Source organism: Variovorax sp. VNK109 (assembly GCF_049445855.1).
In the GTDB taxonomy this organism is placed as follows: Bacteria; Pseudomonadota; Gammaproteobacteria; order Burkholderiales; family Burkholderiaceae_C; genus JAGOCV01.
Window position 1 is genome coordinate 617,305 of the sequence record NZ_JBMSDV010000002.1, and the last position, 111,371, is coordinate 728,675.

Below are 111,371 nucleotides of genomic sequence, written 5' to 3' on the forward strand. Positions count from 1 at the left end.
TGTTCCGGCTGCGCGAAGACCGCTTTCGTGTCGCCGGTCTCGACCACCTGGCCCGATCGCATGACGACGATGCGATCGCACACGGCGCGCACGACCGAGAGGTCATGGCTGATCAGCACGACGCCCATGCCGGTGCGCGCGCGAAGTTCGTTGAGCAATTCGAGAATCTGTGCCTGCACCGATACATCGAGGCCTGACACGATTTCGTCCGCGATCACAAGCGACGGGCGCAGCGCAATGGCGCGCGCGAGGCCGATACGCTGGCGCTGGCCGCCCGAGAGCTGATGGGCATAGCGCTTGAGGAAATCTTTCGGCAGGCCGACTTCTGTGATCAGGTCGGCGGCGTTATCGGCGGCTTCCTTCGCCGTGCGCGCGTGACCGAACACCAGGAAGGGCTCAGCCAGGATGTCTCCCAGCGTGCGGCGCGGGTTGAGCGCGGACTGCGAATCCTGGAACACCATCTGCATCTGCTGCCGGTACGGCTGCAGCGCGGACTCGCCGAGATTCGTGATGTCATCGCCCTGGAAGGTCAGCGTGCCGCCCGTCGGCTGGTAGAGGCGGATCAGCGCCCGGGCCAGCGTGCTCTTGCCGGAGCCCGATTCGCCGACGACGCCGACGCATTCGCCCTGGCTCACCTGCAGGTCGATGCCCTTGATGATCTCGACCAGCGGAGGTTTGCCGAACACGGGCTTGCGACTGCGGTCGGGCAGCGCCACGCGGAGGTTCTTCGCTTCAAGCACGGGTAGCCTGCCTTTCCTTATCGTACGCGCGGGCTTCGGCGAGCAGTTGCGCGCGCAGGCTTTCGGGGACGGCCTGCAGCGGCGCATCGGGCTGGTCGTAGCGTGGCGCGGCGGCGAAGAGGGCTCGTGTGTACGGATGCCTGGGAGCGCTGAACACCTCTTGCACCGTACCTGACTCGAGGATGCGGCCTGCGTTGATGACGCTCACCCGGTCGCACACCTTGGCCACGACACCGAGGTCGTGCGTGACGAACAACACCGACGTGCCCACGCGCTGCTGCAGCGACTTGATCAGCTTGAGGATCTGATGCTGCACCGTCACATCGAGCGCGGTGGTCGGCTCGTCCGCAATGATGAGCTTCGGCTCGCAACTGAAAGCGATGGAGATCACCACGCGCTGGCACATGCCGCCCGAGAGCTCGTGCGGATACAGATCGAACACGCGTTGCGGCTCGCGGATCTGCACCGCTTCGAGCATGGCCAGCGCGCGGGCCTTCGCCTCCTGGCTGCTCACGCCGAGGTGGTAACGGATGATGTCGGTGATTTGCCGGCCGATGCGGAACACCGGGTTGAGCGCCGTCATCGGGTTCTGCAGGATCATGGCGATGTCCTTGCCGAGCATGCGGCGGTGCATGCCCGGCGACAGCGAGAGCAGGTTGTGGCCGGCGAATTCGATGGCACCGTCGTCGATGCGCGCCATGGCGGGCAGGATGCCGAGCACGGCCTTGCCCACCATGGTTTTTCCGCCGCCGGATTCACCGACGAGGCCGAGCGTTTCGCCCGGCATCACCGAGAGGTTGACGTTGCGCAGGATCGGTGTGGCCGGGCCGTGGCGCTGTGCGATGGACAGGTGCAGCGACGACACCTGGAGCAGGGGAAGCGTGGGAGATACAGGCGTATTCATCGTTGCATCACCGGGTCGATGGATTGGCGCAGGCCGTCGCCGAAGGCGTTCAGGCCGAGCACGGTCACGATGATCGCCACGATGGGCAGGAACACCGCGAACCAGCCCTGGTTGATGTAGTTGCGGCCGTCCGCGATGATGCTGCCCCAGGTGGCGATGTCGGTGGAGCTGAAGCCGATGAAGCTCAGCAGCGCTTCGACCACGACCGCGCGGCCCATCTCCAGCGAGAAGAGCACTACCAGCATGGGCAGCAGGTTCGGCAGGATTTCCTTGCCGATGATGCGCAAGTTGCGCATGCCCAGCGTGCGGGCAGACGCAACGAATTCCAGTTCGCGCATGGCCATGACTTCGGCGCGGATCACCCGGCAGAAGCGCGTCCAGCCGATCAGGATGATCGCGAGCACCACGGTCGACAGGCCGGGCCCGATGACGGCGGCGAGCACGATGGCCAGCAGCATCGGCGGGAACGACATGAAGATCTCGATGATGCGCGAGATGATCGTGTCGAACCAGCCGCCGTAGTAACCGGCGATGAGTCCCAGCACCACGCCGACCAGGCCGGAGAGCGTGGCGCCGATGAGCATCACCACCAGCGCGGGTCGGGCGCCGTGGATCAGGCGGGACAGGAGGTCGCGCCCGAGATTGTCGGTGCCGAGCCAGTGGTTGGGATCGTTCTGGGCCGACCAGAACGGGGGGAGCAACTGGTCGAGCAGGCTTTGCGCCATCGGGTCGTGCGGCGCGATCCACGGGCCGAAGATGGCGAGGACGAGCAGCACGAGCAGGACGCCGGAGCCGAAAAGCAGTCGGATGTTGGGCAGCTTCATGGGAATCTCACTGCTCCGAAAGGCGCGGATTGAGCAGCGCATAGGTCAGGTCGACGAGCGTGTTGAGGACGACGAACAGCACCGCGAAGGTGATCGTCACGCCCTGGATCAGCGGTAGGTCGCGGTTGATGGCGGCGGTGTAGAGCAGATTGCCGATGCCGGGGAAAGCGAAGATGAGTTCCACCATCACGGTGCCGCCCACCAGCAGCACGAAGTGCACTCCGGTGACGGTGACCGTCGGCAGCAGCGCATTGGGCAAGGCGTGGCGCGAGAGCACCCGCGCTTCGGAGAAGCCCTTCACGCGCGCCAGTTGTGTGTAGTCCTGCGACATCGCATCGGCCAGTGAGCTCTTGAGCACGCGGGCGATGACGGCCATGAACGGCAGGGCCAGTGCGACTGCGGGCAGGACGAGATAGCTCAGCAGGTGGCCCGCCGTCCTGAACTGGCCGGTCAACACGGCTTCGAAGAAATAGAACGGTGTCCTGAACTGCAACTGCTGCACCGGATCGAGACGGCCCGAGATCGGCAGCCACGGTAGCAGCACCGCGAACGCCAGGATGAGCAGGATCGCCCAGAGGAACTCGGGAATGGCGAGGCAGAAGGAGTTGAATGCATCGACGGCGCCGTCGATCCAGCTGCCGCGCCAGTACACCGCCACCAGCGCCAGCAGCAGCGCACAGGGCGCTGCAATGAACAGGGCGGTCAGGGCGAGCTCCAGCGTGGCCGGGAGGCGGCCGAAGACCAGTTCCATCACGTCCTGCTTCATCGTGATGGAACGGCCGAAGTCACCCTTGAGCACGTCGCCCAGGTAGCTGGCGAACTGGACCGGCAGCGGCCGGTCCAGCCCGAGCGACTTGCGCGCCTCGACCAGATCCTGCGCGGTCGATTCGCTGGACAGCATCAGCGCAGCAGGATCGCCCGGCACGACCCGCATGAGCACGAAGACGACCACCAGCACGCCGAACAGCGTGGGCAGCGTCAGGAGCAGCTTCTTGAGAAGGGCGGGCGATCGCATGTGCCGGCGTTCCTCAGCTCTTGCGGGTGATGGTGGCGGGCAGCACGAAGCCGGCCATGTGGTGCTTGTGGTTCAGCTCCGCCTTGAACACCACCGGCAGGTGGTACTGGAACAGCGGCAGGATGTACGCCTGCTCCGCGATGTACCGGTTCAGCGCTTTGTAGCCTTCCAGCCGCTTGGCGTCGTCGCGTTCGCTGAAGAGCGGGATCATGCGCTCGTCCACGTCCTTGCTCTTCCAGGACGAGAACACCGACGTGCTCTGCATGGCGGAGCCGAGCGAGCTTTCCGGGTCGGCCGTGGCATTGCCCCAGTTGTAGAACGCGGCCGGCGCCAGCTTGTGCTGCGAGCGCAGCTCGAACTGCTTGGCGATGTCATACACCTCCAGGTTGGCCTTGATGCCGACGCGGCGCCACATCTCCACGATGGCCTGCATGGTCTCGTAGTCCTTGGGCTTGTAGCCGCGCGTGGTCTGGATGGTGAACTCCACCGGCTTGGACGTGGAATAGCCGGACTTGGCCAGCAGTTCCGCCGCGAGCTTGGGGTCGTAGGGCGTGCGGATCGACGCGTCGAAGCCCAGGTACTGCGGGGCGAGCAGCGTGTCCACGGACGTGCCATAACCGCGATGCAGGCGGTCCACGATGGCCTTCTTGTCGATGGCATGCACCGCCGCCTTGCGCACGTTGATGTCTTCCATCACGCCGTTGCTGTTGAAGAACAGGATGGACACGTCGGTGATCGGGCCGATCGTGCCGGCCAGACCCGGGCGCTTGATCAGGCGGTCGTATTCCTCGTAGGGAATGTCCATCGTGAGGTCGGACGTGCCGCGCTCGATTTCCGCCACGCGGCTGGTCGGGTCGGTGACGAACTTGAACACCACGTTCTCGAATGCAGGCTTGGGGCCCCAGTAATGCGGGTTGGCCTTGAAGCGTGCGTAGGCACCGCGCTCGAACTGTTCGAGCATGTACGGGCCGCTGCCCATCGGCTGCTTCTCGAACCCTTCCTTGCCCACCTTCTCGTAGTGGTGGCGGGGAATCAGGTAACAGCACAGGAACGTGAGGCGCTGCAGCATGTTGGCGCGGTAGGGCTCGACGTCGAAGCTGATGTTCTGGCCCGCGACACGGATGTTCTTGATGCTCGACCAGATCGGGGCGAGCACGTTCGCACCCTTCTCGCCGAAGCGCTTGAGGTTCCATTCGATGTCGGCTGGCGTCAGCGGCGTGCCGTCCTGCCACTTCACACCGGTGCGCAGGCGCAGCGTCATGCGGGTCTTCTCGGCGTTCCAGCTGAACTGGTCGATGACACCCGGCGCCAGGCTCAGGTCTTCGTTCTGCGTGATCAGCGGGTCGTACAACGTGCGCAGGATGGTCTGAAGCGTCGGGTTGACGGCGTGCACGCCGAGGTTCGGATCCCACGACGGCGGCATCGCGTTGTAGGCGACTGTCAGCGTGTCGCCGATGGCGGCGCGTGCGGGGGCGGACCAGAGCAGCGTGCCGAGCGCGGGGGTGCCTGCGGCAAGCATGCCGCCGGAGCGCTGGAGAAGATCGCGGCGATTGAGGGACATGGGGTGAACTCCTGAAGGAAGGGTTAGGGCTGGGGATCGAGGGAGAGGGATGCGAGCACGTGCCGCGGCAGCCTGGCATGCACGCCGTTGTTGCCGTTGACGATCTGTGTGATGACGAGGTCGACCTGCAGCGAGCACAGCACGTAGGCGTCCTGCTTCGTCATGCCGTGCTCGTTCACGAGCAGGTCGATCATGTCGCGCGTGGCCTGGCGGGCGGCCTCGTGCAGGTTCTCGTGGAAGCCCATCGTGACCACGTGCGTCGCGGTGAGGATGCGTGGGCGCGGCAAGGTCATCTGCGGCAGCAGCGTGATGCGCAGGCGCACAAGCTCGAAGGCCGATTCGAGCGCGGTCTGGTTGAGCTCGCCATGGCCCTGCGCGGCATGCGCATCGCCGGCGTAGAACAGGGCACCGTCCACCCACACGGGCAGCAGCAGGCTCGTGCCTTCGACAAGTTCGCTGCAATCCATATTGCCGCCGAACTCGCCCGGCACCGACGAGATGTGCGGTGTGGCCACAGCCGGTGCCACGCCCATGATGCCCAGGAACGGCCGCAACTGCACCGTGGCCTTGTCGCCCAGTTGCGTGGTCATGGTGTCGCGGTCGAGCTTGAAGTGGCGGATCTCGCCGCCGTCGATCTCGTCCTTGAGAAGACCGCGGCCCACGCCTTTGGGCAGCAGCACGTTGAAGCCGTAGTCGCGCAGGCGCAGCTCCAGCACGTCCACGCGCAAGGCCATGCCGGGTTGCGCACCGTTGATCCGGATGGGCCCGGTGATGCTGTGCGGGCCCTTGCCCTTGAACGCCTGCCTCAGCGAGAGGACATGGTGGAAGTCGCTGTCGGGCGTGACCGCGTCGCCCCAGAGCTGCCAGGTGTCGAAGACGACCTCGTCGCCCGAATCGATGGCGAGCACCGGCTCGAACGCGGCGTCGATGACGCCGACGCGCACCGTTTCCTTCGAGGCCTCGAGATGATGGACTGTCATGACGGCGATCTCAGGCTAGCGCCACGGGGCGGAACGGGGCACCGGTCGCGCCCACCAGTCGGACCGGCAGTCCGACGAACATGAAGCGGTGGATGCCGCGCTGCGAGATGGGCTCGAGGTTCAGGTTCTCGATGATGTGGATGTCGCGCTCCACCAGACACATCACATGCACGCAATCGGCCGGGAAGGGCACCGCCTCGAAAGCCGGCGTGTCGGAGCCGACCATGAAGACGCCCTGGTCGATGAGCCATTGCGCGCCGTCCGAGCAGGGGCCGGGCAGGCCGCCCTTGCCGTTGAAGGTCGGCGCGTCACTCCAGTGGTGCGCCCAGCCGGTGCGCACCAGCACGATGTCGCCACGCTGCACGGGCGTGCCCTGGCGTTCGGCCACGGCCTTGAGCTCCTCGCCGAGGATGCGCTCGCCACCGTTCATCTTTTCCACGCCGCGGAATTTCGCGACGTCCAGCAGCACGGCGGGCCGCAGGATCGGCCCGATCTCGGACACGTCGAGCTTCGACAGGCCCTGATGCGTCTCGATCGATGCGGCAGGGATGCCCCCGTGCACGCAGCCATAGCGGCCGAAGTGCCCCAGCGCGTCGATGTGCGTGGAGCAGTGCCCCGGCATCACGATCACTTCGTTGATGTAGGTGGAGCCGTCGGGCCGCTCGGGCACATTCGGGTCCGAATGGCGACGGTTCAGCGTGAGCGTGAAGGGCACGTGCTTCGGATACACCGGCATTCCGGGCGCCATCTCGTGCGAGAGGTCGATGATCTCGCCGCGCGAGACGAGCGAGCCGAAGAGATCGCGGATGTCCGGCTGCGCAATCTGGCGGCCGCTGGACGCGTTTGTGTTGTCGATGGTGTTGCTCATTGCTTGACCACTCCCTGGTCCTTGCCGAATTCCTCTGCCTGCTTGCCGCGCAGCGACGCGACCAGCTTCTGCACGGCGATGGTGGCGCCCTTGCCGGCCGTGTTGCCGAAGATGAAGCGCGCCAGCTGTCCGCCCAGATACGGGTGAAAGCCCATGTCGTAGAGCGTGCGGAAGTCGCGTTGCTCGATGGCGGCGCGCTCCTGCGGGCGCAGCGCATAGCGGTCGAGCACGGCGGCTTCATTCGTCGCGAATTCCTCGCGCAGCGGCGGATTCCACTTCAGGTCCTGCACCAGGTCGTGGCCGGCGAGCGTGGGGTCGAAGTCGGCCAGGCGGGCGGGCGGCGGGTCGCCGAGTGGCAGTGCCACGGGCGGCGGAGGCGCGGGCGGCGCGTGGGTTGCATCGAACTTCGCACCATGCAGGTCCCACACCACACCGCCGATGCCGCACTTGAAGTCGGCATGCACAGCGTAGCCCGATTGCCGGCCTTTGCACGGACCGATCGCGCCCAGCACGACCAGCCATGCCAGCAGTTCCGACGTGCCGCCCGCGCCCGCGTTTTCCATGCGGTCGATGGTCAGCTCGCGCAGCATGCGCTCGTGGTCACCCGAGGCCATGAGCTCCAGGAACCAGAGGTCGAAGTCGCGGTCGATGAAGAAGTAGCGCGCGCCGCCCGGCTCGTGGCTCAGCCCGCCCGAACCGAGCAGCGCCACGCGCAGGCCGGCGGGCAGGTCGTTGCGGATCACGTCGGCCAGCACCTTGCCGAACTCGTAGCTCTGCTTCTGGTCGGGGAAGGGCGGTACCGTGCAGTTCTGCAGGATGGGCACGAGTGCGATGCCGGTCGTGTCCAGTTTCAGCATCACGGAAGGCACGGAGATGTTGTCGTCAAAACGCAGGTTCTCGCGCTCGGCGAAGAGCCGGTGCCCGCGCTGGTTCATGCCGCGGAAGATCGCTTCGGACACATCGGGACGACCCTGCACCACGTAGTCGCGGCATCCGATCCATTCCTTGAACCATTCATACGGGCCGCGATGCTCCGGCGCCATGCCGAGGAGGAAGTCCGGATAGGTGCGGACGCGGCTGTTGGCCAGGTGATCGTTGGCAACCACGATGAGCACGTCCGGTCGTGTTTCGAGCATTTGCGCACGAATCTGTGCATACATGTCCTGCACGACGTCTTTCACGTCGGCCGGTGCCGCACCCAGCAGGCCCACCAGGCCGGGGGCATGCGGCGCACCTGCGGCAAATACGATCTCAGCCATCTGATGCTCCAATTCTGGATAATCAAAAAATTATCCAAAATTTAATAGATTAATCAAAATAAATCTTTAAAACGATCCTTTCTTCTTCATTGCATAAGTCGTGCCAAAAACGATCTGCAAGGTCTGCCGTGTCTTGGAAGAAGGCGTCCGACTGACAGGGGCGACGCTGGCCGACATCCGGCATCGCCGGAACGGTCGAATCTGAACCTTTCTTTCGAAAGGAGACCGGTATGCCAAGAGGTGACAAATCAGCCTATACGGACAAGCAAAAGCGCAAGGCCGAGCACATCGAGGAGGGCTACGAGAAGCGTGGCCTCGCAAAGGGTGAAGCCGAGCGCCGCGCCTGGGCCACGGTGAACAAGGAATCGGGCGGCGGCAACAAGTCCGGCTCGGGTCGCGGCACGCCGGACAACAAGACGGCCTCGCGCAAGGGCGGCCGCAAGGCAAGTAAGTAGGCCTCACCGCCTGTTGCCGCTTCTACGTGACGTTGCAGTAGCGATTGGCCCGGCGGGTCGTCCGACAGCAGGCACGGCCCGTACGTTCTACAACTGGTTCATGGACCCGCTCTCGCTGTGAATGCGGGCCATTCATCACAGAGGAGTACATCCATGAACCAGCATGACTACGGTAACCGTCGCGGCCAGTACGGTGGCAATCAACAGGGCGGGGGCCGTCAGGACGATTTCCGGCAGGACGATTCTGCCAGCGGCTACGGCGGCTACGACAACCAGCAATCGGCGTTTTCCCAAGGCTCCCGTCAGCAGGGCGGAGGTTATGAAAGCGGCTACCAGCAAGGCCAGAATCGCGGCTTTGATCGCAACGACCGCGATTTCGAACGCGGATTCCAGCCCGGCAATTCCGCTTATGAACAGAACGCCAATCGGGGCGGCCAGTACCGTCAGGACTTCAGCCGTGGCGACCGCGGCGATCGCGGCGGGTACGGACAGGGTGGCCAAGGCCAACGCGGCTGGTATGACGAGGAGCGCCGCTATGGCAACCGCTCCGGCCAGGGCGGCTACGACGGTCAGGACGACGGTCAAACCGGCGGCTACTGGGGTAGCGGCAGTTCGGGCGGCGGGTATGCCGGCGGCTATTCCGGCCGCTCCGGTGCCTCCGGCCGCAACGCGGGCGGCAACAACAGCGGCTACGCGGGCGGGTATGCCGGCGCACGTGTCGACTTCAGTGAGAGCTACGGCTCCGGCAACTACGGTGGCGGGCAGGACGACGCCGGCAACTGGGGCCGCCGCCGCCAGCAGCACCACGACCCGGACTATCACAACTGGCGCAGCGACCGCGCGAGCCAGCAGGGCAAAGCCGGCTCCTCGTCCTCGGGGTCTTCTGCATCGGGCTCTTCCGCGTCCGGTTCGTCAGCCGCTTCCGGCAACGACAGCTGCAACCAGGGCAAGCAGCACAAGTAAGCCCGGGGCCGATGGCCCTGGCGCCTGTTGATCGCAGCAACCCCGGCCGGTGGCCGGGTTTTCACATCCGGAACGAAAGGAGAATCCCATGACGACTGTTTCCGAAATCATGACGCGGGGCGTGCGCACCATGTCGCCGTCCGAAACGGTGGCGCATGCCGCGCAGGCCATGCACGAGTTGAACGTCGGTTCACTGCCGGTGTGCAGCAACAACCGGCTGGTCGGCATCCTCACCGACCGCGACATCGTCGTGCGCGGCGTGGCGCAGGGCCTCGGCGCGGACACGCCGGTGAAGGACCTGATGTCGCCCAAGCTCGACTACTGCTATGAAGACCAGCCCGTTCAGGAGGTCATGGACCGCATGCGCGAAAGCAAGGTGCGCAGACTGCCTGTGCTCGACAAGGAAGACCAGCTCGTCGGCATCGTGTCGCTCGGCGACGTGGCCACGAATCTGGAGGTCGGAGAATCCGGCGGCACGCTGGCGGAAATCTCGGAACCGTCTCGCCCGGACCGCTCGAACAATTCCGCAGCCAGTGGTGATCAGGGCGGCGGCGAGACGCAGACGTTCCTGAGCTGACCTATATCCCCGACTGTTCCCAGACGCCCTGGAACGCGTCGACGAACGCGCGTTCCACCACCGACATGGGCCGGTAGCGGTTGCGCAGGATGTGCACCTCCAGCACCTCGTCCGACTGGAACGGCCGCACTTCGAGGCCGGCCAGCAGTTCCCCCGCGATGGACACACGATCCACCACCGCCACACCGATGCCGGCCTGCGCGAACCAGCAGGCCGTCGTCGAACTCGCGCATTCGAAGTCGATGTGCATCCTGCTCGCGGCCGCGCCGAATGCGCGGCGCAGGGTCTGCCCGAACGGCGTGGATTCCGGTGACGCGATGATGCGCTCGCCGATGAGGTCCGAGGGCCGGACCAGCTTGCGTTTGGCCAGCGGATGCTCGGCGCGCACCACGCAGGCGAGGCCGCACTGGTAGCTGCGGATGGTCTCCAGGTTCGGATGCTCGTGCGGGCCGAGCGCCGCGCCCAGCGTGAAGGTGCGTTCGAGCAGCAGCTGGTTCACCATGTCGATCGACGTCACCTGCACGTGGCTCTTGAGGTGCGGATAACTGTCATACAGCCGCGCCATCGTGCGTGAAACCAGGAAGGGTGCCACCGTCGAGGTACACACCAGCTTGAGCGCTGCCTGTTCGGGCTGCGCGAGCTGGATCGTCACGTCCCGCACTTTCTCCACGCTGTTCCAGAGCGCGTTGATTTCGGCGTAGAGCTGCTGTGCTTCGGGCGTGGGCAACAGCCGGCCGCGCACGCGCTCGAACAGCACCAGGCCGCAAGCGCGTGCCGCCTGCGCCAGCACCTTGCTCACCGCCGGCGGCGACACGTGCAGCAACTGCGCCGCGCTGTTCACACCGCCGGACAGCATCACCGCCCGGAACACTTCCATCTGTCTGAGGTTCATCCTTGTCTCCTTGTATTTCCGGTACCAACAGGTGTTAACCCGTCTTTAACAGTGACGGCTTTATTTTCAATTGCCGCTGCTGTACCCCAAGCGAATAATCGCATGGCGAGCTGTTAACCACAAAGGGCCAAAGGCCCACAGGAGACAAAGACATGACCGATATCCGCAGAAGGCGGCTGGTCGCCGGCCTGGGCGCGTTGCCCGTGCTGGCTGCCGCACCCGCAATCGTCCGCGCGCAGGCGCGCACCCTGACCATCTTCCTGACCGTGCCCCCCGGAACCTCCTCCGACATCCTGGCGCGCCTCGTGGGCGAGCACCTGCGGGTGAAGCTCAACCGCCCGGTGGTGGTCGAGTCGAAGTCCGGCGGCGGCGGTGTGGTGGCCGTCCAGCACATCAAGCAACTGGAGGCCGACGGCAATTCGCTGCTGCTGGCGCCGACCTCGGCCATTTCCCTGTTGCCGCTCTTTTCCACCAAGGCGCCGTTCGACTACGAGAAGGATCTGGTGGCCGTGTGCGAAGGCGCTTCCGCGCCGCACGGCATCACCGTGAATGCGTCCACCGGCATCAACACCTTCGCGGAATACGTGGAGTGGATCCGCAAGAACCCGGACAAGGGCTCCGTCGGTACGCCCAGCCCGGCTGGCCTGGCGTCGCTGCTCGTCCACCAGATCCGCAAGACCTCCAACATCGACCTGCAGGTCGTGCCGTACCGTGGCGGCCAGCCGCTGCTGACCGACCTGCTCGGCGGCCAGGTGCCGGCCAGCGCGTCCATCGTGCCCGACTACCTGAACGACCATCGCGCGGGCAAGCTGCGGATCCTCGCGCATGCGAGCGACAAGCGTTCGCGCCTCGCGCCAGACCTGCCGACGTTCGCCGAGCTCGGCTACCCGTCGTTCCAGGCCGTCACCTCGTTCGGCTTCTTCGGGAAGGCCGGTATTCCGCAACCGATGGTCAACGAATACGCTGCGGCCATCACCGACGCGCTGGCCCAGCCCGCCATCGTCGAGCGCCTGAACAGGCTCGGCCTCGAACCGGTGGGCGGCACGTCGCCCGACCTCGCCCGCAAGGTGATGGCCGACCGCACGCGCTGGACGCCGCTGATCCGCGAGACCGGCATGCGCATCGACTGAACAACGAAGACAAGACGAAGACAAAAGGAAGTACGCAGATGACCACCACCACCGCCGAACCGCAAGCCGTCGATGCCTCGCGCATCACGGCCATCGGGCTCACGCACGCGCAGAAGAACGGCATGCAGTACCGCCGTGTGGGCCGATCGGGCCTGTCGGTCTCGGCCATCGGCATCGGCTGCTATCCCTTCGGGGATTTCGTCGATGCCGCCAAGGCCGCGTCGGTGGTGGACAGCGCCTTGAGCGTCGGCGTGAACTATTTCGACACGGCCAACAGCTACGGCATCGGCAAGTCGGAAGAGTGCCTGGGCGCTGCGCTGCAGGGAAAGCGCAGCCAGGCAGTCATCGCCACCAAGTTCGGCAACCGCGTGGGCGACGGCCCGAACGACATCGGCACGTCGCGCATGGCCGTCATCAACGCCTGCGAGGCCAGCCTGCGCCGCCTGCGCACCGACTACATCGACCTCTACCAGATCCACTGGCCCGACCGCGCCACGCCGATCGAGGAGACGCTGCGCGCGCTGGACGACCTGGTCCGCGCCGGCAAGGTGCGCTACCTCGGCGTGTCCAACTTCTTCGAGTGGGAAATCTGCGAGGCGATCTGGACGGCGGAAAAGCACAGCCTGCATTCCATCGTGTCGGCGCAGGACTTCTACAACCTGCTGTACCGCGACCTCGAAAAGCGTATGGAGCCGTTCTGCGTGAAGTACGGCGTGGGCATGAACTCGTACTTCCCGCTGGCTGGCGGGCTGCTCACCGGCGCCGTGAATCGCGAGAACCCGCTGCCCAAGGGCACGCGGGCCGAAGTCAGCCCGTCCACCCTGAGCTGGCAGAGCGAACGCAACTGGCGTGTGCAGGAGCAACTGGCGAAGTTCGCGCAGGAGCGCGGCTGGTCGCTGCCGCAGATGTCGCTGGCCTGGCTGCTGTCGCGCCCGGCCATGGCCACCACGATCTGCGGCGCCGACAAGCCCGAGCACGTGATGGCGAACATCAAGGCGCTGGACATCCACTTCAGCGCCGAAGACCTGCGCGAGATCGACCGCATCACGCTGGCCGACGAAGACCGCACCGTGGCGCCCGTGTACCGCACGCTGCGGCCCGAGAAGGTGCACGAATTCGAAGCCATGGAGCGCGTGCGCGCCCGGGCCCGATGAACCCATGATCGCAGGAGAAGAGATGGGCTGGATCGGGTTGAAGGCGCAGGACGGGCAGGCCCTCAGGGCCTGGGAGGCCAAGGCTGAAGGAAAGCCGCAGGGCGCCCTCGTCGTGTTGCAGGAAATCTTCGGGGTCAACGCGCACATCCGCGCGCTGTGCGACCGCTATGCCGCGCATGGCTGGCATGCGCTTGCGCCGTCGCTGTTCGACCGCGCGGGCGGGCCTTCTGCGGGCCTGGGCTATCAAGCGGGCGACATGGCGCAGGGCCGTGCGCTCAAGGGCCGGTTGACGGACGAGCAGGCGTTGCTCGACGTCAACGCCGCCGTCGACCACGCAAGCGCGACCGACCTGCCGGTCGCCGTCATCGGCTTCTGCTGGGGCGGCACGCTGGCGTGGCTGTCGGCCTGCCGCAACCCGAAGCTCACTGCTGCCGTGGCCTACTACGGCACCAACATCGCGGGCTACCGCACCGAGACGCCGCGCGTGCCTGTGCTGCTGCATTTCGGCGAGCACGATACGCACATCCCGCAAGCCGATGTGCAGGCCATCGCCGACGCGCAACCGCAGGTGCGCATCCACCGCTACGACGCAGGGCACGGCTTCAACTGCGACGAGCGCCCCGCATTCCACGCATCCAGCGCCGCGCTGGCTGCCGACCGGACCTTTGCATTCCTGAAGGAACATCTTTCATGCTGACCACCGTCAAGACCCCCACGCTGCTGACCGTGCACAACCCCGTGGGCTACCCGCCCATGATCAAGCGCAAGCAGCCCGCGCCGCGCCTGTCCAGCCTGGACGGCAAGACCATCTACCTGATCGACAGCAAGTTCGACGACTCCGTGGAACTGCTCAAGCAGGTGCAGGCCTGGTTCGCCGCGAAGATGCCCGGCGTGAACGTCGTGCTGCGCCAGATGTCCAGCTACTACGGCAAGGACGACCCGGTGCTGTGGAGCGAGATCCGCGACAAGGGCCACGCCGCCATCATCGGCGTGGGCCATTGCAGCACCTGCTCGCCCGCCGTGGCCACGCACGCGATCACGCTCGAAGCGCAGTACGGCGTGCCGACCGTGGCCATCTACACCGACATGTTCGTGAAGATTGCGGAGTCGGTGTCGCGCATGGGCGGGCTGCCGCAGTCACCCAAGGTGTTCGTGCCGCAGCCTGTCATGGGCAAGAGCGAGGCTGAGCTGAAGGCGTATGTGGAGGGCAACGACCCGCATACCGGCCGCCCGGTCATGCAGGAAATCATCGAAGGCCTCACGCAAGGCCTGGCCGCCGGTCTGGCAGGTGACGAGCCGTACGCGCGCACCACGCCGCGCCTGCTCGACCCGGACACCGAAGACAACCTGCGCGCCGAGTTCGAGAAGAACGGCTGGACCGACTTCATGCCCATCGTGCTGCCGACCGAAGAGCGTGTGGCCGCGATGCTGGCCGGCACCAGCCGCAAGCCGGACGAGATCGTCGGCCGCATGCAGCCCACGGCCAACCGTGGCCTGTGGGAATACACGGTGGAGAAGGTCGCGGTGAACGCGGTAATGGCGGGTGCGAAGCCGGAGTACTTCCCCGTCATCCTGGCGCTCGCGTCCACCGGCGTGTCGGCACGCGGCAGCACGTCGAGCTCTGCCTCGGTGATGAGCGTGGTGAACGGCCCCATCCGCAAGGAAATCGGCATGAACTGCGGTATCGGCGCCATGGGCCCGTACAACCAGGCCAACGCCACCATCGGCCGCGCCTACGGGCTGCTCTCGCAGAACCTGCAGGGCGGCTCGGTGCCGGGCGAGACCTTCATGGGCTCGCTGGGCAACAACTACACCTACAACGGCATCACGTTCGCCGAGAACGAAGAGCGCAGCCCATGGGAGCCGCTGCACGTGCAGAAGGGCTTTGCCAAAGACAAGAGCACGGTCACCGTGTTCCACGGCTGCCGCTCCACCACCTTCAGCCTGGGCCTGCGCAAGGAGTACTGGCGCGAGCACGTGAAGGACATGCTGCTGGGCACCGACAGCATCACCGGCCCGGTGCTGCTGCTGGACCCGATCACCGCGCAGCAGTTCATCGACCGGGGCGGCTTCGACACGAAAGAGAAGCTCATCCAGTGGGTGCACGAAACGGCCGAGATGCCGGCGGGCCGCTACTGGGACCTGCAGCTCGTGCAGAACTATGTTTATTCGAAGGCGACGTTCGGCGAGTCCGAATCGCCGAAGGCGCGCTACGTGGGCGTGCCGGACGATTCGCCGGTGCGCGTGTTCGAGCTCAAGGACATCCACGTGGTGGTGGTGGGCGGCGAGGCGAACGGGTACTGGCAGATCATGGGTGCGCTGCACCGCGCCACGGTGTCGGTGGACGACTGGCGCTGATGGCGGGCATAGGCAGAACAGGACGGGAGTCGGTGCATGCGTGAAGTGGATGTGGCAGTCATCGGCGCGGGCGTCGCAGGCCTCACGGCAGCGGCGGCGGCCGCGCGTGCGGGCCTGCAGGTGCTGGTGATCGAGCGCATGGGTGCGGGCGGGCAGGTGATGACGGTGGAGAAGATCGGCAACCACCCGGCCTACCCGGGCGGGATCTCCGGTTTCGAACTCGGCCCTGCGCTGCAGGAGGCGGCGGAGGACGCGGGCGTCGAGTTCATGCTCGACACGGTCGAGCGGCTGGAGGTGTCACTGGACGGGCGGCACGTGGTGCACGGGGAGGGCGATGCGGTCGCCGCGCGTGCCGTGCTCGTGGCTGCGGGTTCGAAGCGCCGCGCGCTCGACGTGCCGGGCGAGGCCGCGCTCGAAGGGCGGGGCGTGTCGCACTGCGCGAGTTGTGACGGCCCGCTGTTCCGTGACGAGGTGGTCTGTGTGGCGGGCGGCGGAGATTCCGCCGTGAGCGAAGCGGCACTGCTCGCGCGCCATGTGCGTGAAGTCGTACTGGCTTTCCCCGCCGAAACGCCGCACGCACAGCCTTACCTCATGAACGAGCTGGCCGCTCTGCCCAACGTGAAGCTGTTGCCCAAGGCGACGATCACGGCCGTCGAAGGCGACAACATGGTCAAGGCCGTGCGCCTGCGCACAGACGCAGGCGAGCAATCCGTCGAAGCGGCGGGTGTCTTCGTCTACGCGGGCCTCTCGCCGGCGACCGACTTCCTGCAGGGCGCATTGGCGCTCGATGCCGAGGGCCGCATCCGCACCGACGCATCGCGCGCCACCAGCGTGCCGGGCATCTTTGCCGCAGGCGACATCCGCTCGGGCATGGATTACACACTGGCCGTCGTCGCGGCCGATGGCGAAGCGGCGGCGCTGGCCATCCACAAATACATCGGAGACAAGGAGACGAAACATGCAGAACTGGAGCCAGGGACGTAGGTCATTCCTCGCGTCATCCATCGGGGCGCTGGCCTCGTTCACCGCGTTGCCGCTGCTGCCAGCGGCGGCGCGTGCCGCGACATTCCCCGTGCCCAACAAGCCGGTGAAGCTCATCGTCGGCTACCCGGCTGGCGGTGGCACGGATGTGCAGGCGCGCATCCTCGCGCAGTTCCTCGCGCCGCTGCTCGGCACCACGGTCATCGTGGAGAACAGGCCCGGTGCGGGCACCATGATCGCCGGCACCGAAGTGGCGAAGGCCGAGCCCGACGGCCACACGCTGATGTACACGCCGGCCTCCACGCTGGCGCAACTGCCGCACACCATGCTGGCACTCAAGTTCGACCCGTTCAAGGACTTCACGCCCGTTGCGCAATGCGCGCTCGGCCCGACGGTGCTGGTGCTGCACAAGTCCATTCCCGCCACCAACGTGAAGGAGCTGGCGGCCTATGCCAAGGCGCATCCCGGTGAACTGAACTACGTGTCGCAGGGCATCGGAACCTCGGCGCATGTGTTCGGCCAGATGCTGGCGAAGCAGGCGGGCATCGAGATGGTCCACGTGCCTTACAAGGGCGCGAACGATGTCGCGAAAGACTTCGTCGCAGGCCGTGTGCATCTGCAGTTCGCATCGTCGTCCGGCGCTGCCGCGCTCATGAAGTCGGGCCAGGTGCGCCTGCTCGGCGTCGTTGCGCCCAGGCGCAGTGAGTTGTTCCCTGACCTGCCCACCATGTCGGAACTGGGCGTCGAAGGCATGGACCTGGACACGTCGCTCGGAATCATCGGCCCCGCCGGCATGCCGGCTGCGACGGTGGCGCGCATCGGCGAAGCGACGCGCACCGTGATGGCCATGCCCAAGGTGAAGGAAGATTTCCGCAACGGCGGCGTTGAAGTGCAATGGGCCGATTCACAGGACTTTGCGAAGACCATCCGCGAGGCCCATCAGGGCTGGGGCCGCATGCTTGCCGCCGTCGGGTTCCAGAAGCAGTGACGTGAACCTGGGTGTGTCGCGTCTTCAGGGCGCGGCGCGTTGCACGATCTCCACGGTGCCGGCGTCCGCATCGACACGCACCCAGTCACCCGTCTTGATGCATTCGAGCGGGTCGGCGTCGAAGTCCGTCATGGCGGGCGCGTGCGTGACCACCGCACCCAGCGCCATCTTGGCGTTGATCTCGTTGAACAGCATGGCAGCCGGTGCCTTGCCCATCAGCCGCACGGTGTGGAAGATGCTCGACCAGCCTGAAGAGCCCTTCGCCCCCGGGAACACGAGCACCTTGCCCGCGAAGCTCTGGCCGCGCAACTCGTGCCGCACCTCGACGATGGTGCCGGTGCGCGGGTCCACGCCGCCCCAGCCTGAAATCCAGTCGCGTGTGACGAGCGCTTCGCCTTCGGCGCAACCGCCGACCACGCGCCGTCCCTTGAGGATCATTGCAATCCTCCCGTCCATCGGCCGGTGCAGGCGGCTTCGATGCATTGCGCTGTCGTGCCGAACCAGGCCTCCACGCCCAGCATGGCGGGCAGGTAGTGCGCCTGCTTGGCCGAGTCGACCGCGGCCGCACGCGTGCCCGGCGGCACCGATTTGCTGACGGACGAACACGTGTCCGTCATCAGCACGCCGCCAGCGGCTTCGATGATTTTCGTGTAGCCATTCATGTCGGCCAGCGCCTTGATGGCATGCGGCGTGAAGATCCACAGCCTGCAGTTCTCATGCACCTTGCGGCCTTCGAGCAGCACGCTCGCTTCCCACAACTGCTCCAGCGAATAGTGCGGGCAGCCCAGCATGACGAACTGGATGTCGCGTTCCTTGCCGAAGGCGTTGATCTTCTCGTAGGTGGCCAGGCGTTCGGCCTCGCCATAGCGGATCACCTCGACCGGCTTCTTCTGACCGAGCGCCTGTTCCACCGTCATCGCGTCGGGCGTGACACCGGCGATGTGATACAGCTCCACGCCGCCCGACGACGAAGCCGCCGCGCCGAAATGCTTGAGGCGCGGCAGGTTGGGCACGCGCGACAGGCCGCGCTTCGACGAGATGACGGGCACGCGGTCCTGCACAGTCTCGCCGACGAAGTAGCCGAGCAGGCCCCAGTCTTCCGTCGTTGCCACGTCCACGTCGAGTTCGACGAGGTGCGTGGCGAAGCGGTTCTCCGGCAGGTGGTAGCCCCAGTAGGGAATGCGTGCGGTGATGGCCGCAGCGAACGTGCTCTCGCGCCCCTCGGTGTTGGTGCGCGCGCCGAGCACCGAGTTGCAATAGATGACGGCCGACGACTCCATCCACGCGCAATGCTCGCCGCGCGTGGGCACGTTGCCCACCTGGTAGGGCGTGCAGGTGTTCATGAGTTGCGCGCCCAGCTTCGCCGCATGCACTTCGCTCTTGCGATAGAACTGCATGCTTTGCTCATCGGCGCCGGTGAGCTCGGGGTGGTTCGTGTCGAAGCCCAGTTGCAGGTGATGCGTGGCCGCGCGGAAGCGCGGAATCTCCACCGCCTCGCTGCTGTCCAGGCCGAACTCCGACAGCGCTGCGTCCATGCCGCCCTTGCGCTCCGCAAAGCTGCGCTGCACCGGCATGGACATGGTGATCATGCCGCACACATTGCGCGTCTCGACGAGGCGCTCGGCGTCCAGCGCCTCGCCGTAACGGATGAGCAGGTCCATGGCCTTCTGCACGCCCGGGCCGTCGCGCCCGTCGGCCATGGCCTTTTCTTCGTCGGTGAGCTTCATGCGTGCAGCGGCGGATCAGTTGATCTTGAGCCCGGACTCCAGGATCAGCGGGCCCCACTGCGTGGCGTCTTTCGCCACGACGTTGGCGTAGCCCTGCGGCGTGCTTCCGGCGATCGGTGTGAGGCCGATGGCCTGGATCTTCTCCACGACGTCCGGCGAATTCACGGCCGTGCTCAGCAGCTTCGCGTATTCGGCCAGCAGCGCGTCGGGCGTGCCCTTGGTGGCGTAGTAGCCGAATGTCGTGCGCGCTTCGTAGAACGGATAGCCCAGTTCCTTGAACGTCGGGATGTCCGGCGCGAGCGGCGAGCGCTCGTTGCTCGCGTGCACGAGGATGCGCAGGCGGCCCGAACGATGCTCGGGCAGGTAGTCCGCAATCACCGAAGCGGCGGCCGGCACCTGGTTGCCCAGCAGGTCGGCCAGCAGCGGCTGCCCACCCTTGTACGGCACGTGCTGGAAGTCGATGCCCAGCGTCTTGCGCATCTGGTAGATCATCAGCGTGGCCAGCCCGGCGAGGCTGGGCGTTCCGATGGACGTCAGCTGCGGGTTCTTGCGCATGTGCTCCACATACTCCTTGAAGTTGTTCACGCCCATTGCGCGGTTCACGGTGATGGTGTGCGGCGCGGCGGCCACTTCGCACACCGGCGTGATGTCCTTCGGGTCGAACGCGGGCGTGCTGGAGAACAGCGTGTGCATCGAGATCGCCGAGGTCGGCGCGAGCATCAGCACCGAGCCTTCGGTCGATTGCTGCTTGAGGTACTGCACCGCCACCGCGCCGCCGGCACCGGGGCGCGACTCCACCACGACGGTGCGGCCGAGGCTCGCACGCATCTTCTCGCCCAGCGTGCGGGCGAGCGCATCGATGGACGTGCCGGCCGGCACGGTGAGGATGACGGTGAGGGGTTTCTTGTCCTGCGCGCGCACCCAACCTGCGGCACCAATGGACGAAGCGGCCAGCAGCGTGCTGAGCCGCCTTCTGCGGATGTTGATCATGTCTTGTCTCCTTGCTTGTCGTCGCCGGAGACAAAACCGACTGGATGGGAACCTACAGGTTAATGGTTTACCCGCACAGGTCCATGCTCATCGTCACGCTTCATCGCCGGGGATATTCGTGTATCCGGCGGCGATGGTCGCGCGAACGACAGGTCAGTGCAATTGAAAAGAATTCCGCTGCCGTTAAACAGAGGTTAACGGCAGCCTGCGGGCGTCACGCAGGTTGCGCGGGCCGCGACTTGTAGAACTTGACCGGGGCTTCGGGCGCCGTGTTCATCACCGAGCGCTTGATCTTGCCGACCACGTGCATCTCGCAGGGCTTGCAGTCGAAGCGCAGGGTGAGCTTCTCCTTGCCGTTGATGAGCTGCAGCGGCTCGGCGCGCACCGTACCCTGCACGCCGGTCACGCCCTTGGCCTGCTTGGGGCACAGGCTGAGCGAGAAGCGCACGCAGTGCTTGGTGATCATCAGGCTGACTTCGCCTTCTTCCTCGTGGCTCTCGTAGGCGGCGGCGATCACCTTCACGCCGTGCTTCGCATAGAAATCGCGCGCCTTGTGGTTGAACACATTGGCCAGGTAGCTGAGCGTGTCTTCCGGGTAGGGTGCGGGCGGCTCCACCGGCACGGCGCGCGGCAGGCGGTGCAGCGACTGCACGCGCACGGCCTGCAGCGCGGCCACGGCGTCGCGTCGCAGCGTGTTGAGTTGCGACGCCGGCACGAACCAGGCGCGGGGCAGGGCAATGGTCGCGTCGATCAGCTGGAACTCCGTCTCGCCCAGGCGCGCGATGCCTTCGCGCAGCTTCGCATCGGCCTGCGACGCGTCCTTCGGCGCCTGCCATGCGCAGGCGAGCGTGGCGCCCGCCGCGTGGCCGTCTTCGTCGGTGAGTTGCAACTCGAGCCCACCCGTTGCTTCGACGAGCTTCGCCCACACGCCGATGCGGCGCTCGGAGGATTTTTTCTCCAGCGTGCGCACCCAGTCCATGTCGCGGTTGCGGTTCACCTCGGTGCCCTTGCGCAGGTCCTTGAAACCGGCCATCGGGTCTTTGGGGAACACCTTCCACTTGCCGATGGCACCTTGCACCGGCTCGCAGCGGTTGGTCTGCAGGCCCACCAGTTCCTTCTGCAAATCCAGATAGCAGAGGCCGTCGCCGTTGTGCAGCACGGTCTCGGGCGATGAGGTCTCGATCTCCACATGGTCCGCGGCCACGCGCGTTACCCAGCCGATGCTGCGGCCCGGGTTCTTGGGCGTGTCGAACGCGCCGATGTCTTCCTTGCGCCCGTTGACGAAGTAGTCGGTGAACTCGCGGTTGAAGTTCTGGTCCGGGTCGGGCATGAAGCTGAAGGTGCACTCGCCGCTCGATGCACGTGCGAGGTCCGGGCGCTCTTCCAGGATCTCGTCGAACAGCCGGCGGTAATGCGCGGTGATGTTCTTCACGTAGGCCATGTCCTTGTAGCGGCCCTCGACCTTGAAGCTGCGCACGCCCGCGTCGATGAGCACGCGCAGGTTGTCGCTCTGGTTGTTGTCCTTCATCGAGAGCACGTGCTTGTCGTGCGCGACGAAGCGGCCCTGGCTGTCCACCACCTGATAGGGCAGGCGGCAGGCCTGCGAACAGTCGCCCCGGTTCGCGCTGCGGCCCGTGTGCGCATGGCTGATGTAGCACTGCCCGCTGTAGGCAACGCACAGCGCGCCGTGGATGAAGAACTCCACGATGGTGCGGTTCGGGTCGGTGGCGGCGCGCACGGCGGCGATCTGCTCCACCGTGAGTTCGCGCGCCAGCACGATCTGCGAAAGCCCCGCGTCCTGCAGGAAGCGCGCCTTCTCCGGTGTGCGGATGTCGCACTGCGTGCTGGCGTGCAACTGGATCGGCGGCAGGTCGAGCTCGAGCAAGCCCATGTCCTGGATGATCAGCGCATCCACACCCGCTTCGTATAGCTGGATCATCTGGCGGCGCGCAGGCTCCAGCTCGTCGTCGCGCAGGATGGTGTTGACCGTGCAGAAAATGCGGCTGTGGAACCGGTGCGCATGCTTCACCAGCCGCTCGATGTCCTCGATGGAGTTGTCCGCGCTGGTGCGCGCACCGAACGACGGGCCGCCGATGTAGACGGCATCGGCACCGTGATTCACGGCCTCGATGCCGATGTCGGCCGAGCGGGCAGGGGACAGCAGTTCCAGCTGGTGGGGCAGCATTTGTCTTGTCTTCGTGGGGAAAGGCGGAATTTTCCCCGAAAAGCCCCGGCGGGGCCAGCCGCACGCCGATGCGTTACTTGTTGCCCGACCAGTTGCGGGCACTCGCGTCGTAGACCGTCCGGCGCACCCGGTTGAGATTGCCCAAGGGCCGGGACGCCGACGGCGCGTTCCACGGGTTGAACGGCGTCGCGTCTACCGCCTCGCGCATGGCGATGGCTTGCGCGCTCGCCAGATCGCGCCGCGAAATCGTGAGCGTCGCCAGCTTCACGAACGGCACAGCGCCTTCTGCCCAGCCTGTGCAACCATCTTCTATGGGCGTGGTGGCCTCATCCACGAAACGCTGCGCCGAGAGCTGGTACACCACGTCGTGTGCGGCAAGCTGGGTGGCGAAGTCGGCCGCGAGGTCTGAAGGCGCAGGCCCGTCCGGGTTCGAACGCGCCGCCGGATGCAGCTTCAGCCGCACCGGCCCCGCATCGCCCCACAGCAGCGCACCACGGCTCCAGAAACTCTCGTCGGCCAGACGACGCGTCACGCCCGTGGCCGTGGACAGATTGCGCAGGACGCGCAGCGTCTCCGCCGGCCCCAGCGTGAACAACAGACGCGGCAACACCAGCGCCTTCGGGCCGGACATGATGCAAGCAAAGTCGACGAACTGCTCCGCGTCGCGCGCGTGAGAAATGGGGAAGTTCGTCAGCAGCAGTTCATGCACACCGCCACCCGGCAAGTGCAGCCGAAGCGCAGCGCCCCGCATGTCACGCTTGCTGCCGCCGTGCGGTACGCCGCTCGCGTTGGAGAGGCGCACCGTGCAACGGATTTGGGCGCCGGGCTGGAAGTGATGTTGTGCCAGATCGGAGGGAATGTCGGGCGACACGGCAAGCACTGCGTTGTCCACGCCTGCCAGGATTTCCGCGTGCAGCGTGCGCAGGTTGCGCCCGCCGGAGGTTTGCGCCAAGTTTCGGTGCTGCACGTCATGCATGCGCCCGACCAGTTCATCGAACAGCTTGTTCTCAGCCGCTTCGGACCCGCCCAACCAGGCTTCGCGCCAGCGCGGTGCGGTGTTTGTGGTGTTGTTCATTTTGTTTTCCCCTTGGCTCTATGGCCGGTGACGCATTATCGGGAAAGCACCGGGAGCAGCTAGCGCTGAGAGATGTCTATCGAGGAAATTGCTTGTGTTTGACCGTCAAAAGCGCTCGCTTAGCTCGAAGCGTTGCTTCTGCAATTTCTTGATACTGCGGATCAGCTTCATTGAGCGGGGCGATATGCTCATCTTCAAAATGCCTAGCTGAGATCGCTCTTCTTAAGGCACTCAGCTCGCTGCGACAGGGGGTCAGTATCTTCTGGTCTGATTCAATGTCAGAAAGAGCGATGACCCTCATCGAGATGTCCTGCAAAGTCATTTTTATCTTGAGTTCGCTTGTCACGTTTCTGGCCGAAAGGTGATAGTTTCGAGCTTCGGTCAAAAGATCTGTAAGAGCGTTGGAAAGTCCTTCGGCAGAAGTCGCGACCATTTCTCGTCGAGCTTTATCTCGATCTCGCCCGCTCGACAAATTATGTACAACATACCAGCCCAGTGCCACTACGCCCGCTTGGCCAAGCCATGTGAGAAATGGATACTCGGGACTCATAGATTTAGAAGCTTGGCGGCATCCCTAATGTATTCCTGTACTTCTTCGCAGATTGAAGGATCTGAGGATTTCAGCTTTAAATGCTCATCGAAGAAGGACCCGGGCTTTTTCAGCGAGCGGACTAACCCGCCGAAGGCCTCCTCCAAAAAGGAAGAGCCATACCCTACGGTCCCATCAAAATCGACGGTAACTATCTCCCCAGCAGAAAGTGGGGACTCGAGAAATCGCTCTCTAAATCCCTCGCCACTAGTGGATCCATTTTGCTTGTATCGCCCAGAGGGATATCGCGTAAAGTCCTTTGCGATGCTAACTTCAATCATTCTTGATCTCCAACGGGAAGCTTCCACCAAATGATGGTGCCGCGTATGTCAATACCTAGATCACCAAAGATTTTTTTCTGCTCACGTCCATTCGCGTACGTGTACTGAATCCAGCCAGTATTGCTGAGGATCATAAGATCCCCATTGCCATGTTTACGTAGGACGGAGAGCGCATCGCGCGACCCTTTGCCCCGCTCGCTCTGATGCGTGCCGCTTCGCCCGTACTCCATGGCTGTATGGATAGCTATTGAATCGCGGTTGGTTCCGACTAGCAAGTTGGCGAGCTCCGAAATGAATTTCTCTGGAATAGTCTGTGCGATTGTTGCCTTGTACCCGCAACCCAGATCACAAACGGCGGCTGTAAATATTCCGTCACGCAACTGGGTAAACATCCACCACCGTGTCTCCGGCAACCCGTTAAACCCATCAGCACGAGGTACTTTGTACGCGTGATCAACGGAATTTGCGACGGCTTCACTAACACCGCGCCATATTCCGCTCAGCTCCATGTGCCGAGCGTGTGCTTTGTTCACCTTTTCTGCAACTACCTCCAGAATCGCGAGCTTTTCGCCTGACTGATCCTTGCCTTTGGACGCCTTCCAATACACCACGTCCTCTCGTTCAGGAATGATGTCGCAACTGTCGCCGGTAATCTCGTGTAAGCCAATCTGCTTAAGAACCTCACGTGCCCTTCTTCGATGGGGGTCAATAATTGTGATTGGCTTGGGCAGATGCGAGAGAGAGACGATTCGATCCAACTCCGCGTAGAGATAAATCGTGCTTACGGGGTAGAACGACTCCGTGTGCCTGAAATCTAGAACAGTAGGCTGTTGGTCGCGTAATATAGTTTGAGCAACTGCGCGTAGAAACTTCACCGTTTCTCGCCCAGAGGCGCGAATCGCATCGAATTTTCTCGGGGCAACAATTAGCTCACCAGGACGAACATAGCGATTCTCAACAGGAATCACATGCCTTTGGGTCTTGTTAGCTCGTTTGTCGAGGCTGTACCGAGCCAGCCTAGCTTGTCGCTCGAACAACTCTCTGGATGGCTTCTTCATTCCAACCGCCTCCCATCAATATTGTTCGATGGATTGTGGGGTAGAAATGCAAACGGGCCCATGAACGGGCCCGTACTGTGTAGCGATCTGGCGGAGAGGGCGGGATTCGAACCCGCGGAGGGCTATTAACCCTCACACGCTTTCCAGGCGTGCGACTTAAACCGCTCATCCACCTCTCCGGGAACCGCGCATTGTATCTCAATGCGCGGGCCGATTTTCCTGCTGTTGCGATCAGCCGCGTGCCTGGGTGCCTTGCACCATCTTCATGGCCGAGCCGATGAGGGCTGCCACTTCGGTCATGTTGCTGGGGACGATGAGGGTGGTGTTGGCGTCCGATGCCACCTTGCCGTAGGCTTCGACGGCTTTCTCGGCCACTTTCAGTTGTACGGCCTGTTCGCCGCCGGGTTGGCGGATGGCTTCGGCCACGCGTTCGATGGCCTGCGCGGTGGCTTCGGCCACAGCGGTGATGGACGCGGCCTCACCCTGTGCGTTGTTGATCTGCGCCTGCTTTTCACCTTCGGAGCGGGCGATGAAGGCTTCGCGTTCGCCGGTGGCGATGTTGATCTGTTCCTGGCGGCGGCCTTCGGACGCGGCGATCAGCGCGCGCTTTTCGCGTTCGGCGGTGATCTGCGCCTGCATGGAGCGCAGGATTTCTGCGGGCGGCGTCAGGTCCTTGATTTCATAGCGCAGCACCTTCACGCCCCAGTTGAGCGCGGCTTCGTCGATGGCCTGCACCACTTGCGCGTTGATGATGTCGCGCTCTTCGAAGGTCTTGTCCAGCTCCAGCTTGCCGATCACGCTGCGCAGCGAGGTCTGGGCGAGTTGCGTCACGGCCATGATGTAGTTGGACGAGCCGTAGCTCGCGCGCATCGGGTCGGTCACCTGGAAGTACAGGATGCCGTCCACCTGCAGCTGGGTGTTGTCGCGGGTAATGCAGACCTGGCTGGGCACGTCCAGCGGGATTTCCTTCAGGCTGTGCTTGTAGGCCACGCGGTCGATGAAGGGCACGAGGAAGTTCAGGCCCGGGGTGAGGGTGCCGGCGTATTTGCCCAGGCGTTCTTTCACCCAGGCGTTCTGCTGTGGCACGACCTTGACGGAGCGGACGACGAAGATGGCCGCGATGACGAACAGGATGATGGCGATTTCCATGGTGTTTCTCTCCTCGGATGTTCAGGAATTCAGAGCTTGTCGACCAGCAGGCGGTTGCCGATGACTTCGGCCACGCGATGCTGGCCGGGGACGGGATTGTTGCCCGGGCGGCTGACCACGGTCCACTGCGCGCCACGGTATTTCACATTCGCGGTGCCGTCGGTGTTCCAGGCCTCGACGTTGACGGTTTCGCCCACGTCCATGTTCACGTCCGGGTTGCTCGACGCCTGCGGGCCGAGCGGGTATTTGGCCTTGCGCACGTAGTACCAGGCGACCACGGCACCGGCGCCGATGACGGCCGCCGTGACGATCTGCCCCACGGGCGCGAGCCCCGCGTGCGCGGCCAGCGCGCCGGCTGCGAGGCCGATGGCGAGCATCAGCAGGTAGAAGGTGCCCGTGACCAGTTCCAGCGCCACCGCGCCGCCTGCCAGGATCCACCACATTGTCGATTGAGCCATGCGTACCCTCCGTCTGTATTGACCGCACCACATTCTGGGGCAAAAGCATGGCACCAAAATAGGCCTGCCTCATTATTTCCGTACACTTCGCGCCTGTTTATCCCGCGCCGCCCCCCGGAGGTCTCCCCCCATGAAATTCCGCTTCCCGATCGTCATCATCGACGAGGACTTCCGTTCCGAGAACACGTCGGGCCTGGGCATCCGCGCACTGGCACAGGCGATCGAGACCGAGGGCTTCGAGGTGCTGGGGGTGACGAGCTATGGCGACCTGTCGCAGTTCGCGCAGCAGCAAAGCCGCGCGAGCGCGTTCATCCTGTCCATCGACGACGAGGAATTCAGCCCCGGCCCGGACCTCGACCCCGCCGTGCTCAGCCTGCGTACCTTCATCCACGAGGTCCGTCGCAAGAACACCGACGTGCCGCTCTACATCTACGGCGAGACCAAGACCAGCCGCCACCTGCCCAACGACATCCTGCGCGAGCTGCACGGCTTCATCCACATGTTCGAGGACACGCCGGAGTTCGTGGCGCGCCACATCATCCGCGAGGCCAAGAGCTACCTGGAGGGCGTGCAGCCGCCGTTCTTCAAGGCGCTGCTCGACTACGCGGAAGACGGTTCGTATTCATGGCACTGCCCGGGCCACTCGGGCGGCGTGGCGTTCCTGAAGAGCCCCGTGGGCCAGATGTTCCACCAGTTCTTCGGCGAGAACATGCTGCGCGCCGACGTGTGCAATGCGGTGGAAGAGCTCGGCCAGCTGCTCGACCACACCGGCCCCGTGGCCGAGAGCGAGCGCAATGCCGCGCGCATCTTCAACGCGGACCATTGCTTCTTCGTGACGAACGGCACATCCACGTCGAACAAGATGGTGTGGCACCACACGGTGGCACCGGGCGACGTGGTGGTGGTGGACCGCAACTGCCACAAGTCGAACCTGCACGCGATCATCATGACGGGCGCGATTCCGGTGTTCCTCAAGCCCACGCGCAACCACTTCGGCATCATCGGCCCGATTCCGCGCAGCGAGTTCGATGTGGAGACCATCAAGGCCAAGATCCGCGCCAACCCGCTGCTGCAGGACGTGGACGCCGACAAGGTGAAGCCGCGTATCCTCACGCTCACGCAGTCCACCTACGACGGCGTGGTCTACAACACCGAAACCATCAAGCAGGCGCTCGACGGTTACGTCGACACACTGCACTTCGACGAGGCCTGGCTGCCGCACGCGGCCTTCCACCCGTTCTACGGCCCGTACCACGCGATGGGCAAGAAGCGCGCGCGCCCGAAAGAGTCGCTGGTGTTTTCCACGCAGTCCACGCACAAGCTGCTGGCCGGCATCAGCCAGGCCAGCCACGTGCTGGTGCAGGACTCGCAGGACCGCAAGCTCGACCGCCACCTGTTCAACGAGGCGTTCCTGATGCACACGTCCACGAGCCCGCAGTACGCCATCATCGCGAGCTGCGACGTGGCCGCCGCGATGATGGAGCCGCCCGGCGGCACCGCGCTGGTGGAAGAGAGCATTCTGGAGGCGCTGGACTTCCGCCGTGCCATGCGCCAGGTCGAGGCCGAGTTCGGCGCGAACGACTGGTGGTTCAAGGTCTGGGGCCCCGAGAAGCTGGCCGACGAAGGCATCGGCACTGCCGACGACTGGATCATCAAGGGCGAAGACCGCGACGCGAAATGGCACGGCTTCGGCAAGCTGGCCGACGGCTTCAACATGCTCGACCCGATCAAGGCGACCATCGTCACGCCGGGGCTGGACATGGACGGCAGCTTCGCCGAAACGGGCATTCCGGCGAGCATCGTGACCAAGTTCCTCGCCGAGCACGGCGTGATCGTGGAGAAGACGGGCCTGTACAGCTTCTTCATCATGTTCACCATCGGCATCACCAAGGGCCGCTGGAACACGCTGCTGACGGCGCTGCAGCAGTTCAAGGACGATTACGAGAAGAACCAGCCGATGTGGCGCATCCTTCCGGAGTTCTGCCAGCAGCACAAGCGCTACGAGCGCATGGGCCTGCGCGACCTGTGCCAGCACGTGCACAAGATGTACGCCGAGTACGACATCGCCCGCCTCACGACCGAGATGTACCTCTCGGACCTCGAGCCGGCCATGAAGCCCAGTGACGCCTACGCGCACATCGCGCACCGTAAGACCGAGCGTGTGGAGATCGACCACCTCGAAGGCCGCATCACCACCAGCCTGATCACGCCGTACCCGCCGGGCATTCCGCTGCTGATTCCCGGTGAGGTGTTCAACAGGAAGATCGTCGACTACCTCAAGTTCTCGCGCGAGTTCAACGCCAAGTGCCCGGGTTTCGAGACCGACATTCACGGCCTGGTGGAGCTGGAAGACGCGAGCGGCAACGTGCGCTACTACGCGGACTGCGTGGCAGAAGGCAAGGTCGCGAGCCCGCAGCCGCTGGCCACCGAGGCCAACGAAGTACATGTGGCTTCGGACAGCCCGTACAGCCGGACGATCTGAAAAGAAAAGGGCCTCACGAGAGGCCCTTTTTTTTATTGGCGCGATGGCTTATGAAGCCTCGGCCGGCTCCGCGATGCCGCCCACGGTCTGGCTGAAGCCGCCGTCCACATAGGTGATCTCGGCCGACACGCCGGAGGCCAGATCGCTCATCAGGAACGCGGCAACGTTGCCCACGTCCTCGATGGTCACGTTGCGGCGGATGGGCGAGGTCTCTGCCACCACCGACAGGATCTTGCCGAAACCCTTGATGCCGCTGGCCGCCAGCGTCTTGATCGGGCCGGCGGAGATGCCGTTCACGCGCATGCCCTTGGGGCCGAGCGACTCGGCCAGATAACGCACCGACGCTTCGAGCGAGGCCTTGGCGAGGCCCATGGTGTTGTAGTTCGGCACCGTGCGGATGGCGCCCAGATAGGTGAGCGTCAGCAGCGCGGACTTGTCGTTGAGGTAGGGCAGAGCTGACTTGGCCATCGCCGGGAAGCTGTATGCACTGATGTCGTGCGCGATCTTGAACGCCTCGCGCGAGAGGCCGTCGAGGAAGTCGCCGGCGATGGCTTCGCGCGGCGCGTAGCCGATGCTATGAACGAAGCCGTCGAACTTAGACCAATGCGCCGAAAGATCCTTGAACAGCTTCTCGATCTGGGCATCGTCACCCACGTCGCAGTCGAACACGAGCGAGGAGCCGAAGTCGGCCGCGAACTCGGTGATGCGGTCCTTGAAGCGCTCGCCGACGTAACTGAAAGCGAGTTCTGCACCTTGCTGGTGACAGGCCCGTGCGATGCCGTAGGCGATGGAGCGGTTGGACAGAACGCCGGTGATGAGGAATTTCTTGCCTGTGAGGAAGCCCATATGTCTCTCGGGTTGAAAACTTGGGCAGAATTGTCGCATGCGTGGTTTGCTGTTCTGCGTGCTCTGGTTGTTGTCGCTGCCCGGCTGGGCCGCGCATGCATACGCCCAGTTCGGCGACATCAAGTACGCGCCGGGCTTCACGCACTTCAGCTACGTCAACCCCAACGCGCCCAAGGGCGGCGAGATCCGGCTGGTTCCCCCGACGCGGCCCACCAACTTCGACAAGTTCAACCCGTTCACGCTGAAGGGCACCGCGCCTTACGGCCTGGGCATGCTCATGTTCGAAAGCCTGCTCACCGGCAACAGCGAAGAGCCGACCACCGCCTACGGCCTGCTGGCCGAAGACGTCGAAGTGGCGGCCGACGGCCTCTCGGCCACGTTCCGCATCAACCCCAAGGCGAAGTTCAACGACGGCTCGCCGGTGCTGGCGGCCGATGTCGTGCATTCGTACAAGACGCTCATCAGCAAGGAAGCCGCGCCGCAGTTCCGCACGATCTATGCGGAAGTGAAGCAGGCGGTGGTGGTGTCCGACCGCGTGGTGCGCTTCGACTTCGCGAGCCCCAACCCTGAATTGCCGCTGGTCGTGGGCGGCATGGCGGTGTTCAGCCGCGCCTGGGGCAAGGGCAAGCCGTTCGATCAGGTGCTGACCGAACTGCCGATTTCCTCCGGCCCCTACAAGCTGCCGAGCGGCCGGCTGGGCCGCGACATCACCTATGTGCGCGACACGAACTACTGGGGTGCGGACCTGCCGGTGCGGCGTGGGCACTACAACTTCGACCGCGTCACTTTCAAGATCTACCTCGACGACACGGCACGCTTCGAAGGGCTGAAGGCGGGTGAATACGACTTCATGCGCGAGTTCACCTCGCGCAACTGGGCGCGCCAGTACTACGGACGCGTGTTCGAAAACGGCACGCTGAAGAAGCGGGCGTTCAAGACCGGCAACCCGGGCGACTACCAGGGCTTCGTCTTCAACCTGCGCAAGGACAAGTTCAAGGACGTGCGCGTGCGCCAGGCCATCGGCCTCGCGTACGACTTCCAGTGGCTCAACCGCCAGATGTTCTACGGTCTGTACCAGCGTGTGGAAGGCTGGTTTCCCAACAGCGAGTTCCATGCGGAAGGCTTGCCCAAGGCCGATGAACTCGCGTTGATGGAGCCGCTGCGCGACAAGATGCGGCCCGAGGTCTTCGGCCCGGCCTTCGAGTCGCCGACCACGGTCGCGCCGCACAGCCTGCGCGAGAACCTGCGCAAGGCGCAAGCGCTGCTGGCCGAGGCGGGCTGGACCTACCGCGACGGCGCGCTGCGCAATGCCAAGGGAGAAGCCTTCACCATCGAACTCCTGAACGACCAGCCGTCGATCATCCGCGTGATCGCGCCGCTGCAGGCGAACCTGCGCAAGCTCGGCATCCAGATGAATTTCCGCACGGTCGACTTCTCGCTGTCGCAGCAGCGCATGGACAACTTCGATTTCGAGATGACGACGATCCGCATTCCCGGCACCACCGCGCCGGGCGGCGAATTGTTCGAGCGCTTCGGCTCGAAGGCGGCCGCGACGACGGGTTCGTCCAACATCTGGGGAATCGCCGATCCGGCGGTGGACGCGATCGTCGGCAAAGTCGTCGCGGCCAAGACGCGGCCCGAACTCGCCACCGCGATGCGCGTGCTCGACCGGTTGCTCTCGCACAACCATTACGGCATTCCGCAGTATTACGGCAGCGACTTCCTCATCGGCTACCGCCCGGCGCCGTTCGTGCTGCCGGAGGTGATCCCGCCTTATTACGATGCGCACAACTGGGCCGTGTCGACCTGGTGGTCTTCGCAAGGGTCACAAGTTCCGAAAGCCAGCCAGTAAACATGCCCGCCTATATCCTCAAGCGCCTGCTGCTGATGATCCCGACGCTCTTCGGCATCCTGCTGGTGACGTTCTCCATCATCCAGTTCGTGCCGGGCGGGCCGGTGGAGCAGATGGTGGCGCAATTGCAAGGGCGCGACTCGGGCGGCGAGGGCGCGGCCGCCAGTGGCGCCGGCTATCGCGGACGGCAGGGCGTGGACCCGAAACGCATCGAAGAAATCAAGCAGCTCTACGGTTTCGACAAGCCGGCGCACGAGCGCTTCGTGCAGATGATCGGACAGTTCCTGCGCTTCGACCTGGGCAAGAGCTTCTACCAGCACAAGGACGTGTGGGAACTGATCAAGGAGAAGCTGCCGGTGTCCATCAGCCTCGGGTTGTGGACCTTCTTCATCAGCTACCTGATCGCGGTGCCGCTGGGCGTGTCGAAAGCCGTGCGGGCGGGCTCGCGCTTCGACTTCCTCACCACGCTCATCGTGCTGGTGGGCTATGCGATTCCGGGCTTCGTGCTGGGCGTGGCGCTGCTGGTGGTGTTCGGCGGGCAGTTGCAGTGGTTCCCGTTGCGCGGGCTGACTTCGTCCGGCTGGGAGCAACTCAGCTGGGGCGGCAAGGTGGTGGACTATCTGTGGCACATCACGCTGCCGGTCATCGCGATGGTGCTGGGCAGCTTCGCGGTGACGGCCATGCTCACCAAGAATTCGTTTCTCGAAGAGATCCGCAAGCAGTACGTGCTGACGGCGCGCGCCAAGGGTCTGGCCGAACGGCAGGTGCTGTGGAAGCACGTGTTCCGCAATGCGTTGATCCCGATCATCACGGGCTTCCCGGCGGCGTTCATCGGGGCGTTCTTCACCGGCTCGCTGCTGATCGAGACGCTGTTCTCGCTCGACGGGCTGGGCTTGCTGAGCTACGAGAGCGTGATCCGCCGCGACTACCCGGTCGTGTTGGGGACGCTTTATTTCTTCACGCTGATCGGGTTGGTGACCAAGCTGATCAGCGACCTCACTTATGTCTGGGTGGACCCGCGTGTCAAGTTTGACTGACCCCCCCGAAGCGGCCGATGGCCGCCTCCCCCCCGGGGGGGCGCCACCAGTGGCCGGGCAGAGCCCGATCCGCGGTGGCTCTGGGCCCGTCTCTGTCTCGCCGGGTAAGCGTGCCTGGCGGCGGTTCCGGAAGAACAAGCTCGGCTTCTACAGTCTGGTTCTGTTCTGCACGCTGGTGGTGTTGAGCCTGTTCGCGGAAGTGCTCTCCAACGACAAGCCGCTGTTGGTGCGCTACGAGGGGCGGCTCTACTTTCCGCTGGTGAAGGACTATTCCGAGAAGACGTTCGGCGGTGATTTCGAAGCGCCGACGGACTATCTCGACCCGTTCATCAAGGATCAGTTCGCCAAGCCAGGCAACTGGGCGGTGTATCCGCTCAACCCGTACGGGCCGCGCACGCTGAACTATTTTGCGAGCAAGCCGAACCCGGCCGCCCCTTCGTCGGAGAACTATTTCGGCACGGACGATCGCGGGCGCGACCTGTTGGCGCAGTTGATCTATGGTTTCCGGGTGAGCGCGTTGTTCGCGCTGGCGCTGACGGCCGTGGGCGTGGTGGTCGGCGTGCTGATGGGGGCGATACAGGGGTACGCGGGCGGCAAGACCGACCTGGCGTTCCAGCGCGTGATCGAGATCTGGTCTTCGATGCCCGAGCTGTACCTGCTGATCATCTTCAGCGCGATCTTCGCGCCCAGCGTGGCGCTGCTGCTGATCCTGTTGAGCCTCTTCGGCTGGATGGGCCTCGCCGACTACGTGCGCGCCGAGTTCCTTCGCAACCGGCAGATGGATTACGTGCGGTCGGCACGTGCACTCGGCGTGGGCAATCTGCGCATCATGTGGCGGCACATCCTGCCCAACAGCATGACGCCGGTGGTGACCTTCCTGCCGTTCCGCATGAGTGCGGCCATCCTGGCGCTGACTTCGCTCGACTTCCTGGGCCTCGGTGTTCCGCCCGGCACGCCGTCGCTGGGCGAACTGCTCAACCAGGGCAAGGCCAACATCGATGCGTGGTGGATTTCCATGTCCACCTTCGCGGTGCTGGTCATCACGCTGCTGCTGCTCACCTTCATGGGCGACGCGCTGCGCGACGCACTGGATCCGAGAAAGGCCGACCGATGAGCACCGGTTCCGACAAGCCCTTGCTGGACGTGCGCGGCCTGACCGTGGATTTCGGCGGTGAGCCGGTCGTGCGCGGCATCGACTTCCACATCCAGCCCGGCGAAAAGCTCGCGCTGGTGGGGGAATCCGGTTCGGGCAAGACCGTGAGCGCGCTGAGCTTGCTGAAGCTCGTGCAGAACGCCAACGTCACTGGTCAGGCACTCTTCAGCGGTCCGTCCGGATCAGGCCCCGGCGAAGCGGAGGCGACCACAGATCTGCTGGCGCTGTCCGAGCGTGAGTTGCGCGGCGTGCGCGGCCGCGACATCGCGATGATTTTCCAGGAGCCCATGACGGCCCTGAACCCGCTCTACACCGTGGGCGACCAGATTGCCGAGGTGCTGCAGCTCAAGCAAGGCCTCACGCGCGCTGACGCATGGAAGGCTGCCGTGGCGCGCCTGGCAGAAACCGGCATTCCCGAACCCGAGCGACGGGCGGGCAGTTTCCCGCACCAGTTGTCCGGCGGTCAGCGCCAGCGCGCGATGATCGCCATGGCACTGGCCTGTGAGCCCAAGCTGCTGCTGGCGGATGAACCCACCACCGCGCTGGACGTCACACTGCGTGCGCAGATACTCGAATTGCTGGCGACGCTCCAGGCGAAAAACGGCATGGCCGTGTTGCTCATCACGCACGACCTGAACCTCGTGCGCCGCTTCGCGGACCGGGTGGCGGTCATGGAAAAGGGCGTGATCGTCGAGCAGGGCGCGGTGAACGACATCCTGTCCCATCCGCAGCACGCTTACACGCAGCGTCTCGTGGACAGCAAGCCCGGGCGCGACGTGCCACGGGCCGACGGCTCGGAGCCGATCCTGATGCAGGGTTACGACGTTCGGGTGGCCTATGGCGTGGCCAAACCGGGCATCAGCGGCTGGTTCTCGCGCGGTGAGTTTGTGGCCGTGAAGGGCGCAAGCTTTGCGCTGCGGGGCGGCACCACACTGGGCGTGATGGGCGAGTCCGGCTCTGGCAAGTCCACGCTGGCGCTGGCCGCGCTCGGACTGCTGCCGCACCGCGGCTCGCTGCAGGTCAAAGGTCAGGGCTGGAAAGAGGCGGGCCGGGCGGGGCGGCAAGCCTTGCGGCGCACCATCCAGGTGGTCTTCCAGGACCCGTTCTCGTCGCTGTCGCCCCGCATGACCGTGGAAGAACTGGTCGGCGAAGGCCTGCTGGTGCACGAGCCCGGGCTCGACGAGGCGCAACGCCGGCAGCGCGTGCTCCAGGCGCTCGATGACGTGGGGTTGACGGAAGACCGCTTTCCCGGCCTGCTGGGTCGATACCCGCACGAATTTTCCGGTGGCCAGCGTCAGCGCCTGGCGATCGCCCGGGCGCTGATCGTGCAGCCGCAGGTCCTGGTGCTGGACGAGCCCACCAGCGCGCTGGACGTGACCATCCAGAAGCAGGTGCTGGCGCTGCTGCAGCGGCTGCAGCGGGACAAGGGACTGGCCTACCTGCTGATCACCCACGACGTGGATGTGGTCAGGGCGATGGCGCACGACGTCATGGTCATGAAGGACGGCGAGGTGCTGGAGGCCGGACCACTGGCGGAGGTGCTGGACTCGCCGCGCCACGACTACACGCGCCAGTTGGTGGCTGCTGCCGGCTAGGCGGGCGGTCCGGCACTGCTTAAACCCTTGCAAATCAAGGGTTTGCGGGCTATAATCATGGGCAAACGACCAAACGGGCGGCACCAACCGCCCGTTTTTTATGGGCGTTCGGTTTTGATGGCTTAGACATCGGGGGTCTTGCAATTTCGTGTCGCTGCAGCAGATAGTTGAAACAACAACCCAGGGTCTGGGTTACGACCTGGTGGAGATCGAGCGCTCCGCCGGAGGCTTGCTGCGCATCACGATCGACCTGCCCTGGACGCCCGAGTCGCCGGACGGCCTCATCACGGTGGAAGACTGTGAAAAGGTCACGCGGCAACTGCAGTTCGCGCTGGAAGTCGAAGGTACCGAATACAAGCGCCTCGAGGTTTCTTCGCCGGGCATCGACCGGCCCTTGCGCAGCGAGCGCGACTTCGAGCGTTTTGCCGGCGAGGTGATCGACATCACGCTCAAGAACCCGATGGGTGAAGCAGCGGCGGGCCAGGTCAGCCCGAACCGCAAGAAATTCCGCGGCACGCTCGAGCGTGTCGAAGCCGGCTGGCAGATCGTCTGGAGCGACGAACCCGAGCCCAAGCCCGGTCAGAGAGTGAGCAAGAAAAAGGTGCCGGCACCGCTACAGGTGCTGGGTTTCGTGCTGGATGAGCTGAAGGAAGCGCGTCTGGCACCCATTGTTGATTTCAAGGGACGCAGCCGCGCCTGAGTCTGGCAGCGTCGGCCCGTTTAGCAGGAGAGATATGACATGAATCGCGAACTGTTGATGCTTGTGGAAGCAATTTCGCGCGAGAAGAACGTGGAGCGCGACGTGGTGTTCGGCGCCGTCGAGTCCGCGCTGGCGCAGGCCACCAAGAAACTCTACACGGGCGAAGTGGACATCCGCGTGGCGATCGATCGCGACAGCGGCAACTACGAGACCTTCCGCCGCTGGCTGGTCGTGCCTGACGACGCCGGCCTGCAGAACCCCGACGCCGAAGAACTGCTGATGGACGCGAAGGAACGCGTGGCCGACGTGGAAGAGGGCGAGTACATCGAGGAAGGCGTCGAGTCCGTGCCGATCGGCCGTATCGGCGCCATGGCTGCCAAGCAGGTCATCCTGCAGAAGATCCGTGACGCCGAACGCGAGATGCTGCTCAACGACTTCATGTCGCGCGGCGACAAGATCTTCGTGGGCACCGTCAAGCGCATGGACAAGGGGGACATCATCGTCGAGTCCGGCCGCGTCGAAGGCCGTCTGCGCCGTGGCGAGATGATCCCGAAGGAAAACCTTCGCAACGGCGACCGCGTCCGCGCCATGATCATGGAAGTGGACCTGACGCTGCGCGGCGCACCGATCATCCTGTCGCGCTCGGCCCCCGAGTTCATGATCGAGCTGTTCCGCCAGGAAGTTCCCGAGATCGAACAGGGTCTGCTCGAAATCAAGAGCTGCGCGCGAGACGCCGGCAGCCGCGCCAAGATCGCAGTTCTGTCGCACGACAAGCGCGTCGACCCCATCGGCACCTGTGTGGGCGTGCGTGGCACGCGCGTGAACGCCGTCACCAACGAGCTGGCCGGTGAGCGCGTGGACATCGTGCTGTGGAGCGAAGACCCGGCGCAGTTCGTGATCGGTGCGCTGGCGCCGGCCAACGTGTCCTCCATCGTGGTCGATGAAGAGAAGCACGCCATGGACGTGGTGGTCGACGAGGAAAACCTCGCCATCGCCATCGGCCGCGGCGGCCAGAACGTTCGCCTCGCGTCCGACCTGACCGGCTGGAAGATCAACATCATGGATGCTGCCGAGTCCGCCCAGAAGCAGGCCGACGAAAGCGAGACCATCCGCAAGGTGTTCATGGAGAAGCTGGACGTCGACCAGGAAGTGGCCGACATCCTCATCGAGGAAGGTTTCACCAGCCTGGAAGAAGTGGCCTACGTGCCGCTGCAGGAAATGCTGGAGATCGAAAGCTTCGACGAGGAAACCGTGAACGAATTGCGCGCCCGTGCCAAGGACGCGCTGCTCACCATGGAAATCGCCCGCGAAGAAAGCGTGGAGGAGGTCTCGCAGAACCTGCGTGACCTGGAAGGCCTCACGCCCGAGCTCATCGCCAGGCTGGCGGAGCAGGGTGTCAACACGCGCGACGATCTGGCCGACCTGGCCGTCGACGAACTTACCGAAATCACCGGCCAGTCTGCGGACGAGGCCAAAGCCCTGATCATGAAGGCACGCGAACACTGGTTCGCGGGTCAAGAGTAACGGTCATGGAGGGAAATACAGCACATGTCCAGTACGACCGTCTCCGAGTTTGCAACCGAACTCAAGAAATCCACCGATACGCTGCTTGAGCAGCTGAAGTCGGCCGGCGTGGCGAAGTCCGCCGCGTCCGATGCGCTGACCGATGCCGACAAGCAGAAGCTCCTGAGCTATCTGCAGGCCAGCCATGGCACGGCCTCGGGCGAGCGCAAGAAGATCACGCTCGTCAAGAAGTCCACCAGCGAAATCAAGCAGGCGGATGCCACGGGCAAGGCGCGCACCATCCAGGTGGAAGTGCGCAAGAAGCGCACGTTCATCAAGCGCGATGACAACGCCGAAGGCGCTCCCGAAGCTGCGCCCGAGCAGGAAGCCGAAGTCGCTTCCGCACCGGTGATCGACGACGCCGAACTGGCCCGTCGCGAGGAGGAGGCACGCCGCCAGGCCGAGCTGATCCGCCGCCAGGAAGAAGAGCTGGCCGAGAAGCGGCGCCTGCGCGAGGAGCAGGAGCAGCGTGAACAGGCGGAAGCCGCTGCCGCCGCAGCCGCTGCAGTGGAGGCTGCGCGTGCCGCCTCGGTTGCCGATGCCGCAGAAGCCAAGGCGCCTGACACCCGGCCTGCGGAAGCGCCCAAGGTTGACGAGACCCAGGCCCGCGAAGATGCGCGAGCCAAGGCTGTTGCCGAATCCAAGGCCCGTGCCGACGAGGAAGCCGCACGCGCCAAGGACCTGGAAGACCGTCGCAAGAAGGCCTTGGCTGAAGCCGAGGCCATCCGCGCCATGATGAATGCGCCCAAGCGCGTGCTGGTGGCCAAGAAGCCCGAGGAACCGGCCAAGCCGGCGGCTCGCGCCGATGCCGCCAAGCCCGCCATGAAGGGCACGCTGCACAAACCGGCCGGAGCGCCCGGGGCAGGCGCGCGTCCTGCCGGTGCGCCAGGCAGCACCGCACCCGGTGCGGGCAAGGAAGTCAAGGCCGCGAAGCTCTCGTCCAGCTGGGCTGACGACCAGGCCAAGAAGAAGGAAATCAAGACGCGCGGCGACGCCTCGGGCGGCGTGGGGCGCAACAACTGGCGTGGTGGCCCGCGTGGCCGCCGCGACTCGCGCGACCGCGACGAGCAGCACTCGCAGGCAGCACCGGCGGAAGCCCGCATCATCGAAGTGCACGTGCCGGAAACCATCACGGTGGCCGAGCTCGCGCACAAGATGTCGGTCAAGGCGTCCGAGGTCATCAAGCACCTGATGAAGCTGGGCCAGATGGTCACCATCAACCAGCCGCTAGACCAGGACACGGCCATGATCGTGGTCGAGGAAATGGGCCACAAGGCCATCGTCGCCGCGCTGGACGATCCGGAAGCGTTCACCGAAGAGGAATCTTCGGCGCACCAGGCCGAGTCGATCGCGCGTGCGCCTGTCGTCACTGTCATGGGCCACGTCGACCACGGCAAGACCTCGCTGCTGGACTACATCCGCCGCGCCAAGGTCGCTGCGGGCGAAGCTGGCGGCATCACGCAACACATCGGTGCGTACCACGTCGAAACGCCGCGCGGCATGGTGTCCTTCCTGGACACCCCGGGCCACGAGGCGTTCACCGCCATGCGTGCCCGTGGCGCGCAGGCCACCGACATCGTCATCCTGGTGGTGGCAGCCGACGACGGCGTCATGCCGCAGACGAAGGAAGCCATCAAGCACGCGAAGGCGGCTGGTGTTCCCATCGTCGTGGCCATCAACAAGATCGACAAACCCGACGCCAACCCGGACCGCGTGAAGCAGGAACTGGTGGTCGAAGAAGTCGTGCCTGAAGAATTCGGTGGCGAGTCGCCGTTCGTTCCCGTGTCCGCGAAGACCGGCCAGGGCATCGACGACCTGCTCGAACAGGTGTTGCTGCAGGCCGAAGTGCTGGAACTCAAGGCCCCGGTGGATGCGTCCGCCAAGGGCCTGGTGATCGAAGCGCAGCTCGACAAGGGCCGCGGCCCGGTCGCCACGGTGCTGGTGCAATCCGGCACGCTGAAGGTGGGCGACGTGGTGCTGGCCGGCCAGACCTACGGCCGCGTGCGCGCGATGCTGGACGAAAACGGCAAGCCGATCAAGTCGGCGGGTCCGTCGATCCCGGTGGAAATCCAGGGCCTGACGGAGGTGCCGCAGGCTGGCGACGAATTCATGGTGATGACCGACGAGCGCCGTGCGCGCGAAATCGCCACTTACCGCGCCGGCAAGTTCCGCAACACCAAGCTGGCCAAGCAGCAGGCCGCCAAGCTGGAGAACATGTTCGCCGACATGACGGCTGGCGAGGTCAAGACCTTGCCGATCATCGTCAAGGCCGACGTGCAGGGTTCGCAGGAGGCGCTGGGCGCTTCGCTGATGAAGCTGTCCACCGACGAGGTGAAGGTGCAGATGGTCTACTCGGCCGTCGGCGGCATCAGCGAGTCGGACATCAACCTGGCCATCGCTTCCAAGGCGCTGATCATCGGCTTCAACACGCGTGCCGATGCAGGTGCGCGCAAGCTGGCCGAAAGCAACGGTGTCGAGATCCGCTACTACAACATCATCTACGACGCCGTGGACGAGTTGAAGGCAGCGATGTCCGGCATGCTGGCGCCGGAAAAGCGCGAGGAAATCATCGGCATGGCGGAAATCCGCACCGTGTTCGTGGCGTCCAAGATCGGTACCGTCGCGGGCTGTATGGTCACTTCGGGTCACGTCACGCGCTCGTCGCACTTCCGCCTGCTGCGCGACAACGTGGTCATCTACACCGGCGAGCTCGATTCGCTCAAGCGCATGAAGGACGATGTGCGCGAGGTGAAGGAAGGCTTCGAGTGCGGTATCAAGCTCAAGAACTACAACGACATCAAGGAAGGTGATCAGCTGGAGTTCTTCGAGATCAAGGAAATCGCGCGTACGCTGTAAAAGGCGGATGCAGGAACGAACATGCCCGCGAAGAAGTCCGCTGCGCCCAACCGCAATTTCAAGGTTGCCGACCAGATCCAGCGCGATCTGACGGAACTGATTGCGCGCGAGCTCAAGGACCCGCGCGTGGGCATGGTCACGCTGCAGGCCGTCGAGGTCACGCCAGACTACGCGCACGCGAAGGTCTACTTCAGCGTGCTCGTCGGCGACCCGGCCGAGTGCGAGGAAGCGCTGAATCAGGCCGCAGGCTTCCTGCGCAACGGCCTGTTCAAGCGCCTGCACATCCACACCGTGCCCACACTGCACTTCCTGTTCGATCGCACGACCGAGCGCGCGTCCGACATGAACGCGCTGATCGCACGCGCGGTCGCCTCCCGTTCAAAAGACACGGACTGAACCATGAGCGCACCACGAGTACGGGTCGTGAGGCGCCCCGTGCATGGGGTGCTGTTGCTGGACAAGCCGAAGGGGCTGTCCAGCAACAATGCATTGCAGAAGTGCAAATGGCTGCTGCGTGCCGAGAAGGCCGGCCACACCGGCACGCTCGACCCGCTGGCCACCGGCGTGCTGCCGCTGTGCTTTGGCGCGGCCACCAAGTTCAGCCAGATCCAGCTGGACGCCGACAAGTCCTACGAAGCCATTGCACAACTCGGCGTCACGACGGTCACGGGTGATGCCGAGGGTGAGGTATTTGAGCGCCGCGCCGTGCAATTGGCACCCGGGGCGCTTGCCGCAGCACAGGCGCGGTTTACCGGCGCCATCCGCCAGGTACCGCCGATGTACAGCGCGCTCAAGAAGGATGGCAAGGCGCTCTACGAATACGCCCGAGCCGGCGAAGAAGTGGAGCGCGAAGCGCGTGACGTCACCATCCATTCGTTGTCGCTGCACCTCGAAACACCGGACACGCTGCGCATCTCGGTGCGTTGCAGCAAGGGAACGTACATCCGAACGCTGGGCGAAGATATCGGCCATGCGCTCGGATGCGGTGCCCACCTGACGATGCTGCGGCGCACGGGCACGGGTGGCTACACCGAGTCGCAATGCGTGACGATCGAATCGCTCGAAGCGATGGATGAGGCTGAGCGCATGGCATTGCTGCTGCCGCCCGAGTCGCTGCTGTCCGATCACGTGCCTGTCACGCTGGACGCCGACAATTCCGCCCGATTCCTCTCCGGCCTGCGCCGCCGTGGCAGCTGGCCCGACGCCGAGCGCGTGGCCGTGTTCGGCACTGATCCGCGCGCCCTGCTGGGCGCTGCCCATGTCAAGGCCGGCGAACTGATTCCTTCACGTCTTCTGAGTCCTCCCGAAATCCAACAGATCCTCGAAAGCAGTCTTTCATCATGAGTAAACAGATCCGAAACATCGCCATCATTGCCCACGTCGACCATGGCAAGACCACCATGGTGGACCAGTTGCTGCGCCAGTCCGGCACCTTCGCCGACCACGAGAAGGTGGTCGACACGGTGATGGACAACAACGCCATCGAAAAGGAACGTGGCATCACGATCCTGGCCAAGAACTGCGCGGTGAGCTGGAAGGGCACGCACATCAACATCGTCGACACCCCGGGCCACGCGGACTTTGGCGGTGAAGTGGAACGCGCGCTCTCCATGGTCGACAGCGTTCTGCTGTTGATCGATGCGCAAGAGGGCCCGATGCCGCAGACGCGCTTCGTGACCAAGAAGGCGCTGGCCCTCGGCCTGCGTCCCATCCTGGTGGTGAACAAGGTCGACAAACCGGGTGCGAACCCCGACAAGGTGGTGAACGCCGCGTTCGACCTGTTCGACAAGCTCGGTGCGACCGATGAACAACTCGACTTCCCCGTCGTCTATGCCTCGGGCATCAACGGCTGGTCTTCACTCGAGGAAGGCGCGCCGGGCGAGCAGTGGGGCCCCGACATGTCGGCGCTGTTCGACACGATCCTCAAGCACGTTCCAGCGAACTCGGGTAACCCGGATGCGCCGCTGCAATTGCAGATCTCCGCATTGGACTTTTCGACCTTCGTCGGTCGCATCGGCGTGGGCCGCATCAGCCAGGGCACCATCAAGCCCATGATGGATGTGCTCGTCATGGAAGGACCGGATGGCAAGAGCGTCAAGGGTCGCGTCAACCAGGTGCTGACGTTCCAGGGCCTGGACCGCATGCAGACGCCATTGGCCGGTCCCGGCGACATCGTGCTGATCAACGGCCTGGAAGACATCGGCATCGGCGTGACCGTGACCGACCCTGCCAACCCCGCGCCGCTCCCGATGCTCAAGGTGGACGAGCCCACGCTGACCATGAACTTCTGCGTGAATACCTCGCCGCTGGCCGGCCGTGAAGGCAAGTTCGTGACCAGCCGCCAGATCTGGGACCGCCTGCAGAAGGAACTGCAACACAACGTGGCGCTGCGCGTGAACGAGACCGACGAAGAAGGTGTGTTCGAAGTGATGGGCCGTGGTGAACTGCACCTGACCATCCTGCTGGAGAACATGCGCCGTGAAGGTTACGAAATGGCTGTGTCGAAGCCGCGCGTGGTGTTCCGCACCATCGACGGCGAGAAGCACGAGCCGATCGAGCTCGTCACCGCCGACATCGAGGAGCAGCATCAGGGTGGCGTCATGCAGGCGCTGGGCGAGCGCAAGGGCGAACTCGTCAACATGGAGCCGGACGGCCGTGGCCGCGTGCGCCTTGAATACCGCATTCCGGCACGTGGTCTGATCGGCTTCACCAACGAATTCCTGAACCTGACGCGCGGTTCCGGCCTGATCAGCAACATCTTCGACAGCTACGAGCCGCACAAGGGCGACATCGGTGGCCGCAAGAACGGCGTGCTCATCTCCATGGACGACGGTGAAATCTTCACCTACGCACTGGGCAAGCTGGACGATCGCGGCCGCATGTTCGTGAAGGCCAACGACCCCGTGTACGAAGGCATGATCGTCGGCATCCACAGCCGCGACAACGACCTCGTGGTCAACGCGACGCGCACCAAGCAGCTGACCAACTTCCGTGTCTCGGGCAAGGAAGACGCGATCAAGATCACGCCCCCGATCGACCTCACGCTCGAATACGGCGTCGAATTCATCGAGGACGACGAGCTGGTCGAGATCACGCCCAAGAGCGTGCGTCTTCGCAAGCGCTTCCTGAAGGAGCACGAGCGCAAGCGCGCGAGCCGCGAGGCCTGATCCCGGGCGCATGAGACTCACGCACACCCGCGCGGTCTTCCTGATGATCGCGGTCACCCTGATGTGGTCGATCGCGGGTGTGATCACGCGCCACCTCGAACACGCGCGCAGCTTCGAGGTGACCTTCTGGCGCGCGTTCTTCACGGCACTGTCGCTGCTCGTGATCCTGCCGGTGGCGCAGGGGCGCGAGGTGTTTACCAAGATCCGCCGCGGGGGCCCGGCCCTCTGGATCTCCGGCGTTTGCTGGTGTGTGATGTTCACGGCCTTCATGGTGGCGCTCACGCTCACAAGTGTGGCCAACGTGTTGGTCACCATGTCGGTGGGCCCGCTGTTCACGGCCCTGGTGGCGCGCATCTTCATCGGGCATAAGCTCGCGCTGCGGACCTGGGTCGCAATCTTCGTGGCGGGCGCTGGCATCGCCTGGATGTACGGCGCGCAGGTCAGTGGCGGGCAGCTCGCAGGTACGCTGGTTGCCCTGTGCGTGCCGGTTGCAGCTGCAGTGAACTGGACCGTCGTGCAGCGCAGCCACGCGCAGGGACACGATGTCGACCTGGTGCCTGCCGTTCTGGTGGGGGCCGTATTGTGTGCGCTGGCCACGCTGCCGCTGGCCGTGCCTTTCAGCGCGACGCCGCATGACCTCGGGCTGCTGGCCATCCTCGGCCTGGTGCAGCTTGCGATTCCCTGCGTGCTCGCCGTGCGGTGCGCACGGATACTCAAGGCGCCGGAGGTGTCGCTGCTTGCCTTGCTCGAAGTGATCTTCGGCATCCTGTTCGCCTGGCTCGGTGCGGGCGAAGCCCCGGGAAGCGAGGTTCTCATTGGCGGCACGCTGGTCATCGGCGCGCTTGTTGCGAACGAGTTGCTGGGCTTGAAGGAGAGAAGCTGATGACATACGTCGTTCCGGAAGTCGTCTGCGAGGTCCAGGGCCGTGTCGGCCTGATCACGCTCAACCGTCCGAAGGCGCTCAATGCGCTGTCGCTGGACATGGTGCGCGCGCTGACGGCCGCCCTGCTGCAGTGGCAGGACGACCCGCAGGTGCTGGCCGTCGCCGTGCGCGGGCAGGGCAGGGAAGGACCGTTCGGCGCGTTCTGTGCAGGCGGTGACATCCGATTCTTCCATCAGGCAGCGCTCGCGGGCGATCCGCGCCTCGAAGACTTCTTCACCGAGGAATACACGCTCAACCACCTGATCCACAACTATGCGAAGCCCTATATCGCATTCATGGACGGCATCGTCATGGGGGGTGGCATGGGCATCAGCCAGGGCGCAGCGCTGCGCATCGTGACCTCTCGCACGAAGATGGCGATGCCCGAGACCAACATCGGCTTGTTTCCGGACGTCGGCGGTGGCTACTTCCTGGGCCGGTGCCCGGGTCGCGCGGGCGAGTACCTCGCACTGACGGGCGAAGTGATCGGCGCTGACGACGCGCTGGCTTTCGGGCTGGCCGATGTGGCCATGAACGCGGAACAGTTGCCGCAAGTCTGGGCGCAGCTCGGCTCGACAGGTTTTGCCTCGAACGAAGAAGTCCTGACCTGGCTGCGTCAGCAGGCCTTGCCGGAGCAGCCGAAGACAGTTGCAGCGGCTTCTTCGATCGACCGCTACTTCGCCCTCGACTCCGTGCAGGCGATCGTCGATGCGCTCGACGCCGCGCAGGGCGACGAATGGGCTGCCCACACGGCCGCCACGCTGCGCAAACGGTCGCCGCTCATGCTGCATGTCGTGCTGGAGCAGGTGCGGCGCGCGCGGGGCATGTCGCTCGCGGATGATCTGCGCATGGAGCGCGATCTGGTGCGCAACTGCTTCCACTTGCGCCCGGGCGCGGCGAGCGAAACCGTCGAAGGTATCCGCGCGCTCGCGGTGGACAAGGACCATGCGCCCCGATGGAATCCTCCACGCATCGAAGACGTGACACCGCAGCAGGCAATGGAATTTTTCAGGAGTCCCTGGCCCGCCCATGCGCACCCACTGCGCGGCCTGCGCTGACTTTCGCCGGAACAGCGCAGATCAGCGCGGCTTCGGTTCAACGCGGGTTCAGTTGCCCGTATATGTTGTGCGCCAACTCCAGCATGTCGGCGCGTGGCAATGGTCCTGACAGGGCGTAGCCCATGCCGCGGTCGATCCAGTAGAAGCTGGAGACGTTGCCTTCCTGCGCGAACCGGAAGGTGGTCTCGGCCAGGTTTCCGACGGCACCGATGTAGAGCGTCAATCGTTCACCGCGCGCGTCCTGGAACATGAACTGCGCGCGCGCGCCGTCGGAGCCAGGCAGGAGGCGGCCGCCCACGAGATCGAACCCCTGCGAATGAAGCGCCGGCACCTTCAGCGGCTTCCCCAGGCGCCTGGATAGCCATTGCACGAGATGCTCCTGCTGCGCGGCCGGCACTTCCACCGGATGCCGCACTTCCGGCGCATACACCGCGTGCGCCACCGCGGCTTGCCGTGCGAACTGCATGACGGGCGCGGCTTCGCTACCGCGCCATACGCCATGCCCCAGCCAGCCGGCAGTGAACGCGACCAATACCGATGCCGCCATCGCCATGTGTTGCCAGCGACGGCGCCACTGCCTCTGCGCGCCGTTGAACTGGTGCGCAGCCTGGTCGAGGAACGGCGGAACATCTTCATTCAGCAGCTCGCCATGAAGTCCGAGGAGTGCGACGCGCTGGGTCGTCCACGCGTCCACGGTGGCACGCAACTCCGGGCTCTGTTCGAGCACCCGCTCAACAGCCTGGCGCTGCGCAGCATCCAGCCGGCCGTCGACGTAGGCATGAAGCTGTTCTTCAGGAATGCGGGGGTCGTGGGCTTTCATCGTCGTCTACTTCATGCGCCGCAGTGGCCCTGCGGTGGCAGATGCCGAGGGAGATGCTGCGGGAACGGTCTGGACGGGGGCGCCTTCCATGAGTTCACGCAGCCGGCTTCGCGCGCGCGACAGGCGCGACATGACAGTACCCACCGGCACGCCGAGTACTTCCGCCACCTCTTCATAGCCCATGTCTTCCAGCGTCACCAGCAGCAGGACCGCACGTTGCCCGTCGGGCAATTGCATGAGGCAGCGCTCCAGATCGATGACCGCATCCACTGAACGCTGAGGCGCCGCGGGCTCGATCTCCAGGTCATCGAGTGATACCGCCGCCAGGTGTGGACGCGCGCTGCGCCTTCCGTTGAGATACAGGTTATGCATCACGGTGAACAGCCATGCGCGCAGATCGGTCCCCGCGTTCCACAAGCGCCACTTGGTGAAGGCGCGCTCCAGTGTGTCTTGCACGAGATCGTCGGCAGCCCACGCATCGCCGGTGAGCGCACGCGCGTAGCGGCGCAGGCCCGGCAGATGGCTGGCGATGTCGGAGGCTTTCACGCCGGCATTGTGCGCGCCGCGGTGACTGGTGCCGGATCAGGGGCGGGCGACTTTCCAGACGCCGTTCACGCCATCACCGGTCTTGTCGCCTGCCTTCGTGTCCCTCAGCCAGAAGTACAGCGGCTTGCCCTTGTAAGCCCACTGCTTCGTTCCGTCGTCGCGCGTGATGATGGTGTAGTCGCCGCTGTTGGCATCGGTCGAGGTGGCGACCAGCGGGGGCCAGTTGTTGGCACACGGCCCATTGCAGACGGACTTGCCACTGCCCGCCGCATCGCGGTCGAAGGTGTAGAGCGTCATGCCATTGGCACCCGTGAGCATGCCATCGGTGGTCTTGACGGCAGACGGCGCAGACATGGACGCGCAACCTGCCGTGAGCACGACAATGGCCATCGCGGCAAAAGAGGAAAAGACATTTTTCATGGAATCTCCGGTGTTCGGGTTGGACTACACCGCAATGAACACCTGCCGGAGCCGGTTTATTCCATGCCGAAACAAAATCTTTCAGCGGTTTCGGCTTTTCATGGCGCGTTCCACCTCGCGCTTGCCTTCGCGGTCCTTGATGGTGTCGCGCTTGTCGTGCTCGGCCTTGCCTTTGGCAAGGGCAATGTCGCACTTCACCCGACCGGACTTCCAGTGCAGGTTGAGCGGCACCAGGGTGTAGCCCTTCTGCTCGACCTTGCCGATCAGCCGGCGGATCTCGTCCTTGTGCAGCAGCAGCTTGCGTGTGCGCATGGCTTCGGGCCGGACATGGGACGACGCCGTGTGCAGCGCATTGATCTGGCAGCCGATGACGAAGAGTTCGCCGTTGCGGATGACCACATAGCCATCGGTCAGCTGGACCTTGCCTTCGCGCAGGGCTTTCACTTCCCAGCCTTCCAGCACCATGCCTGCCTCGAACCGCTCTTCAAAGAAATAGTTGAAAGCGGCTTTCTTGTTGTCGGCAATGCGGCTGGATGTGTCGGGTTTGGTGGCCATGAGGTCAGATGGGGTTACCCGGCCTTCATACAATCGGGCGGGCCGTGAATTTTACGCATTGATGAAAACCGTTCAGAAGTCAGTCCTCATCTGGTACAGCGCACAGGAGATGTTCGCGCTCGTTGCCGCGGTGGACCAGTACCCTGAGTTCCTCCCGTGGTGCGACCGCGCCGCCATTCTCGAACAGGACGAGCAGGGCATGACGGCCGAAGTCGGCATTTCGATCAGCGGCATCCGCCAGAGCTTCACCACCCGCAACACGCACACGCCGGGCGAGCGCATCGACATGAAGTTGGTGAAGGGGCCGTTCTCGCAATTGAACGGGCAATGGCGCTTCGTGCCCGTTGCCGGCGATCCGGGCCAGCGCGCCTGCAAGGTGGAGTTCCAGCTCGACTATGGCTTCGACAACCGCGCGCTCGCTGCGCTGGTGGGACCCGTGTTCGACAAGATCGCCGGCACGCTGGTGGACGCTTTTGTCAAGCGCGCCGAACAGGTATATGGCTGAGGACGTGAAAGTCCGCGTGACGGTCATGTATTCGCCGTCCGCGCGCGAGGTGTTCGAGGAGGCGATCGAGGTAGGGCCGGAAACGACGGTCCTGGAGGCGCTGATGGCCAGCAGCCTTGTGGATCGCTTTCCCGAACTCGAACTGCCCGGCTGTGGGATCGGCATATGGGGACGGCTGGTCGGCCCGGCACAGCCTGTGGCCGACGGAGACCGGCTCGAAATCTACAGGGGTCTGAAGGTCGACCCGAAGGTCGCAAGGCGCGAGCGATTCAGCAAGCAGGGTGCGAGGGGAACCGGTCTGTTTGCCAAGCGGCGCCCAGGCGCGAAACCAGGCTACTGAGCACGTTCAGCCCTTGCAGTTCTCCGCAATGGCGGACTGCACTCGGCGAGATTCGGCAGCACGCGCGGCATCGTCCATGACTTCGCGTTCGCCCTTGGCATTGACCTGTGCGAGACGCATGCCACTGTCCAGCGATGCCTGCGCCGCGCGTGCACGGCGACAGTTTTCCGCCAGCGCGGCCTTCTGTTTGGCTTCGGCTTCCTTTTGCTTGGCCAGCTCGGCGTCCTTCTCCTGCTTGGCTTTTTCCAGCAATTCCTTGTCCTGACCGGACACTTTGGGAGCGCCGGTCCCGGTGCCGGCGGCTACCGGTGCTGCAGGGGTGGGGGCAGCTGCCGCTGGCGTGGCGGGCACGGCAGCGGGCAATGTCGATGCCTTGCCCGCCGGCCGGCGCAGGATGTTCTTCTCCGGGATGTCCGGCGGCGGCGACTGGTCACTGAAGACCTTGCGGCCGTCCTTGTCGACCCATTGCCATTGGGCGGCGGCAGCCAGGGGCAGCGCGCAGACGGCGCCGGCGAGGAGAAGGGTGGCCAGTTTCATGCGCGAAGTGTAGCGCCGAGGTGTCCGCGCTTCCAGATGGTCGACGGGTGCATGTGAGCTTGTGCGCAAGGATCGGGCCGGCCGGTGGCGGCAACGCGACAGACGGCACGCGGGTACAATCCGGTTTTTGGAGCTTTGACATGCGCCTTCTCGGAAAAGCGCTCACCTTCGACGACGTGTTGCTGGTGCCGGCGTACTCCCAGGTCCTCCCCAAGGACACCTCCCTCTCCACCCGCTTCTCCCGAAACATCACCCTGAACCTGCCACTGGTGTCCGCTGCCATGGACACGGTGACGGAAGCCCGTCTGGCGATCGCCATCGCACAGGAAGGCGGCATGGGCATCGTCCACAAGAACCTCACCGCTGCCGAGCAGGCGGCCCAGGTTGCCAAGGTCAAGCGCTATGAATCCGGCGTGCTGCGCGACCCGGTGGTCATCACGCCGCAGCACACGGTGCTGCAGGTGCTGCAGCTGTCTGAAGAACTCGGCATCTCCGGCTTCCCTGTGCTGGACGGCGGCAAGGTCGTCGGCATCGTCACTGGCCGCGACCTGCGGTTCGAGACGCGCTACGATGTGCCGGTCCATCAGATCATGACGCCGCGCGAGAAGCTCATCACGGTGCAGGAAGGGGCCACGGCCGCCGAAGCCAAGGCGCTGCTGAACAAGCACAAGCTCGAGCGCCTGCTTGTCATCAACGACGCGTTCGAGCTCAAAGGCCTGATCACGGTGAAGGACATCACCAAGCAGACGAGTTTTCCCAATGCCGCGCGTGACCCGTCGGGTCGCCTGCGTGTCGGCGCTGCGGTCGGCGTGGGCGAGGGCACGGAAGAACGCGTCGAGGCGCTGGTCAAGGCTGGCGTCGATGCGATCGTGGTGGACACGGCGCACGGCCACAGCCGCGGCGTGATCGAGCGCGTGCGCTGGGTCAAGCAGAACTATCCGCAGATCGACGTGGTCGGCGGCAACATCGCCACCGGCGCGGCTGCGCTGGCGCTGGTCGAGGCCGGCGCTGACGCGGTGAAGGTCGGCATCGGTCCCGGCTCCATCTGCACCACGCGCATCGTCGCGGGTGTGGGTGTGCCGCAGATCATGGCGGTGGACAGCGTGGCCACCGCGCTGAAGGGCACGGGCGTGCCACTCATCTCCGACGGCGGCATCCGCTACTCGGGCGATATCGCCAAGGCCATCGCCGCAGGCGCGGGCACGGTGATGATGGGCAGCATGTTCGCGGGTACCGAAGAGGCGCCGGGTGAGGTCATCCTGTACCAAGGCCGCAGTTACAAGAGCTACCGCGGCATGGGCAGCATCGGCGCGATGCAGCAGGGCAGTGCCGACCGCTACTTCCAGGAGTCGACCTCCGGCAACCCCAACACTGACAAGCTCGTGCCCGAAGGCATTGAAGGCCGCGTGCCCTACAAGGGCTCGGTCGTCGCGATCATCTTCCAGATGGCCGGTGGCGTGCGGGCCAGCATGGGCTACTGCGGTTGCGCGACCATCGCCGACATGCAGGACAAGGCCGAGTTCGTCGAGATCACTTCCGCAGGCATCCGTGAGAGCCATGTCCACGACGTGCAGATCACGAAGGAAGCGCCCAACTACCGGGCGGAGTGACACAGCCACCTTAAAAAGGCCAGAAATTTCTGGCCTTTTTATTTGCCTGGATTAGAATATGGCCTGATTCTCAAATTAAAGGCCAGAATCATGCATTCGATCCCGATCCATCAGGCAAAGAACCAGTTGTCCGAACTGATCCGGCTCGTCGAACAGGGGGAAGAGGTCGTTCTGACGCGCCACAGCAAGCGCGTGATCCGGCTGATCAAGGAACCCGAGACCGTGCAGCCGAGCATCGAAGCCCGCCGTCAGGCGATCGAGGCCGAAATCCGTGGCTTGCGCGCCAAAGTGGCGGCAACCGGTGCCGACCGACCTGATTTCAACGAACTGTGGACCGACATCAAGCGCGAGCGCGATGGCCGCCCTGACAGCTGGGTCGGCGATGCTGGTCGTTGATGCGTCCGCTTTTGCCAGTTGGGCTTTCCCCGACGAGGGGAGCGACCGCGTGACGCAGGCGTTGATCCGCATCATGACCGAGGAGGAGAGCGCCACCAGCGCAGCGATCTTCCCGCTCGAAGCGCTGCACGCAGCCGGGCGCGCATTGATGCGTGGACGTTTCACGCCTGCCGTACACCAGCATGTCCTGCGGCTGCTCAGCCGCTTTCCGGTCGCGCTGGCACCCATGCGGCTTTCGCCGCTCGAATTCTGGACATGGGCGGAGTCGCTGCAACTGTCTGCGTACGACGCCTCCTATCTCAAGCTCGCGGTCGACCTGAAGGCACCGCTCGTCACCATGGACCGCGCGCTTCATCGCGCCTGCCTGCAACTGGACCACCCCGTCATCACCGACCTCGCCTGACTCAACCACACCATGCAACACGACAAGATCCTCATCCTCGATTTCGGCTCCCAAGTCACGCAGCTCATCGCGCGCCGTGTGCGCGAAGCGCATGTGCTGTCCGAAGTGCACCCGTGCGACGTCACCGACGAATGGGTGCGCGAGTATGCGAAAGACGGCTCGCTCAAGGGTGTGATCCTCTCCGGCAGCCACGCCAGCGTGTACGAAGACACGACCGACAAGGCTCCGCAGGCGGTGTTCGACCTTGGCGTTCCGGTGCTGGGCATCTGCTACGGCATGCAGACCATGGCGCACCAGCTCGGCGGCAAGGTCGAAGGCGGCCACAAGCGTGAATTCGGTTTCGCATCGGTACGCGCACGCGGGCACACGAAGCTCTTCGACGGCATCCAGGACTTCGCGACGCCCGAAGGCCACGGCATGCTCGACGTGTGGATGAGCCACGGCGACAAGGTCACCGAGTTGCCGCCCGGCTTCAAGCTCATGGCCAGCACCGACAGTTGCCCCATCGCCGGCATGGCCGATGAAGACCGCCGGTTCTACGCGGTGCAGTTCCACCCCGAAGTCACGCACACGAAGCAGGGCGCGGCCATCCTCGAGCGCTTCGTGCTCGGCATCTGCGGCGCGAAGACCGACTGGATCATGGGCGACTACATCAGCGAAGCGGTCGAGAAGATCCGCGCGCAGGTAGGTGATGAGGAAGTCATCCTCGGCCTCTCGGGCGGCGTCGATTCTTCGGTGGCTGCTGCATTGATCCACCGCGCCATCGGCGACCAGCTCACCTGCGTGTTCGTCGACCACGGCCTGCTGCGCCTGAACGAAGGCGACATGGTGATGGACATGTTCGAAGGCAAGCTGCACGCGAAGGTGATTCGCGTCGACGCGAGCGAATTGTTCCTCGGCAAGCTGGCAGGCGTATCGGAGCCCGAAGCGAAGCGCAAGATCATCGGCGGTTTGTTCGTCGATGTGTTCAAGTCGGAAGCCGCGAAGCTGAAGGCCGGTGGGGCCGGGCACAAGGGGGCGACCTTCCTCGCCCAAGGCACCATCTACCCCGACGTCATCGAGTCCGGCGGCGCGAAGAGCAAGAAAGCCGTCACCATCAAGAGCCACCACAACGTGGGCGGCCTGCCCGAGCAGCTGGGCCTCAAGCTGCTGGAGCCGCTTCGCGACCTGTTCAAGGACGAAGTGCGCGAGCTCGGCGTCGCGCTCGGCCTGCCGCCCGGGATGGTCTACCGCCACCCGTTCCCCGGCCCGGGTCTGGGCGTGCGCATCCTCGGCGAAGTGAAGAAGGAATACGCCGACCTGCTGCGCCGCGCCGACGCGATCTTCATCGAGGAACTGCGCAACTTCACCGACGCAGACACCGGCAAGACCTGGTACGACCTCACCAGCCAGGCCTTCACCGTCTTCCTGCCAGTGAAGAGTGTGGGCGTGATGGGCGACGGCCGCACCTACGACTACGTCGTTGCGCTGCGCGCCGTGCAGACCAGCGACTTCATGACGGCCGACTGGGCCGAACTGCCGTACGCGCTGCTCAAGAAAGTGTCCAGCCGCATCATCAACGAAGTGCGTGGCATCAACCGCGTGACCTACGACGTGAGCAGCAAGCCGCCGGCGACGATCGAGTGGGAGTGATCGACTAACGCCCCGCCACCCGCTCCATCCCCGCCAGTTGCGGCATCCGCTCGCGCATCAGTTGCGTGAACGCCTTGAGCCGCGCAGGGTAGAAGCGGGCATGGGGATAGATCAGGTAAACCGGCAGCGGCGAAGCGCGCCACTGCGGCGCCAGTTGCACGAGTCGCCCTTCGGCCAGGTCGCGCGCCACCACCCATGACGACACGATGCCCACGCCCACGCCCGCCAGTACGGCGTTGCGCACGACGTGCAGGCTGTCGGTGGACAGGCGGGGGCGGATGGTGAAGCGGTGTTCGCGTCCGTCGTCCGAGTGGCTGAGCGCGATCTCGTTTCGGTAGAAGAGGGTGAGCGCGACCCAGGGCAGGCTGTCGAGCGCACCAACGTCTCCGGGCGGCGGCCCCCCGGCCCACAAGCCAGGCGCCGCGACGACGATGCGCGGCACTTCGGCAATGCGCACGGCAACAAGATTCGGGTCTTCCACCTTGCCGACGCGCAGCGCACAGTCGACGCCGTCGGCAATGAAGTCGGGCACGCGGTCGTGCAGCGACCATTCGACCGACACCTCGGGAAACTCGCGCAGGAACTCGGCCAGCGGGCCGATGAGCTGGTCCTGCCCGAATGCATGCGGCGCGACGACACGCAGCGTGCCGCGCGGCTCGTCCTTCACGCCGCGCAGATCGGCTTCGATGGACTGCCAGCTCTCGAGCAGGTCTTTCGCGTGCGCGTAGCAGCGCTCGCCGTCTTCGGTGAGCTTCATCGCGTGTGTGGAGCGTTGCAGCAGGCGCAGACCGAGCGAGCGCTCGAGTTGCTGCAACCGGCGGCTGACCGTGGGTTGCGTCGTTCCCATACGGGAAGCCGCAGCGGACAAGCTCCCTGCATCCACGATGCGGACGAAGGTCTGGAGCAGTTCGAGCCGGTCGGCACCGGCATTCATGGTGTTGGTCATGCGTAGTGCGAATATCCAATCTGCATTTCAGCCTTCTACAACAAATTCGCATACATAACCAGAATAACGTCATTCATCCAGACAACAAGGTGCTCCAATGTCTTCCGCTTCCCGAACCCATCTGCCCACGGCCCATGCCGCGACCGGCATGCCCGCTTCGCTCGTTTTCCTGCTGGCGAGCGGCGCAGGCCTTGCGGTTGCGTCGATCTATTACGCGCAACCCGTTCTCGGTGTGCTCGGTCCGGACCTGCACGCCGACCCGCGTGCGACCGGTCTTGTACCGACGCTCACGCAACTCGGTTATGCGCTGGGCATTTTGTTCCTGGCGCCCATGGGGGACCGGTACGACCGCCGCAGCATCATCCTCATCAAGGCAGTGGTGCTGGCAGTCGCGCTGCTGTTGAGCGGCTTTGCGCCAGGCATCGGCGTGCTGCTCGCCACCAGCCTCGTCATCGGCCTCGCGGCCACCATGGCACAGGACATCGTGCCGGCTGCCGCCACGCTTGCGCCCGAGGCGCATCGCGGCAAGGTGGTGGGCACCGTGATGACGGGATTGCTGCTGGGCATCCTCCTTTCGCGCGTGGTGAGCGGCTTCATGGCCGAACACTGGGGCTGGCGCACGGTGTACTACATGGCTGCGGCTTCGATCGCGCTGATCGGTTTCGCCGCATGGCGCGGACTGCCGCGCTTCAAGCCGACGACGCACATGCGTTATGGCGCGCTCATGGGTTCGATGCTCGATCTCTGGAAGCGCCACGCCGGATTGCGCCGCGCCGCCTGGGCGCAAGGGCTGCTGTCGCTGGGGTTCAGCGCGTTCTGGTCCACGCTGGCGGTGATGCTGCACGACAGCTTCCATCTGGGTAGCGCGGCGGCGGGTGCGTTCGGTCTTGCAGGCGTTGCAGGCGCGTTGGCGGCGCCGCTGGCCGGCCGGCTGGCCGATCGTCGTGGGCCCGAACTGGTCACCCGCCTCGGCGCGGGCTTGTCGATGGCGTCTTTCGCGCTCATGGGCCTGGGCCTCCTGCTGCCCGGCGAGGCGCAACTGGGGCTGATCGTGGCCGCAGCCATCGGTTTCGACTTCGGCATCCAGGCCACGCTGATCGCGCACCAGACGCTGGTGTTCGGCCTCGAGCCGCCGGCCCGTAGCCGCCTCAATGCGCTTCTGTTCACGGGCGTGTTCATCGGCATGGCGTCGGGTGCGGCTCTGGGCAGCCTGGCGCTGGCCGCGTGGGGCTGGCTCGGCGTGGTGACCGTGGCGACGCTGGCCGCCGGCGCGGCATTAATGGTGCGTTTGCACAAGCCGGGCATCGCTGGCACCCGCAAGGCCTGAGCCCGCCGGGTGCCCCTTGCGTCACAATCCGGCGCAGACCCCACGAAGCGCCAAGCCATGTACCTGCCGCCCCAGTTCAATTCGAAGAATGCCGAGGACGCGTGCCTGCTAATGCGCGCGCATCCTTTCGCAAGCCTCATCTCCAACGACGACGAAGGCATGCCCTTCGTCACACACCTGCCGCTGCATCTGGAAGAGCGGGGCGCATCGGGTGAGCAGGAGCTGGTACTGCTCGGTCACTGCGCGAAGCCCAATCCGCACTGGCGTTACCTGCAGGCGCGGCCGCAGGCGGTGGTGACGTTCCTTGGCCCGCACGCCTATCTGTCGCCCAAGGTCTATCCGGACCTCGCTCGCGTGCCGACCTGGAATTACGTCGCCGTGCATTGCAAGGTGCAGGCCACGCTGATCGAGGATGCGCCGGGCAAGGACGCCTTGCTCAAGAAACTCATCGGTGACCATGAGCCGCCGTACGCGCAGCAGTGGCGCGATCTGGGTGAAGACTTCGCCACCAGGCTGCTCGCCGGCATCGTGGCGTTCGAGCTGTCGGTGACGCAGCTCGAATGCAAGATCAAGATCAACCAGCACCGGCCCGAGTCGCACGTTGCCATGCGCAAGATCTATGCGGAGGGCAGCCCCGACGAGCAGGCATTGGGCGAATGGATGGACCGGCTGGGCTATCCGAAGCAACCCGCATGACGACGGCAGGCCAGCCGCTGGACCACCCGGCAGCCATCGACGCGGCGGATGATGCCGCATTCATGCGGCTCGCACTCGAAGAAGCACGGGCCGCGGCGCTGGCGGGCGAAGTGCCCGTGGGTGCGGTCATCGTGCGTGACGGGAAGGTCATCGCCACCGGTCGCAATGCGCCGATCACCGGACATGACCCGACCGCGCATGCGGAGATCGCCGCGTTGCGCAGCGCGGCGCAGCAGTTGGGCAACTACCGGCTCGATGGCTGCACGCTTTACGTGACGCTCGAACCGTGCGCGATGTGCGCCGGCGCGATGCTGCACGCCCGGCTCGCGCGCGTGGCGTACGGTGCTGCGGATTCCAAAACCGGCGCGGCCGGCTCGGTGCTCGACCTGTTCGCCCAGCGCCAGATCAATCACCAGACGCAAGTCCAGGGTGGTGTGCTGGCGGGCGAATGTGCGGATGTCCTCCAGGCTTTCTTCAAGAGCCGGCGCAGCGAGGCGCGTACGGCGAACCAGCCGCTTCGTGAAGATGCACTGCGCACACCGGACAAGCGCTTCGACAATCTGCCGGGCTATCCCTGGTCACCCAACTACGTGAGCGACCTGCCCAGCCTCGCCGGTTTGCGCATGCATTACCTCGACGAGGGACCGCGAGAAGCACCGGTCACCTGGTTGTGCCTGCATGGCAACCCGGCCTGGAGCTACCTCTACCGCAAGATGATCCCGGTATTCACGGCGGCGGGTCATCGTGTCGTCGCACCCGATCTCATCGGCTTCGGTCGCAGCGACAAACCGAAGAAAGACACCGCGCATGCATTCGCGTGGCATCGCCAGGTGCTGCTGGAACTCATCGAGGCGCTCGACCTGGGCCGCGTGAATCTTGTCGTGCAGGACTGGGGTGGCCTGCTCGGCCTGACCCTGCCGATGGCCGCACCCGGCCGTTACCAGGGCCTGCTGGTCATGAACACGATGCTTGCGACCGGCGACGAACCGCTGTCGCCGGGCTTCGTGGCATGGCGCGAAATGTGCGCGGCCAAACCCGAATTCGACATCGCGCGCCTGTTTGCGCGCGGCAACCCGCAGATGACAGATGCCGAGTGCGCTGCCTACATGGCGCCGTTTCCCGATCGCGGCTATCGCGCGGCGACGCGGGCGTTTCCGCCGATGGTGCCCGAAGCTGCGAGCGACGACGGCGCGGCCATTTCACGGGAGGCGCGCCAGTTCTGGCAGACCGCGTGGCGTGGACGCAGTTTGATGGCCATCGGCGCACAGGACCCGGTGCTGGGCACTTCCGTGATGGAGGCGCTACGCGCACAGATCGCGGGCTGCCCCGCGCCGCTGGTGCTGCCCGACGCCGGGCATTTTGTGCAGGAACACGGCGAGGCGATCGCGCACGAGGCGCTGGTGCGCCTCGGCGATACTCCTGCCCCATGAGCCACATCTACGTTTTCTCTCCCTCCAGTGCCGTGCGTGACAAGGCGGCTTTCCGCCGTGGCGTGGCGCGGCTGAAGGCGCTGGGTCATGAGGTCGAGATCGACGAAGCCGCGCTCGCCAGCCACATGCGCTTCGCGGGAGACGACGAAACCCGCATCGCGGCCATCCACCGCGCTGCCGCCAGCGGTGCGGACGTGGCGCTGATTTCGCGCGGCGGCTACGGGCTCACACGCATCCTGCCCGGCATCCGCTACAAAGCCGTCGCGAAAGCCATCGGGAAGGGCACGCAGTTCGTGGGTTTGAGCGATTTCACCGCCTTCCAGAATGCAGTGCTGTCGAAGACCGGGGCCGTCACCTGGTCCGGCCCGGCGCTCGGCGAGGACTTCGGCGCGGAAGGCGAAGCCGACGACATCATGCTGGCCTGCTTCGACGACCTGCTGCTCGGCCAGGGCGAAGGAACCGGCTGGCGAGTTCCCCAGCGTGATGTGGACGCCACACCCGCGCGCCGGCTGCAGGGCATCGAGCATGCGACGCTCTGGGGCGGCAACCTCGCGGTTCTGGTGTCGTTGCTTGGCACGCCGTATCTCGCCCCGCCCGACGGGGGCGTGCTGTTCGTGGAGGATGTGAACGAACATCCGTTCCGCATCGAGCGCATGCTGACCCAACTGCTTCATGCCGGAGTGCTGGCGAAACAGAAGGCCATCGTGTTCGGGCAGTTCACCAACTACCGGACGGTGCCGCACGACAAGGGATTCAAGCTGCAGACCGTGGTGGACTGGCTGCGCACGCAGGTGAAAACGCCCGTGCTGACCGGCCTGCCGTTCGGCCATGTACCGACCAAGGTGCTGCTGCCGGTCGGCGCCCGTGTGGATCTGGCCCTGTCAGGCCGCGACGCGTTCCTGGTGTGGGGACACGCCCATGGTCACGACCACGACCACGATCCCCACGCGCACAGCCACGGGCACTGACGGCTGCGCCGCGAGGGACCGACAGCAGATCGTTCGGCGATCAGTTGGAGAGCGAGTTGCCGCCGAGCGAGCGCGTCTGGCGAGGCGTGTAGAGATTCGAGGGAATCTGCCCTTCGAACAGGGCATTGAGCGCGTGGATCTTCTGGCGCGCGAGGCTTTCGCCGTAGAGAACGGCCAGCGCCGACATCAGCCCGTCGCGCACGAACCAGAGTTCCTGCACGTTCTCGGCCATGCGCAACCGACGTACCAGTTGGGCAGTGCTGCGGTCTTCAACGCGATCGCCGAGCAGGTGGAGCATGGCCTGCCGAACCTCTTCCGTGCAATCCGTCGGCTGCGAACGCACCGTGGGACTGGTCTGGGAAAAAAAGCTGTGAATGCTGCTTGCGAAGCCGTGCTTGATCCAGCGCATGTTCGTGGGGGCCTTCAAACATTGGCCCCAAGTACAACAGGGCTCCCACATTAAGCGCCGGACATGTCGCAGGCAAGTATTTGAATGCGCCCGAGTGTTGAAAAAACAACATTCAAATCAAAGGCTTGCCACAAAAACATGAAGTTTTTCATGCATTGCAATCGGTGAACGGCAAGAAAGATCGAAGGGGCGGGCGCCTGGCAAGGTCTCGAATGCGAGCCCATATCTGTGTGATGGCCGGATGCTGCTGCATGCTCTAAACTCTGTCGCAACTAAATGTTGCGGATAGTTCGGGCATGGGGGCCAACACCACCGTCGTATTTGCGGATCTCACAGGGAGCACGGGCGTTTTCGAGAGCCTTGGCAACGCCAAGGCGACCGAAGCCGTCACGCGGCTGACTCAGTGGATCGGCAAGGTCTGCGAAGCGCACGGCGGCCGCGTCGTGAAGACGCTTGGCGACGGCGTGCTCATCGTGTTTCCTGAAGCCATCGAAGCCGTCGAAGCCGTGGTGGAGCTGCAGAACAGCCTGCCCAAGCGCACGCAGGCCTGGCCCGATTCCCAACGCATGAAACTCAAGGTCGGGGTGGCCTCCGGCGACATCGTCGAGGTGGACGGTGATTGCTACGGCGACGCGGTGAACGTCGCGTCGCGCCTGAGCGACATGTGCGACGCCGACGAGATCTGGACCACCGATGCCGTGATCGACCAGGTCTCGCACATGGCGACGCGCTACCGCAGCCTGGGCCTGCTCAACATCCGCGGCAAGGCCGAACCGATGTCGGTCTACAGCATCGACTGGGAAGAGGAAACGTCGGAATTCCTCACGGTGCAGGCTTCGCTCAACATGCTCAAGCCGCCGGTCGACAGCTCGGCGACGACCATCGAGCTTTCCTGGCTGGTCAACAAGGCGAGCTATCCCTCCGAGCGCATGCCGATCCAGCTGGGTCGTGTCATCGAGACCGATTTCGTGGTGAACGACCCGCGCGTGTCGCGCACGCATGCGCGCATCGAGTGGCGGCACGGCAGTTTCGTGCTGGTCGATGTCAGCAGCTACGGGACGTGGATCCGGTTCGCCGGTGACACCGGCAACACCGAGATGGTGTTGCGCCGCGAGGAATGCGTGTTGCACGGTTCCGGCGAAATCGGCCTTGGCGCACCGTTCAGCGACTTCAGCGCGCCGATCGTGGCTTTCAATCTCGTGCTGGGGCCGAAAAAACCCGGCTCACTGCCCAAGCCAGACGCGAAGTCTGTGTCGGCACCCTGATCGCGCCACCCTGACTGCCCCGGCCCCGTGTTGGCCGGACAGCTCAGGCCTTCATCTTTGCCAGTACAGCCGCTGCGACGGCTTGCACCGACAGCGGAGCCGAGCCCTCTGCCTTGTTGTTGATGGTGACGTAGGCCGCCTGGCCCGCACCGACGGTGCCGGCAATCACGCGCGCCAGCGTGTCGCGCGTTTCGGGGTCCGGGTCCACGATCCTGTCGAAGGGTTCGTAGAGCGACCTGGCTTCTTCGTAACCGTAGGCACCGTGTTTGCGGTGCAGGTTCCAGCGGCAGACGAGCGGGCCTGGCCATAGCGCGCGCAGCACGGGTAGCTGCTCTTCGATGGGCGGCATCTTGGCGTGCAGGCCGAGGCAGTACGTCGCGCCATGGCGCTTGAGCACATCGACCAGCGCAGGCGTCAACAGGCCCGCATTGCGGACCTCCACCGCGACCACCGCACCTTCGACACGTTCGGCGACGCGGGGCAGGGCGGCGAGCATGCGGTCCAGCATCTCCAGCACCTGCTCAGGCCGTTGGGCCACCGTGGCGGGCAGGGGGCTCAGCTGGAACACGAGGGCTCCGGTGCGGTCCGCCAGACCTTGCAGGGCGGGTTCGACGAATTCGTTGAGCGCAAGGAGCGGGTCGAGAAACGCCGGGTTGGGCTGGATGCCGCGACCGCCCTCGCCGCGTACCGTCGCATCGGCCACCAGGGCAGGGGCCTTGACGACGAAGCGGAATCCATCCGGCACTTGCGCAGCGACGCTCGCGTACTGGCTGGCCGACATGGGCCGGTAGAACGCCCGGTCGAGACTCACGGTCCGCATCAGCGGATGGGCGGCGTAGGCCGGCAGGCCTTTCTTCGAAAGCACAGCGTCGCTGTGATCGCCCTGCCAGACCAGGCCCTTCCAGCCCGGGAAATACCACGATGAGGTGCCGAGCCGCAGCTGTGGCGGAAGCCGGCGACCCAGCTCCAGGACCGATTCTTCCTGGGATGCAGGTTGCACACTTGCGGATCGGGCCATGCCGTCAGAGTTCGCTGGCGTCCCTGGTGACCCGCTGACGCCAGACCATGCGCACCGTGGCCTGGTCCGGTGCGCCCGAACGGCTGACGATGACGTCCATGTCGCCGGCGACCCATGAAGCGCTTTCCTGGACGAAGCCTGGCGTGGACTGCCGCGCGGCCAGCTCGGCGCCGTACTGCTGCCGCAAACCTGTGACCAGGCCTGAAAAGCTGGAGCCGCTGTCCCTGCCATCGTGCGGCACGACCAGCCATTCGATCTGCCTGAGGCCCTCGGCATCCAGATAGAACGTCTGGTCCACCAGCCAGCTGTCGATGGCGACATGGGATTGGCGCCACAGACCCATCGCACCGTTGGGCGCGCGCGCAGGACGGCGGACGCGCTCGAGCCCCGGGACTGCGGATCTCAATTCGGCTTCGGTCATGCCCATGGCCAGACCCCCTGGAATGGCTTGCGCGGATGCGATGCGAGGAGCGGACAACAAGGAAGCCAGCAGGAGCGCGACAACGGCAGAACCGACAGGAGCCACGGCAGACAACACCCATGAACAGGCCAAATTCTTCCTGTCTTTTTGATTTGACATAATATACATCGTATCAAAAAAGACTACTATTGGAGCGTGTTGTTCTATCGAGCCCCGAAACGCAACATCGTTCGCGTACTATGTAGTAAACGTGTTGCTTTAGATGCTAATAAAACAGACTCCTCTTGGACCAGCGCTGGTTGACGATGCTTCAATGCCCAGGTTCTGGGCAAGCGTGTGGTCAATGTTTAGGGAAGCAGACTTGGCTCCTTCAACATTGGGTCAGAAGCTGGCGCATATCAATGCGTTGTACGTGCACGTCGAAGAGCATGGTCAGAATCTTGACGATGCACTGAGCGCCATGGACTTGGTCACGCTCGGCAGCTTGCTGGAGTCCTTCTTTGTCAAGCTTCGAAACGTTCCGCACCCTAACGGCTCGACTCTGAACCGTTGGAACACTGCCTTTCACTTCGTGAGAGACACCTTGATGCGGCTCGAAAAAAACCCCGCCAAGGCCAAACCGCTCGAGGCCGTCATGGGCCGCGTCAATCATTTAGACAACCTCTATTTGGGTTTGCGCCCCTACCGACCAAAGAAAACCTTCAGGCCTAAAGCGCTACCGCGAAGCGTGGTATCTGAGCTTTTGGACGCTCTTCAACCTGGGTCCCCGACTAATCCTTATCGGTCGGAAGCGACCCAGTGGCGGATGCTTGCGGTCGTGTCGCTCATGCTTTTTCAAGGACTGCGACGAGGTGAGGCGCTGTTACTGCCTGCTGATTTCTTGAAAGTAGAGAGGCATCCGCGCACGCGAGACTTGAGCTTCAGGCTTTCGGTCAGAAATGTTGAAACTGAAGAGGACCCACGTGCAAACGCCCCCGGCATCAAGACACAGGCTTCCATTCGCACGATTCCGGTCGCACGCCAGACCGCAGAAGTGTTCCAGACGTATTCTGAAAACTACAGGGGTCGGGTCGACCACGGATTCTTTCTGAGCAGTGTCCGGGGTTTACCGCTTTCGCTCGCCGGCGTGAACAAGGGATTTGACCCGCTTACTGAGGCGCTGTCAGCCCGAGCACGCGCTGAGCTCTTGGACTTCACCGGGTCTGACAGACTGCGACCTCACTCTTTACGACACACCTGCGCGGTGGTTCGCATGCGCCAAATGCAAGCGGCTGACGTTCCCACCGACAAAGCGATGATGAATCTTCGGAGCTTTTTTGGCTGGTCCAAGGGATCAACCATGCCCCTCCACTACGCCAAAGCAGCACTGGATGAACAGTTGAACGAGAGTTGGAACGACAAACTCGACGACCGACTTGCCCTACTCCGGAGCTTGCCCCAATGAGTAATTTGCCACACACGCTCTCTCAGTGGAGCTCGGATGAGTACTTCTCTGCAGAAGTGGCTCGGCTTCCATTGCCCCCACGTGTGATCGTTTATGAGGATGATTACTCCGAAAAAATGTGTTCTGTGAACACCGACGAGGCCCATTCACGCGTGGAGCTGGCCGATGCGGGGGGGCACGTTAGGCTGAATTTCACGGCCTTCGGAGAGCGCGTACGGCCGCTGATTCGCCTTTTCCTGCTGACCTCGCTTGTGGACTATGCGCCCGCTACGGTTGCCGCTTACTACAAGGGCTTACGTGTTATTCCTGAGAGCTCCCTTGTAGTCGCAGCGGTCTCAGAACCCGTCGCGTTGCGCGCAAAGTGGCCGGCATTGACTACAGATTTGCCTTACGAATCAATAAAAGTTTTCAAACGATTCATCTCTTTTTTTTGCTTGGTAGGTTTCGGGTCTTGGGCTCACCGGTATCAAGCACTTGTGACAACGCTGCCGTCTCCTCATAAAGACGTCTACGCTGCGGTGCGGTCCGGAGATTGCTTCCTAGAAATAGAGGAGGAGGTAGCGCTGGTTCGCTGGATCGACCAGGCAGCGGCCTCAGTCACGACCCTGGTTGGGTCAGACCTTCGGATTGCGGCCCTAGTAGTCTGCTCGTATCAGTTCGGTATGCGTCCAAAGCAGCTGGGAACTTTGCGCAAGCGTGACTGCGAAATTCGGGTCAGCAAGGAAAGCGGCTTGCCTTCGGTTTACCTCACTTTTCGAACGCTTAAACAACAGGACGTCCAGGCTTCGCGTCTTCCACTGCTGCGTAAGGTCAAACGGGAGTGGGCGCCTTTGTTAGTTGCAACCTACGGGCTTCTGTCCGATGCACCCAGTTCGGCCTACTTCTTCGGGTTTCAGAATCGAATGGCACTCAGTGCCTCGCTCATCTCAAGGCTAGACGTCATATTGCCCGGCAGGGGAAGAGTTGCATACGATCTACGTCACTCGATGGTCCAGCGCATGGTGGACGCGGGTGCCAGCCAAGAAGAAGTTGCGGCAGCGCTTGGACATACCAGGCTCACGACCGGTCTTGTGTACTTCCGAGCCTCAGCAAACCAAGCTGAATTGGTCAACAAGGCGCTGGGTCTATCCGAAACTTTCCAAACCCTAGCCAAAATTGCTGACCATCGATTCATTTCTGATGAAGAGCTTGCGCACCTCAAGGGGGAGCAGCAAATTGCAGGCGTGCCTCATGGCATTCCAATAGCAGGTATCGGTGGTTGCAAGACCGGCCAGCCCTCATGTCCTTACAACCCTGTAACTGCCTGCTATGGCTGCACGAAGTTTATGCCGGTGCGAGACCTTGCACTTCACGAACAAGTCCTAAAGGACTTCCGGAGTGTTGTGAACAAATTCCGAACCGCAGGTGAAGGCGATGAGAAATCCCCAGCGTACCTGCAGCTTCGTCAAGCTATCGAGGAAGTAAAAGGCGTTATCCATCAATTGGAGGGCAATGATGGGAAGTAAGGCTTATTCACTTGAGCATCGTGCGCTTCCCGACTTAGAACGAAACAACAACTTTGACTCCTTCGTTGGGGCGATGAAAGAGCTGGCAGCACAGAACGGAATTACGTGGGTAATACCTTTAGATGACAGAGGTATTGCCCTGCCTGGCACGGCTTGGGATCTACGTGAAATTACCAAGGACGGGCGCCCGAGGACTGCCGCTCTACGTACCTTCAGCCTGTACCCCGCTGGACTTTCCGACATTGCTGCCCGCATTCCTGATACGCCGCGGCGTCCGGACGGTCCTATTTCTTCCGAGTGGCAGGACTTCCTGAAAGCTGTGGTGCTTGAATACCTGCTTGTCCGAAAAAAGAGTATTCCGTTCGTCACGGCTGCTTCCTTGGCGATTCGTTTTTTAGCTGCTATTGCTGACAAAGAGCCTTGGCAAGTGACCGTTGAAGATTTGCAGCTGACTTGCGAGTTGGCAGACGCGCGCCAGCCGGCCAAAGGGACGTCCATCGTTCTTCAAGCAATTATGAGCACGGTGGTGGACCGACTGCACTTAGCCGATGCCTGCCCTTTGATGGGCTTAGTCAAGCGCACAAGACAACAGAAAGAGAAGCACTCGAAGTTCTATCTGACGCACGACAGATTGGCCAGGACTCTTTCAGAGCGCAAAGCTGAGCAAAAGCTGCCAGAGCAGAGGGCGTTTTGGGAGTTGGTTCGCATAGTGTTCACGGAGAAGCCAAAGACCTTGAACGACGCGATCCGCTTTGCCATGGTCAAAGTGCTGTTGTTCACCGGCATGCGTGTCGGTGAGGTCGCGCTACTGCCCCTTGATTGGAGGCGCGCAAGGACTTACCTGGACACGCAGGGACGCCCCGCGGGCGAAAGTGGGGGTATCAGCGAGGCCTTGATGGTCCGGCACTTCGCAGAAAAGCAAGGTACTCAGTCGCTCTACGAAACCACGCAATTTGTCCCTGATCTATTTCGCGATGATTTTGAACGCACTCTCGCACAAGTCGCGACTTGGACAAGCCCCTTGCGAGCCACGCTGAAAGCACAGTATGAGACAGGGCGCCTTTTTCCTATGTACCGACCTGATCAACTGGTTAACGCAGTCGAAATGTACGTCCGACTTACCGGAAACCCTATGTGGGCCGGTAAGCCTTCGTACGCTGTCCGGGAGTGCGTTGAGCGTTATCGACAGTCGTGGGACTTGTCGGATCTACAAGAGCTTGCGTCTTCGATACGGAAGGAGACCGTACTGTCGGCTGCTGTGAGCCGGTACTTTTCGCAGGAGAACAGAGCCTCAGGTCTTGTTCTGAGAGATGGCATCGGCTATCCCGCTACGGGGCGTGGAGTGCAGAATAAGTTTCTACGGATATCTGATGTCGAGTCGTTCATCTACAACTCAGTGCCTACCAAAGTCTCAGATCTCTCCCCTTTTACGTTGGACAACGGCACGAAGCTCGCTCCATGGGAAATGCTATTCCTTTTGCCAAAGCGCGCAGTGGGTGCAGGGCGCGGCGATACCATCCTTCATCCAGCGATGACTTTCTCTGTCGGGGTGGCTGATGAAGCGCTTCTCCAGGCTGCCCTGGGCGATGAAAGCCGCACCGACCGCTTTTCGCTCTTCCAGGTCTACGGTCGAAGCGAGGAAGATCGCCAACTCAAGCTCAAGACGCATTCATTTCGACACCTACAGAACTCAGAACTCTTCAGGCTCGGCATCGCCGACACCATCATCACCAAGAGGTTCAACCGCCGCAGCGTTGCCCAAAGCTACGAATACGATCACCGCAGCCTAGCCGAGGAAATGGATCAGCTTGAACTGCCTGGCGCCTGGGAGGAATTTTTGGGAGACTCCAAAGCTGCGACAGTCGCCAAGATGATCCAGGCAGGTCGTGCCCAAGGGCCTATCGTCCGAGAGTTCAAACGCATACTGCAGGAGGAAGGCGATGAGCCCGCCCTCCTCTTTCTTGCGGCGGAAGCCGATGGCTTCCATTCGACACCGTATGGGCACTGCCTGAACTCGTTTACGGTTGACCCTTGCCCCAAACATCTTGAGTGTTTCTCCGGCTGCCTTCACCTTTCGGCGACCGACCTTCCTGCAAACCGACGAAACCTTCTTGCCTTACACGGCAAACTCAAGATTGCAATGGAGGCCGCACAGGCCCGTCCCGCCAGTACCGTAGGACGTGACAATCAGATTGCTCATGCAAAGGTTCGGTTAGAGGGAGTGGAGAGGCTTCTCTCCACTACACCAGGCAGTCAGGTTTTTCCCGACGGTGTTGACCTGTCAAAGTCCCCATCAGGAAGGAGCGTTCTTAGTGGCACGTAGGACTCTCGACCCGTCTCACACCGAGCTGATCAGTGTTTTGGAGGGCTTGCTATCCCGCAATGAAGATGTGACGGCCAGAGCCGTCACCCGTCTTCACACCTCAATCCGAGATGCCTCTGGCATCACCCGCCATCCGGAACGAAGACAGTTGCTGGAGCAGTACCAAGGCCGGCAAAAACAGCTGCGCAAGGTACTTGGTCAGGTACAAAAATCTGGGACCGCAGTCGCAGCTGACAAGCTCGGGCAAGCGCTGGAGCGCGTACGCGAACTCGAGTCGAATGAAGCTGCTCGTATAGCCAGCCACCTTGCCATGATTCACGCTGTGGCAGAGATCGGTGGGACAGCCAAGCTTCAGCGCTTCTATAAGCAATATGCGGATATTCGAGACCGGCTTGCCCGTGAAGGCTCGCTCTCGCCAACCTTCGTGGGCAACGATCAGTAGGACAGGATCCCGCCCTCTTCTACAGTTGCCGTCAGGGCGTCAACCCACGCGGGGTAGATCACTAAGGTCGGCTTCATGCGTATCCCCGTGGCGCCATGTGACCAATTCTCGATTGGTGAAGATAGTTTCAAGTGTCGCTGCTTCGTAGCGTATGTCAGTACATCTGTGCATCAGCTCTAGAGCAAGCTCTAACTCATAGTCGGCAAGTATTTTTGCTTGGACGTCTTCGCTGGATTGAAGGAACTGGTCCATATACCCCTTTGCCTCGAGGATGCTAAGAACAGCAGCGAGCGCGAGATCACCCTCAGAATCGGCTGCATTACCCTCCAACATCGATCCCGTCGATTGAGCCAACTCACTGAGCCAACGGGTACTCAGTGCATGAGGGAGGCATGCTTCCGCGCCATTGTCGGTCACCTCGGCCTTGAACATTTCGAGCCGGCTTATGCCGGTGGGTGCGCGCATTTTTATTGTCCCGAAGTCTCAAAATGAACCCTATAGATTGTAGTCCTATAGGTTTCATGGCGAATTAATCGGAGTGGATGAAACACATCCATCCCAACAGGAATAACTTCGCGGCGGGACTGCGGAACGCTCGAAACTCACGCGGCCTTTCTCAAGAAGACTTTGGCCTTGTATCGAGCCGTACCTATGTAAGCAGTTTGGAACGTGGCCTCAAGAGCCCGACCTTGAACAAAGTGGACGATCTCGCCGGCGTGCTCGAATTGCATCCGCTGACCCTCCTTATCCTGAGCTACGCCAACGGTGGCAGCTCCGACTTGTCCCCAAGGTTCATGGAAGCGATCATGGCTGAAGTCAATTCGGTGTTGAATTTCAATAAGTGAGGGTCGCTCGTCCCTACGCTGCCGTTGGAAGAAATTCGATGTGGCCCGCTCGGCATCCCCCTGCGAGGAGAACCTCGCTCAATGAAATAAACGGGGAGTTCAAGAAGTGCTGAGCGTCGCCGTTTGGTGGACTCGCTCAAACTTGCTCTGAGCCATCTAGAACCGGTTTGTTGTGCGTCTTTGGCTGGGTGCCCAACGATCCTATTTCCGCATCAGGTCGCTCGAGATGGCTTGCGTAGCCTTCGACCTTTAGTCCCGCAGCACGGGTTTGCGCAACGGCTTCGGCAACGCCCCGACGTGCATCCGTCAGGAGATCATCGCCAAAGAAGTAGCTGTCGAATTGAGGAGTGGTAGTCATGCAGCGCCTTTCCCCGATGGTATGGCAAGCGGAAAGGCGGTTCAACGGCAGGCGCAATGGCCAAACTGCAACGGAAGCAGGATGCTGATGTGGTACATCTTTAGCAACAACTGCCCCGTGATGGCTGTGTGGCTCGACCACCTGCTGCTCGGGGGAAAAGCCGGCGCAAGCCGGTTTTTTCGTTTCCGGGCGTTCACCCGTTTAAACACCTCATACAAGCCCAACGGGTAGTTCCAGATGTTGCGTCGGATCCTTTGCCCGGTGCACAAACAGCTTCAGCGGCGGAGCCTTGATCAGCGCCTCGGCCTGTTCGATAGTGCCGCGCAGCCAGCTATCCCAATCCCCCTTTTCCAGCGGCACCACCGTGCGCTTATCCTGCTTGTCGGGCGCGCGCTTGGGGTCAGGCCGGTGCATCAGATTTAGCACCGGCACGTCGTCGCAGTTCTGCGTGATCATGGAGTAGCTGGGTAGCACCTCGCCCGTGGCCGGGTCGGTCCACTCGCTCCACAGGCCCGCCAGGCCCCAGGGCTCGCCATCGGCGCGCTCGAACTGCCAGGGGATGTGCTTGCCGATGCCCCAGTAGGGTTCGACGTACCGCTGCGCCGGAATGATGCAGCGCTGCCCCTTGCGCCAGGGGCCACCGAAGGTCCAAGACTTGGTCATGCCCTCGCGCCTGGCGTTCACTGTGTTCAGGCGTTTGCCATCCTTGCCGGTGGGGATGTGTGTTTTGGAGTTCGGCGGAATCATGCCCCACTGCCCCACCACCAGCTCGCGCCCTGCTTCGCCCTTTGCCCGCAGGAACGGCCCACGGTACAGCGGGCTCATCTTGTCGCGCCATTCCTCCTCGGGCAGGTCACCGAAGTGCAACACCAGCTGCTCGCGGCCCGGGACCTCGTAGTAGGTACACATGGCAACATTCTGGCAGTAGATGGCTATACTGTGAATATGTACAGCATTTTGGATTCCCCCCTGCCCGTGCCATATGACGCGGCCGTGCAGGCGCTCGCGCTGCCATTGTGCGGCGTGAGTGTGCGCGCGGGGTTTCCATCGCCTGCTGACGACTTCGTGGTGGAGCGGCTGGACATCATGCAGTTGCTGGTGAAGCATCCCCAGGCCACTTATTTCTGGCGGGTGCGGGGCGACTCGATGCGCGACGCGGGCATCGATGACGGCAGCATCATCGCCGTGGACCGGGCGATCAAGCCGAAGCACAACAGCATCGTTGTGGCCATTGTGGACGGCGAATGCACGGTGAAGTATCTGCATCAGCGTGCCGGCCGCATCAAGCTGCGTGCGGCCAACCCCACCTATCCCGACATCATCCCCCGCGACAGCCAGACCATTGAGGTGTGGGGCGTGGTGAGTGGGTGCGTGAAGCTTTTTCTCACCTAATTTGATGGAGGGAGGCCAGCATGTATGCCCTGGTGGATGGCAACAATTTTTACGTGAGCTGTGAGCGGGTGTTCCGCCCCAGCCTGAACGGCCGACCGGTGGTGGTGCTGAGCAACAACGACGGCTGCGCCATCGCCCGCAGCAATGAAGCCAAGGCCCTGGGCATCAAGATGGGCGCGCCGTGGTTTCAGATACGGCACATGGAAGAGACCCACGGGCTGGTGGCCTTGAGTGCCAACTTCACCCTGTACGGCGACATGAGCAACCGCATGATGAGCCTGGCGGCGGGCCTGGGCCCATCGCAGGAGATCTACAGCATCGATGAGTCGTTCATCGGCATGCAGGGCATGCGGGGCGACCTGATCAACCGCTGCCACGCCATCCGCGACCGCATCAACCAGTGGGTGGGCATCCCATGTGGGGTGGGTATCGGCCAGACCAAGACGCTGGCGAAGCTGGCCAACTACGTCGCCAAGACGGCAGAGCGCAAACCGGGCAGCTACCCGGCCGAGCTGGCCCAGGTGTGCAACCTGACCGCCCTGCCCGCCCAGGACCTGGACGATGTTCTGGCCGCCACGCTGGTGGAAGAAGTCTGGGGCGTGGGCCGCAAGATCGCGGCGCAGCTGCATGAAGGTGGTGTGCATACCGTGCTGGACCTGACGCGTCTGGACCCGGCCACGGTGCGCAGGCGCTGGAGCGTGGTGCTGGAGCGCACCGTGCGCGAGCTGCAGGGCATGCAATGCATTGACCTGGACGATGCACCAGCACCCAAAAAGGAAATTGCCTGCACGCGGGCATTCGGCCAGGCAGTGACCGAGCTGCCGCCGCTGGTGGAGGCCGTGAGCGAGTTCGCCAGCCGTGCGGCCGAGAAATTGCGCAAGCAAGGCAGTCTGGCCAGCCAACTGCTGGTGTTTTGCCACACCTCGCCGTTCCGGCCCGGGCCCCGGTTCAACCGCAGCATCGTGGTGCCACTGCGCCGTCCGACGGCCGACACCGGCAAGCTGGTGTGGGCCGCATCCGCTGGCATGCGGCGCATCTATGAGCCCGGCTTCAAGATGGCCAAGGCCGGGGTGATGCTGCTGGACCTGATGCCGGGCAGCGTGCTGCAGGGCGAGTTGGATCTGGAGGATGAAGACCACCGGGATCGCACCCAGCTGATGGTGGCGCTGGATACGCTCAATCACCGCTACGGCAAGGGCACCGTGCATTCAGGCGCCACGGGGGGCACCAACAAGGGCAAAGACTGGGGGATGAAGCAAGAGAGGCGCACGCCGCAGTACACGACGCGGTGGGAGGATGTGCCGGTGGCGCGAGCGTAAGAGTGAACTAGCCGTACCGCGGAGACCGCTCAGCAGCGGTTGCGGCATTTCGAATGCCTAAACGCGATGCCCGAAAGCGGACGCCCGCCGATTACGTTCAACTGCCCGTTTGACGTCGACTAGTCGAGCGGGCATGCGTCAGCCGGTTAGCATTTGATCTAGGGAGAGACCAACAATGCACCTGGCCAAACTGGTCATCAAGAACTTCCGCAAGCTCAAGCATGCGGAGCTGTCATTTCAACCAGGCCTGAATGTCTTGGTCGGCGGCAACAACGTCGGCAAGACGGCCGTGGTCGACGCCTTGCGCGCGCTGCTGGCCGGGCACGACGAGCCTTATCCGCGCCTCGGTGAAGAGGACGTTCGCAGGCCCAAGGGCGGCACGTCGTCCGGGGACATCGTCTTCGAGTACGTGTTCACCGGCCTCAACGCGGACGATGAAGCAGATTTCCTTGCCGCCCTCGTACCCGATGCAGCTGGCAAGTTCGAGGCCCATATCAAGATCCGCTACTCGGAACCCGATAAAGGCGGCAGGCTGCGCGCCAAGCGATGGTGCGGCGAACACGAGGACATCGGGCTGACGGCGGACATGATGGAGAACCTCAGGGGCGTGTACTTGCCACCACTGCGCGATGCGTCCCAAGGCCTCAAGCCCGGCCGCACCAGCCAGCTTGCGCGACTTCTGCAGCTGCTGGCCGAGGAGGATGGCATCGAAGGCATCGACAAGGCGCTGCAAGACCTAGACAAAGAGCTGAAGAAGCACCTGCCCATAGTCAATACTCAGAAGGCAATTGGTACCCGGCACAAGACGATGCTGGGCGAGCAGCTCGCGCAGCTACTAGAGGTCGGCCTGAGCGCCAGTGACTTCAAGAGCTTGAAGTCTCGCTTGTCGTTGGTGGTGGATGCCTTTGAGATCGAGCAGAACGGGTTGGGCTTCAACAACCTGATCTACATGGCGGTCGTGCTGAGCGAGCTGACCAAGAACCCCGACTCCTGCTATCGGGGCCTGATCGTCGAAGAGCCCGAGGCTCATTTGCATCCTCAGCTTCAGGCCGTGCTGCTGCAGTATCTTCAGTCCATCCAGGCCGTCGACGGCGAGAAGCCCGTCCAACTCTTCGTCACCAGCCACTCCCCGAACTTTGCGAGCATCGCCAACCTGGACAGCCTAGTGTGCCTCGTCGACACCGGCACAGCGGTCGAGACATTCCTTCCTCGAAGCATTGATTTTGACAAAGGTAAGCGCGAGAAGCTTGAGCGCTACCTCGACGTCACACGCGCCGAGCTCTTCTTCGCCCGTCGCGTCATCTTCGTCGAGGGCGCTGCCGAACTCATGATGGTCGACGCGCTCGCCCAGCGCATGGGATTCAACCTCCGCCAGCATGGTGTCAGCCTTATAAGCGTCGAGGGACTTAACTTCGATTCGTTCCTTCCCCTATTCGGGGACAACGCGCTGAAGATCAATGTGTCTGTCCTGACCGATGCCGACCCCGTGGCGCCCAAGGTTGGTCCGGCGAGCGCGGCTGCGGATCCAGCGGCTGCGCTCGCTGCCGCACCGGTAGCGGCGTCTACCGTGGCAGAGGACACCGACGAAGAAGAAGACGAGGATGCCGAGCCGGTCTACCCGGCACCGGGCGACACCATCATCGTCTCTGCCAACACGGCCAAGATGAAGACCCGCGAGGATGACCATGTCAGGGTGTTCCATGGTCTCAAGACCTTCGAGTACGACTTGGCCCTGGAGGCAGACAACCGCACGGCCATGATCAAGGCTTTGAAGGAACTGCGGCCGCGGATCGCCAAGTCTCTTGAAGTCACCGTCGCCGGTAAGGTTGGTGATGCAGAACAGGCCAAGGCGCTGTTCTGCGGGATGTTCGAACGCAAGCAGAACAACGTCCAGAAAGGCAGCTTCGCCCAGTCTTTGGCGCAGGTCATTTCAGACAAGACCGTCCCCTTTGAAGTGCCGGCCTACATTCAGGCTGCTATCAAGCACGTTTGCCATGCGGCAGTGCCAACGTCATGAGCGGGCTCACAACTGAACAGCAAAACGTCGTCGATGCGCCGATGGTGCCGTTGTGCGTCATCGCCTGCGCCGGTAGCGGCAAGACCAAGACCGCCGTGCACCGCCTCGTCCGGATGCGCTGCAATCTCGGCGCGGCGCGAGGCCGCGTGGCGCTGCTGTCGTTCTCCAACGTGGCGGTTAACACCTTCCGCAAGGCCTATGACGACCTAGCGAGTAGCCTACCGTCCAGCCCCGGCCGGTCGCGGGTTGATATCGACACGCTGGACGGGTTCATCACCACCCACATTGTTCGGCCACATGGCCACCGGACTATGAAGTCCCCGCGAGCAGCTTATCTTGTGACTGGCAATGAGGCCTTCCTCGAGGGCTTCAAGTTCCCGACGTCGACGTTTCCTCAGTCGATCAAGGCGCTAAACTTGGCGTTTGTAAACGGCAAAGAGGTCTTCTTCCACGTGTTCAACGACCAGGTCAACCTGGTCGACGATTCCGTCTCCCGCAAGCTCATCGCAAGACTGGGCTGCACGGGTGCCTACACCCACGACCTCGGCCGCTACTGGGCGTACCGGTCGTTGAAGGAGCAGCCCAAACTGCTTGCGGCACTGGCGCGCCGCTACCCGCACATCGTGATCGACGAAGCCCAGGACATCGGGTCAGTCCATCAAGCCATCTTGGAGCTGCTGATCAGCGCCGGCTCATGCGTGACGCTGATCGGAGACCCCAACCAGGGCATCTACGATTTCGCGGGCGCCGATGGCAAATTCCTCACCAACTATCACCAACGCCCCGGCGTCCAGCAGCACTCCCTGCAAAAGAACTTCCGGTCGGCCCCCAGCATCGTGGATCTAGCCAACAGCCTGTGTGGCCGCGGCGACGTCGCTGAACGGCCTGCGCCGACAGCGCCTCACGGCGCCTTCTTCATCGGCTACAAACGCGACCAACATCGCCAGGTCTTCACGGCATTTCAGGTCGCGATGTCCGCCGCCGGCTCTGACGCCAAGCGATCCGCCATCTTGTGTCGCGCAAAAAAACAGGCCGGAACGATGCGTGGTGACGACGCACCGGCCGGCCAGGGCCTCGTCAAGGCGTTCGCTGCAGCCGCGGTGCTGCGTGACCGGCGCCAGGATTTCCTGAAGGCGTTCCAGCGCGTGGCCATCGCCGTGGTCACCTTGCTGGACAACGCGCCCAATGGTCTTGTGAGCCAGATTACCCAACCTTCCAGCAATCCGGCCGACCGGGAACTGCGGAAGGTCGTTTGGGCATTCACTCGCGACAAGGCCACTGGCCTGCCGTCATCGTCCCTGATAGCCGACCAGGAGTGGCACGCCCAACTTTTGGCACGCATTAAGGTCCTGCTGGCCAAATTGGAATCGGACTTCGGGTTCAAGCAGGTCGCCAACCTCGGCAACAAGCTGACCAAGAAGGCTTTGCCGAGCACGGCATTGACCAGCGCTGAGAACTTGGCCCACAGTGACGCCAAGGCCTTGCGGATCGACACCGTACACAAGGCGAAGGGAGAAAGTCTGGATGCGGTCCTGTACATGGCTACCAAGGAGCACGCGCAGGCACTGCTGGATGGCGTCTCGACCGAGGTGGGCCGCATCGGCTACGTCGCGGCGACGCGCGCCCGAGACCTGCTGTGGGTTGCGGTGCCGCACAACTCTTTAAAAGACCTTCGACCCCAGTTTCTAGCGAGAGGATTCAAGGAGGTGGGGGCTGTAGCGACGCCGGTGCCCGGAACCAAGTCCATGTCGGGCACGGGGAGTCGCAATGACTGACGATTGACAGCTACCAGCTTGAAGCGGCCGGGTCGTAGGACGGCAGTGCAGCGGTTGCCGACGGTGGGTGTTGCCAGGTGAGCTCACGCCGACTGCCACGAAGCGGCTGTTGGGTACATCGACCGGTGCTAGCCCGAACGGCGACTGTACGAGGTACTGCGGTCATAGAACTTCCGCGCCCGCTGGCGCCAGGCCACCGACCGCTTTCACACCACTGGACTGGCTGTACAGACCGAGGCTGGTTTGGAAACGCGCGTTTTGACTGCGGTATCCACCCCCTTGCAGGGCGTGTTCACCGGATCGAACACGCTCAGGGTGTATGCGGTCCCCATGCCGTCAGCCCGATCGCGACATCAGCAGCGCCAGGCCACCGATCAGGGGTGATCTCGGTTTCGTTGCGAAATCGGAATCCTGCGTCAAAAAACCGACCAGCGACAACAACTTAGCAGCGTTTTATAGTGTCTCCCGGATTGGGGAGGACGCTGATGTCGAGCTACCGGTACAGATTTGTCGGCTACGAGAAACTTCCATCGGGCCTGAACGTTGACGATGTGCAGTTGCACTGCCGTCTGCCTGACCGTTTGGTCAAGGAGATTCGCGATAGCAATTATGCAAAGCGCTACCACCTGGGGCTTGCTGTCCAACTCTCCTTCCTTGCCCTGACTGGCAGAAATCCAGACAGCAAACTCCGAATGCCGACGGCAATGCTGCGCCTGTTGTGTGAGCAGCTTGGCATCTATTCCAATACCACCGCTAGGAGAGCGTTTGGGCATGACGGCGCAGGGGGCACGCAAACTGGAGCAAGCCGAGGCCAACGGCACGATCACGCTGAATACGCTTGCACGTTTGGCTCATGGCCTGGATTGTGAAGTGCACTACATTTTTGTTCCGCGAACGAGTTTGGTGGAACAGGTGCTCAGGCGCACTCAAGAGATTGCAGGAATTCCATTGCCGGTGACATTGAAGGGAGCCGAGGCGCTGGGAGATGCGCAAACGCTGATGGCCCTAACCAGCGCACTGGCAAAAGTAAGCAAGCGGGGCCTCTGGTGATTCCGTGCCGGCGCTCCTCTCGACACAACCCCATGTAGCGCGCCACCCCTCGCGATGTGCAGGTCTGGGTCTGTCGGCTCCCAACCCGTATTTTTTTCGCGTGAGCAGCTCGCGGGGTACTAGGGGACTTGCAATGGGTCAAACTACGAGTCTTTATTGGAGAAACCCCCTCCGCAAGCGCTTTGGATGCAAGATTGGACGCACCCTCGATGTAGATTTGGACGGTACTTCAATGTAGATTTGGACGCTAAACGCTCCATTCCTCCAGCCAGCTTTCCCATGCAAAGTCCGACCATCCCGTTTCGTCTAGCTTCTCCGCAGCGCGAAGAGCAATTGGCTCAATTCAACGCCAGGAAAGAAGTCGCTTGGTTTGGGTTTAGGGGGGCGTTTGAAGAGCCGGGCTTGGCGATCATCAGTTTCACCAAAATCGAATCCGGCCTTCAGGGAGGCGGAGGAACCGCGGCAATCAATGGCGGCGTCATCGCCGCAGGGTTTGATGCAGCCTTCGTACTTGCCGGTTTGGGTCACTACGATTCCAAGGTCGTTGTCACCCTGGAGTTGTCGGTGAAGTTCTTGTCACTTGCAATTGTTAGCGAGTCGCTGGCCTTCCGAGCGCATGTGGTCCGCTCCGCTAAACATTTCTCGTTCGCGGAGGGTTTTCTCTCTCAGGCAGGTACAGGGCCAGCCCAGCATTTGGCAATTGCCACCGCTATGGTGGCCCCTGCGCGCTAGGCACGCGGCGGGAAGGCGCAAGGCGCCAAAGGTGTCCTTCCCCTCGGCTGAGATGGAGATTTTCGACGGTCGTTCACCCTAGGTGCGAGCGTTCTAGCTCGTAGAGACACCACCAGCACTGGGTTCGTTTGCTGCTCTCTGTTCTTCTATGCCGATTGAATTCCGTGAGTCCTTGGCCTTACAACCGCGGCAAGGTTCATAGTCAGAACGTGAATCAACCAAAGGAGTTTCACATGGTCCATTTCAATGTTCCTGATATGACGTGCGGCGGTTGCGCTCAGCGCATTCGTCGAGCAATAGCTCAGGCCTGTTGATTTCCACGCATCCGCACCCCAGTGGGTCACTTCTGCGTAGAAATCAACACTGCATAGGCCTTTGTGACCCTCCGTGGCTAGCTTAGACACAGTGCTGTCAAAACTGTAATGCTGCGGTCAGCGGCCCGTGGGCGGCGGATTTCTAGACTTGTCTCCGAGGCGCAAGTAGGTTGTGCCTCCTGAATTCTCACCCGGGCGTTCAGTGCTAAGGGAGACCCCATGAAAGCTCGTTTCGCCCTCATCGCATTCAGCTTGGCAGCCACTGCTACGGCGTCTTTCGCTTCGACCGCGTTTCACACCAGCCCTAGCCAGGAAGAAGGTGCCACTTTCGTGCCATCTCACCTGAGCGGCACCGTCAGCCGGGAAGACGTCCAGCAAAACGTGCTCGTTGCGCAGCAAAACGGATCGTTGCACTGGATCAGCCGCGGCTACCCCGCCACCTATCCACTGGTTAAGGCACCGGTATCAAACAAGAGCAGGCAACAGGTTCTGGATGAACTTCAAGCGGGTCAAAAGGGCCCCGCCACTACAAATGGCGTGCGCGACCTAGGCGGCGAGATCGGCTGGGTCGAAGCCCACCAAGCGCCGTGAACGGCTGAGGGCCTTCGGGCCTGGCACACGCAATGCAATCAACCCCGCCCATCCAAGGCACCACTTTTCGCTTCCAACCATTGATCTCAAGGACCAACATGAAACTCAAGACCACTCTCATCATCCTCGCCCTGAGCGCAGCCCCTGCATTCGCTCTCGATGCCAGCCATGGCGCCCAGTCCAAGACCCGCGAGGAGGTTAAAGCCGAGCTCTCGCAAGCCCTGCGCAGCGGCGACATCATGGCCGGCGGGGAAATCGGCGCCAAAGTCAGTGAGCTTAACTCCGTTGGCTACCAGTTGAGGACCCCGGTGCTGGGCAAGACCCGGGACCAGGTGCGGGCGGAACTGGAGCAGGCCGTTCGCAGCGGTGATACGCTTGCCGCCGGGGAATCCGGATCACGGCTCAATGAACTGCAGCCCAACCTTTATCCGTCCAAGATGGCGCAAGCCGGCAAGACACGCGAGCAGGTCAAGGAGGAACTGGCAGAGGCCATCCACATCGGGGACCTGATGGCCGCCGGCGAGGTCGGCCGCAAGCTCAAAGAAATCTACCCTGGCCAATACCACCAGCACCACGTGGGCTCGACTGGCGCGAACTCGAGCCACTCCAATGGCCGCGATCTCTGAAGATCAGATCCAAAGCCCAGTCGCGCTGGGCTGGCCCACCCTCACGCTCCGTGGTGGGGCAGCAGCGCCGTTCACTCGTGCACGCCGGGTGCGACCGGTGAGGTATCTGAATCGACCGACTGGAGCTGGCCTGTGCTCTATTTCATCTCGCGTTTGACGAGGGCCGCCGAGCAATCCCAAACCTTGACGTAGACCGGCTCTCCAGCAACCACGGCTACATCTGCAGGCAGGCGCGCAACGGTCCAGCGCGACCGACCCACCTCTCTCCACTGGACAATGGCGAGCCGCTCTTGCGCACGATCCAACTGATCGGCCTTGCACCGGCGCTGGTAGAACGCCAGGTCCTGAGCAGTGGCTTCAACCCTGCTGACTTTGCCCACGCGCCAACCCTCCGCCCACGGCAGGGAGTTTTCATACACGGGGGTGGCGCAGCCGGCGGCGAGCAAGGCCACGACACACAGCGCTGGCAGGCGCAACCTGTTTGCGCAGCCCTGTGCAAACCAGGAACCGAGGGTGATCGTCCGCGCGGGATTCACACGGGTGCTTTCCAATGATCCGCACCAGCATTCGAGGCGCCGGCGGCAGCTGTACCGCAGGCTTGGGTTTCCAACTGGATGGTGGTGTGGGTGATCTCGAATTGCTTCGCCAGCAACTGGTTGACGGCGTCCAGCATGGTGGCAGGGTCTGCCGCTTGCGGGTTGTAGACGACGTGAGCGCTCAGACTGGTCTTGGCGCTGCTGACCGCCCAGACATGCAGTTCATGCACGAACACCACCCCTGGCAGGTCCAGGAGCGCACGCTTGAGCTGAGGCAGATCGATGCCTTCGGGGACACCTTCGAGCAGGATATTGAGCGTCTCTTTCAGGAGGATCCAGGTGCGCGGCAGCACCCACAAGCCGATGGCCACGGCAATGACGGTGTCGACCCAGTTCCACCCTGTGAACAGAATGACCAGCGCTCCCACGATGACTCCAATCGAGCCGAGCAGGTCGCTCCAGACTTCAAGGTAGGCCCCCTTGACGTTGAGGCTGGAATCCTTGCCTGAGGACAGAAGGCGCATGCTCACGAGGTTGACGATCGTGCCCAGTACAGCGATCACCAGCACCCCTGTGGTCTGGACTGCCGGCGGGTTGCTCCAGCGTTGCCACGCCTCATAAAGGATGTACGCCGCAACGCCAAACAGGAGCAAGGCATTGAACGCGGCGGCCAGGATCTCAAATCGGTGGTAGCCAAAGGTGCGCCGGTCGTCGACGGCCCGGCGCCCGACCCGAATGGCCGCCAGCGCAATGGCCAGCGCCGCCACGTCGGTGAACATGTGTGCGGCATCGGACAGCAGAGCCAGGCTGTTGAGCATGAAGCCACCAATGACCTCTGCCAGCATGAAGCCGCCGGTGAGCATCAGCGCGTAGCGCAATGCCTTTTCGTTTCCCGCCGCTGGCAAGGCGTGGTCGGAACCCTTTCCCATGGTCTGTCTCCTCAGATTCAGTCTGGTGATGTCATCGACCGCGTTCAGTCCGCGGTCCTCGTCCGAGCTTGGCGCTCAGTGACGCCGCCGGTGCCGAGGCTTACCCGTGGTTCGGCACTTCAAGCGCGCAATTTGCCGGTCCCTCAGTCTCTTGGCCAGTCGCCGGCTGTACTTGGTTCGAACGTCCATCGGGGGATGGCGTTTGAGCCACATGTGCCGCAGCCGCCAGAACACAAACACAGAGACCAACAGGCCGATCCAGATCCAGAACAACTTGGCGAAGAGCCCGCCCGGGCCCGCCTGCATTGACATGGATCGCTCCTTTTTTGCCCCTAAGGACAAGAACATGCACAGCGCCGAGTGGCGGTCCGGGCCCGCCAATGCGGGGTCGTTCGCATGGACTGGAGCGATGCTCGGGCGGCGTTGGCGTTACTTCAGCGTGAAGCGGACCGAGGCGACCAACTTGCCGGCCTTCGAGACGGCGACCACGGCTTTGGCACCGGCGGGGACCTTAAAGCTACCCGTGGCTTCCAGCTTGCCGTCACCGGCTTGGAGTTGCACCTCCTGCTTCTCAATGCCAGCCAGCAGGGTGACCTTGGCGGTCATCCCCGCCACGGCAACGGGTTTGCCGTGGTCGCGCATGTAGAGCTGCAGTTTGTCGGTACTGGCGACGAATTCGTACTCGACGTCCTTGGCTTCCGCCACAGCACCACCATGCATCGGCTTGACGTCGTGACCGTGGTTGTCGGCTGCGATGGCTGCGCCAGAGATCGATACCGTGAGCGCGAGAATGAGGTGGGAGAGTTTCATGGCAGTTCCTTTGGGGTTGGAGAAATGGGGAGGTCCCGCGATCAGCGGGACCGCCTTCGACTACACAGGCTTCGGTGCGTTCGGGTGGGAGGGCTCGGCAGACACGTCCTCGGCTTCTTCATCGGGCCTGTGGGCCAGCCGGTAGAGAATCGGCAGCACGAGCAGCGTGAGAAGCGTAGATGAAAGAATTCCACCGATCACCACGGTAGCCAGAGGACGCTGGACTTCCGCGCCGGTGCCTGTGGCGATGGCCATGGGAATGAATCCCAGCGAGGCCACCAGGGCGGTCATCAGCACCGGGCGCAGCCGGGTCAGGGCGCCATCCCGGATCGCTTCGTCCAGGCCGACACCGCCTTCCCTCAGGCTGCGGATGTAGGAAATCATCACCAGGCCGTTGAGTACCGCCACCCCGGACAGCGCGATGAAACCAACGGCCGCGGAGATGGACATCGGAATATCCCGAAGCCAAAGCGCCAGAATGCCCCCCGTCAACGCGAACGGGATGCCGGTGAAGACCAGCAAACCGTCCTTGGCATTTCCAAACATCGCGAACAGCAGCACGAAGACCAGCAGCAGGGAGACCGGCACAACGATCTGCAGGCGCTTGGTGGCCGACTGCAGGTTCTCGAAGGTTCCACCCCAGCTCGTCCAGTAGCCGGTCGGGATCTTGATCTGGGCCAGGCCTTGCTCCGCCTCTGCAACGAAGGAGCCCACATCACGTCCGCGCACGTTCGTGCTCACGACGATGCGCCGCTTGCCGTTTTCTCGGCTCACCTGGTTGGGGCCCGGAGCAAGCTCGAATGTTGCGACCTCACCCAATGGGATGAAGTTCGTCTTGGCTTCCGTCCCACCGGCAGAGCGTGGCAACGGTATCGGCAGCCGCTTCATGCCTTCCAGGTCGTTACGAAGGGCCTCTGGGAGGCGAACCAGGATGTCGAACCGGCGGTCTCCCTCGAACATAGTGCCGGCCTCACGACCACCAATGGCCGTGGCCACGGTGTCCTGGATGTCGGCGACGTTCAAGCCGTAGCGCGCTGCCTTCTGGCGGTCGATGTTCACCGTGAGCATCGGAAGGCCTGTCGTCTGCTCGACCTTCACCTCAGAGGAGCCCTGGATCTTTTGCAGCATGGCGGAAACTTCTTCCGCGGACTTGTTCAACACATCCATGTCGTCACCGAAAATCTTCACGGCTACGTCACTGCGCACCCCCGAGATAAGCTCGTTGAAGCGCAGCTGAATGGGCTGAGAGAACTCGTAGTTGTTGCCGGGGATCTTGCCAATGACTTCCTGGATCGCCGCGAGCAGCTCATCACGGGTCTTTCGAGGCTCTGGCCATTCATCCACCGGTTTGAGCATGATGTAGCCGTCAGAAATGTTCGGCGGCATGGGGTCCGAAGCAATCTCCGCAGTACCTGTTCTGGCGAAGATGCGCTCGATCTCGGGGAACTTTGCTTTCAGCGTCTTTTCGATCTGCTGCTGCATCGCCACCGACTGGGAAAGGCTGGTGCCCGGAATGCGCAGTGCCTGGATCGCGAAATCGCCTTCATTGAGGTTGGGTACAAACTCGCTGCCCATGCGGGTCGCAATCAATCCGCACAGGACCACGACAACCGCGGCAATGGTGAGAACCAGCGTTTTGGCGCCCATCACGCGATCAAGCATTGGGCCGTACAGGCGTTTGGCGTGGCCCAGCAGAAAGTTCTCCTTCTCGCTGACCCGATTGCCGATGAAGAGGGCCACCGCTGCCGGGATGAAGGTTACCGACAGGATCATCGCGCCCACCAAAGCGGCAACCACCGTGAAGGCCATAGGGTGAAACATCTTCCCTTCAACGCCCGTCAGCGCGAAGATGGGCAGGTACACCACCATGATGATGAGCTGTCCGAACAGCAATGGGCGGCGAGACTCCTGGGATGCCAGGAACACTTCATGAAAGCGCTCGGCCCGCGTCAGCGGCCGGCCGTGGTGCGCCTGGGCATGGGCAAGCCGCCGAACACAGTTCTCCACGATCACCACAGCGCCGTCAATGATGATGCCGAAGTCCAGCGCCCCCAGGCTCATCAGGTTGGCACTCACCTTGTAGTGGACCATCCCGGTGAAGGTGAAGAGCATCGACAAGGGGATGACCATTGCCGTGATGACTGCGGCCCGGATATTGCCCAGAAAGAGGAACAGGATCACGATCACCAGAACCGCGCCTTCCAGCAGGTTCTTCTTTACCGTATTGATGGCCTTGTCGACGAGCACGGTGCGGTCATAGACCGTCACCGCGTGCACGCCCTCTGGGAGGCTCTTGTTGACCTCCAGCATCTTCTTGTCCACTGCCTGAGAGACGGTCCGGCTGTTTTCTCCGATCAGCATGAACACAGTGCCGAGAACCACCTCGCGCCCGTTGTCCGTTGCGGCACCCGTCCGCAGCTCCCGGCCAATGCCCACGTCGGCCACGTCGCGCACGCGCACAGGAACACCGTTGGCACTGCTCAGGATCACGTTGCCGATGTCCTCCAGCGACTTGACCTGCCCAGGGGCGCGAATCAGGTACTGCTCGCCGCGCTTTTCGATATAGCCCGCGCCAACATTGCCGTTGTTGCGGTCCAGTGCCGTAACAACGTCTTGCAGCGTCACGCCCAGCGAGGCCAGTCGTTCCGGGATGGGGGCGATCTGGTACTCCTTGGCAAAGCCGCCAATGGAGTTGATTTCGGTCACGCCAGGAACGTTTCGCAGTTGCGGCTTGATGATCCAGTCCTGAATCTCGCGCAGGTCGGTCGGGGTGTAGGGGCTGCCATCGGGCTTCTTGGCCCCATCCTTGGTTTCGACCGTCCAGAGATAGATCTCGCCCAAGCCGGTTGAGATGGGCCCCAGGGCTGGCGTGATGCCGGCGGGCAGCCGGTCTCTGGCTTCCTGGATGCGCTCATTGACCAATTGGCGCGCGAAATAGATGTCGGTTCCGTCCTTGAAGATGACGGTCACCTGCGACAGTCCGTACCGTGACAGCGACCTGGTCTGCTCCAGGTTCGGCAGGCCGGCCATGACCGTCTCGATGGGATACGTGACGCGCTGCTCTGTCTCCAGAGGCGAGTAGCCGGCGGCCTGGGTGTTGATCTGAACCTGGACGTTAGTAATGTCGGGGACCGCATCGATCGGCAGCTTCTGGTAGCTGAAGACGCCCAGCGCCGCCATGCCCAGGGCCGCCAGCAGCACCAGCCATCGCTGCTCGATCGAGAATCGAATGAGTTTTTCAAACATGTATGCGCTCCGGGATCAGTGCGTGTGTTCGGCAGATCCCTTGCCGAGTTCGGACTTCACGACGAAGCTGCCTGTCGAGGCGTAGGGCATTCCGGGCTTGAGTCCCGACAGGACTTCGATGCGCTTGCCATCGCTTCGGCCCAGCTTCACGGGTTGGGCGATGAAGCCACCGTTGACCTTGAGGAAGACCACGGGCTTTTCTCCGACGTTCTGGACGGCGTCGGCCGAGATGGTCACAGGCGCTTCCGTCTCTTCGGACACCACCTCGACGTTGACGAACAGGCCGGGGCGCCAGGCGCCCTTGGGGTTATCAAGAACGACGCGGGCCTTGGCCGTGCGGGTCTGCTCGCCGATCAACGCGCCCACGAAAGCGACAGTGCCTGTGGCGGAGGCGTCAAACGCGGTGGCCTTGATGGTCACCTTCTCGCCCACCCGCACCGACGGTAGATCCTTTGCAGGAACATTGATCTCAGCCCACACCGTGGAAAGGTCCGAGATGGTGAACACCGCCGCATCTTCCTTCACCGCTTCGCCAAGACTCAGGTGCTTCTCGATCACGATGCCGTCAAAGGGCGCGCGCAATTCGATACGGTTCAGTCCGGACACGGACGAGGTGGACAGGCCCAGCGCACTGAGCTTCTGATTGGCGTTGGCGACAGCGACCTCGGCTTCGCTGAACGCCTGCTTGGCCTGCAGGTAGTCCTGTTCGGCAGAGACCTTCTGCTCCCACAGCTTCTTTTCCCGCTCGTGGGTGGTCTTGGCCAGCGCCAGGCGCTTTTGCGCGGTCTGCAGCTCGCTGCGCTGCTCCGAAGCGGTCGGGCTCGCGATGGCGGCAAGAACCTGCCCCTTCTTGACGACCTGGCCCAGGTTGGCGCTGACACTCTCCACCACTCCCGCCAGGCGGGGAACCACGTGCGAGGTGCGATCCTCGTTCAGCCGGATCTCGCCGGGCAAAAGCAGCGCCGTCTTGATGTTGGCTGCCGACGCAGAGTCCACCGTGATGGATGCGGCCTTGATCTGGGCATCGGTCAGCTCGATCTTTCCCTCTTCCTTGCTCATCACGAACATGAAAGGTTCGGTGGCCGTCTGCGCAATGATCTCAATGTCGAACGCGTGGGGTTCGGCGACGATCTCGCGGCTGACCAAGCTGTCTTTTTCCGCGGCAAACGTCAGCTTCTGCTTGTCGTCTGTCGGGCGGATCACTGTTGCCGTGACCGTTACAGCGGTCAGGGGGAGCGGCTTGTCCTTGTCGGACAGCCAGATCCGTAGCCGAGGCTCGCCGCCGTCTTCGGACAGCAACGCTTCCAGGCTGAAGTCGCCTTCCTTGAACACGGTACCACCGTGGGGGCCTTTGGCTTCACTCTTTTCATGGTGCTCGCTATCGGCATGGCCCTTGTCGTCTTCGTGGCCTTTTTCACCGCCCTTGCCGTGGTGTTCTCCATCACCGTGCCCCTTGGCCTCGGTATGGCTGCCGTGGCCGTGGCCATCGCCCTCGGCGGCGACTGCTTTGGGCTTGCCGCCGCCCTGCAGGATGAAGGCTCCTGCCCCGACCCCGAGCGCGAGGACAACGGCAATAGCGATGAGATGCTTTTTGCTGATGGTGGATGTGCTGGTGTTCATGGTCATGCTCAGTTGTGCGTTGCGATCAAGCCGGAAACCGTGCTGGTCCCGAGCAGGCGGTCGACATCCGCCGCCGCGCGGTGTGCCTCGCCCAGGGCTTTGAGATACTGGGATTTGGCGGTGAAGTAGGTGCGCTGGGCATCGAGCACCTCCAGGAAGTTGAACTTTCCGTTATCGAAGCCAATGGTGGCCGCGTCATAGGCCGACTTCGCGCCTGGCAGGACGTCCTGTTGCAGCGACTGGATCTCCGCAGTGATCGTGGAAAGGCGCTCGCGCGCCTGCGCCACTTCGCTGTGCAGGCGCACTGTGGCCCCTTGCAACTCGTCACGGGCCTTATCCTCAAGCTTGAGCGCTTCCAGCAGGTTGCCCTGGTTGCTGTCAAACACAGGCAGAGGCACAGAGACACCAAACAGAAGGACGTTGCGTTGGGTCTCGTTGCTGCGCTGCATGCCGACGCCGACGGTGACATCGGGCACGCGCTTGCTTTGTTCCAGCTCGGTCAAGGCCTGGCGCCGATCCACCTCGATTCGAGCGAGGACAACGCCTGGTGAAGAAGAAATCAAGGGCTGAAGATCGGCGAGGGGCGGTACCGCGGGAAGGTTGTCGGCTTTGCCCTCGAGGACGGTGAACGGCGCGTTGATCTGTCCCAACAGCGCAAACAGGCGAGACAGTGCATTGCGTTGTTCGCTGGCTGCCTGGGCGAGCTCGACGCGAACGCCGGCTTGCGCAACGCGGGCCTTGGACTCTTCCACAGGTGAAACCTTGCCAGCTGCTACGCGCTTGACCACGGTATCCGTCGACGACTTGGCCAATGCCACGCTGTCTTTGGCAAGCGCCAATCGCTCCTGCGCTGTCAGGACATCGAAGTAGGCAGCGGCCACATTGGCCCGCACGGTGGCCTTCAACTCAGCGAGCTGGGCCGCCGCATGCTCGCGTGACTTTTCGGCCGCCTTGGTGCGCGCTGCACGCTTTCCACCCAATTCCACGGGAAGGTTGAGCTGCCAGCTTTGCGTGCGTGTTTTGGACCTTGCGTCTTCCAGCGAATAGGCAAGCTCGGGATTGGGCCGTGAGCGCCCTTGAAGAATCTGCCCCTGTGTTGACTCCAACTGACGCGTAGCGGCAGCCACCTCTGGATTCCCTTCCAAGGCCAACTCGATGGCCTTGGCCAGCGACAGAGGCTCAGCGGGAGACACCGCGGCATTCCGGGGCGCCTGTAATCCAACGACTGTGCCTTGCGACATGCCCTGCGAAGAGGCTCCGCCCGAGAAGGTCAGCAATATGGCCGCGGCACCTGCTGCGAGCCTGAATTTCGTGCGGCCGCGCCATGCGTGCGGCTTTCCGTGAAGGTAAATTCCCTTGAACATCCGATTCTCCAGTGATTTCAAAACACGAGGGAATCGGCGGGGTGGCAACCGTGCAGCTGCCTGGCAACTCGTCAGTCAGAAGCAGCCGCGACACGCACAACTGCAGCCGCCAAGGGGCGGTCACGACTGACTGAAAGAAGGAGAGATGCCCCCGCCGATCAGGCGAGGACGGGCCACTGTGGGCGGTCGGGAGGTGTGGGCGTTACAGCCGCCAAGCGCTCACCCGACGATGAGTCCACAAGGCTGTCATGGGAGACGCCTTGTTTAGCACAGGACCAGTTGAGGGCCCCGATGCCGGCACCATGGCAAACCGAGCAGTCGACATCGAACTGGTCTGCGCCTTGGCCGGTCTTGTCGGCTTGCCCGATCCCGCTTTTGGCTTCGTGCTTGTGTTCGTGGTGCCCAACGTGCTGCGCCTGGGCGGTCGAGTTCTCGTGCATGCAATAAGCAGTCACCGCGGACCAGCTGAACTGGAACGGGAGCAACGCAAGCAAAAAAACGGCGATTAATCGGCGCATGGTTTAAGTCTAGCATGCGCTGAAAGCGCGCGCGTGAGGCATACATGACCACTGAAGAGCGCTGGCTCTCACAATCAGCGAGCGCCGCCATGCAGGTCCAATAGGACTTTTTTTTCAGCTGCCGACAAGTTGAGAAATTCCTGTTTAACCTGCTCGCGCGTCTTTGTAGCGACCGTCGCTTTGACGGGCAACACACCTCCGCGAGAGAGGATCGCAAGCGTGCCATCCTTGCGCGCGACTTCAACAGATTGAAGCACTTCGCCACGGGACATTGAGCTCTGCATGTGGTCGGGATGGGTGGTCATGCCCACTTCGCCGCCGGCGGCGTGGTATAGCGACGAAGCAGATGCCAAGCCTGGGGCCGCGATAGCGAATGCAATCAGAGTATGCGTGAGAGGGTTGCGAACGGTCATGGTGTTGTCCCTTGATTCGAATGAGCCATCGGCGACATGCCGCGGCTATGCCTTTCGACACAGGGGTACTGTAGAAATCGGCGCGCGACAAGGCGCCAACAGCCAGATGACAAATTCGTAATCTACGAATAGGCGGCATTCTTCGAGAATGGCACCATGAAAATTTTGCTCATTGAAGACGAGGTCAAGCTGGCCGAGTACCTGCGCAAGGGCCTCGGAGCGGTCGGCTATGTGGTGGACGTCGCCCATAACGGGGTGGACGGCCTACACATGGCACTTGAAGGCGGCCACGATCTGCTGGTGCTGGACGCGATGCTCCCAGGGATCGACGGCTTCAGCCTGCTCACGGCCTTTCGAAAGACCAGGCAGACTCCTGTCTTGATGCTCACAGCCAGGGTCAGTGTCGAGGATCGGGTGCTCGGACTTCAGACAGGTGCCGATGACTATCTGGTCAAGCCCTTTGCGTTTTCCGAGTTGAGCGCCCGTATCCAGGTTCTGCTCAGGCGCACCCAAGGTGCGCGGGACGCGGCAGAGCCCACGCAATTGCGTTTGGCCGATCTGGAGGTCGACCTAGTGCGGCGCAAGGCGTCCCGAGGCGGCGAGCGCTTGGAGTTAACTGCCAAGGAGTTCCTGCTGTTGACCCTTTTCCTGAGAAGGAAGGGAGAAGTGCTTTCTCGCACGGAGATCGCGGAGCAGGTCTGGGACATGAACTTCGACAGCGATACCAACGTGGTGGAGGTCGCCATACGGCGCCTGCGCACCAAGATCGACGTGCCCTTTGACACCGCGCTGCTGCACACCGTACGCGGCATGGGGTACGTCATGGAAGAGCGCAACGGATGAAGGCCCTGGTCAAACACCGCTCATTGCGCCAGCGGTTGTCATGGTGGCTGGCACTTCAGAGCTTTGCCGGGCTCGGCCTGGTCTGTCTGGCCGTCTACCTAGTGACCCAATTCAACTTCCGAGATCGGCAGGAGGAAACGCTGGCGCAAAAGGAGAACGTCATCCGACACTTGCTGGTGGATGGCAAGGAGCATGGAGATTCGGAAGACCTTTCTCACAAGCTCGATGATTTTCTGGTGGGGCACGGAGATCTTTCGCTTGAAGTCGCGCAGGCCGATGGGGCTGTCCTCTACGCCCATACCCGCAACCAGAATGCGAATACGGTCTGGCGCCAGCGGCAGTTCGAAGTGGCACAGTCTGCGGGCCAGACGCCCTCAAAGAGTTTGCGCGTGCGGCTGTCGCTGGACATCCAGACCGACAACCAGTTGCTGCACCGGCTTGCAGTCACCTTGCTGGTGACAGCCATTGGTGGAGCCGTCGTGGTTTCGCTGGGCGGCTTCTCCCTGGTCAACCTGGGCCTGGCGCCCGTTCGAAGACTGGCCAGCCAGACGCGCGCAGTGTCGGCTGACAACCTGCACCAGCGGCTCGATGGCGCTGAGCAGCCCCTTGAACTCGTGCCGCTGATCGACCAGTTCAATGCACTCCTGGCTCGTATCGAAAAGGCTTACTCCCAGATGGAGGGCTTCAATGCGGACGTGGCGCACGAGTTGTGCACGCCTTTGGCCACGCTCATTGCCAACAATGAACTTGCGCTGCGGCGCCCCGAGCAGGCGGATATTCGCGAGGTGCTGGCGTCCAATCTGGAGGAGCTGCATCGCCTGACAGGTATCGTCAACGACATGCTATTCCTGTCCCAGGCGGATCGGGGCGTGGGGGCACGTCGCGCGCCCGTGGCGAGCCTGGCATCGGTGGCGGCCGACGTGCTGGACTACCACGAGGCAGCGCTGGCCGAGGCGGGTCTCACCGCGAAAGTAATTGGCGATGCACGTGGCACCTTCGATGTGCCGTTGTTGCGCCGGGCCTTGTCCAACTTGCTGGGAAACGCCACCCGCTACGCGAGCAGTGACTCCATCGTCCAGATCAACCTGAGAACTGTTGAAGAGGACCGCGTGCTGATCAGTGTCACAAACTACGGCAACACCATCGACCCCGAAATACTTCCCCAGTTGTTTGACCGGTTTTTCCGGGCGGATCCAGCTCGCAGCCATGGGCAGAGCAACCATGGCCTGGGCCTGGCAATCGTGGGCGCGATTGCCCGCATGCACCAAGGCAAGCCGGTGGCCAGGTCAGAGAATGGGGTGACAAGTGTCGGGATAGAAATTCGCGCCCACTGAAGATCAGCGTCGTTTGTTGTTCCGCGGCCTGGGAGCCACGCCGATATCACGATGGGCTCCTGGCGGGTGGGCCTCGCTGGGCATGTGATTATGCTGAAGTGCCGCATTGGCCAATCCGCCCAAGATGCCGCACTCGCCGGCGAGGTGACCTGGTGAGCACTGTTGTTGCAAGCTGCGCAATTCCGACTCCAGCGCTTGGAGTTCCCGGATGCGAGAGACCACGTGCCCGATGTGCTCTTGAAGAAGCGCGTCTACCGCGCCGCAGTTTTCGTCCGGAGCGTCCTTGAAGTGCAACAGCACCCGGATCTCATCGAGCGTCATGTCCAGGCAACGGCAATGGCGGATGAAGGCCAGGCGCTCGACATGGCTGCTGTCGTAGACCCTGTAGTTGCTTTCTGTGCGCATCGCGATCGGCAGCAGGTTCTCGCGCTCGTAGTAGCGAATGGTCTCGGTCTGCGTGCCGGTGGCCTTGGCAAGTTCGCCGATTTTCATGAAGCGTCCTTTGCGAATTAAAGTTTCTGTAGGACAAGGCGGCGACCTCTGGGAAGTGGCTTGACTTTAAGGTCACTACAGGGTTTCCAATTACGCCATGAAACCAGAAACCAGCACTTCCTCCAACGTTGTTGACACCTGCTGCTCCTCGGGCTGCTCCAGTACCGTTGCCTCGGCTCCTGCCGCTGCAAGCAGCCCAGGCAAGGGCACGCTGTTCCGAATCGCCACCATGGACTGCAGCGCCGAGGAGTCGGAGATCCGGCGGGCGCTGGAACCTCTGGAGGGAATCCGGTCCTTGGGTTTCCAGCTCGGCGCGCGCACACTGAAGATCGATGCGGAGGATCGCGCCTTGCCCCTGGCGCTCGATGCCATCCGCAAGGCGGGCTTCGATCCACAGCCGGTGGCCACCGCCGCAAAAACCCAGGGTGGCCAGGGCCGGGTGTTTCGCATTGCGACCATGGACTGCAGTGCCGAGGAGGCTGAGATTCGGCGGGCGCTGGAGTCTCTGGATGGAATCCGATCTCTGGGTTTTCAGTTGGGCGCCCGCACGCTCAAGATCGACGCAGAGGAAAGCACCTACCCGTTGGCACTCGATGCCATCCGAAAAGCGGGCTTTGATCCGCAGCCAGTCGTCGGCGCCGATGGCTCCGAGGGCGGACAGGCGGGCGCAACAGCCGACGACCACGATCAAGGACATGGTTTTGCAGGCGGCATCTCCCGGTTAGTGGCTGCGCTGGTGTTCGCAACGGGGGCTGAGGTCCTGTCGTTCTTTGCACCCGACCAGATGGCCTGGAAGGTGGCTGGCATGGCGATAGCCGCCGTGGCCATCTGGCTGGCGGGCATCGACACCTACAAAAAAGGCATTGCGGCACTGCTGCGCGGCAAGCTCAACATCAATGCGCTGATGTCGGTGGCCGTCACGGGCGCATTCCTCATCGGTCAGTGGCCAGAGGCCGCCATGGTGATGGCCCTGTACGCGATTGCCGAACTCATCGAGGCCAAAGCCGTGGACCGGGCCCGTAACGCCATCAAGGGCTTGCTGGCACTGGCGCCCGAAGAGGCTTTGGTTCTGGGTGCAAATGGGGTGTGGTCCGCTACACCAGTGGCTTCGGTGGCCATTGGAGCCACCGTGCGCATCAAGCCAGGCGAGCGGGTGCCGCTGGACGGCAAGGTGACCAAGGGCAACGGGGCCATCAACCAGGCCCCGGTGACTGGCGAGAGCATCCCCGTGGACAAGGCGCCTGGCGACCAGGTGTTCGCCGGGACCATTAACGAGACCGGCGAACTGGAGTTTGAGGTCACCGCCTTGTCCAGCAACACCACCTTGGCCAGGATCATCCAGGCCGTGGAACAGGCGCAAGGCACTCGTGCACCGACGCAGCGCTTCGTCGACCGCTTCGCCTCGATCTACACCCCTGCTGTCTTCGCCATTGCCGTGGCGGTTGCGGTCCTGACCCCTTTCCTGATGGGCCTGACCTGGCTGGAGGCGATCTACAAGGCCTTGGTGCTGCTGGTCATCGCCTGTCCATGTGCTCTGGTCATCTCCACGCCCGTCACGGTGGTCAGCGGATTGGCCGCTGGAGCGCGCCGCGGGATCCTGATCAAGGGCGGAACCTACCTGGAAGACGCCCGGCTCCTCAAAGCCGTTGCGCTGGACAAGACCGGCACCATCACCGAGGGCAAACCCAAGTTGGTGAAATGGCAGGTGTGGGGTGCCGGCGATGAGTCCGCAATCCAGCAAATGGCTGCCAGCCTGGCGGCCCGATCCGACCACCCGGTTTCCAAGGCGATTGTTCAGGGCCTGGACTCGAAAGGGCCAGAGGCTGAGAACTTCAAGGCCTTGCCCGGGCGCGGTGTCGAGGGCGTGGTCAATGGTGCGCGCCTGGTGCTGGGCAATCACCGGCTGATCCACGAGCAGGGGTTGTGCGGCCCGGAACTGGAGGCGGACCTGGCCATCCACGAAAAGCAAGGCCGCACGGTAACCCTCCTTGCGGACGAATCTCGCGTCCTGGCGCTCTTCGCGGTAGCGGACACCATCCGCGAAACCTCAAAGCAGGCCATCGTTGATCTCAAAGCACTGGGAGTGACCTCGGTGATGCTGACCGGCGACAACACGGCCACGGCAAAGGCCATCGCAGCGCAGGCCGGCATTGATGATGCCCGCGGAGATCTGCTGCCCGAAGCCAAGCTTGATGCCATCAAGGAGATGCAAAAGCGCTATGGTGCCACCGGCATGACCGGCGATGGCATCAATGACGCACCAGCGCTGGCGCAGGCCGACATCGGCTTTGCCATGGGTGGCGCGGGAACCGACACGGCGATGGAAGCGGCCGACGTGGTCATCATGAACGATGATCTGCAGCGCGTCGCCGAGACAGTGCGCCTGTCCAAGCGCACCCATGCGGTTCTTTTGCAGAACATCACCCTGGCGCTGGGCATCAAGAGCGTGTTTCTGGTGATGGCGGTGGTGGGCACTGCGACCATGTGGATGGCGGTTTTTGCGGACATGGGGGCCAGCTTGCTGGTAGTAGGCAACGGTTTGCGCCTGCTTCGCGGTACGCGGGTGGAGTTGGCTTCCAAGGCCCCGCCTATGCGGCGTAAGGAACATGCACATTCTCACTAGTGATTGTTCGCTTAGCGTACCTGTGGCCGAGGAACCCCGTTTGTCAGGCACTTGCTCCGCGTAGGCTGAGCGGCTTAGGGGCTTGGTATCGGTCAAGGGGATGACCGATGTTCATTTGGCGGCCTTGGAGACATGGTTCTACCAGTTGCTTGGCGCCAACGCAGATCAAAGACTACCCGTTCCCAAAGAAAGTGGAAGTCTTGTCCACCTCGCGAGCAATCAAGTACTACACATTCTGCTGCTGCAGGGCCTCCAGGGCTCGGGCAGCCATGTCAGCCCGAGCCTTCGTCATGCCCGGTCCCCACTGTAGGCCTTCAGCGGGTCACCGCCCGTGCATGGATCAAGTGCTGCTGGAGCAGTTCGATAAAAATCGCCTCACCTAGCGTTCTCGCGCAGTTCCGCGGTCAGCAAGCTGGATTTCCACCGAGGCCTCAGGCCAGTCTCGCGATGCCCCGGTGTCGGACCGATCACGTTTTCTTGGCCTTCGCATCAACACATAGGCCGCAGGAATCACGAACAAGGACAGCAGCGGTGCCGTCACCATGCCGCCCAACATGGGCGCCGCAATACGGCTCATGACCTCCGATCCTGTCCCGCTGCTCCACACGATGGGCACTAGGCCCGCCAGAATGACTGCCACGGTCATGGCCTTGGGGCGCACGCGTAGCACGGCACCTTCCCGAACCGCGTCCAGCAGCTCTTCCAGCGTGGGCTGCCTGCCATCAGGGCACCTCTCGGCGAGTGCCTGCTTGAGGTAGATGAGCATGACCACACCGAATTCTGCCGCGACGCCCGCTAGGGCGATGAAGCCCACCCCGGTGGCGATAGAAAGGTTGTAGTTCATCAGGTACAGGAACCAGATGCCTCCGGTCAAGGCGAATGGCAGCGTCGCCATGATCAGTCCCGCTTCACCCATGCGCGAGAAGGTTAAGTACAACAGCACAAAGATGATCAGCAAGGTGGCTGGAACCACCACCTGGAGGCGGGCGTTCGCCCGCTCAAGGTACTCGAACTGGCCTGAGTACGTGATGCTGACCCCGGGCTCCAGCTTGATCTGGCGGCCCACCGCATCGCGCAGGTCATTGGCCACGGACGCCAGATCGCGCCCCCGCACATCGACATACACCCAGCCCGATGGGCGGGCGTTCTCGCTCTTGAGCATGAGTGGTCCATCGGTGATGGAGATGCTGGCCACCGTACCCAGCGTGATCTGCTGCCCCATGGGGGTGACGATGGGCAACTGCACCAGGCGTTCTGGCGAGTCTCGCCACTCACGTGGGTAGCGCAGGTTGATCGGGAAGCGGGCCAGGCCCTCGACGGTTTCCGAGACGTTTTCACCACCGATGGCCCCGGAGACCACAGCCTGGATATCGGACACGTTCAGCCCGTAGCGCCCTGCGGCCGAGCGGTCGATACGGACATCGACATAGCGCCCCCCCGTCAGGCGCTCGGCCAATGACGAGGCCACCCCCGGAATACCCTTGGCGACCTGCTCGACCTGGGCAGCGATCCCATCGATCACCTTCAGGTCGTTGCCGGTCACCTTGACCCCGATGGGACTCTTGATGCCAGTCGCGAGCATGTCGATCCGGTTGCGAATGGGCGGTATCCAGATGTTGGACAGGCCGGGAATCTTGACGGCCTTGTCCAACTCATCAATCAGGCCCTCGGGCGTCATTCCTGGACGCCATTGGTCTCTGGGCTTGAGTTTCACCGTGGTCTCGAACATTTCCAGCGGTGCCGGATCGGTGGCGGTCTCCGCGCGGCCAGCCTTGCCGAAGACGCGCTCGACCTCGGGCACGGTCTTGATCATCCGGTTGCTCAGTTGCAGCAGTTCGGTGGCCCCCTGTGCCGACAAACCCGGGAGCGCCGAAGGCATGTACAGCAGATCGCCTTCATCCAGCCTGGGCAGGAACTCGCCCCCCAGCCGCGACAAGGGCCAGATCGTGGTCGTCAGTGCGAGTACGGCGATGACCAAGGTGGATTTTGGGCGTTGCAGAACCCATTCCAGCAAAGGCCGGTACACGGCAATCAGCGCACGCGTGATGGGGTTTTTCTGCTCGTCAGGGATACGCCCTCGGATCCAGTAGCCCATGAGGACCGGGATCAGCGTGACCGAGAGGGCCGCAGCTGCGGCCATCGCGTAGGTCTTGGTAAACGCCAGCGGTCCGAACAAGCGGCCTTCCTGCGCTTCCAGCGTGAAGACGGGCACGAAGGACAAGGTAATGATGAGCAGCGAGAAGAACAGCGCGGGGCCTACCTCCTCAGCGGCTTCGGTGATCACCTTCCAGCGTTCTTCACCCACCAGCAGGCGGTCGGGATGCTTGTGCTGCCAGGCCTCCAGTTTCTTGTGGGCGTTCTCGATCATCACCACTGCTGCATCGACCATGGCGCCCACGGCGATTGCAATCCCGCCCAGGGACATGATGTTGGCGTTAATGCCCTGGTAGCGCATCACCAGAAACGCCGCCATGATCCCAAGAGGTAGAGAAATGATGGCGACCAGCGCGGAGCGCAGGTGCCAGAGAAACAAAACACAGACCAGGGCCACCACGATGAACTCCTCTACGAGTTTGGTGGTGAGGTTCTGGATCGCACGCTCAATGAGTGCACTGCGGTCGTAGGTGGTGACGATCTCCACGCCCTTGGGCAGGCTGCTTTGCAGCTCACTGAGTTTGGCCTTGACGGCTTTTATGGTTTCCTGGGCATTTTTGTCCGAGCGCAGGACCACCACGCCCCCGGCCACTTCCCCCTCGCCGTCGAGTTCGGCGATGCCGCGCCGCATCTCCGGCCCGATTTGTAGCGTCGCGACATCGCCCAGGCGAATTGGAATCCCTGCGCGGGACACCAGGGGGATGGCCCGGAAGTCGTCCAGCGTCTTGAGGTAGCCGCTGGCACGCACCATGTACTCGGCCCCGGACAACTCCAGCACCGATCCCCCCGTTTCCTGGTTGGCTCCCATGATGGCCTCGCGCACTTGCCCCTGAGTCAGCCCTAGTGCCGCGAGCTTGATCGGATCGAGCACAACCTGGTACTGCTTGACCATGCCGCCCACCGACGCCACTTCCGCGACGTTGGGCAGGCTCTTGAGTTCGAACTTCAGGAACCAGTCCTGCAGGGCGCGCAGCTGGGCCAGGTCGTTCTTGCCCGTGCGGTCTACCAGGGCGTACTGGAAGATCCAGCCGACCCCAGTGGCATCTGGGCCCAACGACGACTTGGCTGTAGCGGGTAGTCGGCCCTGCACCTGGTTCATGTACTCCAGCACCCGCGAACGCGCCCAGTACAGGTCCGTGCCATCCTCGAACAAGATGTAGACGAACGAGTCGCCAAAGAACGAGAAACCTCGCACCGTCTTGGCGCCTGGGACGGACAGCATGGTGGTGGACAAGGGGTATGTGACCTGGTTCTCCACAATCTGCGGAGCCTGACCGGGATAGGAGGTGCGGATGATGACTTGGACATCCGAGAGGTCCGGTAGCGCATCCACGGGGGTGCTGCGCACGCCCCATACGCCCCAAGCGGTCAGCATTAAGGTCGCCAGCAGAACCAGCAATCGATTTGCCACTGACCAGCGGATCAGGCGCGCGATCATGGCTTGATCCTTTCCACGGCAGTAATCACGAAGTCCTTGCCTTGCTGCTGGAAGGTGAACTTCACCTGCTGCTCGGGTTTCAGGGCCTTGGCCAGCTCAGGTGTCGCCAACTTGAAAGGCATGGTCATGCCGGGCCATTTCAGTTCAGGTACGGCCTCATGGGTGAGGGTCAGCTCGGTCGGCGTGATCTCATCGACCACACCTCGCACCGTAAAGCTCTTGGGTGCTGGAGCAGCAGAAGTCGAAGAACCCTGTTCGCTGGTCGACTGGGCGCTGCTGCCTTGAGGCTGTGCGGGCATGATGCCCCGCAGGCTGGCTTCGGAGTCGATCAGGAACTGTGCCGAGGCGACCACCTGCTGCCCTGCGGCCAGCCCGCCTTGAACGACGAGGCGGTCATCGATTTCAGCGCCAAGTTGCACCTGAACGGGGTGGTATTTCCCGGGGCCATCCACCACGTAGACCAGCGCCCGCTTTCCGGTGCGAATTACCGCTTCGCTGGGGACGAGCAGCGCTGGTTGTGTGCGTCCAGCCAGAACGATGTGCCCGGACATGCCCGCCTTCAGGCGTTGAGCGGGGTTGGGAAGCTCCAGGCGTACGCGCACCGTGCGGGTGTCCCGGTTGGCCTCTGGGAGGATGCTCACGACACGGGCTTTGAGGGTTTCGCCCGGAAACGCGGCCAGGCGGACCTGGGCGTCCTGCCCCAATTGCAAGGGGCCGCTTTGCGCTTCGGGAACGGCGGCCTCGATCCAGACGCTGGCCAGACCGTTCACTCGCACCAGGCTGGCCCCCGCAGTGACCGCCATGCCCTGGCGCACCATCAATTCGGCCACCATCCCCGCCTGTGGAAAGGTCACCGTGTAGCGGCCCTGAGGTTCGCCCGTGCGCTCCACCTGAGCCACGAGCGAGGCAGGCATGCCCAGCAGCGACAGCCGCTGGCGCGCTGCTGCCGTCAGCGACTCGTCCTTGAGCGCCCGGACCGCGAGAAACTCGCGCTGCGCAGCCACCCACTCAGGCAGCAACAGATCCGCCAATGGCGCGCCTGCGGCCACTACGTCGCCCGGGGCCCGGGCATAGACACGCTCCACAAATCCAGCAGAACGCGCCTGGACGATGCTCACATCCCGGTCATTGAGCTGGACCGTGCCCAGCACGTCCACGTCGGCCCCAATGTCGCGTTGCTCCACCGTGGCGGTGCGCAGGCCGAGGGCTTGCACCGCCTGGGCAGAGACATTCAAACCGGTGCCTTGTTGTGTGTCCTCATCGGCGTACTTGGGGACCAGGGCCATGTCCATGTAGGGCGACTTGCCTGGCTTGTCGAACTTCTGCGTCGGCACCATGGGGTCGTACCAGTACAGCACTTTGCGGTCGGCCTTCGCCGCTTCCGTCGATGCTGGGGTAGCGCCAGGCGGATGACCGCTCGCCATGCGCCACTGGGAGACGCCCCAGCCAAGGGCGATGCCAGCAGCCACCAGTGCTACGGCCACAGCGGTCTTCTTGAAAACGGTATTGGTCATGTGGCTCTCCCTTCAGTCCGCGATCAGGCTGTTCAGGCGGGCAATCACGGTGTCCCGCTGTGCCTGCAGATCAATGAGCCGCCAGTGCGCCTCCCGCACTTGAGCCCTTGCCGCCAGCACGGCGCTCAAGTCGCCTTTGGCAGACTGGTAGCTGGCCAGCGCGAGTTCGGCGCGCCCCTGTGCCAACCCCATACCAGCCGACTGCAGGCGCTCGATCTGGCTGTTCAGTGACACGATCTCCGCGGCACTGTCCTCCAGCTCCTGCAGGTGCCTGCGGGTCACGTCGTCCTGCTCGGCTTCCAGACGCTGCAGTTCCAGCTGCTTGGCCTTGATCTGGGGTGCCTGGCGCCGCTCCTGTTGCCAGGGAAGGTCGAAGGTCACCTGGAAGGACACCATGTCGCCCCAGCGGCGGTCGCGGCGGCTATAGGCGACTTCCCAGGACCAGTCGCCCTGGGTCTCGGCCTGGGCTTCACGCGATTCGGCCAAAGCCATCGCCTGCATGGCGGGGTACTGCGCCAGTTCTGCGTGGCGGTGTACCTCTGAGCGCAGCTGGTCCAAAGGGCGGCTCAGCGGCCCGGGAGTTCCCTGCAGTGCCTCGCCGGCACGGGCACCGACCCAGCGCCGCAACATCGCCCTGGCCTTGGATCGGTCCCGCTGCAGGTCGTCCCTGCGGTCCGACAGCGCGAGCGCCTCTTGCTTGGCCATCAGAAGATCGCCCGCCTGGGCCGTTCCCCCCGCGATGCGGGCAGGCAGGCTGTCCTGCAGGCGCTGGTTCTCACTCAGTAGATCGGCGAGCACTTGGTCGCGCTGTTCAATGGCCTGGGCCATGATCCAGGCTTGGCTCAGCTCCTGGCGGATCTGCAGGCGCTGGACCGCCAGGGTGGCGCGCTCGCGTTCCACCTTGGCCTGGGCACTGGCGATCTGGGCATCGCGCTTGGCCCGGTTGGGCACCTCCTGCATCAGCGCCAGGCGCTGCATGGTCATGGACTCGCGTGTGAGGCTGAAGCGGTCCATGCCGCTGATGGGAAAGTTCTCGATACCGACCGAGAGCTTTGGATCAGGGAGTGTTCCTGCGGCCTTCTGGGTGCTGCTGGCAGCGTCAATCTGCAGCCGCTGGGCCGTGATGCGGGGACTGTGCTGCTCCGCCAGATCCAAGGCCTCGGTAAAACCCAGGGCGTGGGCCTGGTTGCCAGCCAAGCCGATGCCGGCCAGCAGGAACCCGAGAGCGCCCAGGTGCTGATGGTGGAGGTTGCGCACCTGGATGCGCTGCGAGATGGGACGAATGCGCTGGTGCGCAGACAGGCGCTCGCAGGGAGCGCCGAAGGAGATGTTGGGCATGATGGTCCTCGAAATGAAGGGGCACGAAGTCAGACTTGCGCAAACGCTGCAAGGCAGCGCGCAAGACGTGCACGATCAATTCCGAAAGACCTGATGGGTTAAGTAGATGGGGGGAGAGCCCGCTCGACTGTCCAGCTCTACGTAGACAGCCCGAGGGTCAATATGGCGCTCGGAGTCCAGGATCACAGGCAGCACATAGGCAACCCAGATAGCGTGCGCCGCGATCGCCTGCAGATCGAGACCTTGGAGCGAGGGGGAGGACAAGCTGTCGCCGTCACAATGGGCTCGGCACAGCTGAGGATCCTGCTCATCCATGGTGCCCGCCATCGCGTGGCAATCGGACATGGAGGGCATGCCGACGGCATCTCCCATGGCCATGCCCGCTTTTTGCATCGATGCCGCATGGGCTGCGGAGTCCAGCTTGGGACAGGCATAGGCGGCCAACGCGAACTGCATCAGAAGCAACGCCGCAATCAGAACGCTGGCTATCCAGCGTCCTTGGCGCGAACAAGTGCTTCTGACAAAGGTCATAGGGTGATCGTACCGAAGATCGACGACGAGTGGTTAATCCAGATCAATGCTTGCAGTCTGTTCGGCGCTGGGTGGGAGCACCCGGTTCGCAGATTTTCAACCCATCTTTTAGGCGCAAGATGGCCCCCTGGCGCTGCAGGCGAGCAAGTGCCCGGTAAAGCGCTTCGTGGGTAAGGCCGATGTCTTCGGAAAGATGCTTCAGCGTTCCTTGTTGAGTCCAAAAACCGGACGCGTCACAGTGAAGTCCTATGTATTGCAGTATTCGCTCCTCGGCCGAACGCGTCTGCTTTATCTCCAGCTTGGTCCGAAGTCCTTGAACGCGCCGTGCCAACTCGGCCGTGAATGTCCACAACAACTCGGGCGACTCGCGCAGCTGAGCAATCAACGCCTCTTTGCGAAAAACCAGCACCTCCGAGGGCTCCAGTGCTACGGCGTCGCAGTGGTACTTTGCGGAGAACAATGACGCTTCGGCAAAGAACTCGCCTTGCCTCACCGTGTGCATCGTGATCTGACCGCCCGTGAGGGTGCTGCGATGCAGGCGCACACAGCCCGACCGCAGGCGAAACACTCCCGCGCTTGCGGCGGCCTCGCGAAAAAGCATCTGCCCCGAAGCCAGACGACGCAGTGATGGGGTGACACCAAACGCGCAGTCCGAAGGCGCAATAAAGTCTACTGTGGCTTCACGTGATGATGCTTTCATATGACTGCAATCATATTCACTTGGCGATAACCGAAGGATGATTTGGGCACCAACTCCCTCCAACCCCAAATGAAAACGCTACTCTCATATTTCCTTCTGGTTGGCACTGCCTCCGTTGTCGCGGCCCAGTCCCACGTGCATCGTGACCCAAGCCCACCTGCTCAGCCCGCGCCGCACGTCGGATCCTCGCAATATGCTGGATATCAAGAGCGCGAAATCAAAGCGCTTTCGGCACAACAGATCGAAGACTTGCAAGCCGGAAGAGGCATGTCGCTCGCCCTTGCGGCCGAACTCAACGGCTACCCAGGACCCGCGCACGTCGTAGAGCTGGGCGAAAAATTGCGTCTGACGAAAGACCAAGAGCGAGAAACGACGGCGCTTACGGAGCAGATGAAGGCCGACGCTCAACGACTCGGGAAGGACGCAATTGAGACCGAAAGGGAACTGGACCGCCTCTTCAAGACAGGGGGGGCCAGCGAAGCCAGCGTGACTCAAGCAGTTGAACGCGCTGCGCTCGCTCAAGCTTCGCTTCGCGCTTCGCATCTGAACTACCACCTGCGGACGGTCGCAATCCTCACGCCACTGCAAATAGCGCGCTATCAAGAACTGCGCGGCTATGTAGCGCCTGCCAGCGCCATTCCAAAACACGTGGCAAATTGACGCTGCTGCCCAGCAGGCCTGGTGTTTCCTTCATCGACCGGTACGCAACCGCAAGGCATTCGCGATCACTGACGCCGAACTCAAGCTCATCGCCAGGGCTGCGATCATTGGAGACAGTAGCCACCCGGTGAATGGGTACAGCAGTCCAGCGGCAATCGGTATCCCTAGCGCGTTGTAGAGGAAGGCGAACATCAGGTTCTGTTTCATGTTGCCTACCGTCGCTTCAGACAGCTCGCGGGCTATGGAGATGCCTCGCAGGTCCCCCTTTACCAAGGTGACTTGGGCACTGTTCATCGCCACATCGGTACCCGTGCCCATCGCGATTCCCACATCCGCCTTGGCAAGGGCGGGCGCGTCGTTGATCCCGTCCCCAGCCATGGCAACGACACGGCCCTCGGCCTGCAGGCGTGACACCAGAGCCAGCTTGTCTGCAGGCTTGACTTCGCCATGGACCTCATCAATCCCCAGCTTTGCACCCACCGCCTTGGCGGTAGTCATACCGTCGCCCGTGGCCATCACAATGCGCAGTCCCGCCGCATGCAAGGTTGCCAGGGCTTCGGGCGTGCTGGCCTTGATGGCGTCCGAAACCGCCAAGAGGCCTTGAAGCTGGCCATCGGCCGCCAGATACATCACGCTGGCGCCTGTGGCGCGCAAGGCCTCTGCCTGCGCAAGCAACGGATCCGCAGAAACGCCCACCTGCTCCATGAGGACTGTGTTTCCCAGGGCGAGCTGGCGCCCATTGACCCGTCCGCGTACGCCAATACCCGACCCTGACTCGAAGTCCTCGGGCTTGTCCAAAGCCAGGCCCTTCGTGCGGGCCGCCTGGACAATGGCATCGGCCAGCGGATGCTCGCTGCCCTGGTCCAGACTGGCCGCCAGGCGCAGCACTTCGTCCTCAGACAGCCCGGGCATGGCCACCACACGCTCGAAGGATGGTTTGCCCTCTGTGAGCGTGCCGGTCTTGTCCACGATCAGCGTGTCCACCTTTCGCAGGTTCTCGATGGCTGCAGCGTCCCGAAACAGCACGCCACTCGTCGCCCCCCGGCCTGTGGCCACCATGATGGACATAGGCGTTGCTAGGCCCAATGCGCAGGGACACGCAATGATCAGCACCGCCACAGCATTGACTAAACCATAGACCCAACGTGGCTCGGGCCCGAACAGACCCCACGCAAACAGCGTGATCAGCGCGATACCCACCACGGCCATCACAAAGTACCCCGCCACCTGGTCCGCCATACGCTGCATGGGAGCCCGAGAGCGCTGCGCTTGAGCAACCATCTGAACGATCTGGGCCAGCATGGTGGCGGAGCCAACCCGCTCGGACCGGATCACCAGTGCCCCGTTGGTATTGAGCGTGGCACCTATGACTGAATCTCCAGGCCCTTTGACGATAGGCACCGGCTCGCCAGTGAGCATGGCTTCGTCCACCGCGCTGCTCCCCTCGACCACAACGCCATCGACCGGCACTTTCTCCCCAGGGCGTACGCGCAGCAGGTCACCCACATGGACGTGGGACAGCGGGACGTCGCTCTCCTGGCCGTTGGCATCGATGCGCCGCGCGGTCTTGGGCGCCAGGCCCAACAGTGATTTGATGGCGGCCGAGGTCTGCGAGCGTGCTTTGAGCTCCAGCATCTGGCCGAGCAGCGTGAGCGAGATGATGACGGCTGCCGCTTCGAAGTACACCGCCACGCGGCCCATGGCCTGGAACGAGGCTGGAAATACCCCAGGCGCCACGGTGGCGACTACGCTGTAGACGAAGGCGGCGCCGGTGCCCAGGCTGATCAGCGTCCACATGTTGGGACTACGGTTGGCGATGGATTGAGCGCCACGCACAAAGAAGGGCCAGCCAGCCCAGAGCACGATGGGCACCGTCAGCACGAGTTCGATCCAGCTCTGGATGGCCATTTCGAACCACTGCAACCGGTGACCCACCATGGCCAGGATGGTGACAGCCACGGTCAGTGGCAGCGTCCACCAGAAACGATGCCGGAAATCCACGAGTTCGGCGTTTTCTCCCTCCTCCAGCGTGGGCAGCATGGGCTCCAGCGACATGCCGCATTTTGGACAGTTCCCGGGATGGTCCTGCTGCACCTCTGGGTGCATGGGGCAGGTGTAGATGGTGCCGGGCTGAGTTGCTTCAGGCTCAGTGCCGGACGTGCCATGAGCGCCCGGTGCGTAGTTCTGCGGTGCCTCGACAAAGCGCCCCTGGCACTTCGCGCTGCAAAAGTAGTAGTTGTGGCCCTCGTGGAGCGCAGTGTATTGGGACTGGGCAGTCACCGCCATACCGCAGACGGGGTCCTTCAGCGCCATCGAGGATGGAGGTTTGTGACCTTCATGACCTTCATGAGGCGGATGCTCGTGGTGAGCATGATCGTGCGGCGCTGCTGTAGCCATGGTGGTAATTCCTGAAGATGAGTGTGTTGTCCTGCACGGGACTAATTGCGGCCTGATCCGCCGCCATGCGAACCGTGGCTCCCATGTCCGTGGAAGAGGTGCATTAGGGGGCAGGCCAACAGGAGCAGGTAAGGCCAATAGCCTGCGATGTGCGACCAGTGCTCTCTGAGCAGGAAGAATGCCCCGATCAGTCCCAGCATGATCACTGCACCGATCAACTTCTTGCTACCTGTTGCAGACTTCGTAGCGCCCGAATGCTCGGCGGTGTGGCTGTGGTTCATGGTGTTCTCCAACAAAGGTCACAGGTGGTAGACCTCGTGGGAACGATAAGGCTTAACACGGTGGGAGTGTCAAGCAAGAACCTTTGCCACCTTTGACCTCAATCAAGGGCCTGAACTGCAACAGGCATCCGATCCCTTCCCAAACGGCACTGCCCTGGATTTCGACGATCCAAGAGCCAGGGCAGCGACATCGGACTCAGGACTATTTGGTGGGAGCGGCAGGTGTCTTGCCACTGCGGGCCAAAAATGCATCCAGTTCAGCGATTTCCTTTTTCTGAGCGGCAACGATGTCCTTGGCCATCTTGAGCATTTTTGGGTCCTTGCCGTCCCGCAACTGGGCCTGGGCCATGTCAATCGCACCCTGGTGGTGGACCCGCATCATCTGGGCAAAATCCACATCTGGGTTGCCCGACATTGGCACGGATGCCATCTTGTCGTTGTTCTCTTTCATCATCGCCATCATGTCCATCTTGCCGTGAGGCATCGATTGATCCATACCGGCGCCCTTCATGCCCGAGTGGGGGGCGGTCTGGGCCTGCAGTGCCAGAGGCGACAACAAGCCACAAGCTATGACAGCGGCGGCGGACAGCGAGTGAAAAGCTGGGAATGTTTTCATAGATGTTCTCCAGGAGTTAAGCAACGCGATTACGCCGCGTGCGCCATGGCGTCGCACTCTTGGGCGCACTCGAGACAAGCCTGCGCACAGGCCTTGCAGTGGTCTGCCTCATGCTTGGCGCACTCATCGGCGCAGGCCTTGCAGATCTGAGCGCACAGCGCGCAAATCGCAGCTGCATGCTCGCTATTGCGCGCCATGGCGTCGACCGCGAAGCTACAAGCTGCCGCGCAGTCAACGTCCAAGGCAATGCAGCGCGCCATCATCTTCACGTCGTCTTCTTTCAGACAAGCTGCGAAGCACTGATGACAAGCCGTCGCGCACGACTGGCAAGCCTCGATGCAAGACATGTATTGGTTCGGGGTGTGGTTCATCAAAATCTCCTGATAAGTAGCTCGAAAGATGAGCGGGAACCTGCGCAGTTGGTTGCGAGGAGCGTCCATCTTTTGCCGCGTGGGGTACTCGGCGCTGTAGGCTGGCACCGCCGATTAACGCGGCTTTCGAGCGATTTGCCCTCGTTTTGGGCCAAAGATTACGAGGACCTTTCAGGGCTGTAATCGGTGCGTCACCTTCGCGTAAGGAGTTGCCGAAAAAGGCGCGGTCTGATCCCTCGACGCGCGCACCAGTTCATATTTGTGACCCTCTCCCGCAGGCATTGCATGTGGCTATCAAAAGCGTAATCGGAAGGTCACTGCCAAGTAGGGGTGCGATTTCTAGACTTCTCTCCGTGGTGCAGAAAAACGCCACCTGGATGGACCATATCGGGCATCCGGCGCCACAGGAGACCATCATGAGAATTCGTACCGCAATCTTCGTCGCGAGCCTTGCTGCATTCGCTACGACGTCCTTCGCCACTTCCGTTTACCACGCAAGTCCAAGCCAAGAAGAAGGCGTGAGCCTGGCCCCCTCCCACCTCGGTAACGCGGTCAGTCGCGAGGCTGTCGCAGGCACCGTTGTGGCCGCCCAAAAGGACGGTTCGCTGTACTGGATCAGCCGTGGCTACCCCGCCACCTACCCACGCGTCCAGGGCCCCAAGCTGACCAAGACTCGCCAGCAAGTCACGGATGAGCTGCAGTCCGCTAAGCGCAACCGCATCACCAGCGATGGCATGCGCGACCTGGGCGGCGAAGCAGGTTGGGTCAACGCCCGCCAACTGCCCTGAACGGGCTCAGCGACACCCGCGACCGCGCGCCTTCAAAACTGGCTTGCGGTCGCACTTAAACCACCACGTCAACTCAAGAAGGAAATCCCATCATGAAAATCAAGTCCACCCTCATCGTTCTCTCACTCATCGCCGCGCCCGCATTTGCTTCGGACCAAGTGGTCAGCAAAACGCGCGAACAAGTGCGGGCTGAGTTGGTGCAGGCTCAGAAAAGGGGCGAGATGCTCGCCTCTGGCGAGTCGGGTCTGACGCTCAAGCAAATCAACCCCGCTGCATACCCGGTAACTGCTTCAACCCAGGCCCCCAAAACTCGCGAGCAAGTGCGTGCCGAACTAGATCGGGCAATCCAGACGGGCGAGATGCTTGCGGCAGGAGAATCGGGCGCCAAGCTCAATGAACTCGTGTCGCGCCGCTACCCTGCAATTGCCGTCAAATCCTACAAGTCCCGGGACGAGGTCAAGAGTGAGCTGGCCCGCGCCATCCGCGAAGGCGAAGTCGAAGCTGTGGGCGAAGATGGCCGAAAACTGAACGAAATTTATCCGGACCGCTACCATGCTGCGCAGCATGCTGCGGTTTCTGCCGAGGCAGAAGAATCCGCAAAGGCGTCACATTTCTGATGCAGCGTCGCAAGGCTTTGCCATTGCTGTGAGAGCTATGGGAGCAACCACGCGCAGCAGAACTCCAAAATTGGCGGTTGTCACTTATGTCTGGACAAGCAAACACGCAACCCTGCGCCGGATCAGATGCAGTGCTGGTTCACCCGATTTGACAGCGCCTCAGCGCTCTCCCGGCGCTCGCTGTACCGATCCACCAAGTAGTCGGCGCAGTCGCGCGTGAGAAGCGTGAATTTCACCAGTTCTTCCATTACATCCACCACGCGCTCGTAGTAGCTCGATGGCTTCATGCGGCCGCTCTCGTCGAATTCGAGAAAAGCCTTGGCAACTGATGACTGGTTGGGGATCGTGATCATGCGCATCCACCGGCCGAGCACCCGCATCTGGTTGACCGCATTAAACGACTGCGAGCCGCCCGAGACTTCCATGACCGCCAGTGTTTTGCCCTGGGTGGGCCGCACGGCACCCACGGACAGGGGTATCCAGTCGATTTGCATCTTTAGGATGCCGGTCATCGCGCCGTGGCGCTCGGGGGAGGTCCACACCATGCCCTCGGACCACTGGGCCAGTTCTCGCAGCTCCGCCACCTTAGGATGGCTGTCGGGTTCCGAGTCGGGCAGCGGCAAGCCGCGTGGGTCGAAGATGCGGGTTTCGGCCCCGAGGGAGCGCAGCAGCCGTGCGGCTTCCTCCGTCAGCAACCGGCTGTAGGAGCGCTCACGCACCGAGCCATAGAGCAACAGAATGCGGGGTGCATGGGTGGAACGCTGCGCGGGCACCAGCCGCTCAAGATCGGCCTGCTCGAAGAGCGCCGCTTCAATGTTGGGAAGATCCAGATTCATACCAGCCCTTGGAGGAGTTCACAACTTTGACCACGAGGAGCATGATCGGCACTTCGATGAGCACGCCAACCACAGTTGCAAGCGCTGCCCCCGAGTGAAAGCCAAACAGGCTGATGGCCGTGGCGACCGCCAGCTCGAAGAAGTTAGATGCGCCGATCAGTGCCGATGGGCACGCAATGGCATGTTTCTCTCCGACCGCCCGATTCAGCCAATAGGCCAACGCAGAGTTGAAAAACACCTGAATCAGGATAGGCACGGCAAGCAGCGCGATGACTAAGGGTTGCTTCAGGATGGCCTCACCTTGGAATGCGAAAAGCAGCACCAGCGTAAGCAGCAGTGCGGCAATCGACCAGGGCCCAATACGATGCAGCGCCGCTTCAAACGCTGCCAGGCCACGCGCTAGAAGCGCTCGACGCAGCCATTGGGCTAGCACCACGGGGATGAGGATGTAAAGCACCAACGACGTGAGCAATGTGTCCCAAGGTACGGTAATGGCCGACAAGCCGAGCAAGAAGGCCACCAGCGGCGCAAACGCCACGATCATGATGCTGTCGTTCAACGCCACTTGGGACAAGGTGAACAGCGGGTCACCCCCAGTTAAGCGACTCCACACGAACACCATGGCCGTGCATGGAGCAGCAGCCAGGAGGATCAGTCCGGCGATGTAGCTGTCGAGCTGGTCAGCCGGCAAGTACGGTGCGAACCACTGGCGGATGAACAGCCAGCCGAGAAACGCCATGGAAAACGGCTTAACCAACCAGTTCACGAACAAGGTGACCCCGATGCCGCGCATGTGGTTACGCACCTCCCCCAGGGCGGCAAAGTCCACCTTGAGCAGCATCGGAATGATCATCACCCAGATGAGCAGGCCCACGGGGATGTTCACCCGCGCCACCTCCCAACTGCCGATGGCCTGGGCAGCGCCGGGGAACACCTGACCGAGGCCGATTCCCACCACGATGCACAGCACCACCCAAACTGTGAGATAGCGCTCGAACACGCTCATACTGGACTTCTGCATTTGAACGCTCAGTTCGAGACCAGCTGGCGAGCCGTGGATTGCAGCGTTGTCTTGGCGAGCTTGTGCTCCGGCAGGCTCACCAGAAGTTCCAATCGACGCTTCATGGCGTGCAACGTTTGACGGAAGGCTTCGAGCTTTTGCGCTTCAGGGGCATCGCCCTCGCTGGGGTCTGCGTAACCCCAGTGGGCCGTGGCGGGGTGGCCTGGCCAGATGGGGCAAACCTCGCCCGCGGCGTTGTCGCACACAGTAATGATCAGGTCCATGTGCGGCGCGTCGGGGGCCGCAAATTCGTCCCAGCTCTTGCTGCGCAGGCCTTCTGTCGAAATGCCTGCGTTCTGCAGCACCTGCAGGCCCAGGGGATTGGGTTGCTGGTTGTCGCGTGGGCTGCTGCCGGCAGAGTAGGCCTTAAAGCGGCTTGTGCCCATGTCATTGAGCAGGGCTTCGGCCAGGATGCTGCGCGCAGAGTTGTGCGTGCAAAGGAAGAGAACGTTCAGGGGTTGTCGCGTATCGGTCATGGTGAACTCCAGGGTTGACGGGGTGAATCGGGGCTCGAGCGCGCGTGGGTGCGAGCGTGGTTCGTCTCACGGCGACACGGTCAGCAGTCGCAGGAGGTCGCCTCTTCGGTGAGGCAGGCCACTCCCTCGCAGCAGTTTTCTGTCAGATAGGCCAACAGCTCATTCATGGTCTGGAATGAGGCCCGGTAGACGAGATTGCGGCCGTGGCGCTCCTGGCTTACCAAGCCTGCGTGGGCAAGCTCCTTCAGGTGAAACGACAGAGTGTTGGATGCAACCCTCAGTTGTTCGGAGATCGCGCCGGGCGTGAGGCCTTCTTGACCCGCGACGATGAGTGCGCGAAAGACACGGAGGCGTAACTCTTGTGCAAGAGCCGCAAGTGAGCGAACAACATCTGATTCATTCATGACTCAATAATACAACGATTGTTGTAATATTGAAATAATTGCCCAAGCGCAGTATTTGGGCGATGACCACCTTCTGGATTTCCGGCATGAGAGCTTCATTGGTGCCAGGTGTAATCAGCACAACAGGCACGGAGAGGTCTCCACCACGTGCGCATTTTCTCGGCAAAGGGAACGACGTTTTGATCCGCTGCTCCCGGTGGAACCAGGTGTTGCAGGTGCTGCTCCAGGCTCAATTCAGCAGCCTATGAGGGTAGCGAGAGGGTCATGCCTCTGCGGTGAGGTGTTTGCCAGCACTGCGCGTGCTCGGAAAATGCATCGAAAAGCAGGTCATGCCATCGACCGAACTCACTGACATGCTGCCGCCGTGCGCGTGAACGATGGCCTGGGTGATGGACAGGCCAAGGCCCGCTCCATCTGAGTCCAGTTGTTTTCGCGATTTGTCGGCGCGGAAGAACCGATCGAACAGGCGGGGGACAATTTGCTCGTCGATGGGAGGGCCTGCGTTCAAGACATTGACCGTTGTTCCATTGGCGTTGCCCATGACGTCGATGACCACTCGCTCACCAGCGGGTGTGTAGCGAATCGCATTGGACAAAAGATTGCTCAGGGCTCGACGGAGCATCAATCGATCACCCCAAACCTCTGCCTGCCCAACGAGCTCCAGCCGCACCTGCTTTTCTTCGGCAAGCGCCTCATAGAAGTCATACAGTGCCCGTGTTTCATCATGAACGGCGATTTTTTCGGTGCTGGGAAGGATGAGTCCGTGATCGGCCTTTGCAAGGAACAGCATGTCGGCGACCATGCGGGCCAAACGTTGGTACTCCTCGGCGTTGGAGGCAAGAATGTCCCGGTACTCGTCTGAAGAACGGGCCTGGCTGAGCGTGACCTGCGTCTGTGTCATCAAGTTGTTGATGGGCGTACGCAGCTCGTGTGCCAGATCCGAAGAAAACTCTGAGAGGCGGTCGAACTCTTCCTTTAGGCGCCGGAGCATTTCGTTCAGAGTGGTAGCAAGGTCTGCCATCTCCACCGGAAACTCCTGGGTCGGCATCCGCTCGTCCAGTCGCTGTGCCGTGATGGCCATCGCGCGGGACCG

At 62.9% G+C, this 111,371-nt stretch carries 108 protein-coding genes, 1 tRNA gene and 2 pseudogenes (2 of these 111 only partly in view); 54 read left to right on the forward strand and 57 right to left on the reverse strand.

Translation table 11 applies throughout. The features are described from left to right. The 8 genes in view from ACO2Q9_RS10490 to ACO2Q9_RS10525 are tightly spaced (at most 23 nt apart) and all read right to left on the reverse strand, a layout consistent with a single transcriptional unit that may run on beyond the window. On the reverse strand, window positions 1-740 hold the 5' portion of the coding sequence (locus ACO2Q9_RS10490) for an ATP-binding cassette domain-containing protein (protein ID WP_423310977.1). It extends 112 nt beyond the left edge of the window; the window shows 740 of its 852 coding nt (coding positions 1-740); its start codon is at window positions 738-740; its stop codon lies off the left edge, out of view. Continuing rightward, window positions 733-1,644, reverse strand: a complete 912-nt coding sequence (locus ACO2Q9_RS10495) for an ABC transporter ATP-binding protein (RefSeq protein ID WP_423310979.1) — start codon at window positions 1,642-1,644, stop codon at window positions 733-735. The genes ACO2Q9_RS10490 and ACO2Q9_RS10495 overlap by 8 nt, the downstream gene beginning before the upstream one ends. After that, a complete protein-coding gene (locus ACO2Q9_RS10500; RefSeq protein WP_423310981.1) occupies window positions 1,641-2,468 on the reverse strand; it encodes an ABC transporter permease in 828 nt (275 codons plus the stop codon). Before ACO2Q9_RS10500 ends, ACO2Q9_RS10495 begins: the two co-directional genes overlap by 4 nt. Window positions 2,469-2,475: 7 nt before the next feature. Further along, window positions 2,476-3,483, reverse strand: coding sequence for an ABC transporter permease (locus ACO2Q9_RS10505; RefSeq protein WP_423310983.1), 1,008 nt, complete (start codon window positions 3,481-3,483; stop codon window positions 2,476-2,478). A 13-nt stretch (window positions 3,484-3,496) separates the two neighbouring features. Next, a complete protein-coding gene (locus ACO2Q9_RS10510) occupies window positions 3,497-5,044 on the reverse strand; it encodes an ABC transporter substrate-binding protein (RefSeq protein WP_423310985.1) in 1,548 nt (515 codons plus the stop codon). Between the two features lie 23 nt (window positions 5,045-5,067). Next, window positions 5,068-6,024: an acetamidase/formamidase family protein gene (locus tag ACO2Q9_RS10515; protein ID WP_423310987.1), complete on the reverse strand. Its 957-nt coding sequence runs from the start codon at window positions 6,022-6,024 to the stop codon at window positions 5,068-5,070. Window positions 6,025-6,034: 10 nt separating this feature from the next. Then, window positions 6,035-6,892 carry a cyclase family protein gene (locus tag ACO2Q9_RS10520; RefSeq protein WP_423310989.1) on the reverse strand — a complete coding sequence of 286 codons (858 nt, stop codon included), beginning with the start codon at window positions 6,890-6,892 and terminating at the stop codon, window positions 6,035-6,037. Next, window positions 6,889-8,151, reverse strand: a complete 1,263-nt coding sequence (locus tag ACO2Q9_RS10525; RefSeq protein ID WP_423310991.1) for a hypothetical protein — start codon at window positions 8,149-8,151, stop codon at window positions 6,889-6,891. The genes ACO2Q9_RS10520 and ACO2Q9_RS10525 overlap by 4 nt, the downstream gene beginning before the upstream one ends. 230 nt (window positions 8,152-8,381) lie before the next feature. On the opposite strand from ACO2Q9_RS10525, the gene ACO2Q9_RS10530 reads away from it, so the two are divergent. From ACO2Q9_RS10530 to ACO2Q9_RS10540, 3 genes are all read left to right on the forward strand, one after another. Beyond that, window positions 8,382-8,606, forward strand: a complete 225-nt coding sequence (locus tag ACO2Q9_RS10530) for a hypothetical protein (protein WP_423310993.1) — start codon at window positions 8,382-8,384, stop codon at window positions 8,604-8,606. A 153-nt stretch (window positions 8,607-8,759) separates the two neighbouring features. Next, entirely contained in the window at window positions 8,760-9,569 is an 810-nt protein-coding gene (locus ACO2Q9_RS10535) for a hypothetical protein (protein ID WP_423310995.1), read from the forward strand. 88 nt (window positions 9,570-9,657) lie between these two features. Next, on the forward strand, window positions 9,658-10,146 hold the full coding sequence (locus ACO2Q9_RS10540) for a CBS domain-containing protein (RefSeq protein WP_423310997.1): 489 nt from the start codon (window positions 9,658-9,660) through the stop codon (window positions 10,144-10,146). Window position 10,147: 1 nt separating this feature from the next. Here the strand turns inward: ACO2Q9_RS10540 and ACO2Q9_RS10545 are convergent, their stop codons facing one another. After that, window positions 10,148-11,038, reverse strand: coding sequence for a LysR substrate-binding domain-containing protein (locus ACO2Q9_RS10545; RefSeq protein ID WP_423310999.1), 891 nt, complete (start codon window positions 11,036-11,038; stop codon window positions 10,148-10,150). Between the two features lie 152 nt (window positions 11,039-11,190). Between ACO2Q9_RS10545 and ACO2Q9_RS10550 the strand changes: the two genes are divergently transcribed. Genes ACO2Q9_RS10550 through ACO2Q9_RS10575 form a run of 6 tightly spaced genes read left to right on the forward strand, consistent with a single transcriptional unit; the run spans window position 11,191 to window position 17,649 of the window. After that, a complete protein-coding gene (locus tag ACO2Q9_RS10550; protein ID WP_423311001.1) occupies window positions 11,191-12,168 on the forward strand; it encodes a tripartite tricarboxylate transporter substrate-binding protein in 978 nt (325 codons plus the stop codon). Between the two features lie 38 nt (window positions 12,169-12,206). Further along, entirely contained in the window at window positions 12,207-13,322 is a 1,116-nt protein-coding gene (locus ACO2Q9_RS10555; RefSeq protein ID WP_423311003.1) for an aldo/keto reductase, read from the forward strand. A 4-nt stretch (window positions 13,323-13,326) separates the two neighbouring features. Then, on the forward strand, window positions 13,327-14,019 hold the full coding sequence (locus ACO2Q9_RS10560; RefSeq protein WP_423311005.1) for a dienelactone hydrolase family protein: 693 nt from the start codon (window positions 13,327-13,329) through the stop codon (window positions 14,017-14,019). Beyond that, complete coding sequence (locus tag ACO2Q9_RS10565) at window positions 14,013-15,680, forward strand: UGSC family (seleno)protein (protein ID WP_423311007.1); 1,668 nt, start codon at window positions 14,013-14,015, stop codon at window positions 15,678-15,680. Before ACO2Q9_RS10560 ends, ACO2Q9_RS10565 begins: the two co-directional genes overlap by 7 nt. Window positions 15,681-15,716: 36 nt before the next feature. After that, window positions 15,717-16,664, forward strand: a complete 948-nt coding sequence (locus ACO2Q9_RS10570; RefSeq protein WP_423311009.1) for an NAD(P)/FAD-dependent oxidoreductase — start codon at window positions 15,717-15,719, stop codon at window positions 16,662-16,664. Then, complete coding sequence (locus tag ACO2Q9_RS10575) at window positions 16,639-17,649, forward strand: Bug family tripartite tricarboxylate transporter substrate binding protein (protein ID WP_423311011.1); 1,011 nt, start codon at window positions 16,639-16,641, stop codon at window positions 17,647-17,649. Before ACO2Q9_RS10570 ends, ACO2Q9_RS10575 begins: the two co-directional genes overlap by 26 nt. 24 nt (window positions 17,650-17,673) lie before the next feature. Here ACO2Q9_RS10575 and ACO2Q9_RS10580 read toward each other — a convergent pair whose 3' ends face one another. From ACO2Q9_RS10580 to ACO2Q9_RS10630, 11 genes are all read right to left on the reverse strand, one after another. Next, window positions 17,674-18,087, reverse strand: a complete 414-nt coding sequence (locus tag ACO2Q9_RS10580) for an aconitase X swivel domain-containing protein (RefSeq protein ID WP_423311013.1) — start codon at window positions 18,085-18,087, stop codon at window positions 17,674-17,676. Next, entirely contained in the window at window positions 18,084-19,376 is a 1,293-nt protein-coding gene (locus ACO2Q9_RS10585) for an aconitase X (RefSeq protein WP_423311015.1), read from the reverse strand. Before ACO2Q9_RS10585 ends, ACO2Q9_RS10580 begins: the two co-directional genes overlap by 4 nt. A gap of 15 nt (window positions 19,377-19,391) precedes the next feature. Next, the gene (locus ACO2Q9_RS10590; RefSeq protein WP_423311017.1) at window positions 19,392-20,366 is read right to left on the reverse strand and encodes a Bug family tripartite tricarboxylate transporter substrate binding protein; all 975 of its coding nucleotides are present in this window, start codon (window positions 20,364-20,366) and stop codon (window positions 19,392-19,394) included. A 214-nt stretch (window positions 20,367-20,580) separates the two neighbouring features. Beyond that, entirely contained in the window at window positions 20,581-22,551 is a 1,971-nt protein-coding gene (locus tag ACO2Q9_RS10595; RefSeq protein WP_423311019.1) for a peptidase U32 family protein, read from the reverse strand. Between the two features lie 73 nt (window positions 22,552-22,624). Beyond that, entirely contained in the window at window positions 22,625-23,626 is a 1,002-nt protein-coding gene (locus ACO2Q9_RS10600) for a hypothetical protein (protein ID WP_423311021.1), read from the reverse strand. Window positions 23,627-23,702: 76 nt separating this feature from the next. Next, window positions 23,703-24,176, reverse strand: coding sequence for a hypothetical protein (locus ACO2Q9_RS10605; protein ID WP_423311023.1), 474 nt, complete (start codon window positions 24,174-24,176; stop codon window positions 23,703-23,705). Continuing rightward, complete coding sequence (locus ACO2Q9_RS10610) at window positions 24,173-24,496, reverse strand: STAS-like domain-containing protein (RefSeq protein ID WP_423311025.1); 324 nt, start codon at window positions 24,494-24,496, stop codon at window positions 24,173-24,175. The genes ACO2Q9_RS10605 and ACO2Q9_RS10610 overlap by 4 nt, the downstream gene beginning before the upstream one ends. Next, complete coding sequence (locus tag ACO2Q9_RS10615; protein ID WP_423311027.1) at window positions 24,493-25,554, reverse strand: hypothetical protein; 1,062 nt, start codon at window positions 25,552-25,554, stop codon at window positions 24,493-24,495. The genes ACO2Q9_RS10610 and ACO2Q9_RS10615 overlap by 4 nt, the downstream gene beginning before the upstream one ends. A gap of 88 nt (window positions 25,555-25,642) precedes the next feature. Next, window positions 25,643-25,733: transfer RNA gene (locus ACO2Q9_RS10620), tRNA-Ser, on the reverse strand. A 52-nt stretch (window positions 25,734-25,785) separates the two neighbouring features. Continuing rightward, window positions 25,786-26,703, reverse strand: a complete 918-nt coding sequence (locus ACO2Q9_RS10625; RefSeq protein WP_423311029.1) for an SPFH domain-containing protein — start codon at window positions 26,701-26,703, stop codon at window positions 25,786-25,788. A gap of 29 nt (window positions 26,704-26,732) precedes the next feature. Beyond that, window positions 26,733-27,161, reverse strand: a complete 429-nt coding sequence (locus ACO2Q9_RS10630) for an NfeD family protein (RefSeq protein WP_423311031.1) — start codon at window positions 27,159-27,161, stop codon at window positions 26,733-26,735. Window positions 27,162-27,291: 130 nt separating this feature from the next. On the opposite strand from ACO2Q9_RS10630, the gene ACO2Q9_RS10635 reads away from it, so the two are divergent. Beyond that, complete coding sequence (locus ACO2Q9_RS10635; RefSeq protein WP_423311033.1) at window positions 27,292-29,643, forward strand: Orn/Lys/Arg decarboxylase N-terminal domain-containing protein; 2,352 nt, start codon at window positions 27,292-27,294, stop codon at window positions 29,641-29,643. Between the two features lie 48 nt (window positions 29,644-29,691). On the opposite strand, the gene fabI is transcribed toward ACO2Q9_RS10635, so the two are convergent. Then, window positions 29,692-30,489 carry an enoyl-ACP reductase FabI gene (gene fabI / locus ACO2Q9_RS10640; protein WP_423311035.1) on the reverse strand — a complete coding sequence of 266 codons (798 nt, stop codon included), beginning with the start codon at window positions 30,487-30,489 and terminating at the stop codon, window positions 29,692-29,694. A 37-nt stretch (window positions 30,490-30,526) separates the two neighbouring features. Here fabI and ACO2Q9_RS10645 point away from each other — a divergent pair, with 37 nt between their 5' ends. The 13 genes and pseudogenes from ACO2Q9_RS10645 to ACO2Q9_RS10705 all read left to right on the forward strand — a co-directional run bounded on the left by ACO2Q9_RS10645 (window position 30,527) and on the right by ACO2Q9_RS10705 (window position 46,392). Next, window positions 30,527-32,341: an extracellular solute-binding protein gene (locus ACO2Q9_RS10645; protein WP_423311037.1), complete on the forward strand. Its 1,815-nt coding sequence runs from the start codon at window positions 30,527-30,529 to the stop codon at window positions 32,339-32,341. Window positions 32,342-32,343: 2 nt separating this feature from the next. Continuing rightward, window positions 32,344-33,378, forward strand: coding sequence for a microcin C ABC transporter permease YejB (locus ACO2Q9_RS10650; RefSeq protein WP_423311039.1), 1,035 nt, complete (start codon window positions 32,344-32,346; stop codon window positions 33,376-33,378). Continuing rightward, on the forward strand, window positions 33,362-34,492 hold the full coding sequence (locus tag ACO2Q9_RS10655) for an ABC transporter permease (RefSeq protein WP_423311041.1): 1,131 nt from the start codon (window positions 33,362-33,364) through the stop codon (window positions 34,490-34,492). Before ACO2Q9_RS10650 ends, ACO2Q9_RS10655 begins: the two co-directional genes overlap by 17 nt. Continuing rightward, window positions 34,489-36,126 carry an ABC transporter ATP-binding protein gene (locus ACO2Q9_RS10660; protein WP_423311043.1) on the forward strand — a complete coding sequence of 546 codons (1,638 nt, stop codon included), beginning with the start codon at window positions 34,489-34,491 and terminating at the stop codon, window positions 36,124-36,126. The genes ACO2Q9_RS10655 and ACO2Q9_RS10660 overlap by 4 nt, the downstream gene beginning before the upstream one ends. A gap of 148 nt (window positions 36,127-36,274) precedes the next feature. Then, window positions 36,275-36,826, forward strand: coding sequence for a ribosome maturation factor RimP (gene rimP, locus ACO2Q9_RS10665; RefSeq protein ID WP_423311045.1), 552 nt, complete (start codon window positions 36,275-36,277; stop codon window positions 36,824-36,826). A gap of 39 nt (window positions 36,827-36,865) precedes the next feature. Then, entirely contained in the window at window positions 36,866-38,350 is a 1,485-nt protein-coding gene (nusA, locus tag ACO2Q9_RS10670) for a transcription termination factor NusA (protein ID WP_423311047.1), read from the forward strand. A gap of 24 nt (window positions 38,351-38,374) precedes the next feature. Continuing rightward, a pseudogene (locus ACO2Q9_RS10675) lies at window positions 38,375-38,918 on the forward strand (translation initiation factor IF-2 associated domain-containing protein); the annotation flags it as partial. Window positions 38,919-38,983: 65 nt separating this feature from the next. Then, window positions 38,984-41,245: pseudogene (gene infB, locus ACO2Q9_RS10680) on the forward strand (translation initiation factor IF-2); the annotation flags it as partial. A gap of 21 nt (window positions 41,246-41,266) precedes the next feature. Then, the gene (rbfA, locus tag ACO2Q9_RS10685; RefSeq protein WP_423311049.1) at window positions 41,267-41,641 is read left to right on the forward strand and encodes a 30S ribosome-binding factor RbfA; all 375 of its coding nucleotides are present in this window, start codon (window positions 41,267-41,269) and stop codon (window positions 41,639-41,641) included. 3 nt (window positions 41,642-41,644) lie between these two features. Continuing rightward, entirely contained in the window at window positions 41,645-42,589 is a 945-nt protein-coding gene (gene truB / locus ACO2Q9_RS10690) for a tRNA pseudouridine(55) synthase TruB (RefSeq protein ID WP_423311051.1), read from the forward strand. Then, window positions 42,586-44,412: a translational GTPase TypA gene (gene typA, locus ACO2Q9_RS10695; protein WP_423311053.1), complete on the forward strand. Its 1,827-nt coding sequence runs from the start codon at window positions 42,586-42,588 to the stop codon at window positions 44,410-44,412. The genes truB and typA overlap by 4 nt, the downstream gene beginning before the upstream one ends. Window positions 44,413-44,422: 10 nt before the next feature. Beyond that, a complete protein-coding gene (locus tag ACO2Q9_RS10700) occupies window positions 44,423-45,295 on the forward strand; it encodes a DMT family transporter (RefSeq protein ID WP_423311055.1) in 873 nt (290 codons plus the stop codon). Then, window positions 45,295-46,392, forward strand: a complete 1,098-nt coding sequence (locus tag ACO2Q9_RS10705; RefSeq protein WP_423311057.1) for an enoyl-CoA hydratase/isomerase family protein — start codon at window positions 45,295-45,297, stop codon at window positions 46,390-46,392. The genes ACO2Q9_RS10700 and ACO2Q9_RS10705 overlap by 1 nt, the downstream gene beginning before the upstream one ends. A gap of 37 nt (window positions 46,393-46,429) precedes the next feature. On the opposite strand, the gene ACO2Q9_RS10710 is transcribed toward ACO2Q9_RS10705, so the two are convergent. From ACO2Q9_RS10710 to smpB, 4 genes are all read right to left on the reverse strand, one after another. Continuing rightward, a complete protein-coding gene (locus ACO2Q9_RS10710) occupies window positions 46,430-47,212 on the reverse strand; it encodes an anti-sigma factor (protein WP_423311059.1) in 783 nt (260 codons plus the stop codon). Window positions 47,213-47,218: 6 nt separating this feature from the next. Further along, window positions 47,219-47,758: a sigma-70 family RNA polymerase sigma factor gene (locus tag ACO2Q9_RS10715; protein ID WP_423311061.1), complete on the reverse strand. Its 540-nt coding sequence runs from the start codon at window positions 47,756-47,758 to the stop codon at window positions 47,219-47,221. Window positions 47,759-47,794: 36 nt separating this feature from the next. Further along, entirely contained in the window at window positions 47,795-48,178 is a 384-nt protein-coding gene (locus tag ACO2Q9_RS10720; RefSeq protein WP_423311063.1) for a hypothetical protein, read from the reverse strand. An 81-nt stretch (window positions 48,179-48,259) separates the two neighbouring features. After that, on the reverse strand, window positions 48,260-48,733 hold the full coding sequence (gene smpB / locus ACO2Q9_RS10725) for an SsrA-binding protein SmpB (protein WP_423311065.1): 474 nt from the start codon (window positions 48,731-48,733) through the stop codon (window positions 48,260-48,262). Window positions 48,734-48,794: 61 nt separating this feature from the next. On the opposite strand from smpB, the gene ACO2Q9_RS10730 reads away from it, so the two are divergent. Continuing rightward, the gene (locus tag ACO2Q9_RS10730) at window positions 48,795-49,238 is read left to right on the forward strand and encodes a type II toxin-antitoxin system RatA family toxin (RefSeq protein WP_423311067.1); all 444 of its coding nucleotides are present in this window, start codon (window positions 48,795-48,797) and stop codon (window positions 49,236-49,238) included. Then, complete coding sequence (locus tag ACO2Q9_RS10735; RefSeq protein ID WP_423311069.1) at window positions 49,231-49,578, forward strand: RnfH family protein; 348 nt, start codon at window positions 49,231-49,233, stop codon at window positions 49,576-49,578. Before ACO2Q9_RS10730 ends, ACO2Q9_RS10735 begins: the two co-directional genes overlap by 8 nt. A gap of 6 nt (window positions 49,579-49,584) precedes the next feature. Here the strand turns inward: ACO2Q9_RS10735 and ACO2Q9_RS10740 are convergent, their stop codons facing one another. After that, the gene (locus ACO2Q9_RS10740) at window positions 49,585-50,115 is read right to left on the reverse strand and encodes a DUF4124 domain-containing protein (RefSeq protein ID WP_423311071.1); all 531 of its coding nucleotides are present in this window, start codon (window positions 50,113-50,115) and stop codon (window positions 49,585-49,587) included. Window positions 50,116-50,255: 140 nt separating this feature from the next. Here ACO2Q9_RS10740 and guaB point away from each other — a divergent pair, with 140 nt between their 5' ends. From guaB to guaA, 4 genes are all read left to right on the forward strand, one after another. Continuing rightward, window positions 50,256-51,725 carry an IMP dehydrogenase gene (guaB, locus tag ACO2Q9_RS10745; RefSeq protein WP_423311073.1) on the forward strand — a complete coding sequence of 490 codons (1,470 nt, stop codon included), beginning with the start codon at window positions 50,256-50,258 and terminating at the stop codon, window positions 51,723-51,725. A gap of 90 nt (window positions 51,726-51,815) precedes the next feature. Further along, complete coding sequence (locus ACO2Q9_RS10750) at window positions 51,816-52,121, forward strand: type II toxin-antitoxin system Phd/YefM family antitoxin (protein ID WP_423311075.1); 306 nt, start codon at window positions 51,816-51,818, stop codon at window positions 52,119-52,121. After that, window positions 52,108-52,524: a type II toxin-antitoxin system VapC family toxin gene (locus ACO2Q9_RS10755; RefSeq protein ID WP_423311077.1), complete on the forward strand. Its 417-nt coding sequence runs from the start codon at window positions 52,108-52,110 to the stop codon at window positions 52,522-52,524. The genes ACO2Q9_RS10750 and ACO2Q9_RS10755 overlap by 14 nt, the downstream gene beginning before the upstream one ends. A 12-nt stretch (window positions 52,525-52,536) precedes the next feature. Beyond that, window positions 52,537-54,156, forward strand: coding sequence for a glutamine-hydrolyzing GMP synthase (gene guaA / locus ACO2Q9_RS10760; protein WP_423311079.1), 1,620 nt, complete (start codon window positions 52,537-52,539; stop codon window positions 54,154-54,156). Window positions 54,157-54,160: 4 nt separating this feature from the next. On the opposite strand, the gene ACO2Q9_RS10765 is transcribed toward guaA, so the two are convergent. Next, entirely contained in the window at window positions 54,161-55,102 is a 942-nt protein-coding gene (locus ACO2Q9_RS10765; protein WP_423311081.1) for a LysR family transcriptional regulator, read from the reverse strand. A gap of 97 nt (window positions 55,103-55,199) precedes the next feature. On the opposite strand from ACO2Q9_RS10765, the gene ACO2Q9_RS10770 reads away from it, so the two are divergent. From ACO2Q9_RS10770 to ACO2Q9_RS10785, 4 genes are read left to right on the forward strand one after another with little or no spacing between them, the layout of a single operon-like run. After that, window positions 55,200-56,429, forward strand: coding sequence for an MFS transporter (locus ACO2Q9_RS10770; protein WP_423311083.1), 1,230 nt, complete (start codon window positions 55,200-55,202; stop codon window positions 56,427-56,429). A gap of 57 nt (window positions 56,430-56,486) precedes the next feature. Continuing rightward, a complete protein-coding gene (locus ACO2Q9_RS10775) occupies window positions 56,487-57,125 on the forward strand; it encodes an FMN-binding negative transcriptional regulator (RefSeq protein ID WP_423311085.1) in 639 nt (212 codons plus the stop codon). Further along, a complete protein-coding gene (tadA, locus tag ACO2Q9_RS10780) occupies window positions 57,122-58,555 on the forward strand; it encodes a tRNA adenosine(34) deaminase TadA (protein WP_423311087.1) in 1,434 nt (477 codons plus the stop codon). The genes ACO2Q9_RS10775 and tadA overlap by 4 nt, the downstream gene beginning before the upstream one ends. Continuing rightward, complete coding sequence (locus ACO2Q9_RS10785; protein ID WP_423311089.1) at window positions 58,552-59,523, forward strand: LD-carboxypeptidase; 972 nt, start codon at window positions 58,552-58,554, stop codon at window positions 59,521-59,523. The genes tadA and ACO2Q9_RS10785 overlap by 4 nt, the downstream gene beginning before the upstream one ends. A gap of 40 nt (window positions 59,524-59,563) precedes the next feature. On the opposite strand, the gene ACO2Q9_RS10790 is transcribed toward ACO2Q9_RS10785, so the two are convergent. Beyond that, window positions 59,564-59,932: a hypothetical protein gene (locus tag ACO2Q9_RS10790; protein ID WP_423311091.1), complete on the reverse strand. Its 369-nt coding sequence runs from the start codon at window positions 59,930-59,932 to the stop codon at window positions 59,564-59,566. Between the two features lie 296 nt (window positions 59,933-60,228). Between ACO2Q9_RS10790 and ACO2Q9_RS10795 the strand changes: the two genes are divergently transcribed. Next, a complete protein-coding gene (locus ACO2Q9_RS10795; RefSeq protein WP_423311093.1) occupies window positions 60,229-61,197 on the forward strand; it encodes an adenylate/guanylate cyclase domain-containing protein in 969 nt (322 codons plus the stop codon). A gap of 43 nt (window positions 61,198-61,240) precedes the next feature. Here ACO2Q9_RS10795 and ACO2Q9_RS10800 read toward each other — a convergent pair whose 3' ends face one another. Both ACO2Q9_RS10800 and ACO2Q9_RS10805 read right to left on the reverse strand, forming a co-directional pair. Continuing rightward, a complete protein-coding gene (locus tag ACO2Q9_RS10800) occupies window positions 61,241-62,215 on the reverse strand; it encodes a DUF72 domain-containing protein (RefSeq protein ID WP_423311095.1) in 975 nt (324 codons plus the stop codon). 4 nt (window positions 62,216-62,219) lie between these two features. Continuing rightward, window positions 62,220-62,642, reverse strand: a complete 423-nt coding sequence (locus ACO2Q9_RS10805) for a hypothetical protein (RefSeq protein WP_423311097.1) — start codon at window positions 62,640-62,642, stop codon at window positions 62,220-62,222. 355 nt (window positions 62,643-62,997) lie between these two features. Here ACO2Q9_RS10805 and ACO2Q9_RS10810 point away from each other — a divergent pair, with 355 nt between their 5' ends. The 4 genes from ACO2Q9_RS10810 (at window position 62,998) to ACO2Q9_RS10825 (ending at window position 68,350) form a co-directional block, all read left to right on the forward strand. Continuing rightward, window positions 62,998-64,080 (forward strand): site-specific integrase, encoded by a 1,083-nt coding sequence (locus ACO2Q9_RS10810; protein WP_423311099.1) that lies wholly within the window; start codon window positions 62,998-63,000, stop codon window positions 64,078-64,080. Window positions 64,081-64,205: 125 nt separating this feature from the next. After that, the gene (locus tag ACO2Q9_RS10815) at window positions 64,206-65,585 is read left to right on the forward strand and encodes a site-specific integrase (RefSeq protein WP_423311101.1); all 1,380 of its coding nucleotides are present in this window, start codon (window positions 64,206-64,208) and stop codon (window positions 65,583-65,585) included. After that, window positions 65,572-67,908, forward strand: a complete 2,337-nt coding sequence (locus tag ACO2Q9_RS10820) for a hypothetical protein (RefSeq protein WP_423311103.1) — start codon at window positions 65,572-65,574, stop codon at window positions 67,906-67,908. The genes ACO2Q9_RS10815 and ACO2Q9_RS10820 overlap by 14 nt, the downstream gene beginning before the upstream one ends. Next, on the forward strand, window positions 67,898-68,350 hold the full coding sequence (locus ACO2Q9_RS10825; protein WP_423311105.1) for a hypothetical protein: 453 nt from the start codon (window positions 67,898-67,900) through the stop codon (window positions 68,348-68,350). Before ACO2Q9_RS10820 ends, ACO2Q9_RS10825 begins: the two co-directional genes overlap by 11 nt. Before the next feature lie 39 nt (window positions 68,351-68,389). On the opposite strand, the gene ACO2Q9_RS10830 is transcribed toward ACO2Q9_RS10825, so the two are convergent. Next, window positions 68,390-68,815, reverse strand: coding sequence for a hypothetical protein (locus ACO2Q9_RS10830; protein WP_110958692.1), 426 nt, complete (start codon window positions 68,813-68,815; stop codon window positions 68,390-68,392). A 77-nt stretch (window positions 68,816-68,892) separates the two neighbouring features. Between ACO2Q9_RS10830 and ACO2Q9_RS10835 the strand changes: the two genes are divergently transcribed. Beyond that, complete coding sequence (locus ACO2Q9_RS10835; protein ID WP_110958691.1) at window positions 68,893-69,195, forward strand: helix-turn-helix domain-containing protein; 303 nt, start codon at window positions 68,893-68,895, stop codon at window positions 69,193-69,195. Between the two features lie 136 nt (window positions 69,196-69,331). Here ACO2Q9_RS10835 and ACO2Q9_RS10840 read toward each other — a convergent pair whose 3' ends face one another. Further along, complete coding sequence (locus tag ACO2Q9_RS10840) at window positions 69,332-69,553, reverse strand: hypothetical protein (RefSeq protein WP_153064232.1); 222 nt, start codon at window positions 69,551-69,553, stop codon at window positions 69,332-69,334. A 210-nt stretch (window positions 69,554-69,763) separates the two neighbouring features. Beyond that, on the reverse strand, window positions 69,764-70,462 hold the full coding sequence (locus tag ACO2Q9_RS10845) for an SOS response-associated peptidase (protein ID WP_423311108.1): 699 nt from the start codon (window positions 70,460-70,462) through the stop codon (window positions 69,764-69,766). Window positions 70,463-70,498: 36 nt separating this feature from the next. Between ACO2Q9_RS10845 and ACO2Q9_RS10850 the strand changes: the two genes are divergently transcribed. The 9 genes from ACO2Q9_RS10850 (at window position 70,499) to ACO2Q9_RS10890 (ending at window position 79,369) form a co-directional block, all read left to right on the forward strand. Continuing rightward, entirely contained in the window at window positions 70,499-70,945 is a 447-nt protein-coding gene (locus ACO2Q9_RS10850; protein ID WP_423311111.1) for a LexA family protein, read from the forward strand. A gap of 20 nt (window positions 70,946-70,965) precedes the next feature. Beyond that, entirely contained in the window at window positions 70,966-72,264 is a 1,299-nt protein-coding gene (locus tag ACO2Q9_RS10855) for a Y-family DNA polymerase (protein WP_423311113.1), read from the forward strand. A gap of 175 nt (window positions 72,265-72,439) precedes the next feature. Then, on the forward strand, window positions 72,440-74,281 hold the full coding sequence (locus ACO2Q9_RS10860) for an ATP-dependent nuclease (protein ID WP_423311117.1): 1,842 nt from the start codon (window positions 72,440-72,442) through the stop codon (window positions 74,279-74,281). Further along, window positions 74,278-76,056, forward strand: a complete 1,779-nt coding sequence (locus ACO2Q9_RS10865; RefSeq protein ID WP_423311120.1) for a UvrD-helicase domain-containing protein — start codon at window positions 74,278-74,280, stop codon at window positions 76,054-76,056. Before ACO2Q9_RS10860 ends, ACO2Q9_RS10865 begins: the two co-directional genes overlap by 4 nt. Window positions 76,057-76,827: 771 nt before the next feature. Further along, complete coding sequence (locus tag ACO2Q9_RS10870; protein ID WP_423311122.1) at window positions 76,828-77,106, forward strand: hypothetical protein; 279 nt, start codon at window positions 76,828-76,830, stop codon at window positions 77,104-77,106. A 279-nt stretch (window positions 77,107-77,385) separates the two neighbouring features. Next, on the forward strand, window positions 77,386-77,838 hold the full coding sequence (locus tag ACO2Q9_RS10875; RefSeq protein ID WP_423311124.1) for a PaaI family thioesterase: 453 nt from the start codon (window positions 77,386-77,388) through the stop codon (window positions 77,836-77,838). 233 nt (window positions 77,839-78,071) lie between these two features. After that, complete coding sequence (locus ACO2Q9_RS10880) at window positions 78,072-78,152, forward strand: heavy-metal-associated domain-containing protein (protein ID WP_423311250.1); 81 nt, start codon at window positions 78,072-78,074, stop codon at window positions 78,150-78,152. 219 nt (window positions 78,153-78,371) lie between these two features. Next, window positions 78,372-78,743 carry a hypothetical protein gene (locus ACO2Q9_RS10885; protein WP_423311126.1) on the forward strand — a complete coding sequence of 124 codons (372 nt, stop codon included), beginning with the start codon at window positions 78,372-78,374 and terminating at the stop codon, window positions 78,741-78,743. 98 nt (window positions 78,744-78,841) lie between these two features. Continuing rightward, the gene (locus ACO2Q9_RS10890) at window positions 78,842-79,369 is read left to right on the forward strand and encodes a DUF4148 domain-containing protein (protein ID WP_423311128.1); all 528 of its coding nucleotides are present in this window, start codon (window positions 78,842-78,844) and stop codon (window positions 79,367-79,369) included. A gap of 137 nt (window positions 79,370-79,506) precedes the next feature. On the opposite strand, the gene ACO2Q9_RS10895 is transcribed toward ACO2Q9_RS10890, so the two are convergent. The 8 genes from ACO2Q9_RS10895 to ACO2Q9_RS10930 form a co-directional block, all read right to left on the reverse strand. Further along, a complete protein-coding gene (locus ACO2Q9_RS10895) occupies window positions 79,507-79,920 on the reverse strand; it encodes a hypothetical protein (protein ID WP_423311130.1) in 414 nt (137 codons plus the stop codon). Beyond that, window positions 79,902-80,834, reverse strand: a complete 933-nt coding sequence (locus ACO2Q9_RS10900) for a cation diffusion facilitator family transporter (protein WP_423311132.1) — start codon at window positions 80,832-80,834, stop codon at window positions 79,902-79,904. The genes ACO2Q9_RS10895 and ACO2Q9_RS10900 overlap by 19 nt, the downstream gene beginning before the upstream one ends. Before the next feature lie 429 nt (window positions 80,835-81,263). Next, window positions 81,264-81,644 (reverse strand): hypothetical protein, encoded by a 381-nt coding sequence (locus tag ACO2Q9_RS10905; RefSeq protein ID WP_423311134.1) that lies wholly within the window; start codon window positions 81,642-81,644, stop codon window positions 81,264-81,266. Window positions 81,645-81,704: 60 nt separating this feature from the next. Next, complete coding sequence (locus tag ACO2Q9_RS10910) at window positions 81,705-84,890, reverse strand: CusA/CzcA family heavy metal efflux RND transporter (protein ID WP_423311136.1); 3,186 nt, start codon at window positions 84,888-84,890, stop codon at window positions 81,705-81,707. Window positions 84,891-84,905: 15 nt separating this feature from the next. Further along, the gene (locus ACO2Q9_RS10915) at window positions 84,906-86,516 is read right to left on the reverse strand and encodes an efflux RND transporter periplasmic adaptor subunit (RefSeq protein ID WP_423311138.1); all 1,611 of its coding nucleotides are present in this window, start codon (window positions 86,514-86,516) and stop codon (window positions 84,906-84,908) included. A gap of 2 nt (window positions 86,517-86,518) precedes the next feature. Next, a complete protein-coding gene (locus ACO2Q9_RS10920) occupies window positions 86,519-87,874 on the reverse strand; it encodes a TolC family protein (RefSeq protein WP_423311140.1) in 1,356 nt (451 codons plus the stop codon). Window positions 87,875-88,032: 158 nt separating this feature from the next. Next, window positions 88,033-88,392, reverse strand: coding sequence for a cation efflux protein, CzcI family (czcI, locus tag ACO2Q9_RS10925; RefSeq protein WP_423311142.1), 360 nt, complete (start codon window positions 88,390-88,392; stop codon window positions 88,033-88,035). A 74-nt stretch (window positions 88,393-88,466) separates the two neighbouring features. Further along, a complete protein-coding gene (locus ACO2Q9_RS10930; protein WP_423311144.1) occupies window positions 88,467-88,805 on the reverse strand; it encodes a DUF4148 domain-containing protein in 339 nt (112 codons plus the stop codon). Between the two features lie 156 nt (window positions 88,806-88,961). Here ACO2Q9_RS10930 and ACO2Q9_RS10935 point away from each other — a divergent pair, with 156 nt between their 5' ends. Beyond that, window positions 88,962-89,648: a heavy metal response regulator transcription factor gene (locus tag ACO2Q9_RS10935; RefSeq protein WP_423311146.1), complete on the forward strand. Its 687-nt coding sequence runs from the start codon at window positions 88,962-88,964 to the stop codon at window positions 89,646-89,648. After that, complete coding sequence (locus ACO2Q9_RS10940; RefSeq protein ID WP_423311148.1) at window positions 89,645-90,982, forward strand: heavy metal sensor histidine kinase; 1,338 nt, start codon at window positions 89,645-89,647, stop codon at window positions 90,980-90,982. Before ACO2Q9_RS10935 ends, ACO2Q9_RS10940 begins: the two co-directional genes overlap by 4 nt. Window positions 90,983-90,985: 3 nt before the next feature. On the opposite strand, the gene cadR is transcribed toward ACO2Q9_RS10940, so the two are convergent. Next, complete coding sequence (cadR, locus tag ACO2Q9_RS10945; RefSeq protein ID WP_423311150.1) at window positions 90,986-91,474, reverse strand: Cd(II)/Pb(II)-responsive transcriptional regulator; 489 nt, start codon at window positions 91,472-91,474, stop codon at window positions 90,986-90,988. A 97-nt stretch (window positions 91,475-91,571) separates the two neighbouring features. Here cadR and ACO2Q9_RS10950 point away from each other — a divergent pair, with 97 nt between their 5' ends. Beyond that, window positions 91,572-94,097: a heavy metal translocating P-type ATPase gene (locus ACO2Q9_RS10950; protein WP_423311152.1), complete on the forward strand. Its 2,526-nt coding sequence runs from the start codon at window positions 91,572-91,574 to the stop codon at window positions 94,095-94,097. Between the two features lie 379 nt (window positions 94,098-94,476). Here the strand turns inward: ACO2Q9_RS10950 and ACO2Q9_RS10955 are convergent, their stop codons facing one another. The 5 genes from ACO2Q9_RS10955 to ACO2Q9_RS10975 all read right to left on the reverse strand — a co-directional run bounded on the left by ACO2Q9_RS10955 (window position 94,477) and on the right by ACO2Q9_RS10975 (window position 101,772). Then, window positions 94,477-97,689: an efflux RND transporter permease subunit gene (locus tag ACO2Q9_RS10955; RefSeq protein WP_423311154.1), complete on the reverse strand. Its 3,213-nt coding sequence runs from the start codon at window positions 97,687-97,689 to the stop codon at window positions 94,477-94,479. Next, a complete protein-coding gene (locus tag ACO2Q9_RS10960) occupies window positions 97,686-99,203 on the reverse strand; it encodes an efflux RND transporter periplasmic adaptor subunit (protein ID WP_423311156.1) in 1,518 nt (505 codons plus the stop codon). The genes ACO2Q9_RS10955 and ACO2Q9_RS10960 overlap by 4 nt, the downstream gene beginning before the upstream one ends. A gap of 12 nt (window positions 99,204-99,215) precedes the next feature. After that, complete coding sequence (locus tag ACO2Q9_RS10965) at window positions 99,216-100,541, reverse strand: TolC family protein (protein WP_423311158.1); 1,326 nt, start codon at window positions 100,539-100,541, stop codon at window positions 99,216-99,218. A gap of 75 nt (window positions 100,542-100,616) precedes the next feature. Beyond that, window positions 100,617-101,072 (reverse strand): hypothetical protein, encoded by a 456-nt coding sequence (locus tag ACO2Q9_RS10970; RefSeq protein ID WP_423311160.1) that lies wholly within the window; start codon window positions 101,070-101,072, stop codon window positions 100,617-100,619. A gap of 43 nt (window positions 101,073-101,115) precedes the next feature. Continuing rightward, the gene (locus ACO2Q9_RS10975; protein ID WP_423311162.1) at window positions 101,116-101,772 is read right to left on the reverse strand and encodes a Crp/Fnr family transcriptional regulator; all 657 of its coding nucleotides are present in this window, start codon (window positions 101,770-101,772) and stop codon (window positions 101,116-101,118) included. A 69-nt stretch (window positions 101,773-101,841) separates the two neighbouring features. On the opposite strand from ACO2Q9_RS10975, the gene ACO2Q9_RS10980 reads away from it, so the two are divergent. Continuing rightward, on the forward strand, window positions 101,842-102,432 hold the full coding sequence (locus ACO2Q9_RS10980) for a Spy/CpxP family protein refolding chaperone (protein ID WP_423311164.1): 591 nt from the start codon (window positions 101,842-101,844) through the stop codon (window positions 102,430-102,432). 30 nt (window positions 102,433-102,462) lie between these two features. Here the strand turns inward: ACO2Q9_RS10980 and ACO2Q9_RS10985 are convergent, their stop codons facing one another. The 4 genes from ACO2Q9_RS10985 to ACO2Q9_RS11000 form a co-directional block, all read right to left on the reverse strand. Next, window positions 102,463-104,829 (reverse strand): heavy metal translocating P-type ATPase, encoded by a 2,367-nt coding sequence (locus ACO2Q9_RS10985; RefSeq protein WP_423311166.1) that lies wholly within the window; start codon window positions 104,827-104,829, stop codon window positions 102,463-102,465. A gap of 41 nt (window positions 104,830-104,870) precedes the next feature. Beyond that, window positions 104,871-105,110, reverse strand: coding sequence for a DUF2933 domain-containing protein (locus ACO2Q9_RS10990; RefSeq protein ID WP_423311168.1), 240 nt, complete (start codon window positions 105,108-105,110; stop codon window positions 104,871-104,873). Window positions 105,111-105,312: 202 nt separating this feature from the next. After that, complete coding sequence (locus ACO2Q9_RS10995; protein WP_423311170.1) at window positions 105,313-105,726, reverse strand: DUF305 domain-containing protein; 414 nt, start codon at window positions 105,724-105,726, stop codon at window positions 105,313-105,315. Between the two features lie 29 nt (window positions 105,727-105,755). Beyond that, window positions 105,756-106,097 carry a four-helix bundle copper-binding protein gene (locus ACO2Q9_RS11000; RefSeq protein ID WP_423311172.1) on the reverse strand — a complete coding sequence of 114 codons (342 nt, stop codon included), beginning with the start codon at window positions 106,095-106,097 and terminating at the stop codon, window positions 105,756-105,758. A gap of 353 nt (window positions 106,098-106,450) precedes the next feature. Here ACO2Q9_RS11000 and ACO2Q9_RS11005 point away from each other — a divergent pair, with 353 nt between their 5' ends. Both ACO2Q9_RS11005 and ACO2Q9_RS11010 read left to right on the forward strand, forming a co-directional pair. Next, window positions 106,451-106,885: a hypothetical protein gene (locus ACO2Q9_RS11005; RefSeq protein ID WP_423311174.1), complete on the forward strand. Its 435-nt coding sequence runs from the start codon at window positions 106,451-106,453 to the stop codon at window positions 106,883-106,885. A 92-nt stretch (window positions 106,886-106,977) separates the two neighbouring features. Continuing rightward, a complete protein-coding gene (locus tag ACO2Q9_RS11010) occupies window positions 106,978-107,502 on the forward strand; it encodes a DUF4148 domain-containing protein (protein WP_423311176.1) in 525 nt (174 codons plus the stop codon). Between the two features lie 122 nt (window positions 107,503-107,624). On the opposite strand, the gene arsH is transcribed toward ACO2Q9_RS11010, so the two are convergent. The 6 genes from arsH to ACO2Q9_RS11040 form a co-directional block, all read right to left on the reverse strand. Next, window positions 107,625-108,338, reverse strand: coding sequence for an arsenical resistance protein ArsH (gene arsH, locus ACO2Q9_RS11015; protein WP_423311178.1), 714 nt, complete (start codon window positions 108,336-108,338; stop codon window positions 107,625-107,627). After that, entirely contained in the window at window positions 108,313-109,359 is a 1,047-nt protein-coding gene (arsB, locus tag ACO2Q9_RS11020; RefSeq protein ID WP_423311180.1) for an ACR3 family arsenite efflux transporter, read from the reverse strand. Before arsB ends, arsH begins: the two co-directional genes overlap by 26 nt. An 8-nt stretch (window positions 109,360-109,367) precedes the next feature. After that, complete coding sequence (locus ACO2Q9_RS11025; protein ID WP_423311182.1) at window positions 109,368-109,874, reverse strand: arsenate reductase ArsC; 507 nt, start codon at window positions 109,872-109,874, stop codon at window positions 109,368-109,370. 80 nt (window positions 109,875-109,954) lie between these two features. Next, on the reverse strand, window positions 109,955-110,278 hold the full coding sequence (locus ACO2Q9_RS11030; protein ID WP_423311184.1) for an ArsR/SmtB family transcription factor: 324 nt from the start codon (window positions 110,276-110,278) through the stop codon (window positions 109,955-109,957). After that, complete coding sequence (locus ACO2Q9_RS11035; RefSeq protein WP_423311186.1) at window positions 110,271-110,408, reverse strand: hypothetical protein; 138 nt, start codon at window positions 110,406-110,408, stop codon at window positions 110,271-110,273. Before ACO2Q9_RS11035 ends, ACO2Q9_RS11030 begins: the two co-directional genes overlap by 8 nt. A gap of 132 nt (window positions 110,409-110,540) precedes the next feature. Beyond that, window positions 110,541-111,371 carry the 3' portion of a heavy metal sensor histidine kinase gene (locus ACO2Q9_RS11040; protein ID WP_423311188.1) on the reverse strand. 576 nt of this gene lie beyond the right edge of the window, so the window shows 831 of its 1,407 coding nt (coding positions 577-1,407); the start codon falls outside the window, past its right edge; the stop codon is at window positions 110,541-110,543.

Bases quoted from the DNA above. Each gene is read 5' to 3' on its own strand.
- guaA (WP_423311079.1), top strand. From the start codon at position 52,537: ATGCAACACGACAAGATCCTCATCCTCGATTTCGGCTCCCAAGTCACG.
- ACO2Q9_RS10515 (WP_423310987.1), bottom strand. From the start codon at position 6,024: ATGACAGTCCATCATCTCGAGGCCTCGAAGGAAACGGTGCGCGTCGGC.
- ACO2Q9_RS10540 (WP_423310997.1), top strand. From the start codon at position 9,658: ATGACGACTGTTTCCGAAATCATGACGCGGGGCGTGCGCACCATGTCG.
- ACO2Q9_RS10865 (WP_423311120.1), top strand. From the start codon at position 74,278: ATGAGCGGGCTCACAACTGAACAGCAAAACGTCGTCGATGCGCCGATG.
- ACO2Q9_RS10995 (WP_423311170.1), bottom strand. From the start codon at position 105,726: ATGAAAACATTCCCAGCTTTTCACTCGCTGTCCGCCGCCGCTGTCATA.
- ACO2Q9_RS10525 (WP_423310991.1), bottom strand. From the start codon at position 8,151: ATGGCTGAGATCGTATTTGCCGCAGGTGCGCCGCATGCCCCCGGCCTG.
- ACO2Q9_RS10510 (WP_423310985.1), bottom strand. From the start codon at position 5,044: ATGTCCCTCAATCGCCGCGATCTTCTCCAGCGCTCCGGCGGCATGCTT.
- ACO2Q9_RS10505 (WP_423310983.1), bottom strand. From the start codon at position 3,483: ATGCGATCGCCCGCCCTTCTCAAGAAGCTGCTCCTGACGCTGCCCACG.
- ACO2Q9_RS10970 (WP_423311160.1), bottom strand. From the start codon at position 101,072: ATGACCTTTGTCAGAAGCACTTGTTCGCGCCAAGGACGCTGGATAGCC.
- ACO2Q9_RS10910 (WP_423311136.1), bottom strand. From the start codon at position 84,890: ATGTTTGAAAAACTCATTCGATTCTCGATCGAGCAGCGATGGCTGGTG.
- ACO2Q9_RS10495 (WP_423310979.1), bottom strand. From the start codon at position 1,644: ATGAATACGCCTGTATCTCCCACGCTTCCCCTGCTCCAGGTGTCGTCG.
- ACO2Q9_RS10565 (WP_423311007.1), top strand. From the start codon at position 14,013: ATGCTGACCACCGTCAAGACCCCCACGCTGCTGACCGTGCACAACCCC.
- ACO2Q9_RS10990 (WP_423311168.1), bottom strand. From the start codon at position 105,110: ATGAACCACAGCCACACCGCCGAGCATTCGGGCGCTACGAAGTCTGCA.
- ACO2Q9_RS10795 (WP_423311093.1), top strand. From the start codon at position 60,229: ATGGGGGCCAACACCACCGTCGTATTTGCGGATCTCACAGGGAGCACG.
- ACO2Q9_RS10885 (WP_423311126.1), top strand. From the start codon at position 78,372: ATGAAAGCTCGTTTCGCCCTCATCGCATTCAGCTTGGCAGCCACTGCT.
- ACO2Q9_RS10775 (WP_423311085.1), top strand. From the start codon at position 56,487: ATGTACCTGCCGCCCCAGTTCAATTCGAAGAATGCCGAGGACGCGTGC.
- ACO2Q9_RS10660 (WP_423311043.1), top strand. From the start codon at position 34,489: ATGAGCACCGGTTCCGACAAGCCCTTGCTGGACGTGCGCGGCCTGACC.
- ACO2Q9_RS10975 (WP_423311162.1), bottom strand. From the start codon at position 101,772: ATGAAAGCATCATCACGTGAAGCCACAGTAGACTTTATTGCGCCTTCG.
- ACO2Q9_RS10870 (WP_423311122.1), top strand. From the start codon at position 76,828: ATGACGGCGCAGGGGGCACGCAAACTGGAGCAAGCCGAGGCCAACGGC.
- ACO2Q9_RS10730 (WP_423311067.1), top strand. From the start codon at position 48,795: ATGAAAACCGTTCAGAAGTCAGTCCTCATCTGGTACAGCGCACAGGAG.
- ACO2Q9_RS10645 (WP_423311037.1), top strand. From the start codon at position 30,527: ATGCGTGGTTTGCTGTTCTGCGTGCTCTGGTTGTTGTCGCTGCCCGGC.
- ACO2Q9_RS11030 (WP_423311184.1), bottom strand. From the start codon at position 110,278: ATGAATGAATCAGATGTTGTTCGCTCACTTGCGGCTCTTGCACAAGAG.
- ACO2Q9_RS10915 (WP_423311138.1), bottom strand. From the start codon at position 86,516: ATGACCATGAACACCAGCACATCCACCATCAGCAAAAAGCATCTCATC.
- ACO2Q9_RS10705 (WP_423311057.1), top strand. From the start codon at position 45,295: ATGACATACGTCGTTCCGGAAGTCGTCTGCGAGGTCCAGGGCCGTGTC.
- ACO2Q9_RS10630 (WP_423311031.1), bottom strand. From the start codon at position 27,161: ATGGCTCAATCGACAATGTGGTGGATCCTGGCAGGCGGCGCGGTGGCG.
- ACO2Q9_RS10625 (WP_423311029.1), bottom strand. From the start codon at position 26,703: ATGGAAATCGCCATCATCCTGTTCGTCATCGCGGCCATCTTCGTCGTC.
- ACO2Q9_RS10740 (WP_423311071.1), bottom strand. From the start codon at position 50,115: ATGAAACTGGCCACCCTTCTCCTCGCCGGCGCCGTCTGCGCGCTGCCC.
- ACO2Q9_RS10940 (WP_423311148.1), top strand. From the start codon at position 89,645: ATGAAGGCCCTGGTCAAACACCGCTCATTGCGCCAGCGGTTGTCATGG.
- ACO2Q9_RS10840 (WP_153064232.1), bottom strand. From the start codon at position 69,553: ATGACTACCACTCCTCAATTCGACAGCTACTTCTTTGGCGATGATCTC.
- ACO2Q9_RS10875 (WP_423311124.1), top strand. From the start codon at position 77,386: ATGCAAAGTCCGACCATCCCGTTTCGTCTAGCTTCTCCGCAGCGCGAA.
- ACO2Q9_RS10860 (WP_423311117.1), top strand. From the start codon at position 72,440: ATGCACCTGGCCAAACTGGTCATCAAGAACTTCCGCAAGCTCAAGCAT.
- ACO2Q9_RS10650 (WP_423311039.1), top strand. From the start codon at position 32,344: ATGCCCGCCTATATCCTCAAGCGCCTGCTGCTGATGATCCCGACGCTC.
- ACO2Q9_RS10955 (WP_423311154.1), bottom strand. From the start codon at position 97,689: ATGATCGCGCGCCTGATCCGCTGGTCAGTGGCAAATCGATTGCTGGTT.
- ACO2Q9_RS10610 (WP_423311025.1), bottom strand. From the start codon at position 24,496: ATGATTGAAGTTAGCATCGCAAAGGACTTTACGCGATATCCCTCTGGG.
- ACO2Q9_RS10550 (WP_423311001.1), top strand. From the start codon at position 11,191: ATGACCGATATCCGCAGAAGGCGGCTGGTCGCCGGCCTGGGCGCGTTG.
- ACO2Q9_RS10530 (WP_423310993.1), top strand. From the start codon at position 8,382: ATGCCAAGAGGTGACAAATCAGCCTATACGGACAAGCAAAAGCGCAAG.
- ACO2Q9_RS10560 (WP_423311005.1), top strand. From the start codon at position 13,327: ATGATCGCAGGAGAAGAGATGGGCTGGATCGGGTTGAAGGCGCAGGAC.
- ACO2Q9_RS10835 (WP_110958691.1), top strand. From the start codon at position 68,893: ATGAAACACATCCATCCCAACAGGAATAACTTCGCGGCGGGACTGCGG.
- ACO2Q9_RS10635 (WP_423311033.1), top strand. From the start codon at position 27,292: ATGAAATTCCGCTTCCCGATCGTCATCATCGACGAGGACTTCCGTTCC.
- ACO2Q9_RS10965 (WP_423311158.1), bottom strand. From the start codon at position 100,541: ATGCCCAACATCTCCTTCGGCGCTCCCTGCGAGCGCCTGTCTGCGCAC.
- ACO2Q9_RS10500 (WP_423310981.1), bottom strand. From the start codon at position 2,468: ATGAAGCTGCCCAACATCCGACTGCTTTTCGGCTCCGGCGTCCTGCTC.
- ACO2Q9_RS10735 (WP_423311069.1), top strand. From the start codon at position 49,231: ATGGCTGAGGACGTGAAAGTCCGCGTGACGGTCATGTATTCGCCGTCC.
- ACO2Q9_RS10790 (WP_423311091.1), bottom strand. From the start codon at position 59,932: ATGCGCTGGATCAAGCACGGCTTCGCAAGCAGCATTCACAGCTTTTTT.
- ACO2Q9_RS10890 (WP_423311128.1), top strand. From the start codon at position 78,842: ATGAAACTCAAGACCACTCTCATCATCCTCGCCCTGAGCGCAGCCCCT.
- ACO2Q9_RS10805 (WP_423311097.1), bottom strand. From the start codon at position 62,642: ATGGGCATGACCGAAGCCGAATTGAGATCCGCAGTCCCGGGGCTCGAG.
- ACO2Q9_RS10905 (WP_423311134.1), bottom strand. From the start codon at position 81,644: ATGAAACTCTCCCACCTCATTCTCGCGCTCACGGTATCGATCTCTGGC.
- ACO2Q9_RS10930 (WP_423311144.1), bottom strand. From the start codon at position 88,805: ATGACCGTTCGCAACCCTCTCACGCATACTCTGATTGCATTCGCTATC.
- ACO2Q9_RS10985 (WP_423311166.1), bottom strand. From the start codon at position 104,829: ATGGCTACAGCAGCGCCGCACGATCATGCTCACCACGAGCATCCGCCT.
- ACO2Q9_RS10555 (WP_423311003.1), top strand. From the start codon at position 12,207: ATGACCACCACCACCGCCGAACCGCAAGCCGTCGATGCCTCGCGCATC.
- ACO2Q9_RS10950 (WP_423311152.1), top strand. From the start codon at position 91,572: ATGAAACCAGAAACCAGCACTTCCTCCAACGTTGTTGACACCTGCTGC.
- ACO2Q9_RS10800 (WP_423311095.1), bottom strand. From the start codon at position 62,215: ATGGCCCGATCCGCAAGTGTGCAACCTGCATCCCAGGAAGAATCGGTC.
- fabI (WP_423311035.1), bottom strand. From the start codon at position 30,489: ATGGGCTTCCTCACAGGCAAGAAATTCCTCATCACCGGCGTTCTGTCC.
- ACO2Q9_RS11010 (WP_423311176.1), top strand. From the start codon at position 106,978: ATGAAAATCAAGTCCACCCTCATCGTTCTCTCACTCATCGCCGCGCCC.
- ACO2Q9_RS10580 (WP_423311013.1), bottom strand. From the start codon at position 18,087: ATGATCCTCAAGGGACGGCGCGTGGTCGGCGGTTGCGCCGAAGGCGAA.
- ACO2Q9_RS11000 (WP_423311172.1), bottom strand. From the start codon at position 106,097: ATGAACCACACCCCGAACCAATACATGTCTTGCATCGAGGCTTGCCAG.
- ACO2Q9_RS10765 (WP_423311081.1), bottom strand. From the start codon at position 55,102: ATGACCAACACCATGAATGCCGGTGCCGACCGGCTCGAACTGCTCCAG.
- ACO2Q9_RS10700 (WP_423311055.1), top strand. From the start codon at position 44,423: ATGAGACTCACGCACACCCGCGCGGTCTTCCTGATGATCGCGGTCACC.
- ACO2Q9_RS10590 (WP_423311017.1), bottom strand. From the start codon at position 20,366: ATGATCAACATCCGCAGAAGGCGGCTCAGCACGCTGCTGGCCGCTTCG.
- ACO2Q9_RS10575 (WP_423311011.1), top strand. From the start codon at position 16,639: ATGCAGAACTGGAGCCAGGGACGTAGGTCATTCCTCGCGTCATCCATC.
- ACO2Q9_RS10585 (WP_423311015.1), bottom strand. From the start codon at position 19,376: ATGAAGCTCACCGACGAAGAAAAGGCCATGGCCGACGGGCGCGACGGC.
- ACO2Q9_RS10750 (WP_423311075.1), top strand. From the start codon at position 51,816: ATGCATTCGATCCCGATCCATCAGGCAAAGAACCAGTTGTCCGAACTG.
- arsB (WP_423311180.1), bottom strand. From the start codon at position 109,359: ATGCAGAAGTCCAGTATGAGCGTGTTCGAGCGCTATCTCACAGTTTGG.
- ACO2Q9_RS10770 (WP_423311083.1), top strand. From the start codon at position 55,200: ATGTCTTCCGCTTCCCGAACCCATCTGCCCACGGCCCATGCCGCGACC.
- cadR (WP_423311150.1), bottom strand. From the start codon at position 91,474: ATGAAAATCGGCGAACTTGCCAAGGCCACCGGCACGCAGACCGAGACC.
- ACO2Q9_RS10935 (WP_423311146.1), top strand. From the start codon at position 88,962: ATGAAAATTTTGCTCATTGAAGACGAGGTCAAGCTGGCCGAGTACCTG.
- ACO2Q9_RS10520 (WP_423310989.1), bottom strand. From the start codon at position 6,892: ATGAGCAACACCATCGACAACACAAACGCGTCCAGCGGCCGCCAGATT.
- truB (WP_423311051.1), top strand. From the start codon at position 41,645: ATGAGCGCACCACGAGTACGGGTCGTGAGGCGCCCCGTGCATGGGGTG.
- ACO2Q9_RS10710 (WP_423311059.1), bottom strand. From the start codon at position 47,212: ATGAAAGCCCACGACCCCCGCATTCCTGAAGAACAGCTTCATGCCTAC.
- ACO2Q9_RS10535 (WP_423310995.1), top strand. From the start codon at position 8,760: ATGAACCAGCATGACTACGGTAACCGTCGCGGCCAGTACGGTGGCAAT.
- ACO2Q9_RS10600 (WP_423311021.1), bottom strand. From the start codon at position 23,626: ATGAACAACACCACAAACACCGCACCGCGCTGGCGCGAAGCCTGGTTG.
- ACO2Q9_RS10615 (WP_423311027.1), bottom strand. From the start codon at position 25,554: ATGAAGAAGCCATCCAGAGAGTTGTTCGAGCGACAAGCTAGGCTGGCT.
- ACO2Q9_RS11025 (WP_423311182.1), bottom strand. From the start codon at position 109,874: ATGACCGATACGCGACAACCCCTGAACGTTCTCTTCCTTTGCACGCAC.
- czcI (WP_423311142.1), bottom strand. From the start codon at position 88,392: ATGCGCCGATTAATCGCCGTTTTTTTGCTTGCGTTGCTCCCGTTCCAG.
- ACO2Q9_RS10605 (WP_423311023.1), bottom strand. From the start codon at position 24,176: ATGAGTCCCGAGTATCCATTTCTCACATGGCTTGGCCAAGCGGGCGTA.
- ACO2Q9_RS10900 (WP_423311132.1), bottom strand. From the start codon at position 80,834: ATGGGAAAGGGTTCCGACCACGCCTTGCCAGCGGCGGGAAACGAAAAG.
- ACO2Q9_RS10570 (WP_423311009.1), top strand. From the start codon at position 15,717: ATGCGTGAAGTGGATGTGGCAGTCATCGGCGCGGGCGTCGCAGGCCTC.
- typA (WP_423311053.1), top strand. From the start codon at position 42,586: ATGAGTAAACAGATCCGAAACATCGCCATCATTGCCCACGTCGACCAT.
- ACO2Q9_RS10720 (WP_423311063.1), bottom strand. From the start codon at position 48,178: ATGAAAAATGTCTTTTCCTCTTTTGCCGCGATGGCCATTGTCGTGCTC.
- ACO2Q9_RS10855 (WP_423311113.1), top strand. From the start codon at position 70,966: ATGTATGCCCTGGTGGATGGCAACAATTTTTACGTGAGCTGTGAGCGG.
- ACO2Q9_RS10850 (WP_423311111.1), top strand. From the start codon at position 70,499: ATGTACAGCATTTTGGATTCCCCCCTGCCCGTGCCATATGACGCGGCC.
- smpB (WP_423311065.1), bottom strand. From the start codon at position 48,733: ATGGCCACCAAACCCGACACATCCAGCCGCATTGCCGACAACAAGAAA.
- ACO2Q9_RS10845 (WP_423311108.1), bottom strand. From the start codon at position 70,462: ATGTGTACCTACTACGAGGTCCCGGGCCGCGAGCAGCTGGTGTTGCAC.
- ACO2Q9_RS10980 (WP_423311164.1), top strand. From the start codon at position 101,842: ATGAAAACGCTACTCTCATATTTCCTTCTGGTTGGCACTGCCTCCGTT.
- ACO2Q9_RS10830 (WP_110958692.1), bottom strand. From the start codon at position 68,815: ATGCGCGCACCCACCGGCATAAGCCGGCTCGAAATGTTCAAGGCCGAG.
- ACO2Q9_RS10920 (WP_423311140.1), bottom strand. From the start codon at position 87,874: ATGTTCAAGGGAATTTACCTTCACGGAAAGCCGCACGCATGGCGCGGC.
- nusA (WP_423311047.1), top strand. From the start codon at position 36,866: ATGAATCGCGAACTGTTGATGCTTGTGGAAGCAATTTCGCGCGAGAAG.
- ACO2Q9_RS10880 (WP_423311250.1), top strand. From the start codon at position 78,072: ATGGTCCATTTCAATGTTCCTGATATGACGTGCGGCGGTTGCGCTCAG.
- ACO2Q9_RS10595 (WP_423311019.1), bottom strand. From the start codon at position 22,551: ATGCTGCCCCACCAGCTGGAACTGCTGTCCCCTGCCCGCTCGGCCGAC.
- ACO2Q9_RS10785 (WP_423311089.1), top strand. From the start codon at position 58,552: ATGAGCCACATCTACGTTTTCTCTCCCTCCAGTGCCGTGCGTGACAAG.
- ACO2Q9_RS10820 (WP_423311103.1), top strand. From the start codon at position 65,572: ATGATGGGAAGTAAGGCTTATTCACTTGAGCATCGTGCGCTTCCCGAC.
- ACO2Q9_RS10960 (WP_423311156.1), bottom strand. From the start codon at position 99,203: ATGACCAATACCGTTTTCAAGAAGACCGCTGTGGCCGTAGCACTGGTG.
- rbfA (WP_423311049.1), top strand. From the start codon at position 41,267: ATGCCCGCGAAGAAGTCCGCTGCGCCCAACCGCAATTTCAAGGTTGCC.
- arsH (WP_423311178.1), bottom strand. From the start codon at position 108,338: ATGAATCTGGATCTTCCCAACATTGAAGCGGCGCTCTTCGAGCAGGCC.
- ACO2Q9_RS10755 (WP_423311077.1), top strand. From the start codon at position 52,108: ATGCTGGTCGTTGATGCGTCCGCTTTTGCCAGTTGGGCTTTCCCCGAC.
- guaB (WP_423311073.1), top strand. From the start codon at position 50,256: ATGCGCCTTCTCGGAAAAGCGCTCACCTTCGACGACGTGTTGCTGGTG.
- tadA (WP_423311087.1), top strand. From the start codon at position 57,122: ATGACGACGGCAGGCCAGCCGCTGGACCACCCGGCAGCCATCGACGCG.
- ACO2Q9_RS10545 (WP_423310999.1), bottom strand. From the start codon at position 11,038: ATGAACCTCAGACAGATGGAAGTGTTCCGGGCGGTGATGCTGTCCGGC.